Annotated in this window: 101 protein-coding genes, 3 tRNA genes and 1 other RNA gene (2 of these 105 running past the window's edge); 46 read left to right on the forward strand and 59 right to left on the reverse strand. The window is 62.4% G+C overall.

Annotated elements, in window-relative coordinates:
* From IGS61_RS11615 to IGS61_RS11635, 5 genes are all read left to right on the forward strand, one after another.
* Window positions 1-271, forward strand: the end of a protein-coding gene (locus IGS61_RS11615) for an XdhC family protein (protein WP_230539724.1). 737 nt of this gene lie to the left of the window's left edge; the window shows 271 of its 1008 coding nt (coding positions 738-1008); its start codon lies off the left edge, out of view; it ends in the stop codon at window positions 269-271.
* A gap of 66 nt (window positions 272-337) precedes the next feature.
* Entirely contained in the window at window positions 338-1255 is a 918-nt protein-coding gene (locus IGS61_RS11620; protein WP_230539725.1) for a DNA-3-methyladenine glycosylase family protein, read from the forward strand.
* A gap of 57 nt (window positions 1256-1312) precedes the next feature.
* Window positions 1313-1678, forward strand: a complete 366-nt coding sequence (locus tag IGS61_RS11625; protein WP_230539726.1) for a COG4315 family predicted lipoprotein — start codon at window positions 1313-1315, stop codon at window positions 1676-1678.
* 21 nt (window positions 1679-1699) lie between these two features.
* The gene (locus IGS61_RS11630) at window positions 1700-2227 is read left to right on the forward strand and encodes an RNA polymerase sigma factor (RefSeq protein ID WP_230539727.1); all 528 of its coding nucleotides are present in this window, start codon (window positions 1700-1702) and stop codon (window positions 2225-2227) included.
* On the forward strand, window positions 2224-3009 hold the full coding sequence (locus IGS61_RS11635) for an anti-sigma factor family protein (protein WP_230539728.1): 786 nt from the start codon (window positions 2224-2226) through the stop codon (window positions 3007-3009). Before IGS61_RS11630 ends, IGS61_RS11635 begins: the two co-directional genes overlap by 4 nt.
* A 37-nt stretch (window positions 3010-3046) precedes the next feature.
* Here the strand turns inward: IGS61_RS11635 and mug are convergent, their stop codons facing one another.
* Window positions 3047-3568: a G/U mismatch-specific DNA glycosylase gene (gene mug, locus IGS61_RS11640; RefSeq protein ID WP_230539729.1), complete on the reverse strand. Its 522-nt coding sequence runs from the start codon at window positions 3566-3568 to the stop codon at window positions 3047-3049.
* A gap of 151 nt (window positions 3569-3719) precedes the next feature.
* Here mug and IGS61_RS11645 point away from each other — a divergent pair, with 151 nt between their 5' ends.
* The gene (locus IGS61_RS11645) at window positions 3720-4196 is read left to right on the forward strand and encodes a (2Fe-2S)-binding protein (protein WP_230539730.1); all 477 of its coding nucleotides are present in this window, start codon (window positions 3720-3722) and stop codon (window positions 4194-4196) included.
* Window positions 4193-6499 carry a xanthine dehydrogenase family protein molybdopterin-binding subunit gene (locus tag IGS61_RS11650; protein ID WP_230539731.1) on the forward strand — a complete coding sequence of 769 codons (2307 nt, stop codon included), beginning with the start codon at window positions 4193-4195 and terminating at the stop codon, window positions 6497-6499. The genes IGS61_RS11645 and IGS61_RS11650 overlap by 4 nt, the downstream gene beginning before the upstream one ends.
* Here the strand turns inward: IGS61_RS11650 and IGS61_RS11655 are convergent.
* Window positions 6496-7692 carry an MFS transporter gene (locus tag IGS61_RS11655; protein ID WP_230539732.1) on the reverse strand — a complete coding sequence of 399 codons (1197 nt, stop codon included), beginning with the start codon at window positions 7690-7692 and terminating at the stop codon, window positions 6496-6498. The genes IGS61_RS11650 and IGS61_RS11655 overlap by 4 nt on opposite strands.
* Before the next feature lie 110 nt (window positions 7693-7802).
* On the opposite strand from IGS61_RS11655, the gene IGS61_RS11660 reads away from it, so the two are divergent.
* Window positions 7803-8603 carry a helix-turn-helix transcriptional regulator gene (locus IGS61_RS11660; RefSeq protein ID WP_230539733.1) on the forward strand — a complete coding sequence of 267 codons (801 nt, stop codon included), beginning with the start codon at window positions 7803-7805 and terminating at the stop codon, window positions 8601-8603.
* A 228-nt stretch (window positions 8604-8831) separates the two neighbouring features.
* On the opposite strand, the gene IGS61_RS11665 is transcribed toward IGS61_RS11660, so the two are convergent.
* The 9 genes from IGS61_RS11665 to IGS61_RS11705 form a co-directional block, all read right to left on the reverse strand.
* Complete coding sequence (locus IGS61_RS11665; protein ID WP_230539734.1) at window positions 8832-11543, reverse strand: helicase-related protein; 2712 nt, start codon at window positions 11541-11543, stop codon at window positions 8832-8834.
* On the reverse strand, window positions 11540-13546 hold the full coding sequence (locus IGS61_RS11670; RefSeq protein WP_230539735.1) for a hypothetical protein: 2007 nt from the start codon (window positions 13544-13546) through the stop codon (window positions 11540-11542). Before IGS61_RS11670 ends, IGS61_RS11665 begins: the two co-directional genes overlap by 4 nt.
* Window positions 13543-14871, reverse strand: a complete 1329-nt coding sequence (locus tag IGS61_RS11675) for a hypothetical protein (RefSeq protein ID WP_230539736.1) — start codon at window positions 14869-14871, stop codon at window positions 13543-13545. Before IGS61_RS11675 ends, IGS61_RS11670 begins: the two co-directional genes overlap by 4 nt.
* Before the next feature lie 90 nt (window positions 14872-14961).
* The gene (locus IGS61_RS11680) at window positions 14962-15603 is read right to left on the reverse strand and encodes an OmpA/MotB family protein (RefSeq protein WP_230539737.1); all 642 of its coding nucleotides are present in this window, start codon (window positions 15601-15603) and stop codon (window positions 14962-14964) included.
* Between the two features lies 1 nt (window position 15604).
* On the reverse strand, window positions 15605-17197 hold the full coding sequence (locus IGS61_RS11685; RefSeq protein ID WP_230539738.1) for a hypothetical protein: 1593 nt from the start codon (window positions 17195-17197) through the stop codon (window positions 15605-15607).
* Window positions 17197-18459, reverse strand: coding sequence for a hypothetical protein (locus IGS61_RS11690; RefSeq protein ID WP_230539739.1), 1263 nt, complete (start codon window positions 18457-18459; stop codon window positions 17197-17199). The genes IGS61_RS11685 and IGS61_RS11690 overlap by 1 nt, the downstream gene beginning before the upstream one ends.
* 1 nt (window position 18460) lies before the next feature.
* Complete coding sequence (locus IGS61_RS11695) at window positions 18461-19441, reverse strand: ATP-binding protein (protein WP_230539740.1); 981 nt, start codon at window positions 19439-19441, stop codon at window positions 18461-18463.
* A gap of 399 nt (window positions 19442-19840) precedes the next feature.
* Window positions 19841-19917, reverse strand: a tRNA-Met gene (locus tag IGS61_RS11700).
* Window positions 19918-20059: 142 nt separating this feature from the next.
* Window positions 20060-20136 (reverse strand) — tRNA-Met (locus IGS61_RS11705).
* Window positions 20137-20322: 186 nt separating this feature from the next.
* Here IGS61_RS11705 and IGS61_RS11710 point away from each other — a divergent pair.
* The 3 genes from IGS61_RS11710 to IGS61_RS11720 are packed head-to-tail and all read left to right on the forward strand — an operon-like array spanning window position 20323 to window position 22430.
* Complete coding sequence (locus tag IGS61_RS11710; RefSeq protein ID WP_230539741.1) at window positions 20323-20901, forward strand: NUDIX hydrolase; 579 nt, start codon at window positions 20323-20325, stop codon at window positions 20899-20901.
* A gap of 29 nt (window positions 20902-20930) precedes the next feature.
* Window positions 20931-21647 carry a leucyl/phenylalanyl-tRNA--protein transferase gene (gene aat / locus IGS61_RS11715; protein WP_230539742.1) on the forward strand — a complete coding sequence of 239 codons (717 nt, stop codon included), beginning with the start codon at window positions 20931-20933 and terminating at the stop codon, window positions 21645-21647.
* Between the two features lie 60 nt (window positions 21648-21707).
* Entirely contained in the window at window positions 21708-22430 is a 723-nt protein-coding gene (locus IGS61_RS11720; protein ID WP_230539743.1) for an arginyltransferase, read from the forward strand.
* Between the two features lie 30 nt (window positions 22431-22460).
* Here the strand turns inward: IGS61_RS11720 and IGS61_RS11725 are convergent, their stop codons facing one another.
* Window positions 22461-25784: a S41 family peptidase gene (locus IGS61_RS11725; RefSeq protein WP_230539744.1), complete on the reverse strand. Its 3324-nt coding sequence runs from the start codon at window positions 25782-25784 to the stop codon at window positions 22461-22463.
* Window positions 25785-25987: 203 nt separating this feature from the next.
* On the opposite strand from IGS61_RS11725, the gene IGS61_RS11730 reads away from it, so the two are divergent.
* The 6 genes from IGS61_RS11730 to IGS61_RS11755 all read left to right on the forward strand — a co-directional run bounded on the left by IGS61_RS11730 (window position 25988) and on the right by IGS61_RS11755 (window position 32800).
* Entirely contained in the window at window positions 25988-27037 is a 1050-nt protein-coding gene (locus IGS61_RS11730) for a quinone-dependent dihydroorotate dehydrogenase (RefSeq protein ID WP_230539745.1), read from the forward strand.
* Entirely contained in the window at window positions 27037-28083 is a 1047-nt protein-coding gene (locus IGS61_RS11735; protein ID WP_230539981.1) for an aldo/keto reductase, read from the forward strand. The genes IGS61_RS11730 and IGS61_RS11735 overlap by 1 nt, the downstream gene beginning before the upstream one ends.
* A gap of 295 nt (window positions 28084-28378) precedes the next feature.
* Window positions 28379-30802 (forward strand): TonB-dependent receptor plug domain-containing protein, encoded by a 2424-nt coding sequence (locus IGS61_RS11740; RefSeq protein WP_230539746.1) that lies wholly within the window; start codon window positions 28379-28381, stop codon window positions 30800-30802.
* A 216-nt stretch (window positions 30803-31018) separates the two neighbouring features.
* The gene (locus IGS61_RS11745; protein ID WP_230539747.1) at window positions 31019-31708 is read left to right on the forward strand and encodes a hypothetical protein; all 690 of its coding nucleotides are present in this window, start codon (window positions 31019-31021) and stop codon (window positions 31706-31708) included.
* A gap of 130 nt (window positions 31709-31838) precedes the next feature.
* Window positions 31839-32450 (forward strand): immunity protein Imm33 domain-containing protein, encoded by a 612-nt coding sequence (locus tag IGS61_RS11750; RefSeq protein WP_230539748.1) that lies wholly within the window; start codon window positions 31839-31841, stop codon window positions 32448-32450.
* The gene (locus tag IGS61_RS11755) at window positions 32447-32800 is read left to right on the forward strand and encodes an MmcQ/YjbR family DNA-binding protein (protein ID WP_230539749.1); all 354 of its coding nucleotides are present in this window, start codon (window positions 32447-32449) and stop codon (window positions 32798-32800) included. Before IGS61_RS11750 ends, IGS61_RS11755 begins: the two co-directional genes overlap by 4 nt.
* On the opposite strand, the gene IGS61_RS11760 is transcribed toward IGS61_RS11755, so the two are convergent.
* From IGS61_RS11760 to IGS61_RS11795, 8 genes are all read right to left on the reverse strand, one after another.
* Complete coding sequence (locus tag IGS61_RS11760; RefSeq protein WP_230539750.1) at window positions 32797-33729, reverse strand: CysB family HTH-type transcriptional regulator; 933 nt, start codon at window positions 33727-33729, stop codon at window positions 32797-32799. The two genes, IGS61_RS11755 and IGS61_RS11760, sit on opposite strands and share 4 nt — an antisense overlap.
* A 12-nt stretch (window positions 33730-33741) precedes the next feature.
* Window positions 33742-34812 carry a sulfate/molybdate ABC transporter ATP-binding protein gene (locus tag IGS61_RS11765; RefSeq protein WP_034747519.1) on the reverse strand — a complete coding sequence of 357 codons (1071 nt, stop codon included), beginning with the start codon at window positions 34810-34812 and terminating at the stop codon, window positions 33742-33744.
* Between the two features lies 1 nt (window position 34813).
* Window positions 34814-35740, reverse strand: coding sequence for a sulfate ABC transporter permease subunit CysW (cysW, locus tag IGS61_RS11770; RefSeq protein ID WP_230539751.1), 927 nt, complete (start codon window positions 35738-35740; stop codon window positions 34814-34816).
* Complete coding sequence (cysT, locus tag IGS61_RS11775) at window positions 35737-36546, reverse strand: sulfate ABC transporter permease subunit CysT (protein ID WP_099408869.1); 810 nt, start codon at window positions 36544-36546, stop codon at window positions 35737-35739. The genes cysW and cysT overlap by 4 nt, the downstream gene beginning before the upstream one ends.
* A 323-nt stretch (window positions 36547-36869) precedes the next feature.
* Complete coding sequence (locus IGS61_RS11780; RefSeq protein WP_230539752.1) at window positions 36870-37508, reverse strand: peroxiredoxin; 639 nt, start codon at window positions 37506-37508, stop codon at window positions 36870-36872.
* Between the two features lie 43 nt (window positions 37509-37551).
* Complete coding sequence (locus IGS61_RS11785) at window positions 37552-38118, reverse strand: RBBP9/YdeN family alpha/beta hydrolase (RefSeq protein ID WP_230539753.1); 567 nt, start codon at window positions 38116-38118, stop codon at window positions 37552-37554.
* A gap of 53 nt (window positions 38119-38171) precedes the next feature.
* A complete protein-coding gene (locus IGS61_RS11790) occupies window positions 38172-39176 on the reverse strand; it encodes a sulfate ABC transporter substrate-binding protein (protein ID WP_230539754.1) in 1005 nt (334 codons plus the stop codon).
* A gap of 130 nt (window positions 39177-39306) precedes the next feature.
* Window positions 39307-39690: a diacylglycerol kinase gene (locus IGS61_RS11795; protein ID WP_230539755.1), complete on the reverse strand. Its 384-nt coding sequence runs from the start codon at window positions 39688-39690 to the stop codon at window positions 39307-39309.
* Window positions 39691-39843: 153 nt separating this feature from the next.
* Between IGS61_RS11795 and IGS61_RS11800 the strand changes: the two genes are divergently transcribed.
* The gene (locus tag IGS61_RS11800; protein WP_034785179.1) at window positions 39844-40623 is read left to right on the forward strand and encodes an IclR family transcriptional regulator; all 780 of its coding nucleotides are present in this window, start codon (window positions 39844-39846) and stop codon (window positions 40621-40623) included.
* A gap of 93 nt (window positions 40624-40716) precedes the next feature.
* Here the strand turns inward: IGS61_RS11800 and pbpG are convergent, their stop codons facing one another.
* The 3 genes from pbpG to IGS61_RS11815 form a co-directional block, all read right to left on the reverse strand.
* Entirely contained in the window at window positions 40717-41790 is a 1074-nt protein-coding gene (pbpG, locus tag IGS61_RS11805) for a D-alanyl-D-alanine endopeptidase (protein WP_230539756.1), read from the reverse strand.
* Window positions 41791-41967: 177 nt separating this feature from the next.
* Window positions 41968-42690, reverse strand: coding sequence for a nitroreductase (locus IGS61_RS11810; protein WP_230539757.1), 723 nt, complete (start codon window positions 42688-42690; stop codon window positions 41968-41970).
* Window positions 42691-42705: 15 nt separating this feature from the next.
* On the reverse strand, window positions 42706-43632 hold the full coding sequence (locus IGS61_RS11815; RefSeq protein ID WP_230539758.1) for a DMT family transporter: 927 nt from the start codon (window positions 43630-43632) through the stop codon (window positions 42706-42708).
* Between the two features lie 350 nt (window positions 43633-43982).
* Between IGS61_RS11815 and IGS61_RS11820 the strand changes: the two genes are divergently transcribed.
* Window positions 43983-44549 (forward strand): phasin family protein, encoded by a 567-nt coding sequence (locus tag IGS61_RS11820; protein WP_230539759.1) that lies wholly within the window; start codon window positions 43983-43985, stop codon window positions 44547-44549.
* 140 nt (window positions 44550-44689) lie between these two features.
* Here IGS61_RS11820 and IGS61_RS11825 read toward each other — a convergent pair whose 3' ends face one another.
* The 7 genes from IGS61_RS11825 to IGS61_RS11855 all read right to left on the reverse strand — a co-directional run bounded on the left by IGS61_RS11825 (window position 44690) and on the right by IGS61_RS11855 (window position 52063).
* Window positions 44690-45409, reverse strand: coding sequence for an ABC transporter ATP-binding protein (locus IGS61_RS11825; RefSeq protein WP_230539760.1), 720 nt, complete (start codon window positions 45407-45409; stop codon window positions 44690-44692).
* Window positions 45406-46179 (reverse strand): ABC transporter ATP-binding protein, encoded by a 774-nt coding sequence (locus IGS61_RS11830; RefSeq protein ID WP_230539761.1) that lies wholly within the window; start codon window positions 46177-46179, stop codon window positions 45406-45408. The genes IGS61_RS11825 and IGS61_RS11830 overlap by 4 nt, the downstream gene beginning before the upstream one ends.
* A gap of 13 nt (window positions 46180-46192) precedes the next feature.
* Window positions 46193-47410 (reverse strand): ABC transporter permease subunit, encoded by a 1218-nt coding sequence (locus tag IGS61_RS11835; RefSeq protein ID WP_215406554.1) that lies wholly within the window; start codon window positions 47408-47410, stop codon window positions 46193-46195.
* Window positions 47411-47431: 21 nt separating this feature from the next.
* Window positions 47432-48361: a branched-chain amino acid ABC transporter permease gene (locus IGS61_RS11840; RefSeq protein WP_034747477.1), complete on the reverse strand. Its 930-nt coding sequence runs from the start codon at window positions 48359-48361 to the stop codon at window positions 47432-47434.
* Window positions 48362-48656: 295 nt separating this feature from the next.
* Complete coding sequence (gene ispH, locus IGS61_RS11845; protein ID WP_092711203.1) at window positions 48657-49604, reverse strand: 4-hydroxy-3-methylbut-2-enyl diphosphate reductase; 948 nt, start codon at window positions 49602-49604, stop codon at window positions 48657-48659.
* Between the two features lie 9 nt (window positions 49605-49613).
* Window positions 49614-50069: an FKBP-type peptidyl-prolyl cis-trans isomerase gene (locus IGS61_RS11850; protein WP_070224501.1), complete on the reverse strand. Its 456-nt coding sequence runs from the start codon at window positions 50067-50069 to the stop codon at window positions 49614-49616.
* A gap of 134 nt (window positions 50070-50203) precedes the next feature.
* The gene (locus tag IGS61_RS11855) at window positions 50204-52063 is read right to left on the reverse strand and encodes a LamG domain-containing protein (RefSeq protein WP_230539762.1); all 1860 of its coding nucleotides are present in this window, start codon (window positions 52061-52063) and stop codon (window positions 50204-50206) included.
* Window positions 52064-52308: 245 nt separating this feature from the next.
* Between IGS61_RS11855 and radC the strand changes: the two genes are divergently transcribed.
* The 3 genes from radC to rpmG all read left to right on the forward strand — a co-directional run bounded on the left by radC (window position 52309) and on the right by rpmG (window position 53657).
* The gene (radC, locus tag IGS61_RS11860; RefSeq protein WP_230539763.1) at window positions 52309-52983 is read left to right on the forward strand and encodes a RadC family protein; all 675 of its coding nucleotides are present in this window, start codon (window positions 52309-52311) and stop codon (window positions 52981-52983) included.
* A 247-nt stretch (window positions 52984-53230) separates the two neighbouring features.
* Window positions 53231-53467 carry a 50S ribosomal protein L28 gene (gene rpmB / locus IGS61_RS11865; RefSeq protein ID WP_010400928.1) on the forward strand — a complete coding sequence of 79 codons (237 nt, stop codon included), beginning with the start codon at window positions 53231-53233 and terminating at the stop codon, window positions 53465-53467.
* A gap of 22 nt (window positions 53468-53489) precedes the next feature.
* Window positions 53490-53657 carry a 50S ribosomal protein L33 gene (gene rpmG / locus IGS61_RS11870; protein WP_010400929.1) on the forward strand — a complete coding sequence of 56 codons (168 nt, stop codon included), beginning with the start codon at window positions 53490-53492 and terminating at the stop codon, window positions 53655-53657.
* Window positions 53658-53797: 140 nt separating this feature from the next.
* On the opposite strand, the gene IGS61_RS11875 is transcribed toward rpmG, so the two are convergent.
* The 5 genes from IGS61_RS11875 to IGS61_RS11895 all read right to left on the reverse strand — a co-directional run bounded on the left by IGS61_RS11875 (window position 53798) and on the right by IGS61_RS11895 (window position 59125).
* Entirely contained in the window at window positions 53798-55006 is a 1209-nt protein-coding gene (locus IGS61_RS11875) for a DesA family fatty acid desaturase (protein WP_100874216.1), read from the reverse strand.
* Between the two features lie 133 nt (window positions 55007-55139).
* Entirely contained in the window at window positions 55140-56498 is a 1359-nt protein-coding gene (locus IGS61_RS11880) for a mechanosensitive ion channel family protein (RefSeq protein WP_230539764.1), read from the reverse strand.
* 122 nt (window positions 56499-56620) lie between these two features.
* Window positions 56621-57940, reverse strand: coding sequence for an RsmB/NOP family class I SAM-dependent RNA methyltransferase (locus tag IGS61_RS11885; RefSeq protein WP_230539765.1), 1320 nt, complete (start codon window positions 57938-57940; stop codon window positions 56621-56623).
* Between the two features lie 21 nt (window positions 57941-57961).
* The gene (purN, locus tag IGS61_RS11890) at window positions 57962-58570 is read right to left on the reverse strand and encodes a phosphoribosylglycinamide formyltransferase (protein ID WP_230502511.1); all 609 of its coding nucleotides are present in this window, start codon (window positions 58568-58570) and stop codon (window positions 57962-57964) included.
* 156 nt (window positions 58571-58726) lie between these two features.
* Window positions 58727-59125: a barstar family protein gene (locus IGS61_RS11895; protein ID WP_086146799.1), complete on the reverse strand. Its 399-nt coding sequence runs from the start codon at window positions 59123-59125 to the stop codon at window positions 58727-58729.
* Between the two features lie 401 nt (window positions 59126-59526).
* Here IGS61_RS11895 and IGS61_RS11900 point away from each other — a divergent pair, with 401 nt between their 5' ends.
* From IGS61_RS11900 to IGS61_RS11920, 5 genes are all read left to right on the forward strand, one after another.
* Window positions 59527-60039: a glycine zipper 2TM domain-containing protein gene (locus IGS61_RS11900; protein WP_230539766.1), complete on the forward strand. Its 513-nt coding sequence runs from the start codon at window positions 59527-59529 to the stop codon at window positions 60037-60039.
* Between the two features lie 97 nt (window positions 60040-60136).
* Window positions 60137-60925: a spermidine synthase gene (locus IGS61_RS11905; RefSeq protein WP_230539767.1), complete on the forward strand. Its 789-nt coding sequence runs from the start codon at window positions 60137-60139 to the stop codon at window positions 60923-60925.
* A gap of 46 nt (window positions 60926-60971) precedes the next feature.
* Entirely contained in the window at window positions 60972-62738 is a 1767-nt protein-coding gene (locus IGS61_RS11910) for a GspE/PulE family protein (protein WP_230539768.1), read from the forward strand.
* 68 nt (window positions 62739-62806) lie between these two features.
* Window positions 62807-62882 (forward strand) — tRNA-Lys (locus IGS61_RS11915).
* 103 nt (window positions 62883-62985) lie between these two features.
* Window positions 62986-63384, forward strand: coding sequence for a hypothetical protein (locus tag IGS61_RS11920; RefSeq protein WP_230539769.1), 399 nt, complete (start codon window positions 62986-62988; stop codon window positions 63382-63384).
* A 14-nt stretch (window positions 63385-63398) separates the two neighbouring features.
* Here IGS61_RS11920 and IGS61_RS11925 read toward each other — a convergent pair whose 3' ends face one another.
* The gene (locus IGS61_RS11925) at window positions 63399-63902 is read right to left on the reverse strand and encodes a hypothetical protein (RefSeq protein ID WP_230539770.1); all 504 of its coding nucleotides are present in this window, start codon (window positions 63900-63902) and stop codon (window positions 63399-63401) included.
* A gap of 3 nt (window positions 63903-63905) precedes the next feature.
* Window positions 63906-64952, reverse strand: a complete 1047-nt coding sequence (locus IGS61_RS11930) for a lysozyme inhibitor LprI family protein (protein ID WP_230539771.1) — start codon at window positions 64950-64952, stop codon at window positions 63906-63908.
* Window positions 64953-65126: 174 nt separating this feature from the next.
* Here IGS61_RS11930 and IGS61_RS11935 point away from each other — a divergent pair, with 174 nt between their 5' ends.
* On the forward strand, window positions 65127-67277 hold the full coding sequence (locus IGS61_RS11935; protein WP_230539772.1) for an alpha/beta hydrolase family protein: 2151 nt from the start codon (window positions 65127-65129) through the stop codon (window positions 67275-67277).
* Between the two features lie 55 nt (window positions 67278-67332).
* On the opposite strand, the gene IGS61_RS11940 is transcribed toward IGS61_RS11935, so the two are convergent.
* The 5 genes from IGS61_RS11940 to IGS61_RS11960 all read right to left on the reverse strand — a co-directional run bounded on the left by IGS61_RS11940 (window position 67333) and on the right by IGS61_RS11960 (window position 72880).
* A complete protein-coding gene (locus IGS61_RS11940; protein ID WP_230539773.1) occupies window positions 67333-68625 on the reverse strand; it encodes an MFS transporter in 1293 nt (430 codons plus the stop codon).
* A 153-nt stretch (window positions 68626-68778) separates the two neighbouring features.
* Window positions 68779-69510, reverse strand: coding sequence for a BON domain-containing protein (locus IGS61_RS11945; RefSeq protein WP_230539774.1), 732 nt, complete (start codon window positions 69508-69510; stop codon window positions 68779-68781).
* 98 nt (window positions 69511-69608) lie between these two features.
* Entirely contained in the window at window positions 69609-70310 is a 702-nt protein-coding gene (locus tag IGS61_RS11950; protein WP_230539775.1) for a hypothetical protein, read from the reverse strand.
* A gap of 155 nt (window positions 70311-70465) precedes the next feature.
* A complete protein-coding gene (locus IGS61_RS11955; protein WP_230539776.1) occupies window positions 70466-72199 on the reverse strand; it encodes a dipeptidyl-peptidase 3 family protein in 1734 nt (577 codons plus the stop codon).
* Window positions 72200-72280: 81 nt separating this feature from the next.
* On the reverse strand, window positions 72281-72880 hold the full coding sequence (locus IGS61_RS11960; protein ID WP_230539777.1) for a short chain dehydrogenase: 600 nt from the start codon (window positions 72878-72880) through the stop codon (window positions 72281-72283).
* Between the two features lie 112 nt (window positions 72881-72992).
* Here IGS61_RS11960 and IGS61_RS11965 point away from each other — a divergent pair, with 112 nt between their 5' ends.
* A complete protein-coding gene (locus IGS61_RS11965) occupies window positions 72993-73910 on the forward strand; it encodes a LysR family transcriptional regulator (protein WP_230539778.1) in 918 nt (305 codons plus the stop codon).
* 9 nt (window positions 73911-73919) lie between these two features.
* Here the strand turns inward: IGS61_RS11965 and IGS61_RS11970 are convergent, their stop codons facing one another.
* Genes IGS61_RS11970 through IGS61_RS11980 form a run of 3 tightly spaced genes read right to left on the reverse strand, consistent with a single transcriptional unit; the run spans window position 73920 to window position 78255 of the window.
* Window positions 73920-75398 carry an efflux transporter outer membrane subunit gene (locus tag IGS61_RS11970; RefSeq protein ID WP_230539779.1) on the reverse strand — a complete coding sequence of 493 codons (1479 nt, stop codon included), beginning with the start codon at window positions 75396-75398 and terminating at the stop codon, window positions 73920-73922.
* Window positions 75399-75450: 52 nt separating this feature from the next.
* Window positions 75451-77049 carry a DHA2 family efflux MFS transporter permease subunit gene (locus IGS61_RS11975; protein ID WP_230539780.1) on the reverse strand — a complete coding sequence of 533 codons (1599 nt, stop codon included), beginning with the start codon at window positions 77047-77049 and terminating at the stop codon, window positions 75451-75453.
* A gap of 6 nt (window positions 77050-77055) precedes the next feature.
* Window positions 77056-78255: an HlyD family secretion protein gene (locus IGS61_RS11980; protein ID WP_230539781.1), complete on the reverse strand. Its 1200-nt coding sequence runs from the start codon at window positions 78253-78255 to the stop codon at window positions 77056-77058.
* A gap of 144 nt (window positions 78256-78399) precedes the next feature.
* On the opposite strand from IGS61_RS11980, the gene IGS61_RS11985 reads away from it, so the two are divergent.
* Window positions 78400-79119 (forward strand): TetR/AcrR family transcriptional regulator, encoded by a 720-nt coding sequence (locus IGS61_RS11985; RefSeq protein ID WP_230539782.1) that lies wholly within the window; start codon window positions 78400-78402, stop codon window positions 79117-79119.
* 8 nt (window positions 79120-79127) lie between these two features.
* Here IGS61_RS11985 and IGS61_RS11990 read toward each other — a convergent pair whose 3' ends face one another.
* From IGS61_RS11990 to aceE, 4 genes are all read right to left on the reverse strand, one after another.
* Window positions 79128-80297, reverse strand: coding sequence for an STAND family AAA ATPase (locus IGS61_RS11990; RefSeq protein WP_230539783.1), 1170 nt, complete (start codon window positions 80295-80297; stop codon window positions 79128-79130).
* Window positions 80298-80552: 255 nt separating this feature from the next.
* A complete protein-coding gene (gene lpdA, locus IGS61_RS11995) occupies window positions 80553-82328 on the reverse strand; it encodes a dihydrolipoyl dehydrogenase (protein WP_230539784.1) in 1776 nt (591 codons plus the stop codon).
* 10 nt (window positions 82329-82338) lie between these two features.
* A complete protein-coding gene (aceF, locus tag IGS61_RS12000) occupies window positions 82339-83994 on the reverse strand; it encodes a dihydrolipoyllysine-residue acetyltransferase (protein ID WP_230539785.1) in 1656 nt (551 codons plus the stop codon).
* Between the two features lie 94 nt (window positions 83995-84088).
* Entirely contained in the window at window positions 84089-86785 is a 2697-nt protein-coding gene (aceE, locus tag IGS61_RS12005; protein ID WP_099408847.1) for a pyruvate dehydrogenase (acetyl-transferring), homodimeric type, read from the reverse strand.
* A 531-nt stretch (window positions 86786-87316) separates the two neighbouring features.
* Here aceE and folD point away from each other — a divergent pair.
* The 5 genes from folD (at window position 87317) to IGS61_RS12030 (ending at window position 92560) form a co-directional block, all read left to right on the forward strand.
* A complete protein-coding gene (folD, locus tag IGS61_RS12010) occupies window positions 87317-88162 on the forward strand; it encodes a bifunctional methylenetetrahydrofolate dehydrogenase/methenyltetrahydrofolate cyclohydrolase FolD (protein WP_070221908.1) in 846 nt (281 codons plus the stop codon).
* Between the two features lie 120 nt (window positions 88163-88282).
* Window positions 88283-90367, forward strand: coding sequence for a M3 family metallopeptidase (locus tag IGS61_RS12015; RefSeq protein ID WP_442908057.1), 2085 nt, complete (start codon window positions 88283-88285; stop codon window positions 90365-90367).
* An 8-nt stretch (window positions 90368-90375) separates the two neighbouring features.
* The gene (locus IGS61_RS12020; protein ID WP_230539786.1) at window positions 90376-90801 is read left to right on the forward strand and encodes a DNA polymerase III subunit chi; all 426 of its coding nucleotides are present in this window, start codon (window positions 90376-90378) and stop codon (window positions 90799-90801) included.
* Window positions 90798-91160, forward strand: a complete 363-nt coding sequence (locus tag IGS61_RS12025) for a hypothetical protein (protein ID WP_230539787.1) — start codon at window positions 90798-90800, stop codon at window positions 91158-91160. The genes IGS61_RS12020 and IGS61_RS12025 overlap by 4 nt, the downstream gene beginning before the upstream one ends.
* Window positions 91161-91417: 257 nt before the next feature.
* Entirely contained in the window at window positions 91418-92560 is a 1143-nt protein-coding gene (locus tag IGS61_RS12030; protein ID WP_070289205.1) for a branched-chain amino acid ABC transporter substrate-binding protein, read from the forward strand.
* Here IGS61_RS12030 and IGS61_RS12035 read toward each other — a convergent pair.
* Entirely contained in the window at window positions 92553-93455 is a 903-nt protein-coding gene (locus IGS61_RS12035; RefSeq protein ID WP_230539788.1) for a LysR family transcriptional regulator, read from the reverse strand. The genes IGS61_RS12030 and IGS61_RS12035 overlap by 8 nt on opposite strands.
* 91 nt (window positions 93456-93546) lie before the next feature.
* Between IGS61_RS12035 and IGS61_RS12040 the strand changes: the two genes are divergently transcribed.
* Window positions 93547-94569, forward strand: coding sequence for an NAD-dependent epimerase/dehydratase family protein (locus IGS61_RS12040; RefSeq protein WP_230539789.1), 1023 nt, complete (start codon window positions 93547-93549; stop codon window positions 94567-94569).
* 21 nt (window positions 94570-94590) lie between these two features.
* Here the strand turns inward: IGS61_RS12040 and IGS61_RS12045 are convergent, their stop codons facing one another.
* Window positions 94591-94902, reverse strand: coding sequence for a c-type cytochrome (locus IGS61_RS12045; protein ID WP_076567973.1), 312 nt, complete (start codon window positions 94900-94902; stop codon window positions 94591-94593).
* A 220-nt stretch (window positions 94903-95122) separates the two neighbouring features.
* Window positions 95123-96994 carry a dihydroxy-acid dehydratase gene (gene ilvD / locus IGS61_RS12050; protein ID WP_230539790.1) on the reverse strand — a complete coding sequence of 624 codons (1872 nt, stop codon included), beginning with the start codon at window positions 96992-96994 and terminating at the stop codon, window positions 95123-95125.
* A 173-nt stretch (window positions 96995-97167) separates the two neighbouring features.
* On the opposite strand from ilvD, the gene IGS61_RS12055 reads away from it, so the two are divergent.
* Both IGS61_RS12055 and lgt read left to right on the forward strand, forming a co-directional pair.
* Complete coding sequence (locus IGS61_RS12055; RefSeq protein WP_230539791.1) at window positions 97168-98079, forward strand: LysR family transcriptional regulator; 912 nt, start codon at window positions 97168-97170, stop codon at window positions 98077-98079.
* A gap of 78 nt (window positions 98080-98157) precedes the next feature.
* On the forward strand, window positions 98158-98982 hold the full coding sequence (gene lgt / locus IGS61_RS12060; protein WP_230539792.1) for a prolipoprotein diacylglyceryl transferase: 825 nt from the start codon (window positions 98158-98160) through the stop codon (window positions 98980-98982).
* Between the two features lie 7 nt (window positions 98983-98989).
* Here lgt and IGS61_RS12065 read toward each other — a convergent pair whose 3' ends face one another.
* The 5 genes from IGS61_RS12065 to IGS61_RS12085 all read right to left on the reverse strand — a co-directional run bounded on the left by IGS61_RS12065 (window position 98990) and on the right by IGS61_RS12085 (window position 101263).
* The gene (locus IGS61_RS12065) at window positions 98990-99454 is read right to left on the reverse strand and encodes an EVE domain-containing protein (RefSeq protein ID WP_230539793.1); all 465 of its coding nucleotides are present in this window, start codon (window positions 99452-99454) and stop codon (window positions 98990-98992) included.
* Between the two features lie 99 nt (window positions 99455-99553).
* A non-coding RNA gene (ssrS, locus tag IGS61_RS12070) (6S RNA) lies at window positions 99554-99731 on the reverse strand.
* Window positions 99732-99785: 54 nt separating this feature from the next.
* Entirely contained in the window at window positions 99786-100097 is a 312-nt protein-coding gene (locus IGS61_RS12075) for a cell division protein ZapA (RefSeq protein WP_034747344.1), read from the reverse strand.
* Window positions 100097-100387, reverse strand: coding sequence for a DUF904 domain-containing protein (locus tag IGS61_RS12080; protein WP_306594795.1), 291 nt, complete (start codon window positions 100385-100387; stop codon window positions 100097-100099). The genes IGS61_RS12075 and IGS61_RS12080 overlap by 1 nt, the downstream gene beginning before the upstream one ends.
* Window positions 100388-100516: 129 nt before the next feature.
* Window positions 100517-101263 carry a hypothetical protein gene (locus IGS61_RS12085; protein WP_230539794.1) on the reverse strand — a complete coding sequence of 249 codons (747 nt, stop codon included), beginning with the start codon at window positions 101261-101263 and terminating at the stop codon, window positions 100517-100519.
* A gap of 536 nt (window positions 101264-101799) precedes the next feature.
* Between IGS61_RS12085 and groES the strand changes: the two genes are divergently transcribed.
* The 3 genes from groES (at window position 101800) to IGS61_RS12100 (ending at window position 104491) form a co-directional block, all read left to right on the forward strand.
* Complete coding sequence (groES, locus tag IGS61_RS12090) at window positions 101800-102090, forward strand: co-chaperone GroES (protein ID WP_010400979.1); 291 nt, start codon at window positions 101800-101802, stop codon at window positions 102088-102090.
* Between the two features lie 50 nt (window positions 102091-102140).
* Window positions 102141-103790, forward strand: coding sequence for a chaperonin GroEL (gene groL, locus IGS61_RS12095; RefSeq protein ID WP_034786546.1), 1650 nt, complete (start codon window positions 102141-102143; stop codon window positions 103788-103790).
* A gap of 194 nt (window positions 103791-103984) precedes the next feature.
* Window positions 103985-104491 carry a hypothetical protein gene (locus IGS61_RS12100; RefSeq protein ID WP_230539795.1) on the forward strand — a complete coding sequence of 169 codons (507 nt, stop codon included), beginning with the start codon at window positions 103985-103987 and terminating at the stop codon, window positions 104489-104491.
* Here IGS61_RS12100 and IGS61_RS12105 read toward each other — a convergent pair whose 3' ends face one another.
* Window positions 104492-105757: an MFS transporter gene (locus tag IGS61_RS12105; protein ID WP_230539796.1), complete on the reverse strand. Its 1266-nt coding sequence runs from the start codon at window positions 105755-105757 to the stop codon at window positions 104492-104494.
* A gap of 74 nt (window positions 105758-105831) precedes the next feature.
* Here IGS61_RS12105 and IGS61_RS12110 point away from each other — a divergent pair, with 74 nt between their 5' ends.
* Window positions 105832-106431, forward strand: a complete 600-nt coding sequence (locus IGS61_RS12110) for a GNAT family N-acetyltransferase (RefSeq protein ID WP_230539797.1) — start codon at window positions 105832-105834, stop codon at window positions 106429-106431.
* Between the two features lie 118 nt (window positions 106432-106549).
* Entirely contained in the window at window positions 106550-108088 is a 1539-nt protein-coding gene (locus tag IGS61_RS12115) for a POT-type proton-dependent oligopeptide transporter (RefSeq protein WP_230539798.1), read from the forward strand.
* Window positions 108089-108139: 51 nt separating this feature from the next.
* Here the strand turns inward: IGS61_RS12115 and IGS61_RS12120 are convergent, their stop codons facing one another.
* Window positions 108140-109783: an alpha-D-glucose phosphate-specific phosphoglucomutase gene (locus tag IGS61_RS12120; RefSeq protein ID WP_230539799.1), complete on the reverse strand. Its 1644-nt coding sequence runs from the start codon at window positions 109781-109783 to the stop codon at window positions 108140-108142.
* Window positions 109784-109951: 168 nt separating this feature from the next.
* Between IGS61_RS12120 and IGS61_RS12125 the strand changes: the two genes are divergently transcribed.
* The 3 genes from IGS61_RS12125 to IGS61_RS12135 form a co-directional block, all read left to right on the forward strand.
* The gene (locus tag IGS61_RS12125) at window positions 109952-110437 is read left to right on the forward strand and encodes a sigma-70 family RNA polymerase sigma factor (RefSeq protein ID WP_230539800.1); all 486 of its coding nucleotides are present in this window, start codon (window positions 109952-109954) and stop codon (window positions 110435-110437) included.
* A gap of 8 nt (window positions 110438-110445) precedes the next feature.
* Window positions 110446-111537 (forward strand): FecR family protein, encoded by a 1092-nt coding sequence (locus IGS61_RS12130; protein ID WP_230539801.1) that lies wholly within the window; start codon window positions 110446-110448, stop codon window positions 111535-111537.
* Window positions 111538-111624: 87 nt separating this feature from the next.
* A protein-coding gene (locus tag IGS61_RS12135) for a TonB-dependent siderophore receptor (protein ID WP_230539802.1) crosses the window boundary here: on the forward strand, window positions 111625-114001 show its 5' portion. 47 nt of this gene lie beyond the right edge of the window; 2377 of the gene's 2424 nt are visible here — the first part of the coding sequence; it begins with the start codon at window positions 111625-111627; its stop codon lies beyond the right edge, outside the window.

The raw sequence follows: 114001 nt of genomic DNA on the forward strand, positions 1-114001 counted from the left end.
CAAATCCCCCGCGTTTTATGTCGGCGCCATCGGTTCGCGCGCGAACAACGCCAAACGCCGCGAACGGCTGCTGCAGTTCGACGTCAGCGCGGAGCAACTGGCGCGCCTGCATGGCCCCATCGGCCTGTACATCGGCAGCAAGACGCCGGCCGAAATCGCCATCTCCATCCTGGCCGAACTGACGGCCGTGAAAAATGGCGTGCCCGACGCCCTGCAGATCCAGCATGCGGCGGCCCTGAGCCCGCCCACCACGGATATCTGCGCCCGCTAAGGGCCGCAGCAAGAAACGCGGTGCGCCGGCGGCGCACCCCTGCTACCTTCACTGAATTTGGCCACCATGACCCTGCTGCACTGGACCCTCCCCCTGCCCGCCGGCTACCGCCGAGACGACGTCATCGCCTTTCACAGCCGCGACGGGGAAGCCGTCGCCGAACAAGTCACCGCAGCAGGCCTGCGCAAGGGCATCCTGCTTGCCGGCGTGCCTGTGGTGCTGGACGTGGCCTTCACGGACGCTGCGGCCGTTTGCCGCGCCGAGATCGACGGCGGCGCCAGTGACGCTGTGCAAACGGCGCTGCACGGCGCCCTGCTCAACATCCTCGGCCTGCGCATCGACCCGCAGCCGTTCGCCCGGCTGGCCGCCGCCGACCCGCTGCTGGCGCCTTTGATAAGCGTCAATCCGGGCTTGCGCATCGTGCAATCGGCCAGCCCCTTCGAGGCGCTGACCTGGGCCATCATCGGCCAGCAGATCAACCTGCCGTTCGCCATCGCCCTGCGCCGCACTTTTATTCTGCAGGCGGGGCGCCGGCACGCCAGCGGCTTGTGGTGCTACCCCGAGGCGCGCGATGTGGCGCGGCTGGAAATCGAGGATTTGACCAGCCGCAAATTCTCGCGCGCCAAGGCGGAAACCGTGCTGCGCCTGGCGCGCCTCGTCGACGACGGGGAATTGTCGCTGGAACTGCCCCCTTCCGGCGACGTGGCGGCCATTTCGCAGGCGCTGCTGGCCGTGAAGGGCATCGGCCCGTGGACCGTCAATTACGCGCTGCTGCGCGGCTACGGCTATGCCGACTGCTCGCTGCACGGCGACGTGGCCATCCGCGCCGCCCTGCAAAAGCTGCTCGGAGAGGAAACGAAACCGGACATGGCGCGCACGGAGCAGTGGCTGCGCCAGTACGCGCCGCACCGCACCATGGCGGCCGCCCACCTGTGGGCCAGCCTGCACGCGCCGGCAAAAAATATTTTGCCGACCGGGGAATAAACGGCGGGCGGCATGCGTCTATCCCTTGCAAGCCCACCAAACCTCAAGGAGACCATCATGCGCTTTACTGCTATCGCCACCCTCGCCGCCCTGTTGTCCGCCCCTCTGGCCTTCGCCGCCGACGTTATGCCCGCCAACGGCATGCTGGTCAACGCCAGCGGCATGACCGTGTACGTGTTCGACAAGGATGTCGCCGACAGCGGCAAGAGCGCCTGCAGCGGCGGCTGCCTGGTCGCCTGGCCCGCCGTCATCGCCACCGACGCGGCGCCCGCCGCCCCGTATGGCAGCATCAAGCGCGAAGACAACGGCGCCATGCAGCTGACCTACAAGGGCAAGCCCCTGTACCTGTACAAGGAAGACAAGAAGCCGGGCGACGTGGCCGGCGACAATTTCAAGAACGCGTGGCACGTCGTCAAGCCCTAAGCTCACTATCCCGCCGCCACGATGACCACGCAAGAGGACAGCCGCCAGCTGCAAGCCTGCCTGCCCGGCCTGCGCCGCTATGCGCGCGCGCTGGCCGGCGCCGCGCACGCGGACGATCTGGTGCAGGATACCGTGGAGCGGGCCTGGCGCAAGCTCGATCAGTGGCAGCGCGGCGGCGAGATGCGGCCCTGGCTGTTTTCCATCATGCATAACCTGCACGTGGACCAGTTGCGCCGCCCCGGCCTGGCGCTGCAGGAACTCGACGACGACAGCGTGCTGCCCGCCCCTGAGCACACGCCGGGACAGGCCATCGCCATCGGCGAAATGGATGCGGCGCTGGCCCGTTTGCCGCTGGGGCAGCGCGAAGTCATCCTTCTGGTCGCGCTCGAACAGATGCCGTACGAGCAGGTGGCGGCCACCCTGGACATCCCCGTCGGCACCGTCATGTCGCGTTTGTCGCGCGGGCGCGACCGGCTGCGCGAACTGCTCGACGGCCGCCCTGCCGGCAGCCAGGACAGCGGCCCACCCACCCTGAAAGTCGTGAAATGACAACGCAAGCCATCAGCGAAGCGCAATTGCACGCCCTGGCCGACGGCGTCCTGCCCGAAGACCAGCGCGCGGCCGTCGACGCCCACCTGCGCGCGCATCCCGGGGACGCCGCCAGGGTGGACGCCTGGCGCGAACAGAACCGGCAATTGCGCGCCCTGTTCGATCCCGTGCTGGACGAAGCCGTGCCGCCGGCCCTGCGGCAGGCGGCATCGCCAGCGGCGGCGAACGGCGCCTGGCGCCGCCCCGCCATGCAGGCGGCAGCGGCCGTCGTGCTGGTGCTCGCGGGCGGCGCGGGCGGCTGGCTGCTGCGCGGCGGCGATGGCGTGCCCCCCGGCGCCAGCCCGGTTTCCCTGGCGCGCAGCGCCGCGATCGCCCATGCCGTCTACACGCCCGAAGTGCGCCACCCCGTGGAAGTAGGCGCGGAACAGGAGGCGCACCTGGTGCAATGGCTGTCGAAACGCCTGGGCAGCAAATTGCAGCCGCCCGCGCTGTCGCCGCTCGGCTATCACCTGATCGGCGGGCGCCTGCTGCCCGGCGATGGCGACGGCCCCGTGGCGCAATTCATGTATGAAGATGGCAAAGGCCAGCGCCTGACCCTGTACGTGGCGAAAGAACGGGCCGGCAAGCAGGAAACGGCCTTCCGCTACGCGCAGGAAAAGGATCTGAGCGTGTTTTACTGGATCGACGGCCAGCTCGGTTACGCCCTCTCGGCGAGCCTGCCCAAGCAGGAACTGGGCAAGCTCGCCGGCGCCGTGTACGCGCAGCTGGAGCAGCCGCGCTGAACCAGGCCGCCCATGTGTTGCGCCGCGCGCGGGTACGTCAGCCCAGCGCGCGCCTGAGCTCCGCGTAGGCCTCGACCAGCCGTTCCTTCGAATAGCCGCGATTGAGGCCACTGGGATTGGGCAGTATCCACACGCGCGCACCGCCGAAGCGCTCCGGCTGTTGGCCCCATTCCAGCTGGCGTTTTCCCGTCATCGCCGCGTAGGCGGCCTTGCCCAGGAAGGCGATCCACTGCGGCTGCATCAATGCCAGTTTGTGCTGCAGGCCGGCCGCCGCTTGCGCGAATTCGTCCGCCCCCACCTGGTCCGCGCGGCTGGTCGGACGCCCGACGGCCGCCGTCAATCCCAGCCCGAAACCGAGCACGCTGGCATCGTCCTGCGGCGCCACCAGGTGCGGCGTGAAGCCGGCCAGGTGCAGCACGGGCCAGAAGCGGTTGCCGCGACCGAGAAAATGGTGGCCGGCCGCCGCCGCGTCCACGCCGGGATTGAGGCCGCAAAAAACCACCTGCAAGCCGGGAGCGAGAATGTCGGGCAAGCCTTGCACCACTGTGATGTATGTCATGGAAAACTCCAATATCGGAAGCCGCAGTATGCCACCGGCCTCCGCCATGCAGCGCAGGGCGGCTGGTGCTACCATCCGATACTGATGCGCTCATCCATATGCCGGATGGCCGTCGCGCTTCCCCGCACCATCCCCACTCCGAGGACTACACATGACGACCCTGACCATCAATGGCAAGCAGCACGACCTTGCACTGCCTGAAGACACGCCCCTGCTGTGGGCCTTGCGCGACGAACTGGGCATGACCGGCACCAAATTCGGCTGCGGCATGGCCCTGTGCGGCGCCTGCACCGTGCACCTCGACGGCGAAGCGATCCGCTCCTGCGTGACGCCCGTGTCGGCCGCCGCCGGCAAGAAGATCACCACCATCGAAGCGGTGGGCGAAGACAAGGTCGGCTTTGCGCTACAGCAAGCCTGGCAGGAACACGGCGTGCCACAATGCGGCTATTGCCAGGCTGGCCAGATCATGTCAGCCACGGCCCTGCTGCACAAGACGCCAAGACCGAACGACCAGCAAATCCGCGAAGCGATGAGCGGCAATATCTGCCGCTGCGGCACCTATACGCGCATCCACGCGGCCATCAGGCAGGCCTCGGCCAGTATCCACGCGAAAGGAGCGGCCAAATGAGCATCCATGACACTGCCGCCGCACATTCGCCTGCGCGGCGCCACTGGCTCAAGGCCGCCGGCGCGCTGGCCGGCTTGACCCTCGTGGCCGGCCCTTCCGGCCTCGTGATGGCGGCCGACGCCGTCAAATACGGCGGTGACAAGATGGCGGGCGGCGTGGTCGACGACACCCTGGTCTTCCTGTCGATCGCCGCCGACGGCATCGTCACCATCGTTGTACACCGCTCGGAAATGGGACAGGGTATCCGCAGCAGCCTGCCCATGGTGGCGGCCGACGAACTGGGCGCCGACTGGGCGCAGGTGCGCGTGCAGCAGGCGCCCGCCGACGAAGCGCGCTACGGCAGCCAGGATACGGACGGCTCGCGCAGCATGCGCCACTCGTTCCGCGCCATGCGCCACGTGGGCGCCACGGCGCGCCTGATGCTGGAAACGGCGGCCGCCGTGCGCTGGGACGTGCCCGTCACCCAAGTCAAGGCCGTCAACCATGCGGTCGTGCATGCGGCCAGCGGACGCTCGCTGTCGTTCGGCGCGCTGGCCGAGGAAGCGGCCAAATTGCCCGTGCCGCCGCGCGCGCGCATCAGCCTGAAAACGGCGGGTGAGCTGCGTTATATAGGCCAAAGCAGCACGCGCGGCATCGACCTGCACGACATCGTCACGGGCAATACCCACTTCGGCATCGACACGCGCCTCGACGGCATGGCGTATGCCGTCATCGCCCGTCCGCCCGTCTTCGGCGGCAAGCTGAAAAGCGTGGACAAGACGGCGGCCCTGAAAGTGCCGGGCGTGCTGCGCATCGTCGAACTGGCAGGCAGCCCGCCGCCGGCCATGTTCAATCCGCTGGGCGGCGTGGCCGTCATCGCGAAAAATACCTGGGCCGCCATCAAGGGCCGCGAAGCGCTGGTGCTGGAATGGGACGATGGCCCGAACGGCGATTACGACTCGAAAGCCTTCCGCAAGACCCTGGAAGCGGCCGTGCGCCAGCCGGCCAGCCCGGCGCGCGACCAGGGCAAGACGGTGGCCACCCTGGCCGCCGCTCCCGCCGCGCGCAAACTCAGTGCCGAATATTATCTGCCCCACTTGGCCCACGCCACCATGGAGCCGCCCGCCGCCACCGTGCGCATCGCCGGCGGCAAGGCCGAAGTGTGGGCCTGCGTGCAGGCGCCGCAGGCGACGCGCAGCAACGTGGCCAAGGCCCTGGGCCTGGCGTATGACGATGTCACCGTCCACGTGACCCTGCTGGGCGGCGGTTTCGGGCGCAAATCGAAGCCCGATTTCGCCGTCGAGGCGGCGCTGCTGTCGAAAGCCATGGATGGCGCGCCCGTCAAGCTGACGTGGACGCGCGACGACGACCTGCAGCACGACTACCTGCACACGGTATCGGTCGAACGGCTGGAAGCGTCGCTGGATGCGAAAGGCATGCCGACGGCCTGGCTGCACCGCACGGCCGCCCCCACCATCACCTCGACCTTTGCCGCCGGCGCGAACAGGCAGGCGCCGTTCGAGCTGGGCATGTCGGCCATCAACGTGCCGTTCGCCATTGCGAACATCCGCGTCGAGGTACCCGAAGTGCCGGCCCATACGCGCATCGGCTGGTTCCGCTCCGTGTCGAACATCCCGCACGCGTTCGCCATCCAGTCGTTCACGGCCGAACTGGCGCACGCGGCAAAGAAGGATCACCGCGACTACCTGCTGGCATTGCTGGGCCCCGCGCGCAAGATCAACCCGGCCGACCTGTCCGATGGCTGGAACTATGGCGAAGATCCGGCGAAGTATCCGGTCGACATAGGCCGCATGCGCCACGTGATCGAACTGGCGACGGCCAAGGCGGGCTGGGGCCGCAAGCTGCCCAAGGGACGGGGGCTGGGCCTGGCCGTGTCCTACAGTTTCGTCACCTATGTGGCGGCCGTGATCGAAGTGGAAATCAATGCGGCCGGCGAAGTCATCGTGCCCAGGGTCGATATCGCCATGGATTGCGGCCCGCAGATCAACCCGGACCGCGTGCGCTCGCAGATCGAAGGCGCCTGCATCATGGGCCTGTCGCTGGCCATGAGCGGCGAGATCAGCTTTAAGAATGGCCGTGTCGAGCAAAGCAATTTCCACGACTATAGCGTGCTGCGCGCCGCCGACGCGCCCCACGTGATCCACACGCACCTGGTGCCGGGCACCCTGGACATGGAGCTGGGCGGCGTGGGCGAGCCGGCCACGCCGCCCATCGCGCCGGCCCTGTGCAACGCCATCTTCGCCGCCACGGGCAAGCGCATCCGCGCCCTGCCCGTGGGCATGCAACTGGCGAAGAAAGCCTAGGAGCGCCGCGCGGCGGGCAACTGCAGCAGCAACGCGGCGGCGGCGACCAGGGCGGCGCCGGCCGCCAGCAGCCACATGGGCCAGTCCAGCAGGAGCAGCACCCCGCCTGCGGCGGCGCCGATGGCGCTGCCTAGGTACAGCGCTGATTCATTGAGGGCGATGGCCAGGTTGCCGTCGCCCTGCCGCGCGCGCACGGCCAGCAGTTGCTGGTTCTGCGGCACTTGCAGGGCCCAGCCGGCCGCGCCCCACAGCACGATCGGCGCCAGCATCAGCCACGCCGACCAGCCGGCCGCCAGCGGCAGCGCGCCCAAGGCCAGCGCCAGCAGCAGCAAGATGAAGCAGGTCAGCTTCGGCGCCGCCACCTTGTCCGCCCAAGGTCCCACCAATACGCTGCCCGCGATGCCGCCCACGCCCCAGGCCCACAGGAAGGGCGTGGCAGACACCGGCGCCCCCTGCGCCGACCACGCCAGCAGCGGCGCAATGAACGTGTACATGCCCAGGCTGGCGATGGCCGCCAGCAGCGACACGAGCAAAATGGCCAGCACCTGCCCATCGGCCAGCAAGGCCAGCTTGCGGCGCAGCGAGGTCGCCGGTACTTCCGGCAGCGCGGGCAGCTTCCACAGCAAGCCCGCCAGCGCCAGCCCACCGAGGCCGGCGACCAGCCACAGGGCCGCCGTCCAGCCCAGCTGCTGCGCCAGCAGCAAACTCAATGGCACGCCCAGCACCGTGCCGCCCGCCATGCCGCCCATGATCGCGCCGATGGCCTTGCCGCGCTGCCGCGGCGCCGACACGCCCGCCGCCGCCGCGATGCCCAGCGCCAGGTAAACGCCCGCCCCGATGCCGGCCATGGCCCGCCAGGCCAGCAGACTGGTAAAACCGGGCGCCAGCGCGCTGGCCCCATTCGCCAGCACGAATACGCCCAGCGCGCCCAGCAGGCTGGAGCGCTGCGCGCGCGCCGGCAGCAAGGCCACGGCCAGGGGCGAACCGAGGCCATAGGCCAGGGTAAATGCCGTCACCAGCTGCGCGGCCATGGCCAGGGAAACGGAAAAGGCGCCGGCGATCATCGGCATCAGGCCCGCCGTCACATACGACGCCATGCCCAGCGCGAACGCGCCCACGGCGATCAGGTAGACGGTGGCGGGCAGCGCGGCGTCGGCAGGCGTTGCGGCACGGGAGGAAGAATAGTCAGACATGGGCACGCTTTCGGGAAGAAAGCAGGCATTCTGGAATACAATATAAACAATTACAATTTAACTGTTTATGCTATTACTGATAGCAACAGTCTCACCGGAAAGACCGCACCATGCGCACCTTGCAACGCACCCGCCACGAACTGGCCGCCTACCTGCAGGCGCGCCGCGCGCGGCTGTCGCCCGAAGACGTGGGTTTACCCGGCGGCGGGCGGCGCAGGACGCCGGGCTTGCGCCGCGAAGAAGTGGCGGCGCTGGCCGGCGTGGGGCTGACCTGGTACACCTGGCTGGAGCAGGGGCGCGACATCGGCGTCTCGAGCGCCTTTCTCGACAAGCTGGCCGAAGTGCTGAAACTGGACGCGGGCGAACGGCGCCACCTGTTCCTGCTGGCGCATGCGCGTCCGCCCGCCGAAGAGGGCAAGACGTTTTGCGTGGTGCCGCCGCCGGTGCGCCGCCTGATGCACGAGCTGGCGCATCCGGCCTATGTGCTCAACCTGCGCTGGGACGTGCTGGCGTTCAATGCGGACGCGGACGCCCTGTTCGGCTTTGGCGCGCATGTGCCGGCGCGCCGCAATCTGCTGTGGCTCTTGTTTACCGACCCGCTGCTGCGCTCGTGCTTCACGGCCTGGGAAGAGCAGGCGCCGCTGATGCTGTCGAGCTTTCGCCGCGACTATGCGCGCGCCACGCAGGAAGCCGATATCCACGCGCTGGTGGACGAACTGGAAAAAGTCTCGCCCGAATTCAAGCTATGGTGGCGCCGCCATGACGTGCATGCGCCATGCGCCGGCGTACGCCGCCTGACAATCGATGGCGAGCAGGCCGCGTATGAGCACACTTCGCTGACCATCGATGCGGACCGCCACCTGCGGCTGGTCGTGTACGCGCGCCAGCTGGCAGAAGACACCGCGCCGTAAACGAAAAAACCGCTGGCCCTCTTGCGAGGAACCAGCGGCTTAGCATGGGCCATAGGGACCAGGTCAGTGTCATGCAGGGGCCAGCATTGCGAAAACGCGTAGAACTTGAATCCAGACTTCGGCGCAACAGCTTGCCATATTGCGTTGATAGAACATGGACAAGCGCTACCGCGCATGCGGCAAGGGAGGGAAAATAGACGCCTCTCTTGCCAAGCTTGCCTGGCCGACCTAGCTTTTTATCGGAGAGAAGCTTGGTGCCAGTGCAGTCAATTCCTGAGCCAGCGCCTGATATTCCGGTTCAACCAGACGTGGCGGGATAACGATACCATGCAATTGCGCGCGTAAATCATCCCAGCGCTGTTGCAGAACTTCCCAGTTATATTCATCATACGTGCCCCGGAAAATAACTGGGCGTATGGTGATGCGAGGTATCGCCTCTGCTGCCACGCCGGCCTCGACGGCTGCGCGCACGTCAACGCCCCATTGACTGCCAAGCCGGTCGACACGACCAATTTGCTGCTCCACCACGCCAGGATTCCATTCAGGATGCAACAGCACGACGGTACGACAAGCTTTATGTAAATCCAGGCCTTCACGTCCTACCAACGATTGGGCTACCAACACTTTCGGATAACTGTGCTGCCGGTTGAATGCCGCTTGCAGCAAGCGCCGGGTGGGTTGTTTGGTTGCCCCCACCATCAAGCGCGCAAAGCCGCCTTCCGGATTGCTGTATTCCGCCTGCAAGCGCTGCCACAGGCCTTCCCAGCGTTTTAGCTGCATCTTTTCCTGATCTGCATCATCATTCTCTTCATTCTGACCGCCCATCGCATCGAAAAGCTCACAAAATGCCTGCGCATACGCGAGCGCACCATGTTCCCGATCCGCGTCACCCAACAGATCGGACAAGGCACGCGCCATCAGCGCCGAAGGGTGTAGTCCCTTTTTCGTCTCCATCTGCAGCCATTGCGCCTCGCTTTCGCAAAAGGCCAGGAACACCTGATAAATGGCAGATTTCTGAGCTGGCGCCAAGGCTTGCATGCCATGCTCTAGCGTCTCGAGCAAATGCCTGCGCACAGTTTCCCGCCGCCCCTGCTCGCGTTCATAACGCTGCTTCAACAAGTCATCGAGGATGGCAAAATCAACTTTCGTGCCCAACTGCTGCTGGGCCGCGCGCAGGGCACTCAATTCGTCAATCTTATGCGCTACCTTCCACTCCTCGCGATGTACCTTGGCCTGCGGCCAGGGCAAATCGTTCTCGATGCGGCGCAGCATTTCCCGCGCATTCAACAACGCTGTCAACGCATGCATGGGAATGCTGAAGCGACCAAATACCAATACCTTGCCACCCTGTTGCGTGACCTCCTCGATCGCTTCGACTGCTGCCTGAATGGCAGGATGATCGAACAAGGACTCGCCATCGTCATCAAACACGTCACCCAATGCATTGAGCCACCACTTTGCGCGCGCCGCACGTTTGTCATCGTTGTCAACTAACACCTTGCCAGCAGCGCCAGACGCAGTATCTTGCATGGCTTCAATTACATCATCCTTTTCCTGCGCGCCATCGGCCTCTATGCGTCGAATCTGATCCATCAAGCTGGCAATGCCGTGGCCATTGGCCAAGGTCAGGCGCAAACGCTTGGCCATGCCGTGCGTGGATTGACGCGCTACCAGTGAAAGCGACTCGGCCACACACACGGCATGGCGCCAGGCAGGCGCGAGCTTTTCAGTCTCAACCACGATTTCCCGTTGCTCACGGTAATCGCTCAGCGGGCGTCCCGTATGGCGCTGAAACAAGCGCACAGTCTCGTCTTCACGCTTGTCCCGGCGAATAAGGAACGGTGCCAGCTCCTGCTTGAATACTGTCGCCAGGCGGGCATAGTCCAGACGGGCGGCTTCGCTGGTTCGCCACACTTGGCGCAGACGTAACGCTGCGGCTGCATACTCTTCAATAATCTGGCTCAGGCTGGCAACTTTGAGGGGATCGAGGCCGATGCGGTTCAAAATATCCTGCCACTGCTTTGCATTGAGTTCCACCGGGGTAGCGGTCAACACCAGACGGCGAGCATCATCGGTTGCCAGCATCACCGTGCCCAGCAAGGCCGACAAGGCACTCTCGGGCGCACGGTTCCGATGCGCTTCATCGGTAATGATGAGATCAAAGACGCCAAGCCCCATGCCGACTGCCTGCTGTAAAGGCTTGCGCAAGTCCTCGCGGTTACCATACGAAGCGCTATCCCACACACCGGCAGACCAAGGCACTGTCTCGCTTATCTGCGTCAGGCGGCGCCAGCCAGGGTGTGCCTCATCGATTGGCGTGGCTTTGGCAATACCGCATGCAGCGGCCTGCATTGCCTTGTAGCTACCAGTTTCGCAACCACTGCGCGCACTCTTGTATCCGTTTGGCAAGCGTTCGCGAGTTTTCTTTCGCCACTGCGCCAGCAGTTCAGGCAGCAAGCCCCAGCGCCATGCACTGGCCGCATCGCCGAGACGCCAATTGGTCAAGCCATGGGAAACCAGCACGGCGGGCTGTTCAAACCATGGCGCCGTTTCTTTGCCTTTACCCTGCGGCTGCCACGCCTGCTGATACGCGGCCAGGCTGCGCACCAGGCCAGTGGCCGACAAACCACCTTCCAGCAATGCCTTTTGCCACTGAAAACCCAGCCCGGGCGGCACCAGAATCGCCACGCGCCCCCCTGCGCTGATGACAGCTTTTGCAAGTGCAACGGCAATGCGCGTCTTCCCCATGCCAACTTCATCGGCAATGATCATGCCTGGCGCAATCGCCAGCGAAGCCGATATTTTCACTAGGCTGGCGCGTTGCCCCGCATTTAACTGCGCAGCCGCCGGACCTTGCGATTTTTCCAATTCATTCTGTTCGGCAACCACGGTCGACAGGCTTGCAAGTACCGCGTTCCATCCGCTAAATTGCTGCTTCATGCCGTTGCTCCTATTGCTGCGAGTTCATTTACGCACCATGCTTCTTCAATACGCGCCAATGCCGCCTCATATGTCTGACCCGCCGGACTGTCGCCGGTGGCGGCGAAGTCCGGACGAAACGGAACTTGCCAAAGCGGACTCAGTGGGTTGATGGCAAGCCGTGTGAAGTTCAGCACCACATCGCTGCCTGCCGCCTGCATCAGGCATTGTTCCAGTCGATGACACCAGGCATTCCAGTTGGGCTCCTGCAAAGCTGTTTGCTTTGCGGCAATATTTTCAATGAGCTCCATCATGCTACGTATGCAATAGCGTGCCGCCGGCGATGGCGTGTGGCCACGCCCATCTTTCTTCTTGCCCCGCTTACGCTCGTCCCCCTGCATATCGTCCTCGTCATCGGGTGGCAAAGGGAATCGCAGCAACAATCCCCAGGCATCTTCCAACTCAATGGGTAACAAGGGAGTGCCAGCGATCCGTCCGTGCTCATCGATCACAGGCACGGCCGCAATCTGCGTTCTGTCCGCGACACGCCAGCGCAGCACCACTTCACGCGGCTGTGCCGATGACCAGATGTAGCGCCCGCAAGTATCAACCGGACATGGATGCGCAGCACTGTCAAGCAACTCAAATTCTCCCGCCGCTTCGACGTCGGTGCTCAGCCAGCCGCCATCCTCGCCATCCTCGCCTTCCCGCCAGACCAGGTAGGCCAGCGGTGGAGCAAGAAACAGGGCAGGACGCTCCGGCATGTTGCTACCCGGCGAGAGCGTCGTGGCATCCTCGATGCCATCTTGCTGCCACTGCACGGGCAATACCTCGCTCACCATCTGTACTGATTGCTGCCCGCGCGCGCGGCGCCATACAAGATGTTGCGGTGCAAAAACAACGCCAGCCTCCAGATTACCGCCGCCCGCGCGCATTTTCTCGACGATCCCGGGTCCCGTCAGATTGCCTGAGCCCAAGTACAACCATGGACGCAAGCACGCATCGGAGTTCGAACGATGAGTAGCGGAAAAAATGAACTTCGCATGCAGCTCTCGCGGCGCGCTCCCGAATGCAGGCGGCGCGGCGGCAGCTCGCACCGACCAACCCGCCTGCTGCAAACCCGGCATGCCGCTGTGCACGGCCTGGCAAGCAAGCGGATTAACAAAAACATCGATCTCTGCCTTGGCTGTCAGCAGATCAGCCTCGTCCAAAGCAGCCTGTATCTTGTGCAGTACCACCGGAATGCACGTGGCGTCACTCGCCGGTTCATAAAATCCTGATCCCAGTGCCAGGTAATTGCGGGAAAAAGCTCCGCCTTGCTGCCGGACCATGGTCGGTAACTGGGCAAGCAATCCCTGCTTTCGATTGTCAAAATAGCGAGGCGGCAACGTCGTGCCGCGCACCGTCGCCGTCACAGTTTGCAACCAGGTCTCCACCATATCCGCTGCCAGGTGAGATTGGCCCTCCTTGCCTGTGCTCGACGTGCCGTACAAGGCTCGGAAATCAAAGTAGCCACGCAACCAGTGCAGCATCTGCCACGCAGCACTCAGATCCACACGTCGCTGTTCGGACACGGCCGCGTGCAGATCCGTTCCAGCGAGATCGATACGCCAGACGAGATCGAGACTACGCTCCAGGCTATCCCGGGTCCAGTTGCCAGTCGAAACGAGCAAACGGATGTGCCAATCATGTGGCTCGGCGTGATGCTGAAACCCCAGCACCGCCACCTTGGCATGCAGCAACTTAAACGGCGCCTTCTTGCACAGGCCTACATGCAAGATTCCCGGCGCTTCCACCGGACGGATCTGTTCATTGCCAGGGTCCAACATGACAGCCAGCGCTATGGTGCCGGCATTTGCCCTGCCAGAAAACATCTGGCCAGTAAAACGCTCGACGGCATCGTCAAGAAATGCGGCATCAGCTGAATAGCCACAAAGCCAGCCAAAGGTGCCGGCATACCCTTCAGGTGGCGTAAAATGTTGCGTCAGCGATAATGCTGGTGGAAAGTCGCTCGCATCGCTCATGGCAAAACTCCTTGCGCTGCCGGCATGCGCGCAGCCCGCTCGCCATGCAGGTCAAGATTAAAATAGAAAAAATTGGGAATCCGCCGTGAAATACCATCTGGAAAAATAGGCATTGAGGAGGTATCCACGGCTGTCTCGATACCCGATTCTTCATCGCTGCGGGGAGCAGCCAGGGTAGCGCCCAGCGAAGGGTCGAGCATGGCACGAAATGCTGCGCCAGGAATGATGCGATCCGCACGCACTTGCAGAACCTGGCCATCGCGTTGCACCAAATTGCGCAACAGCATGGCATCGTCTGCTCCATGACATTCCATGCAGAATGTGCTTGCCACGTTGTCCGGCGTCGGATCATATTCTTGCCGCAAAAAGTTGCCTGCGCACGTACGTAAGGCCGCCAGCTTGTCAGCGAGCTGTCCCGGCAAGGCCTGCTGCAGGGCCAGTTGCCGGGATACCGGCGGGCCCATGACGACTTCCACCGCCTCCAGTAACGCAATCGCGGCATCCCTGGTCTGGAAGAACAAGGCGCCAACATGCAGATCACGCCAATGATCGGCGTCCGAAATTTCATCGGCAGGCAGGTGCCACTCGACGGTGCGGGCTCCGGAGCTGTACAGTTTCTCCATCCAGCGCAACGCATCCCGCCTGCGCTGCGCCATGCTGCCGGTGCCCAGTTCCAGCTGCTCACGCAGCCATTCACGTACGCTCAAGGGTAGCAACTCCAGTGGCGACAAGGCGGCCAGCAATAACGGCGATTTTTCGCCAATCTCGTACTGTCCAAGAACCCATCCCGTCAGGTGATCCAGAATTGTCCGGTTATGCGGTGCGAATCCGTGACACATGCGCGAGATCAATTCATACCCTTGCGGCGTGCATGCATAGGAATTGAACTGTTCGCCTGACGACGAGACCAGCCCCAAAGCCGGCAATGCCTGCACGGTCGCCATGCGCATGGGCTGCGTGACATAAAAACTGCGTTGCCGTGCCTGCGCGAAGGTCAAGGCAGTAGTTCCACGCATCTTTTGAGCTCCACGCAAACGTTCATTCGATTCCCAGCGCGTGGCGCGCAAGGCCAGCAGGCAAGCGAGCGCTTCAATGGCATTGGCCGTTTCGATATTGCTCACCACCATGTTTCGCGCCCGAGCAGCCTGAGCGACGGCGACACCCAATGTCGCCAGGAACAATTGACGCCCAAACCATACGCCCCCCATGCCTGGCACGGCAAGGTCATTAAATGTGCGTACGGCAACGCCCAAATCGAGCGTGCGCGTTCGCCGCTCATTGTTCAACCATTCCGGCGCAAGCAGCCCCCATTGCATTTCATGCATGTCAATTCCTGACGAATAAGATAGTGCCGCACCGACGCCGGTATGCGACGGCGGTGCGGGAAGGTAGACGGCGCGCGATGGCGCAGCCGATTATGGTTCAGCCGGAACGAGGCGTACTTCGACCCGCCGGTTCCTGGGGTTGCCAGGATCGACAGCGTCCAGGGGATGCGAATCGCCATAGCCGGCAACGACGACATTCTTCGCGCTGCCGGCGCTCAGGCGGCCGACCAGCAAGCGCCTGGCTTCACGCGCACGGGCGGCCGACAAGGTGTAATTGTCGTCATATACCGTGCAATAACGTTCGATATCGGTGACCGGCTTGCTGACCGCCAGATTATCGGTATGGCCTTCGACAAAGACTTGCGCGCCCTGGTTGTTGGCCAGGAAATCGGCAATCACCGCCTCCGTCTTGCCGAACAGCTCGCGTGCCTGCGGCGTGATGCACGCGCTGCTACGCGCAAAGACGCTGTCGCTCCAGGTCATCTTGCCATTGTCGATATCGAAGCGCACCAGCTGCGAAGCGCCCTGGCTCGCCATATCCGCCTGCAACTGGCCAAGCATGGTGGCGATTTTTTTGCGCTGTGCAATGCTCCCCTTTTCCGCCTGCTCGCGATGCGCCATTTCTGCCGCAGCATTCTTCAAGACGGCCATTACAAGCAGCAACATGACCACCGCCACCACTCCGGCCATCAGGTCGGAAATCGCGACCCATTCATTTGGTTTCTCTTTCATTTCAGCTCTCGGCCGTCTCAGCCTGCTGCGGACTCATTTCCGTCGCCTGGGCCGTCCGCATCAGCTCCACCATGGCGGCCAGCTCGGCAGCCACGCTGCTGATTGCCTCGCTCGAATTTTCGTTGCGGTTATTCATGCGCTTGACTTCCTGCGCGCTGGTCGACACGGCACCCAGGCTGGACTTGATATCGTCACCGAGCTTTTTCACCACTTCCGTCATGGCAGTGACTTGTTCTTCTAGCGCAACGCTGATCGTGGCGAAGTGCCTGCCAGCGGCGCTCTGGATTTTCACCGCTTCATCCAGTTTGCCAGCCATCTGCTGCATGGCGCTTCCCATGTTCTCGGAAGACTGTTCCACCGCCGCCGATATTTTTGCCGTGGCCGCCGTCAAGTCGGACGACATAGTATGAATGTTGCTGCTGAAACTGCCGTTCATATCGCGCAATGTGGCACCCAGTTGCGTCTCCAGGCTCGACAAGGTCTGCTGCATCTGGCCCGACAACTGCTGTACCGCCGTGGAGATGTCGGTCGTCGCGCCACCCAGACTTGCTTCCATCTGCTCGAGTTTCGTAGCAAAATTGTCGCTCATGCTGCTAATCGTGCCCGCCAGATCTTGCTTCACACCATCCAGCACCTGCTTCACATCGCTGCCAAATGCCTTAATCGCCACGTCCAGCAAGCCGGCGGAATGCCCGACCCCGGCGGCCGCGTCGGCCATTTGTTGCGACGACTGCGCCATCGCCTGCATGTTTTCATTGTTGGCGGCGACGAAGGCGGACAATTCCCGGCTGGTCGCCGCGCTGCTTGCAGCCATGTCATTGTTTTTATCCAGCATGGCCGACATCAGCCCGGCGATATCGGACAGGCTGGACTTGGCCTGACTTCCCAGGCTGCAACTACTCTCCAGCAAGGCGCCGTTCTGCTCGAGTACTTTCCGGTTCGCACCGAGTTCGCGCTCCAGCACGCTACCCAGCTGGGCGCCCATGGCCCCAACGGCATCGACCAGCCGATCCGTGCCCAGACTGGCGCGGCGCGCCACTTCATCCCTGGCACCGTCGAGCTGTTCTTTCATTTTGCGCACACACCAGCGCAAGCGGCGCTCATCGACGCCCATATAGGAAGAACATAGTTTCAAGGTCAGGAAACCCATGATGCCCCACGTTGAGGTCTTGAACTTGGTGCCAAGCCCTTCCATCATGTGCATCAGCTGATCCATCGAATTCTTCATGCCATCGGCCGCGCTAGTATTGTGGCTGGTCAAGATATTCGATGCACTGTCCAGCGCCAGCCCCAGGCCAAGAAACGTCCCCAGCAATCCCAGGATCAGCAGGATACCAGGCATGGTCTCGGCCAACTGCTCCGAACGCGTCGCAACCGCATGGCTGAGATCATTCACCGAGCCATGCTCGGCGTCGAGCCGGCCGGACAGATCCCCCAGGCCGCCACCGCTCCAGTTCGCCTCCCAGGAGGTGGCTGTGGCATTCTTGCGCAGCAAAATGAGCGTGGAGGCTACGCCAACGACGATGAGTACAAAGAAAAAGAGCTGCAGGGGCTCGTAGCCGGGTATCAGGAAATGCAAGATATCAAGATTCATTAATCTACCGTTACTTCGATGAGTTGATCGGCACGCGCCTGGCTGTCCTGCTCAAAAATATTCGCAAAGTCCGTGATCAGACTCTGCTCTTCTTCCGTCAGCTCGCTCCACGGTTTTCCCTTCTGGACGCACGCGATAATCAACATGCCGACACGACTCCCCTCTTCGGCGAGAAAGCCCTTGCCCTCGGCCTCCAGGGTCTCCGCATCTTGCTCCAGCATTTGCAGGAATCCCTCGGCCGCGCCGACATACTTGTGCAGGTAACGCTGATTGGCAGCCAGCTCATTGAGCTGCCGTGTCTCGGCCTCGACCGAGTCCTGCAAGCCCAGCAGAATAGTGCTGTCTTCTTCGTTCAATGAGGCCAAACGCTGTTCCATCAGCAGGCGGCGCAGCAAGGAACGGTCTTTTGCCGCCTTCTGGTTCGCTTCTGTCCACGCCACTTCACCTTTCTTCCATTTCTCGTTCCAGATCAAGATCATCTCTTCAAAAACAAAGGGAATGAGCTTTTTGCCGTAGATGGACTCCACGATGCCATCCAGGCGTTCGACCTCTGCGTCCGACAGGACTGGATCAGCCTCGAGCAGGGCGCTGCCCGTCGCGACAAGAAAAATGTCGTCTGAGGAAATATCGTCGACGCTCTTCGCGCGCTTCAAGACCCCCTCTACGCGATTGAGCAGCTTTTGCGTGGCCCGCAAACGCAGGAAATGTTCGAAGTCATCGACCCCGGCGCCGTCGAGACTGGTCTTGATGCCGCTTTGCACCAGGACATAGTTATTGATTAAGGCAGCCAGATCGAGTGCGTGGCGCTGTTCAGGGCTTGCATGTTGCTGCGCCTCCGTGAACGTTTCCTTGCGCTGCCGGGCCTCTTGCTCCTGCTCCTTGGAAAGGAAGGTTTCGCGCAGTTTTTGCGCAACGGTAATGCACCAGCGCAAGGCGCTTTCCAGTTTATTGGCCAGGTCGCCCTTCACGAAGACTTGCAAGGTACCCAGCAAGCCATCAAGGATGCCTGCCAAGCCTTTCAACCACGGATGCGGTGCGTTCTGGGCCATAGACTGCAGCAATTTACGCGCCTTGGCGACATACGGCTCTGCCATACGCCACAGCTCCTTGGCTTCGCCAATTACCGATTCGGCGCCATCGGCCATCCATACAATGGCTTTCGCTGCCGTTTCCTTCGCGGTGCGCCAGACATTTTTCGCCGCACCGACAACGGCCGATCCTACGCTACCGAGAAAATTCCCGAACTTAGAAAACAAACCCATCTTACTTCTCCTCGATTGTTTTAACGCCAAGCAACTGCTTGGCAAGTGCAGCCTGTCCATGTGCAGTACCTGCTTGCGATGCCACTTCCGCCTGGGCTGCCCTGATTTGCGTGATCGCCTCTTGCAGATTTTCAATCGCCAGCATCGCGGGCAAACGCGCCTTCTCCGCGGCAATCAGGGCTTTGGGCAAGGCCAGGCGCATCGCCGTCCGGATCTCGCGCCCAGATAAATGTTCCGACAAGGCAGCGCATTGCTGCGCGAGTTCTTGACGGTCACCCGCAATGGGTATTCCAGGAAGTAGCATTCGCTTCCATAAGCGCACGCGGGCGGCTATGTCCGGCAAGGAAAAACGGATGTGGTGGGTAATTCTGCTGCGGAATGCAACATCATAGTTTTTTGCGAAATTAGTGGCAAAAACAACGATACCGTCGAAGCGCTCTAATTCGATCAGCAATGTGGAGCGCATGGCATTGACTTCATTGTCAATGCCTTGTGTGACAGAAGAAAGCCGCTGCCCCAACAGGGTATCTGCTTCATCAAAGAAAAGCAGGCCACCGCAATCCTGTGCAGCTTGAAAGGCGATCTGGATATTTTTAGCCGTATCGCCCATATATTTACTCTCCAGATCCGCAATACTAATCTGAATAATAGGCAAACCCAGGGTTCCAGCCAGCCCTTCAGCTGCCAGTGTCTTCCCGGTTCCTGGCGGACCATAAAAATTCAGCACCGAACTGCGTCCCAGAGGATCGACTTCCGCAAATCCCCACTCCACATATATTTTCTTATGAAAACGTATTTTCGCAAGACATTCGTCAAATTGAGTTTGAGTTTCCACCGAAAAAATTACATCCCGCAATGTGGCCGCAGGTATGCGTGATGGAAATCGCGTCTCGGATATCGATTTTCGGTAGCCCGCTTCCGGTTCGGAAGCTACTACTGGTATTTCCGCATCGCCGACAATGGATTTTTTTTCACGCCGCATATTTTTCAAACAATCATAAAATGATACCGAGGTCACCTGTAAGAGGAATTTTTTAAAACCCTCAAATTATATTAAATACAAACACCAAACCGAAAGCAATAATTCAATTTCGCGATTAAATATATCAAGGCCTGCGACAAACTATGTCGCGTTGCTGGTGAATTCTGAAACCGGGATGTCACCTGTTGTACCAATGCTGCATACGGCGGGTAATACAGACGACTATGGGCTTATGCAGACGGTTCGAATGTATTCGAGAAAAAACGATACGCCCGACGCAGCGCTTGTTTAAAACAGCCAGGACGACGAGGATGTAATGGAAGGGGGAAAAGGATCACAGATCGGGACGCACAACGAAAAAACCGCTGGCCCTCTTGCGAGGAACCAGCGGCTTCGAATTGGTTGCGGGGACAGGATTTGAACCTGTGACCTTCGGGTTATGAGCCCGACGAGCTGCCAGACTGCTCCACCCCGCACTCGAATTATATACCAGATTGTTGCGCGGCGTAAAGGGCATGATTTGACAATGTCATGCCAGCCCCGCCTGCCGAAGTTTGCCGTTGGGCAGAAATGGAAAAAGCCGCTGATCTTTTGCAAGAATCAGCGGCTTTCCGGTATTGGTTGCGGGGACAGGATTTGAACCTGTGACCTTCGGGTTATGAGCCCGACGAGCTGCCAGACTGCTCCACCCCGCACTTGAATTATAAGGGCAAACGGGTGGCTTAGGCAATAGCTATCTCAACTTAGACTGCAATAGAGCTATTTAATTATAAAACCAGGCCAATTGCCGGTTGGCATTGTGTCCGCCCGTCACGCCACACAGCGCGCAATCGGTGTACAGTAAGCGTTACACCAGACACCCATTTTTCCGAAGCCTGCCCATGAAATTCTGCTCCGAATGCGCCCATCCTGTCAGCCTGTCCATTCCGGAAGGCGACAACCGTCCCCGCTATGTGTGCGCCAACTGCGACGCCATCCATTACCAGAACCCGAAAATGGTGGTCGGCTCCATCCCCGTGTGGGAAGAGGATGGCCAGCTGCAGGTCTTGCTGTGCAAGCGGGCCATCGAGCCGCGCCTCGGTTACTGGACCCTGCCGGCCGGCTTCATGGAAAACGATGAAACGACGTCCGATGCGGCCGAGCGCGAAACGGTGGAGGAAGCGGGCGCGAATATCGAACTGGGGCCCCTGTTTTCGCTGCTCAACGTGCAGCGCGTGCACCAGGTGCACCTGTTCTACCTGGCGCGCCTGCGCGACCTCGATTTCGCGCCGGGCATCGAAAGCCTGGACGTGCGGCTGTTTACGGAAGCGCAGATTCCCTGGGATGACCTGGCCTTCCCCACCATCCGCGCCACCCTGGAACTGTTCTTTGCCGACCGCGTGAAAATCCGCGAAGGCGGCAGCTACGGCTTCCATACGGGCGACATCACGCGCCCGATGGCGCGCGCGGATGCCGAGTAAGCCCCCCCTCACCTGCCAATTGACCCCGCATGATTCCCTGGCTCGACATCCACACCCCGTTTCCCGACGTCTCGCGCGCCCTGAAAGACGAGGCGCCCGGCCTGCTGGCGGCCGGCGCCGACCTGTCGCCCGCGCGCCTGCTCGACGCCTACAAGCACGGCATCTTCCCCTGGTTTTCCGAAGGCCAGCCCATACTCTGGTGGAGCACCGATCCGCGCATGGTGCTGATGACGGACGACTTCAAGGTGTCCGACAGCCTGGCCAAGGCGATCCGCAAGGTCGAGCGCAGCACCGCCACGGACGGGCGCTGGCAGCTGCGATTCGACAGCGATTTCGACGCCGTCATGCGCGCCTGCGCGGCGCCGCGCAAGGATGGCCCGGGCACCTGGATTTCCGACGAAATCATCGCCGGCTACACGGGCTTGCACAAGCTGGGCTACGCCCACTCGTCGGAGCTGTGGCTGGACGGCGAACTGGTGGGCGGCGCGTACGGCGTGTCGATCGGGCGCATGTTCTATGGCGAATCGATGTTCGCCCGCGTTTCGGACGGTTCGAAGATCGCGCTGACGCACCTCGTGCGCTTTTTGCAGGCGCGCGGCGTGACCATGATTGACTGCCAGCAAGAAACGAAACACCTGGCCTCGCTGGGCGCGGCGCCCATTTCGCGCGCCCGCTTCCTGGCCCACGTGCGCGTCGCTATTGAAGCAGCGCAAATCACCGATTGGCATGCTGCACCACCCGCATAAAAAAGCTATGATATCTTCAGGCACATTTCCATTGCCGCGGACAGACCAGACAGGATCAGCATGACGCACCTGAACGAACTACCGTTTGCCACCCTGCAGTTCTACACGACGGCGCCCTACCCGTGCAGCTACCTGGACGACCGCCAGGCCCGCTCGCAGGTGGCCACGCCATCGCACCTGATCAACAGCGACGTGTATTCGGAACTGGTGCGCAACGGCTTTCGCCGCAGCGGCATTTTCACCTACCGCCCGTATTGCGACGGCTGCCAGGCCTGCATTCCCGTGCGCGTCGTAACGCAATCGTTCACCCCCAACCGCAACCAGCGCCGCGCCTGGAACCGCCATGCCGACCTGCAGGCGGGCGTAGCCACCCTGTCCTTCCTCGACGAGCACTACGAGCTGTATCTGCGCTACCAGAGCACGCGCCACGCGGGCGGCGGCATGGACCAGGACAGCCGCGACCAGTACGCGCAATTCCTGCTGCAAAGCCGCGTCAATACGCGCCTGGTGGAGTTCCGCGAACCGGACGGCACCCTGCGCATGGTCAGCATCATCGACGTGCTGGCCGATGGCCTGTCGTCCGTCTACACGTTTTTCGATCCCGACGTGCCGGGCGCCTCGTACGGCACCTACAACGTGCTGTGGCAGATCGCCCAGGCGCAGGAACTGCGCCTGCCCTACATCTACCTGGGCTACTGGATAGAACAAAGTCCGAAGATGGCCTATAAAATCAACTTCAAACCGCTGGAAGCGCGCATCAAGGGGCAGTGGGTCGTGATGTAAAAAAAGGGGCTTGCGCCCCTTTTCCATTGCCTACTTGCTCTTGTCCGGAAACGCCGGACGTGCAGGCCGCGCGGGCGGGTTCTTCGCCAGTTCAGCCTGGATCACCTCGATCGCCTTTTCCAGCTGCGGATCACGGCCGGCGATGACGTCGGCCGGCGTTTGCTCGACTTCGATATCGGGCGGCACGCCTTCGTTTTCCACGCCCCAGCCGTTTTCGCGCGTCCAGAACGCCAGGTTCGGCGCCGTGATGGAGCCGCCATCCATCAGCACGGGGAAGCCGAGGATGCCCACCAGGCCGCCCCACGTGGCCTTGCCGATCAGCGGGCCCATGTTGTTCTTGCGGAACATCCACGGCAGCAGGTCGCCGCCCGAGCCGGCCGTCTCGTCGATCAGCATGGCGCGCGGCCCCTGGATCGAGGCGGACGGCGTCTTCATGTCGGCGCCGTAGCGCATGGTCCACCAGGCGATTTCCTTCTTCTGCAGGATCTCGATGTAGTAATCGGCCACGCTGCCGCCGCCATTGAAACGCTCATCGACGATGATGGCCTGCCTGTCCGCCTGCGGGAAGAAATAGCGCTTGAAGTAGGTGTGGCCCAGTCCCGCCGTATTCGGCACGTACACGTAGGCCACCTTGCCATTGGTGGCCGCATTGACCTTGCGCATATTGCCTTCGATCCAGTCGCGGTTGCGCAAGGCATCCTCCGTCGGCACGGGCACCACAGTGATCGTGCGCGCGCCCTTGCCGTCGGCCGATGGCCCCACGGTCAGGTCGATGGCCTTGCCGGCCGTGTTCTCGAAGGCGCTGTACAGGTTGGTCGGCGGCAACAAAGGGCGGCTGTCGACGGCCAGCAGGTATTCGCCCGCCTTGACGTTCAGGCCCGGCTCCGTCAGCGGCGCGCGCAGTGCCGGATTCCAGTTCAAGCCGCCATACACCTTCTTGAAGCGGTAATGGCCGTCGCGCACTTCATAATCGGCGCCCAGCAAGCCCCCGGGCACCTTCTTCGCCTCGATAAAGTCGTCGCCGCCGCCGCCGCGGTGGTGGCCCACGGCCAGTTCGCTGCACATCCACTGTATCAACCGGTTCAGGTCCGCGCGGCTGGACAGCTCGGGCAGGAACACGGCGTACTTGTCGCGCATGGCCTTCCAGTCCACGCCATGCATGCCCGGGTCATAGAAGTAATCGCGGTTGATGCGCCACACTTCATTGAAAATCTGCGTCCACTCGGCGCGCGGATCGGCCTTCACCTCGATGGCGTCGACCTTGATCTTGCCTTCGCCGGGCGCCAGCAGCTTGCCCGTTGCGCTACCCATGGCCCAGTTGTCCTTCTGGCGGTACAGCAGCTTCTTGCCGTCGGCCGAGACCTCGAAATCATCGGCTTCGGCCACCACGGTTTCCGCCTTGCGCTCCTTCAGATCGAAGCGCTGCACGGCCTTCTTGCCGTCGCTTTCGCGCAACAGGAATATCTGCCCCGCGGCGCCGGCCGTCAGGCTGGAAAACTGCGCGGCAGGCAGCGGCAGGTCGACGATGCGCGTGGCGATACCGTCGAAATCGATGTGGATCGGCGCCACGGGCGCCACCGTCACTTTCGGGTCGTCGCGGCCCGTCTTCGGATCGGTCTTCGGCTCGTTCTTAGGCTCGTTCTTAGGCTCCGCTTCCGCCTTCGCCGTGTCTTTTTTACTCTCCGCGCCGGCGGCCTTTTCCTCATCGCTTTCCTTGATCAGCGGCGACGGCAGGTCGCGCCGCAGCACAGCCATCCACACGGTGCGCGTCACCAGGTTGTCCTCATTCTGCTGCGAGAACCAGTTGTTGCTGGGGCCAGCATTCGTCGACGCGAAGAAGTACAGGTATTTGCCGCTCTTATCGAACACGGGCTGGGCCACGTCGGACAGGCCATCGGTGACGGGCATCGACTTGTTCTGCTCGACGGAATAGATGTAGGCGCTGCGCGTGTAGGTGGGCGAATTGAGCGTGTAGGCCAGCCAGCGCGAATCGGGCGCCCACGAAGCGCGCATGCTCTTGTCGACGCCATACATCGGCTCCGTGGCGATCTTTTGCACCTTGCCGTTGCCGACGTTGATCACGTACATGCTCCAGCCATTGTCGGCAAACGCGATCTTCCTGCTGTCGGGCGACCAGACGGCGTTGTCATAGAAGCCGCTGCCATTGAGTTTGAACTTGCGCACGGCGCCCTTGCCGTCCTGCGCGCGCACATGCAGCTCGTATTCGCCCGATTCGTCGGAAAAATACGCGACCGAGCGGCCATCGGGCGACCAGATCGGCGTGCGCTCGTGGGCGCCGGCCGTCTGCGTCAGGTTGCGCACGTCGCCCTTGTCGGCGGGGATGGTGACGATCTCGCCCCGGTATTCGAAGGCGACCCTGGCGCCCGACGGCGAAATCGACGCGTCGCGGATGTATTTCGCATTCTTCACCCAGCGGGGGCGCGTCTGTCCCAGGTCGCTGGCCACGCCGATGGTCAGCTTGCGCGCCTGGCCGCTGGCGATGTCAAACGAGTGCAGATAGCCGGCCTGCTCGTAGACGATGGTGCCGTTCGCGGCCGACGCGTTGAGCACGGGGAAATCCTTGTGCTGCGTCAACTGGCGCACGGCCTTCGTCTTGACGTCGTAGGCAAACAGGTTGAATTCGCCGTTGCGGTCGGAGCGGAAGTACACGCTGTCGCCTATCCACATCGGGTCGACGTCGTTCGAGCGCGTCGTCGGCTGGGGGATTTTTTCGATCGACTTGTCGCTGGACGAAAACAGCCACAGCCAGGAATTGGTGCCGCCCCGGTAGCGCTTCCACTGTTTGAAGGCGGGCATCAGGGGGTTGTAGGCGATGCGCTTGCCATCGGGCGAATACGTGGCGCGCGACGCGTTGGGGATTTCCAGCTGGGTTTCCACGCCGCCCGCCACGGGCACCGTGAACAGCTTCTGGAAGCGGTTATTGAAGGCGGCGCGGGGCGAGGTGAACATCACGGCCTGGCCATCGGGCGTGAACGATTGCGCCAGATCAACACCCGGGTGGAAGGTCAGGCGGCGCGGCACGCCGCCGGCCGCCGCTATTACGTACACGTCGACATTGCCGTCGATGTTGGCGCTGTACGCGATCAGGCTGCCGTCAGGCGAAAAGACGGGATTGGACTTGTCGCCCAGGTCCGACGTCAGGCGCCGCGCGCCGCCGCCGTCGAGGTTCGACAGCCACAGGTCGCCCGCATAGATGAAGGCGATGTGGCGGCTGGAGACGGCCGGTTCGCTCAGCATGCGCGTATCTTGCGTATTGGGCAGGGCCAGGGCCGGGTAGCTCAGCAGCAATGCGCTGGCGGCCGCGATGGCGGTGAGGATGCGTGTCTTTTTCAATCGATGTCTCGCTTATGAAGTCAAGGGAACAGGGAAGAAACAGGAAAGTCCAGGGCCCGATGCAGATTATCAAGGGATCAATATTGCATCAGACCAACAAGAACTATACACCCGGCCGCCGCGCGGAACACGGTAAAATACGGCACTTATTTCGCGCGCCGCCAGCCCTTCCCGGCGGCCCGCACACCTACTCAAAGCGCCCCATGTCTGAAAAATTCCTGTACTCCCTCGCCCGCCCGCTGCTGTTTTCGATGGATGCCGAAGCGGCCCACCATTTCACCCTGCCCGCCCTGAAACGCGCCAGCGCGCTGGGCCTGACGAAGCTGGCCGGCAAACCGGCTGCTGACCCGCGCACGGTGATGGGCATCACTTTCCCGAATCCCGTCGGCCTGGCCGCCGGCCTGGACAAGGATGGCGCCTACATCGACGCGCTGGCCGACCTGGGTTTCGGCTCCATCGAAGTGGGCACCGTCACGCCGCGCGCGCAGGCGGGCAATCCGAAACCGCGCATGTTCCGCCTGCCGCAGGCGCAGGGCATCATCAACCGCATGGGTTTCAATAATGGCGGCGTGGACGCGTTTGTCGCCAACGTGCAGGCATCGAAGTTCTACCAGGAGCGCGCTGGCGTGCTGGGCCTGAACATCGGCAAGAACGCCGATACGCCCATCGAGCGGGCCGCCGACGATTACCTGCTGTGCCTGGAAAAAGTCTATCCGTACGCCAGCTATGTGACGGTGAACATCTCGTCGCCGAACACCAAGAATTTGCGCCAGCTGCAGGGTGCGTCGGAACTCGACGCCCTGCTGTCGCAATTGAAGGATGCCCAGGCGCGCCTGGCCGACAAGCACAAGCGCTACGTGCCGCTGGCCCTGAAAATCGCGCCGGACATGGATGGCGAGCAGGTGAAAAGCATCGCCGAGTCGCTCACGCGCCACCGCATCGACGGCGTCATCGCCACCAACACGACCCTGTCGCGCAGTGCCGTCGAAGGCATGCCGCACGGTGCCGAAGCGGGCGGCCTGTCGGGCGCGCCCGTATTCGAGCTGTCGAACAATGTCATCCGCTTGCTGAAGGCGGAACTGGGCGACGCCCTGCCCATCATCGGCGTGGGCGGCATCATGCAGGGCAAGGATGCTTTGGCCAAGTTCGAGGCGGGCGCGCAGCTGGTGCAGCTGTATAGCGGCCTGATCTATGCGGGTCCCGCCCTGATCAAGGATTGCGCGCGCGCGCTGCGCGGCAGGCAGCCGGCATGATAGCCAAGGTCAGACTCGGTTCCAGCGGCCTGGAAGTGAGCCGGATCTGCCTGGGCACGATGACCTTCGGCGAGCAGAACAGCGAAGCCGAAGCGCACAGCCAGCTCGATTACGCGCTGGAACGGGGCATCAACTTCATCGACACGGCCGAAATGTATCCGGTGATGGCCAGCGCGCAGACGCAGGGCAGCACCGAGCGCTACATCGGCAGCTGGCTGAAGAAAAGCGGCAAGCGCGGCGAGATCGTGCTGGCCAGCAAGGTGGCCGGGCCGAACTCGCGCATGCACTGGATACGCAAGGGCAAGACGGATCACGACGCGGTCAACATCCGCGCCGCCATCGAAGACAGTTTGCGCCGGCTGCAGACGGAGCACATTGACCTGTATCAATTGCACTGGCCCAGCCGCAACCTGCCCATCTTCGGCGCCAGCGTGTACAACCCGCGCAAGGAGCACGCGTCGGTCGCCATCGAAGACACGCTGGCCGTGCTGGGCAAGCTGGTCGACGAAGGCAAGATCGGCCACATCGGCGTGTCGAACGAATCGTCGTGGGGCGTGTGCGAATTCATCAAGCAGGCCGAGCTGAAAGGCTTGCCGCGCATCGCATCGATCCAGAACCTGTACAACCTGACGGCGCGCCATTTCGAGACGAGCTTGCTCGACGAAACATGCCACCGGGAAAACGTCAGCTTGCTGGCCTACAGCCCGCTGGCGTTCGGCCAGCTGACGGCGAAATACCTCGACGATCCGCAAGCCCAGGGCCGCCTGACGCGCTTCCCGGCCGGCTGGAGTCCCCGCTACGTGCGCCCCGCCACCATCGAGGCGGCCAGCCAGTACGCGGCGCTGGCCCGCGCGCACGGCTTGACGCCGGCGCAGCTGGCGCTGGCCTGGTGCTACTCGCGCTGGTTCGTCGCCTCGACCATCATCGGCGCCACCAGCGTGGCGCAGTTGCAGCAAAATATCGACGCCCATCAAGTCGCCTTGTCGCCGGAACTGGTGGCGGCCGTCGACGCCATCCACGCCAGAGCGCCCAATCCGGGGCAGTAAGCCCCGCCGTCTGGCGGCGCGTGCCGCCGCCAGACTTCCCACGCCCATCGCAGATAGTCGTATTTATACAACAGCCGGTAATTTACTGCTGTGCAGCATTGCGGCCTTGCCGTACCCGGTCGTATGCTGGAAACGAGGCCATATGCGCTACGCGCACCATGTCGACGTCTTTCAGATATTTATTGCATATCGATAGACAGAACGATTCGTAAGCACGCCGCGTGCCCACTGTTAATCTGATTGCATCACCGGACCGCCATGGTCCGCGCAACCACCAACCGAAGAGATATCGTCGATGAGTTCAAGCAACGCCCGCTCCCAGCATCCCGCCCTCCCCGTGAAAACCGTTATCGCCGCCAGCCTGATCGCCTGCTTCAGCCTGCCCATGCAGGCGCAAGCGCAGCAAGAGCTGCCGGCCGAAGGCGAATTGCAATCGGTGGTGGTCACCGGCACCTTCGCCAAGAACCGCCGCACCATCGATTCCGAATCGCCGATCGACATCCTCACCTCGCGCGACCTGCAAAGCACGGGTTCGGGCGAACTGGCCACCGTGCTGGCGCGCCTGCTGCCCTCGCTGAACTTCGCCCGCGCCACGGGCGCCGACGCCAGCGACGCCGTGCGTCCGGCGCAATTGCGCGGCCTGTCGCCCGACCAGACCCTGGTGCTGGTGAACGGCAAGCGCCGCTATACCTCGGCCGTGGTCAACGTCAACGGCTCGCTGGGCCGCGGCTCGGCGCCCGTCGACCTGAACGCCATTCCCCTGGCCGCCATCGACCACGTGGAAGTGCTGCGCGATGGCGCGGCGGCCCAGTACGGCTCCGATGCGATTGCCGGCGTGATCAACATCATCCTGAAAAAAGGCGCGGCCGGCGGCGACATCGAAGTGGGCTATGGCCAGACGCAGGAACGCGACGGCAAGCAAAAATCCATCAAGGGTTCGGCCGGCTTCGCCCTGGGCGACGACGGCTGGGTGCGCGTCTCGGCCGAAGTGGCGGAACGCGATCCGACCAACCGCGCCGGCGCCGACTTCCGCAATCCGCTGGAGCCGCGCTACGGCAAGGTCAACCAGCGTTATGGCGACCCGGAAAGCAAGCCGGCAACGATTTTCCTCAACAGCGAATACCATATCAGCGACAACCTCGACTGGTATGCCTTCGGCAACTACGGCAAGCGCGACACGTCGGCCGCCGCTACCTGGCGCACGGCGCTGATCACGGACCCGAACAATTCGAAGCTGTTCGTCCAGCGCACGCCGATCTACCCGGAAGGCTTCTTGCCGCTGCAAAACAGCACCCTGACGGACCAGTCCTTGGTGACGGGCTTGCGCGGCGAGGCGGCCGGCTGGCGCTGGGATGCCAGCCTCAATTACGGCAGCAACAAGTTCGAGCTGGACCTGGACAACACGGTCAACCAGTCGCTGGGCGCGAACAGCCCCACGCACTTCTATGCCGGTTCGCTGAAAAATGAACAGACCGTATTCAACCTCGATGCGGCGCGCGAATTCCCCGTGGCCGCCTTCTCCGGCCCGCTGACGGTGGCCGTGGGCGCCGAAGCACGCCATGAAAAATACACGATCGGCGCCGGCGACGCAGCCTCGTACACGGGTAGCGGCTCGCAAGGCTTTGCCGGCTTCCGTCCCGCCAACGCGGGCAGCCACTCGCGCCACAACGAGTCGATCTATGTGAACCTGGAAGCGGAAGCGACGAAGAAGCTGTCCGGCGGCGTGGCCCTGCGCCATGAGCGCTACAGCGACTTCGGCAGCACCACGTCGGCCAAGGGTTCGGCCCGCTATGCGTTCACGGACGCGCTGTCCCTGCGCGGCACGGTGTCGAGCGGCTTCCGCGCGCCATCGCTGGCGCAGCAGTACTACACCATCACCACCACCAATTTCCAGGTCGTCAACGGCGTCAACACGCCGATCGAGACGGGCACCTTCGCCGTCAACACGCCGCAGGCGCGCGCCCTCGGTGCACAAGACCTGAAACCGGAAAAGGCCCGCAACTACAGCCTGGGCCTGCAATTCCAGCCCAACCGCAACTTCACCACGACGGTGGATGCCTACCGCATCGACATCGACAACCGTATCCTGTTTTCGGCCAATCTGATCCTCAACAATGATTTGAAGAGCATCCTGGCCGCGCAGGGCACGCCCGTGGGTTCGGGACGCTACTTCACCAACGCCGTCGACACGCGCACGGAAGGCGTGGACATCGTCAGCACCTACCGCATCGACCTGCAGGACAAGGACCGCCTGGATCTGACCGTGGCGTACAACCACAACAAGAGCACGGTACGGAAAATCGCCGACAATCCGGCCATCCTGACGGCCAACAACCTGAAACTGATCGACCGCCAGAGCATCGACCGCATCACGGTGGCCTCGCCGAAGGACAAGTTCAGCCTGGCCGCCGACTACGGCTTCGGCATCTGGAATGCGCACGGCGTCGTGACGCGCTACGGCAGCTTCACCGTGCCGCAGAACGACGTCAAGCTGGACCAGACGTATGACCCGCAATGGGTGCTGGACGTGTCCGGTTCCGTGAAACTGGGCAAGAACTGGCGTCTGGTGGCCGGCATCGACAACGTCACCAACCGCTACCCGGCGCAAGTGACGAGCAACGGTAACCTGAACGTCAACGGCACCCAGCCCTACAGCATCTTCGCGCCAAACGGCTTCAACGGCCGCTATTACTACGCAAAGGCTGGCTATAGCTGGTAAAAGAACTCAGTCAAGAGTGTAACGACACAAGCCCGGCCAATGTGCCGGGCTTTTTTGCGAGCATGATCGCTGTGCATGAAAGCTTGATACAGCGCAGCGACAAACAAACCAACCGCGCGGCACCATCCGGAAACTGCTAGTCTTTCATGAGCATCCCTCAGCATCAACACAGCTTACCCAACGATTTTTTTCATAACATCAACATGGGGCAATATCATGCTCAAGATTATGCTCGTCGGATGTATCGCGCTTTCGCTCAGCGGCTGCGCGTCGCAACTAGGAACGCTGTTCAATCGTCCGGTGGTGGAAGATAGCGTCGAAAAAATGCCTGGCGTCTTTTCACTGTCAGCTGATCGACGAACCGTCATTTTTGTCGTGGACGATGGCGCTACCTCAGATACAAATACTCCCGGCATCAAGAGTCGGGCACGTTTCTGTGCGGAGCCTCCGCCCGACACGGCGAACGGCATCAAGGCAGCGTTAAACGGCAATATCAATGTGAATGGCAAAACCGCCCTCACCGGCAATGCTGATTTCGATGACGAGTTCACAACGACGGTGACCGTCCTCGCTGACAGGACGGCGGCGCTGGACGCCTACCGCACCGGTGTCTACGCCCTGTGTCAGTACCATTTGAACGGCGCCGTGAGTCAAGACGAAGTCGCCAGGCTATTTACCCATCTCACCGACACCTTTCTGAAGGTGCAGCAAGCCCAGCAAGTGCAAACGACAGCGGCCAATATCGAGGCCAAAAAAGCACAACTGGCGCGTGCAGAACTGGAAGTCAAAAACAGCGAAGCACAAGCACAGGCGCTGATGCAAACCCGCCAGCAGGAACAAACACATCAAGTTGCCATTGAACAAGCCAAGGCACAGCATGCAGTCACAGCAACACCGGCCAAATAAGCGGTTCTTGCCACAGGCTCGCCAAGGTGGGCAAGATGGCGGCTGCGCGCGCAGTCTGTTGCCATGCGGGTGGCCATCCTGGCCCGCAATCGGCTACCATGGGTGCTACTCTTCTTGAGAACGGATCACCATGCCCAGCTGGCACCTGGCCGATGCCGCCGAACTGGCGGCGCGCCATCCCTACACTTTCTATAAATCGCCGCCCGAGGCCATCGCCCAGGTGCGCCCCGGCGAGGTGGTCAAGCTGATCTTCGCCTTCCACAGCGACGATCCGCAGGCGCCGGGCGCCGAGCGCATGTGGGTGCTGGTCGACACGGTCGAGGCAAATGGCCACTTTACGGGCAAGCTCGACAACATGCCCGGCTACATCGCCGATCTGCGCGCCAAGGACCCCGTCGCTTTCGCGGCGCGCCACATCATCAATACGCAGCACGACGATGACGACAACCTCGTCAACCGCTACGCGGGCCTGTGCTTCGTGACGAAAAAAGTGCTGGAAGACGGCGCGCCCGTCGGCTACCTGTACCGCGAGGAGCCGGACAACGCCGACGACAGCGGCTGGCGCTTCACGGCCAACGACGAAAGCGACGACTACATCAACGACAGCGCCAACGTGGCCCTCGTCTCGCTGGGCGCCGTGCTCGGCGTGGACGACCGTTTTATTAAGCTGCTGGACGCTCCGGCCGGCGCGGCCTATGCCTTCGACCATAGCACGCAACAATTCATGGCGGTTGACGAATGACAAACGATGATCTGAAAGACTTTTGCGCAGCCCTGCCCGGCGCGCAAGCCGTGCTGTACGGTGCGCCGTCGAACATCCTCGTGTATGAAGTGGGCGGCAAGAAATTTGCGTATTTCAAGACCAGCATGCCCGAGCAGTGGCGCTTCAGCCTGCGCGTCAGCGCGGAACGCTTTGTCGAACTGACGGACATGCCGGGCGTGAAACCGGCCCGCTACATGGGCCGCTTTCACTGGGTCACCATCGTCGATGTGGCGCGTTTTCCTACCGATTACCTGGTGGAACTGGTGCAGGATAGCCATGCGCGCGCCGTGGCCAGCCTGACCCGCGCGCAGCGGGCCGCACTGGCTTAAAGCGCGTCCTCGCCCGCCATGGCGCGGTCGATGTCTTCGCGCGTCAGGTCCGGCGCCAGTTGCAGGATGAACTCGTAGGCATACGCGCGCAGGTAGGCGCCGCGGCGCACGGCCAGGCGCGTCGTGTTGGTGGCGAACAGATGCGACGCTTCCACGGCCCGCAGCCCCTTGTCGCGGCCATGGTCGAAGGCCATCGAGGCGACGATGCCCACGCCCAGGCCCAGCGCCACGTATTGCTTGATGACGTCGGAATCCATGGCCGTCAGGATGATGTCGGTGGCCACGCCCGCCTTGGCGAACGCGTCGTCGATATGGCCCCGGCCCGTGAAACCCTTGTCGTAGGTAATCAAGGGATACTTGGCCAGGTCTTCCAGGCGGATCGGTGTATGCTCGAGCAGCGGATGGCCGTCCGGCACGACGATCAGATGGCTCCAGCGGTAGCACGGGAAGGACACGAGGTCGGGGAACTGGCTCAAGCCTTCCGTAGCGATGCCGATATCGGTCTTGCCGGACAATACCCATTCCGCGATGTGCTCGGGTGCGCTTTGTTGTAGCGCGATGCGCACGTCGGGGAATGCGGCGCGGAAACTTTGCACCACTTTCGGCAGCGCATAGCGCGCCTGCGTATGCGTGGCCGCCACGGACAAGGTGCCACTGGTCTGGCCGCTGTATTCGAGGCTGGCCTGCTGCAGGTTTTCCGCCTCGATCAGCAGGCGGTCGACGATCTTCAAAATGCCCTTGCCCGGCTCCGTCAAGCCCGTCAATCGCTTGCCGTTGCGCTCGAAGATGACCACGCCCAGCTCGTCCTCGAGTTCGCGGATCTGCCGGCTCACGCCCGGCTGCGACGTGAACAGCGCATTCGCCACTTCCGTCAGGTTATAGCCGCGGCGGGCCGCTTCGCGGATCGATCGCAATTGTTGAAAGTTCATGGCTATCCTGTATTAAGTTCGGGTGGGTTCAACAAATACGTGCAGGCGTTTCGGACGGACTACCAGCGTTTCGCCTTCCTTCAGCTGCAGATGGGTAAAACGCTCGTTCGACATCACCGCTTCGATCAGTTCGCTGTTATCGACGCGCTGCAAGTCCAGCTGGGCCAGCGGGCCGATCGCATGGGCGCGGCTCAGCTTCACGACGATGCCTTCCGCGCCCTGCGTGTAGCGGTCGATTTCCAGGTCGTGCGGGCGCACATAGGCCGTGCCCTTGCTGTCGCTCACGCCCGCATAATCGGGCACTTCGAAGCTGGCGTCGCCCGTGGCCATCACGCCGTCATGCACGCGGCCATGGAACAGGTTGACGTTGCCCAGGAAACCGTACACGAACGGCGAGGCCGGGTGGTTGTAGACTTGCTCTGGGGAACCGAGTTGCTCGACGGTGCCCTTGTTCATCAGCACCACCTGGTCCGCCACTTCCAGCGCCTCTTCCTGGTCATGCGTGACGAAAATGCTGGTCACGTGCAAGTCGTCGTGCAGGCGGCGCAGCCAGCGGCGCAATTCCTTGCGCACCTTGGCGTCGAGCGCGCCGAACGGTTCGTCGAGCAGCAGCACGCGCGGCTCGACGGCCAGCGCGCGCGCCAGGGCGATGCGCTGGCGTTGTCCGCCCGACAGTTGCGGCGGATAGCGGTCGGCCAGCCAGTCCAGTTGCACCAGCTCCAGCAAATCTTTCACTTTACGGCGGATCTGGTCTTCCGACGGGCGCTCGCTGCGCGATTTCACGCGCAAGCCAAACGCCACGTTTTCGAATACCGTCATGTGCTTGAACAGCGCATAGTGTTGAAACACGAAACCGACTTGCCGCTCGCGCACGTGGCGGTTCGACGCGTCTTCCGCATCGAGCAGCACCTGGCCGCTGTCAGGATGTTCCAGGCCGGCAATAATGCGCAGCAAGGTTGTTTTACCGCAACCCGACGGGCCCAGCAGGGCCGTCAATTCGCCAGCGGGAAAGTCCAGCGAGATATTGTCGAGGGCGACGAAATCGCCGAAGCGCTTGTGGATGTTTTTAACTGCGATGGTCATATCAGTGCTCCGTGGAACGTAAGGCGGAATCGTCGGCGTCGCTCTCGTTCAAACGCCACTCAATAAAGGCTTTCAGGGCCAGGGTCACCAGCGCCAGCAAGGCCAGCAGCGAGGCGACGGCAAACGCGGCGGCGAAGTTGTACTCGTTGTACAGAATCTCCACCTGCAAGGGCATGGTGTTGGTTTCTCCGCGGATATGGCCGGAGACGACGGACACGGCGCCGAATTCGCCCATGGCGCGGGCATTGCACAGGATCACGCCATACAGCAAGCCCCATTTGATATTTGGCAAGGTGACTCTGCGGAAAGTGTTCCAGCCCGAGGCGCCCAGCACGATGGCGGCCTCTTCCTCTTCGCTGCCTTGCGACTGCATCAGGGGGATCAGTTCGCGCGCCACGAAGGGGAAGGTAATGAAGATGGTGGCCAGCACGATGCCGGGCACGGCGAACAAAATCTTGATGTCGTGCGCCTGCAGCCACGGGCCGAACCAGCCCTGGGCGCCAAACATCAGCACGTAGATCAGGCCGGAAATCACGGGCGAGACGGAAAACGGCAAGTCGATCAGGGTCAATAAAATGCTCTTGCCGCGGAACTCGAACTTGGCGATGCACCACGAAGCGGCCACGCCGAACACCAGGTTCAGCGGCACGGCGATGGCGGCCGTGATCAGGGTCAACTTGATGGCGGAAATGGCGTCCGGGTCGATGATGGCGGCGATATACGCTTCCCAGCCCTTCTTGAACGCTTCCGCAAACACGGCCACCAGGGGCACGATGAGGAATGTCGTCAGAAACAGCAAGGCGATGGTGATCAATACCGTGCGCACCCACAGCGGCTCCAGCACGACGGGGCCGACATTCGGCTCGAAGCGGCGCGCTGTCGGCCGCGCAGTGTCCACGCCAGCGGCGGCAGTCGTATTCGTACTCATGATTTCTTCGCCTTTCCGCGCGTCCATGCTTGCAGCAGGTTAATCGTCAACAACAGCAGGAAAGACACCACCAGCATCACCACGGCGATGGCCGTGGCGCCCGCGTAATCGTATTGTTCCAATTTGGTAATAATGAACAGCGGCGTGATTTCCGACACCATCGGCATGTTGCCGGCGATAAAGATCACGGAACCGTACTCGCCCGTGGCGCGGGCGAAGGCCAGCGCAAAGCCCGTCAGCAACGATGGCAAAATCGTGGGGAAGATGACGCGGATAAACGTTTGCAGGGAATTGGCGCCCAGGCTGGCGGCTGCTTCTTCCAGTTCCTTTTCCGCGTCTTCCAGCACCGGTTGCACGGTGCGCACGACGAACGGCAAGCCGATGAAGGTCAGCGCCACCACTACGCCCAGCGGCGTGAACGCCACCTTGATGCCCAGCACGCCTTCGATGAACTGGCCGAACCAGCCGTTCGACGAGTACAAGGCCGTCAGGGTGATGCCGGCCACGGCCGTCGGCAAGGCGAACGGCAAGTCGACCAGGGCGTCGATGATGCGCTTGCCGGGGAATTTATAGCGCACCAGCACCCAGGCCAGGATGCCGCCAAACACCACGTTCAGCAGGGCGGCGATCAGCGAGGCGCCAAATGTCAGGCGGTATGACGCCATCACGCGGTCGGACGTGACGGCGCTGAAGAAGGCGTCCCATGTCATGGTGAAAGTTTTCAGGAACACCGACGACAAGGGAATGAGGACGATCAAGGCCAGGTAAAAGAGCGTGAAGCCCAGTGACAGCTTAAACCCCGGCATGACCCGAAACGGCGCTCCGCGCGCCTTGGGCGGCGCTAGTGTTGCTTCAGACATGGAAACCCCTTCTTATTACATTTTTGAGTTATAGGGCGCAATAATCACATGCAATCGTTATAAAAAGAACTAACCATTTCTCATTTGCTTAGATGGATTTTGCATACTTGCCGGCAGAATCCATGGGCGAAAAAAAACGCACCTGCGAGGTGCGTTTTTGCGGAAACAAGAGTGCCGAATAAAACGTTCAGGGCTAGGCGCGTTGCCGAAGACAGTACGAATGTACGGCGAGGCAATGCAACAACGCCATGGACGTTTTTTCGGTGCTCTTACTTGTTTGGCTGCGGCGTCAACCGGAGATATGGCTTGGCGGCCGTAAAACCCTTCGGATACTTCTGCTTGATCACCTCCGGGTCTTGCACGGTCAAGGGGATGATGACGTCGTCGCCGTCTTGCCAGTTGCCGGGCGTGGCCACCGTGTAGCCGTCCGTCAGCTGCAGGGCGTCGATGACGCGCAGGATTTCATTGAAGTTGCGGCCCGTACTGAGCGGATACGTGAGGATCAGCCGCACTTTCTTGTTCGGGTCGATGATGAAGACGGAGCGCACGGTAGCCGTGACGGACTGTTCAGGGTGGATCATGTCGTACAGCACCGACACTTTCTTGTCGACGTCGGCGATGATGGGGAAGCCGACCACCGTGTTTTGCGTCTCTTCGATATCCTTGATCCAGCTCTTGTGCGACTCGGCCGCGTCCACGGACAGGGCGATGGCCTTCACGTTGCGCTTGTCGAATTCCGGCTTGAGCTTGGCCGTCAGGCCCAGTTCCGTCGTGCACACGGGCGTAAAGTCGGCCGGGTGGGAAAACAGCACCACCCAGGAATTGCCCGCCCACTCGTGGAACCTGAGCGGGCCGATCGAGCTGTCTTGTTCAAAATCAGGGGCGACATCGCCCAGGCGTAAAGTCATCGTGATCTCCTTGAGAGGTTGTGTAGCGAAGATGTTCGTCGTATCAGGCTGCCTGACGGTGGCGCTTGTCGCTTTGCGCCAGATCAAACAGCGTTTGCAGTTGCGCCTGGCCATAAACCCAGTCGCCAAGGCGCGACTCTGCGTTGATATGGCCCAGCGCACCGCCATCAATATACTTGCAATTCCAGCGCCGCGCCCACTGCGTGGCGTGTTCGGCCGTCATCCACGGGTCCGTCTGGCTGGCGATCAGGATGCCGGGGCAAGGCAGGCGCTTTTGCGGCAAAGCCTTGGCCACGCCAAACTTGTCCGGGTCGGCCGGCCCCACCAGCAGCACGCCGGCCACGCCGTGCGGGTCGCGCGCCAGGCTGTGCGCCGTCGTCAGGCAGCCGAAGCTGTGGGCGACGATCAGGGTCGGGCGCGCATCCTGCCGCCGCACCTGGTCCAGGCGCGCCGACCAGGTGGCCAGGTCGGGTGCGTTCCAGTCATCCTGCTCGACCCGCTCGAATTGCGGATACAGGCGCTGCCAGCGGCTCTGCCAGTGCTCGGGACCGCTGTTATGCAAGCCCGGCACGATCAGTACCCGGTAATCGGAAAAGCTGCGCAGCGCCATGATGTGTCCTTTAGTGATCGATTCCGGCAAGCGTTGCCGCCTGCCGGTGAAGATTACTTCGGCTGATAGATCTGGTCGAAGATGCCGCCGTCGGCAAAATGCGCCTTCTGCGCCGCCGTCCAGCCGCCGGCCACTTGCTCGATGGTGAACAGATTGACCTTGGCGAATTGCGACGCGTATTTCTTCGCCGCCTTGTCCGTTGCCGGACGGTAGTAGTTCTTGGCGATGATGTCTTGCGCTTCGTCCGTGTACAGGTAGTTCAGGTAAGCCTCGGCCACCTTGCGCGTACCGTGCTTGTCGGCAAACTTGTCGACGACGGCGACGGGCGGCTCGGCCAGGATGCTGACGGACGGCGTGATGATGTCGAACTTGGTGGGGCCCAGTTCCTTGACGGCCAGATACGCTTCGTTTTCCCAGGCGATCAGCACGTCGCCGATACCGCGTTCGACGAAGGTGGTGGTGGCGCCGCGCGCACCGGAATCGAGCACGGGCACGTTTTTATACAGTTTGCCGAGGAAATCCCTGGCCTTCGCTTCGCTGCCGCCCGGCTGGCGCAGCGCATAGCCCCAGGCTGCCAGATGGTTCCAGCGGGCACCGCCCGAGGTTTTCGGGTTCGGCGTGATGACGGATACGCCCGGCTTGACCAGGTCGTTCCAATCCTTGATGCCTTTCGGGTTACCCTTGCGCACCAGAAACACGATGGTCGAGGTGTAAGGCGAGCTGTTATGCGCCAAACGCTTTTGCCAGTCGGCGGCCAGCAGCTTGTGCTCGGCCAGCGCATCGATGTCGTAGGCCAGGGCCAACGTGACCACGTCCGCTTCCAGGCCATCGATGACGGCACGCGCCTGCTTGCCGGAACCGCCGTGCGATTGCTTGATCTTGACGTTGTCGCCCGTCTTGCCTTTCCATTCCTTGGCAAATGCCGTATTCACATCCTGGTACAGCTCGCGCGTCGGGTCGTATGACACGTTGAGCAGGGTGATATCGGCAGCCTGCGCCGTTTGCAGAATGGCAAACGCGCTGAGGGCGGCGGCAATGATGATTTTTTTCGACAGCATCTAAGATCCCCGTATGGTTGAACTTTCAGAGCCACCAGATTACGGCGCAACGGCCGCAAAGAGAACGAAGCGTTTCGCCGTTTGATATGCGATTTTCGCATATGGACGGCGCGTAACGGGGATTTAGCGGTTAATAGAAGCGGTTGAACAGCACCACGGACCACGTGGCGAAGGCCAGGATGCAGGTCAGCAGCACGGCGGCGCTGCCGAAATCCTTGGCATTCTTCGACAGCGGGTGGCGTTCCAGCGAAATGCGGTCGACCACGGCTTCCAGCGCGGAATTGATCAGTTCAACGATGAGGACCAGCAGCAATACGCCGATCAGCACCAGCTTTTCAAACGCGGAGATGCGCAGCAGCAAGGCGATCACGGTGCCGACGACGAACAGGCCCAGTTCCTGGCGGAACGCGTGTTCGTGGCGCCAGGCCGCCTTCAAGCCGTCGAGGGAATAAAAAAAGGCGGAAAAAATCCGTTTCAAGCCGCTTTTGCTCTTGAATTCATTTACAGGTTGCATAGTTATCCATGATTCAAAGTCCATCCAGCCATCGATTATGACGGCCAACATGAGAATTGTGACAATTTATTCGCTGAATATCTCGGAACATTTCACTATTTTTTCACATCATGGTATAAAGAAGCATGAATACTGCATTGCACCAAATCCATCATGAAAATTGAACCGGTCGCTGCCCCCAAGACAACGATCCAGGTCATCGAACGCATGGTCGCCCTGCTCGATGCCCTGGCCAAATATTCCGACCCGGTCAGCCTGAAGGAATTGTCCAAAGTATCGGGCCTGCATCCATCGACAGCGCACCGCATCCTCAACGACATGGTGCTGACGCGCTTTGTCGACCGCATCGAACCGGGTACCTACCGGCTGGGCATGCGCCTGCTGGAACTGGGCAATGTGGTGAAAAGCCGCCTCAGCGTGCGCGAAGCGGCGCTGGACTTCATGCGCCAGCTGCACAAGAAAACCCAGCAAACGATCAACCTGTCCGTGCGCCAGGGCGACGAGATCGTCTACATCGACCGCGCCTTTTCCGAGCGCTCGGGCATGCAGGTGGTGCGCGCCATCGGCGGCCGCGGCCCGCTGCACCTGACTTCGACAGGTAAATTATTCCTCTCCGTCGACGAGCCGAAAGCCATCCGCGCCTACGCCACGCGCACGGGCCTGGCCGGGCACAACAAGAATTCCATCACGGATCTGCAAAAGCTCGAACGCGAGCTGAGCCTGGTGCGCGAGCGCGGCTATGCGCGCGACAATGAAGAGCTGGAACTGGGCGTGCGCTGCATGGCCGCCGGCATCCGCGACGACTCGGGCAAGCTGATCGCCGGCCTGTCGATTTCCGCCCCCGCCGACCGCCTGCAGGATGAGTGGCTGGTGGACCTGGTGGAGACGGCGAACCAGATTTCCGTCACCCTGGGTTATATCCCCCAAGACTAAAGCACTGCCGCATAAAAATGTTCAGGGCAAGGCGCACTAACGAAGACAGTACGACTAGTACGGCGAGTTAGTGCAACGCAGCCATGGACATTTTTAACCGCCAGGCAAGCTCATGTTGGCAGGCTTGAGTGCTTCGAGCCACTTGCGCATGCGTCCCGCATCGGCCGTACGCGATTGTTTCCCCTTGGAATCAAGGAAGACCATGATCACGGCCCGTCCTTCGATGACGGCCTGCATCATCAGACAACGTCCCGCCTCATTGATAAAACCCGTCTTTTGCAAGCCGATTTCCCAGCCCGGATTGGCCACCAGGTGATTCGTATTGCCAAATTGCATGGGCTGGCCGCTGGCTTCGACGATGGCTTTCGGGTCCGTCGAGTATTCGCGCAGCAGCGGATGGCGGAAGGCGGCCATGGCCAGCTTGCCCAGGTCGCGCGCGCTGGCCACGTTCATTTTCGACAAGCCGCTGGAATCGACGTAATGCGTATCCATCATGCCCAGCTGGCGCGCCTTGCTGTTCATGGCGTCGACAAACGCGGGCAAGCCGCCCGGATAATTGCGGCCCAGCGCCGAGGCGGCGCGGTTTTCCGAACTCATCAGGGCGATGTGCAGCATATTGGCGCGCGTCAATTGCGAACCCACTTTCAGGCGCGAACTGCTGAACTTGGCGCGGTCAACGTCCTCGTCCGTGATCGTCAGCACTTCATCCATGTCCTGGCGCGCTTCGACCACCACCAGGCCCGTCATCATCTTGGTGATGGAGGCGATGGGCAGGGCGACATTCGAATTCTTTTCAAACAATACTTCCGAGTTGGCCTGGTCCAGCACCAGCGCCACGCTCGATTTCAGGTCGAGCGGATCGCGCGTCAGGTTCAGGCCCGCCAGGTCGCCCATGGTGGGCATCGGGGCGGCCATGGGCACGGCCACGCTGCTGACTTTTTGATAGATGACCTTGCGTTTGCCGCGCACCATGACGACCCGGCGCACGGTCTTTTCGCGCGGCGCGGCCGTCGCGCCCTTGCGCAGCACGACTTTGACTTTCTTGGTGTTGTGTTTCTTCGCGGCTGAGGATTTGCCGTTCGCATCCCTGGCGTGCACGGCCGCAGCCGGCGCCAGTGCAAACAGCAGGGAAGCCAGGACACCCAGCGCCAGTTTAAACTTAGCCATTCGATAATTCCCCGTGAAGCTGTTGCCTTATTGCAGTGTAGCGAAATGCAGAGTAATCGCAAGCCTATTTAACAGTTGGGACAGTATTTATTGCAGCAATGAAATACAAACCGTTAGCGATCCGCAAACAAGCTCATCCTTAAGCGGCTGTTTGCCTGTGCTTATCGCTGGCAATGTCTATTTGTCCATGAATTTAACAAAGCCGGCCAGCGGTTCGCGTTCCGTGCTCAGGCGGTTCTCGATCTTGTCCGGATCCGCATGGCCGAGGGCCATGCCGCACACCACCATTTCGCTGGCCGGTATGCCCAGCTCTTCGCGGATGATGTCATGGTAATGGATGAAGGCCGCTTGCGGGCAGGTGTCGAGCCCCCGCGCGCGCGCCGCCAGCATGATATTTTGCAAGAACATGCCGTAGTCGAGCCAGGAACCCTGCTCCAGCACCCGCTCGATGGTGAAGATCAGGCCCACGGGCGCGTCGAAGAACTGGAAGTTGCGTCCATGCTGGGCCGCCATGCCGGCCGTGTCGCCCCGTTCCAGGCCCAGCAGCTGGTACAGGTCCAGGCCGATCTTGCGGCGGCGCTCGATGAACGGCGCCGTCCACTGGCGCGGGTAATACGTGTACGAGGCCGTGCGCGCGGGCGCATCGGGCGCCTTCGGTGCATCGTAGGCGGCGAGGATGCGGCGCGACAGGCGCAGGCGCGCTTTGCCCGACAGCACATACACTTTCCACGGCTGCATGTTGGCGCCCGAGGGCGCGCGCGCCGCCACTTCCAGGATGCGCGCGATATCGTCCTGCGCCACCGGCGTGGGTAAAAAGGCGCGGATCGAACGGCGCGACAGGATGACGCCATCGACGGCTTGCTGCGCCGACTGTATTTCTTCAGATGCTAGCTTGCTCACTGCCCTGCTCTCCTGCTATTTCTTGACGACAAACACTACACCGACCACGGCCACCAGCATGCCGGCAATACCCAGCATATTAAAGGCTTCGCCAAACATCAGCCAGGCCATCACGGCCGTCGTGGGCGGCGTCAGGTACAGCAAGCCCGTCACTTTCGTCGCGTCGCTGCGCCGAATCAGGGCGAACAGCAGGAAGATGGCGCCGATGGACAGCACGAGTACCGACCACAGCAAGGCGCCGATAAAATTCGCCGTCCATTGCACATTGCTGAAATGCAGGTCCAAGCCTTCGTAATACAGGGCGAACGGCAACACGACCACGATGGAAGCGGCAAACTGCACCACCGTGCCGGTGCGCAAGTCGAACTGGGGACAGTGGCGTTTTTGGTACATGGTGCCGGCCGTCATCGACAGCAGGGCAAACACGCACAGCAGCACGCTTTCCACGGTCAGCCCCACGAGGTTGATCTTCGCATACACGACGAGGGCCACGCCCAGCAAGCCGAAGAACAGGCCCAGCCACTGGCGCGGGCGCACGGATTCGCCGATCAATGGCGCGGCGCAAGCCGTCAGCACGGGCTGCATGCCGACGATCAGGGCGGACAGGCCGGCCGGCATGCCCAGCTTGATGGCGCACCAGACGCCGGCCAGGTAGCCGGCCTGCATCAAAATGCCGGCCACGGCGATCTGGCGGAACTGCCCCACGGGCCACGGCGCGCGCAACAGCAGCACCAGCGGCAGCAGGATCACCAGCACGCCCAGGAAGCGCAGCAGCAAAAAGGTCAGCGGCGGCGCGTACGGCAAGCCGAACTTGGCGACGATAAAACCTGTGCTCCATAACAACACAAAAAAGCCGGGCAAGGCCATCGGGGCCAGGGTCGTCAGGAAAGAGGCTTTGGGGGCTTTGCCGCTGGCGCCAGCCGCGGCGGGAAGATTGGACATGGTATCAACTCGGGAAACGGGATCGGCACCGGGGCGCTGCGCCAGTGCGGGAGGCAAAGTCTAGCATGCTGCGCCGCACCCGTCCTGAAAGGCGGGGAAATAACAGTTTAGGGTTAAACCATTAACACCCAGAAATCAAATATTTCTCTTTAGAAACAATGGTTTTTGCTGCAAATCTATTCAATTGTTGCATCGCACAAGAATCGCTTGACTTCATTTTTTTTCGCCGTAGAATAGGGTTTGTTGCGTTGCACAATTCTTGTTCAGCTTGAAAAATTTAGATTCACCTGCTTTCCCAAACGGTACACGCAGCATCAAATTAACCAGATTTCGATTTTTTGGAGATTTATATGTTTTCAATTCCTGAGCAATTTTCGTCCGCTACCAAAGCCAACCTGGAAGCCCAATTCGCCCTGTTCTCGTCGCTGACGGGCAAGGCCTTCGAAGGCATCGAAAAGATCGTCGAACTGAACCTGACCGCTGCCAAGGCAACGCTGGAAGAATCGACCGCCGCCGCCAAGCAATTGCTGTCGGCAAAAGATCCACAAGAATTCTTCTCGCTGAGCGCTGCCCAAGCCCAGCCTGGCGCCGAAAAAGCCATCGCTTACGGCCGTCACCTGGCTGCCATCACGTCCGGCACCCAAGCCGAGTTCAGCAAAGCAGCTGAATCGCAAATCGCTGAAACCAACCGCAAAGTCCTGTCGCTGGTGGAAGAAGTCACCAAGAACGCGCCAGCCGGTTCGGAAAACGCCGTCGCCATCCTGAAAAGCGCCATCGGCAACGCCAATGCAGGCTACGAGCAATTCTCGAAAACCAGCAAGCAAGCCGTCGAAGCCATCGAAGCGAACCTGACCTCGGCCGTGAACCAGTTCACGCAAGCAGCTGAAAAAATCGTGCCGCGCACGGCTGCCAAGTAATTATCAAGCGGCCGCTGCGGCGGTCTGCTGTTTTACTTTAGTACCAGCTCCTCCAGGCGTCCATCCCGCACTTCCCCGACGGATGCCATTATGCCCCAGCCTCGCTGGGGCATTTTTTATGCGCTTTTACTTTCCCGCCATTACTCCCCCAGATACGCCGCCTTCACGCGCGGGTCGTCGAGCATGGCGGCCGCGTTGCCGCCCATGGTAACCAGGCCGGAATCCATCACATAGCCGCGGTGCGCCGCTTGCAGGGCCAGGCGGGCATTCTGTTCGACCAGCAGAATCGTGATGCCTTCGGACGACACCTTGCGGATCACCTCGAAGATTTTCTCGACCATGATGGGCGACAAACCCATCGATGGCTCGTCGAGCAGCAGCAGCTTCGGATGACTCATCAGGGCGCGCGCCATGGCCAGCATCTGCTGCTCGCCGCCCGACAGGGTGCCAGCCATCTGCGCCGCCCGCTCCTTCAGGCGGGGAAACACGTCGAACCACTTGGCAATGTCATCTTCGACACCGGCCTTGTCCGTGCGCGTGTAGGCGCCCATCATGAGATTTTCACGGATCGACATGCGCGTAAACACGCCCCGCCCTTCCGGCACCATGGCCAGTTTCTTTTCCACCAGGTGAAACGACTTGCTCCCCTTGAGCGACTCGCCCAGGTAGCTGATCGTGCCCTCGACCTTGCAGGCCGGCAAAGTGCCCGTGATGGCTTTCAAGGTCGTCGTCTTGCCGGCGCCGTTCGCGCCGATCAGCGCGATCAGCTCGCCTTCGTTCACTTCCAGGTCGATACCCTTGACGGCCTTGATGCCGCCGTACGCCACGTGCAGGCCCGCCACTTTCAATATATTGCTCATGCGTGCGATCCCCCCAGGTAAGCCTCGATGACGGCCGGGTTTTGTTGTATTTCGGCCGGCAAGCCTTCCGCGATGCGCTTGCCATATTCGAGCACCGTGATGCGGTCGCACAGTCCCATCATCAGTTTCACGTCGTGCTCGATCAACAGCACGGTCTTGCCTTCCGCCTTGATTTTCACCAACAACTCGCGCAGGGCCAGCTTTTCCGTCGCATTCATGCCGGCCGCCGGCTCGTCGAGCGCCAGCAGTTGCGGATCGGTGGCCAGCGCGCGGGCGATTTCCAGGCGCCGCTGGTCGCCGTACGACAAAAAGCGCGCCGTGCGGCTGGCGAACTGGGCGATGCCGACGAAATCGAGCAATTCCATCGCCCGCTTGCGGATCGACGCCTCTTCCTCGCGCGCCGCCTTGTGGCGGAAGATGGCGCCGAATACGCCCTGGTGCGAGCGCACGTGGCGCCCCACCATGACGTTTTCCAGCGCCGTCATGTCGCCAAACAGGCGGATGTTCTGGAAGGTGCGGGCGATGCCCGCCTTGGCCACCTTGTGCGGCGCGGACGGCGAATACGGCTTGCCAGCCAGCTCGAAGGTGCCCGTGTCGGGCTGGTACAGGCCCGTGATCACGTTAAAGAAAGTGGTCTTGCCGGCGCCGTTCGGGCCGATCAAGCCGTAGATCTGGCCTTGCTTGATGGTAATGCCCACGTCGGTGAGCGCCTGCAAGCCGCCGAAACGTTTATTTACGCCGGCAATATTCAAGATGATCTGTTCGCTCATGGTACTTGCCTCCTTAAGCGGACACGACGCCGGTTGATTTGTTGGGTTGATCCACATCATGGTCGGGCCGGTCTTCGTGCTTCGGCGAGGGCCACAGGCCCGCTGGACGGTTGAGCATGATCAACACCATGGCCAGGCCGTACAGCAACTGGCGCAGCACTTCCGCCTCGATCACCACGTGGCCGAACAGCGCCTGCTGGGCCGGCTCCACCACGTGGCGCAGCACTTCGGGAATGGATGCCAGGATCACGCCGCCGAGAATGACGCCGGGGATATGGCCGATGCCGCCCAGCACCACCATGGCCAGCACGGCGATCGATTCCGTCAGCGAAAACGATTCCGGCGAGACAAAGCCCTGGAACGAGGCAAACATGGCGCCGGCCACGCCGCCGAACGAGGCGCCCATGGAAAAGGCCAGCAACTTTACGTTGCGCGTATTGATGCCCATGGCTTTCGCGGCGATCTCGTCTTCGCGGATGGCCACCCAGGCGCGGCCCAGGCGCGAATGCTGCAGGCGCTTGGTGACGAACACGACGGCGATGCACAGGAAGAGGAACAAAAAGTAATACGCATTCACGGACGGCATGGAAAAACCGGCCACCGTGACGGTGCTGTTGGTGCCCGCCTCGCCCGCCAGGTTGACGCCGAAGATGCGGATGGGGTCGATCAAATTGATGCCTTGCGGACCATTCGTGAAATTGATCGGGTCGTTCAAATTGTTCATGAAAATGCGGATGATCTCGCCAAAGCCCAGGGTCACGATAGCCAGATAGTCGCCGCGCAATTTTAATGTGGGCGCACCCAGCAGGGCGCCGAACAGGCCCGCCACCGCGGCGGCCAGGGGCACGATGATCCAGATCGACAAATGGATGCCGTTCTCGCGGATTTCCGGCCCCATCAGCTGCACCAGGGTTTCGCCCAGCACGGGATACTGGTTCACCACCGATTCGAGCAGGATGGCGAACTGGGGCGAGGCCAGCAAGGCCGTCAGGTAGGCGCCCACGGCGTAGAAGGCGATGTAGCCGAGGTCGAGCAGGCCGGCGAAGCCGACGACGATGTTCAGGCCCAGGGCCAGCATGATGTACAGCAAGGCCATGTCGATGATGCGCACCCATGAATTGCCGAACTGGGCGGCAAAAAACGGGAACACCATCAGCAGCGCGGCCAGGCCCAGCATGCCGGCGTAGGCTTTGGCCGGATTCTTTTTTGCGTCGAAATCGAGTAGTGCCATGATTAATCTCCCAGTGTCACATCAGGCACGGTCGGCCACGCGTTCGCCCATGATGCCGGACGGGCGCAGGGTCAGCACGATGATCAGTACGACGAAGGCAAAGATATCCTGGTAGTGGCTGCCCAGGAAACCGCCCGTGATGTCGCCGATATAGCCGGCGCCCAGGCTCTCTATAATGCCCAGCAAGATACCGCCCAGCATGGCGCCATAGATATTGCCGATGCCGCCCAGCACGGCCGCGCAAAAGGCTTTCAGGCCGGGGATGGCGCCCATGGAAAATTGAATCGAGGCATAGTTGGCGCCCCACATCACGCCCGCCACGGCCGCCAGCGCGGCGCCGATGGCAAAGGTGGCGACGATGACCTTGTCGGAATCGACGCCCATGAGTCCGGCCACGCGGGGGTTTTCCGCCGTGGCGCGCATGGCGCGGCCCATGCGTGTTTTTTCCACCAGCAACACCAATCCGCCCATCGACAGCGCGGCCAGGGCCAGCAGCAGCACTTGCGTTTGCGAAATCACGGCGCCGCCTATGTTGATGGGGTCGGTCGACAGCAATTGCGGGAAGGGCAAGGGATTGCGCGTCCAGATCATCATGGCGAAGGTTTGCAAGAGGATGGAAACGCCGATGGCGGTAATCAGGGGGGCGAGGCGGGGGGCGTTGCGCAGGCGGCGGTAGGCGACCCGCTCGATGATGATGTTGACCAGAATACAGATGGGAATGGCGCCGAGGATGGCGGTGGCCAGTTTCAGATAGCCGGGCCAGTCCGGCACATAAATGCCCAGCAGCTTGAGGATGGTCAAGCCCACCATGGCGCCGATCATGAGCACGTCGCCGTGGGCGAAGTTGATCAGGTTCAACACGCCGTACACCATGGTGTAACCGAGGGCGACTAAGGCATACATGCTGCCCAACACCAGGCCGTTGATGATCTGCTGGATGAATGTATCCATGATTGCCCTATCAAATATGCATTTTTCGGGAACAACTTCCGCCAGAATATGCCGTTGATACAAAAACGGCACCGGAGGAAGAATTCCTGCAGTGCCATCCCTGGACCGTTCTCACCAGCATGGTGCACGCACTCAAAATGGGCGTGACCTTGCTTAGTCATAACGACAACATATTCAAGCTTGAGGCAATCATAACGATCTTTTGCAAAAACTAAGCTTGGAATAAATCGATCATTTCCGAATTAAATTCGGTTTTGAGGTAACTATTTCATCGATACTCAATCGCCCTATGGCCTCAGGCGACGTCGCGCTTGATGCCGTCGAGGCCTTTCGGCATCGGGAACGTGACGGCTTCCTGCACGCCATCGAGCGGGCGCACGCTCTTCACGCCGCACTCTTTCAGGCGGTCGATGACGGCTTGCACCAGCACCTCGGGCGCCGAGGCGCCAGCCGTCACACCCACGCGCAGCTTGCCTTCCAGCCAGGCGGGATCGATCTGCGAGGCATTGTCGACCATGTAGGCCGGCGTGCCCATCTTCTCGGCCACTTCGCGCAAGCGGTTCGAATTCGAGCTGTTCGGGCTGCCCACGACGATCACCACTTCCACTTGCGGGGCCATGAATTTCACGGCTTCCTGGCGGTTCGTGGTGGCGTAGCAAATGTCGCCTTTTTTCGGCTCGGCGATATTCGGATATTTCGCTTTCAAGGCCGCAATAATGTCGCTAGTGTCGTCAACTGACAACGTTGTTTGCGAAACATAGGCCAGGCTGTCCGGATTGGCGACCTGCAAGTTCGCCACATCGTCGAGCGTTTCCACCAGATGCATGCCCATATCGGCCTGGCCCATCGTGCCTTCCACCTCGGGATGGCCGTCGTGGCCGATCATGATGATCTCGCGGCCTTCGCGGCGCATCTTGCCCACTTCCATGTGCACCTTGGTGACCAGCGGGCAAGTCGCGTCAAAAATGCTCAGGCCGCGCGATTCCGCCTCGGCGCGCACGGCTTTCGAGACGCCATGGGCGGAAAACACGAGTGTATTGCCAGCAGGCACGTCATCGAGGTCGTCGATGAAGATGGCGCCCTTGTTGCGCAAGTCGGCCACCACGTAGGCGTTGTGGACGATTTCATGGCGCACGTAGATCGGTGCGCCAAATTGCTGCAAGGCGCGTTCGACGATTTCGATCGCCCGGTCGACGCCAGCGCAGAAACCGCGGGGCTGGGCCAGTAACAGTTCTTTATCCATCGCTATTCCTTACAGGACCGAAATGAGCTTGACTTCGAAACGCAGCGGCTGGCCCGCCAGCGGATGGTTGAAGTCGAACAGGGCCGAGTCCTCGCGCATTTCGCGCAGCACGCCGGCAAAGCGGCCGCCGCCCGGCGCGGCGAAGTCGACCAGGTCGCCGATCTTGTAGTCGGCGCCCGGCACGGAGTTTTCGTCCAGGGTCGCGCGCGAGACGGACTGCACCAGCTCGGGATTGCGCTCGCCAAAGCCTTCGCCGGCAGCCAGCTCGAACGTCTGGTGCGTGCCTTCAGGCAAACCCAGCAAGCGCTGCTCGAGGAACGGCGCCAGCTGGCCCTGTCCCAGCATCAAGGTCGCGGGATTGCCGCTGAAGGTCGTGACAATGTCAGTACCGTCAACAGTGGCAAGACGATAATGCAGGGTGAGGTAAGCCGCTTCGGTGACGACTGCTGGTTGCTCGTTGGACATAGTAGTTTTCAGGTAACTGGTGCAAAACGATATTGTAAGCCACCCTGAGCCAGCGCGCCCCATGCCATCTCGGCGCGGCCATGCTTTTGTCAAAAAACATGGCCGCGCAACACATCCGACGTCGGATCGGCGAATCAGACGTTGACGTACGTCAACCCACCAGGCGTGCTGGCGTGATTGCCGAAGCCGGAGCTGTCTTCCAGGTTGCCGTCGAGCTTCCAGCGCCCCACGGGCCGGTGCACGATGCCATACTGGCCATAGTCATACACTTCCTTCGGTGTCAGCACGCGGTCGTACAGGATGACGTCCGACAACTGCCAGGCGGGCGCGCCCTGCTCCTGCGCATGCACGGCGCGGCCGATCACCAGCGGGGTGCCAGTGGCATTCAAAAATGGCGGCGCCATGTTTTGCAAACTCTGATACATGAGGAAATCATCCACATACAGGCTGATGCGTCCATCATGCTTCACAGTATAAGTACAGCGGAACCAGCGGTTGGGAATGTCCACCGTCAAGCCGTGCCCATTGCTGTTGGCGCCCAGGCCATTGTCGCCAACGCCGTTGAATAAATACAGGAACGTCTTGATATCCTGCGCCAGCAGCGCCCATCCTTTCTTGTTCGCCTGATGCGCGATAAAAGCCTGCGCCAGAGCAACGGTCGAGGAGAAAGCCTGCTGCCGGATACAATACGACAGCGAAAAATCCGCGCTCTCGTAGCGCACGGACGACGGTACGGTCAACATCAGGCCAGGCTGGAATTGCAAGGTCTTCGTCACGCCGAAGCAAGGCGTGGGCGGCGCCGGACGCATGGCATCTTCGCCGCGCAAGGCGTCCCATACAGCTTTGCGTTTGTTGCTGAACGCCGGCGTCTCCACCAGGTTCAGACCTTTGTCTTCCATCGACTTGCCCCCATTCCAGTCCCAATAGCACGCCAGTTGCACGCCCGTACGGCGTATGGCGCTCAGCAAGGCGTGCAAGTTGTCTTGCCGCTCGGTATCTTGCAAAGCCAGTTCCTGCTCTTTCGACAAGCAAAAGCTGCCAAGGTAATACGGCTTGCCCAAGGTATGGGCGGCACGCTGCATCACTTGCAGATAGGCGAGCGAGGACGAGACGAAGTCCGCTGGCAGATCCGCGCCGCTGTCCAGGGCGCTGCTGACATATTCATTATTCAGGAACAGGTTTTCACAAAGACAGTCGATGGGATCCGGATTCAGGAATGGCAGGGTTTCCGCAATGTATTGTTTGAGGGTACCCTTGCGCGGTGTATAGGAGGGGATTCCTGCATTACCGGAGGAAATCATTCTGGCCAGGGCATCGTTGTCGCGCAGCAATTGCGCCGTTTCCTGGATGATTTCCCGGGTGGCATTCAAGTCAATCTCGGTCACGGCCATCAGTTCCTGCGCAGCCATCCAGGCGGCGATGCCGGGGTGGTTGCTGTAGTGCTGTGCGAAAGCCTGGGCAAAGGCACGCATGTAGCGGCGTGTCTTCGATTGCGGATTGACCAGTGCGACCCGCGCGACTGCGGCCTGTTCGTCTTTTGTGGCGCCCTCAGGGCCCGCTTCGCCCACCAATTGCGGCACGGCGTAGGGATTCCAGAATGGGCAGGCGATGATGCCGATGCCATTGGCCAGCGCGCAATCGAGCAGCGCAGTGACAGCGCTCCAGTACGATGCATTGATATTCATATCGATTAGCGTATTGTCGGGGGCGAACTTTGGCTCGCCCACAACATAGCCCCAGTTCCAACTGCCAGCCTTGCCGTTAAAAGGCGCCACCATCACCTGGATGTACTTGAAGCCGTTGGCGGCAAGATACGGCAAATCGGTGGTGTAATCGGGATTCTTCGGGGCCGGAACGAGCGGTGCGGTCACACTCCAGCTACGGTGTTCCAGATACGCGTGCGAATTGAGGCCGATGCCGCTGACCTTGCCCGTGTTGACGCCGGCGGCGTTGAACTCTTGCATGACTCCATTGATAACTTTGATGTATGGCATGACGACTCCTGTAGAACACGTGGAAGACATTGAGTTCAGGGCCCTGACTCCCCGCCGCTGCAACTTGCATGGAATGCAACGACAAGCAAATGATAGCGCCTGAAAATGGCCGGGCCGGGCATCTTGGTTTTTGTTTTTTTACTATGAATTGACAGGAAGACGAGCTAGCGCAGCATGGCCGCCCGGGGAAGGCGCGACAATCGTCGGCAGGCGCCACGACGAGCTGGGCGCGAACGGGAGGCAGCATGGGCATCAAGGATTGGCCGGCCGGCGAACGGCCGCGCGAACGCCTGATCGAGGATGGCGCGCAGTCGCTGTCGGACGCGGAATTGCTGGCCGTCTTCCTGCGCACGGGCGTGCGCGGCAAGAGCGCCGTGGAACTGGCGCGCGACACGGTCGAGCACTTCGGCTCCCTGCGGGGCCTGTTTGGCGCCAGCCTCGTGAGTTTTTCCGCCGTGCATGGCATGGGCAGCGCCAAGTTTGCCCAGCTGCAAGCGGTGCTGGAACTGGCGCGGCGCGCCATCATCGAGGACTTGCAGGCGGGGCAAGCCCTCAATTCGCCGCATGCGGTGAAAGACTATCTGCGCCTGACCCTGGGCCACCTGGCGCATGAAGCATTTCACGTGTTGTTTTTGGACGTCAAGAACCGCCTGATCACCACCCAGGAAATGTTTCGCGGCACCCTCACCCACACCAGCGTGTATCCGCGCGAAGTGGTGAAACAGGCGCTGCTGCACAACGCGGCCAGCGTCATGCTGGCGCACAACCACCCGTCCGGCTCGCCGGAACCGAGCGAATCGGATTTATTGCTGACGCGCGCGCTGGTACAAGCGTTGTCGCTGGTGGACGTGCGCATCCTCGACCATTTCGTCGTGGCCGGGCGGCAAGTGCATTCGTTCGCGGAACACGGCCAGATCTAGGCCGGCGCCAGGCGATTCACAGTTAACCATGTGTAAACAAGGACATACGTGACAGCAGCGGGACGCTTATCTAACAGTAAACAGCGCTGTTTACCAGTGCTTTCCCCTATGACGAAGGGGAAAAGTCAAATTGTTAAATTATTTCAATACAACATGACACAATTGTTTTTCGCAAGTCATTGATAAATCGGCTTATTTTGGATATACTCTCGTTTTTCCAATTTGGAATATCTTTAAGGAGTGCGCCATGGCACGTGTTTGCCAAGTCACTGGGAAGAAGCCGATGGTCGGCAACAATGTTTCCCATGCAAACAACAAAACCAAACGTCGTTTTTTGCCTAACTTGCAGAATCGTCGTATTTTTGTTGAATCTGAAAACCGCTGGGTCTCCCTGCGTTTGTCCAACGCCGGTCTGCGCGTCATCGATAAAGTCGGCATCGACGCCGTATTGGTCGATATGCGCGCTCGTGGCGAAAAAGTCTAATTAGCAGAATAAGGGAGCTATCATGGCAAAATCAGGCCGCGACAAAATCAAGTTAGAATCGACCGCCGGTACGGGTCACTTCTACACGACTACCAAAAACAAGCGTACGACGCCTGCGAAAATGGAGATCATGAAATTCGATCCTAAAGCACGCAAGCACGTAACGTACAAAGAAACCAAAATCAAGTAATTGATATTGTGTTCTGTAAAAAGAGCCGCTCCGATGAGCGGTTTTTTTTCGCCCTGATTTTCATCTCGCCGCTCTCCCCTTGTGCCGGAACGAAAAAAAGGCCCTGGAATCCAGGGCCTTGATATGGCGCAACAGCTTACTCAGGCATAGCTGCGCAGGCGCAAGGAGAAATCCTGCAGCGACTGGATGCCCGACGCTTCGGCACGCGCGCACCAGTCTTGCAGCTTTTGCAGCAATTGCTCGCGCGTAAAGTGCGAACGCTCCCAGATGGCGCCCAGCTCCACGCGCATGTGGTGCATGGTTTCCAGCGCCTTGCTGTGCTGGAACAGTTCCGACAGCTGCTCGTGGTGCGCATCGGCCAGCTTGCCCGGTTCGCGCTGCATCAGCTTGCGCGACGATTTCAGGAAGCGCTTTTCCAGCTCGGCCTTGTGCTTCAGGTGCTCCAGCTCTTCTTTCCAGGCATGCTTGATCGATTTCGCATACTTGGCCATCACGTCGTAGCGGTTGGCGATGACCGACTGCAAGGTCTCGAAGTCTGCTTCCAGCTTGCCGTGCGAGAACTTCGGTTCCGGCGCCAGCTTTTTCACCTTGGCCAGGCCCAGCATTTCCAGCGCGCGGATATACGCCCAGCCGATATCGATTTCATACCATTTCGACGACAGCTTGGCCGACGTCGCATACGTATGGTGATTGTTGTGCAACTCTTCGCCGCCGATCAGGATGCCGAACGGAATGATGTTGGTGGCCGCGTCGGCGCAGTCGTAGTTGCGGTAGCCCCAGTAGTGGCCGATGCCGTTGATGATGCCGGCCGCCGTGATGGGGATCCACATCATTTGCACGGCCCACACGGAAATGCCGATCACGCCGAACAAAATGAAATTGATGACGAACAGCGAGACCACGCCCAGCCAGCTGTACTTGGTGTACAGGTTGCGCTCGATCCAGTCCGTCGGCGTGCCGTGGCCATATTTCGCCATGGTTTCCATGTTCTTCGATTCAGCGCGGTACAGCTCGGCGCCTTCCCAGAACACTTTCTTGATGCCGCGCGTCACGGGGCTGTGCGGATCTTCTTCCGTATCGCACTTGGCGTGATGCTTGCGGTGGATGGCCGCCCATTCCTTGGTCACCTGGCCCGTCGTCAGCCACAGCCAGAAACGGAAGAAATGGCTGGGGATGGCGTGCAATTCCAGCGCCCGGTGGGCCTGGTGGCGGTGCAGGTAAATCGTGACGCTGGCGATCGTGATGTGCGTGACCACCATGGTGTACAGGAAAACTTGCCATGCGGACAGATCGGTAATGCCAGTGGCCATGAACTGCAAAACGTCGTGTAAAACGGAACTCAATGTCATTACTGCTACTCCAAGTGGACAGGGCGTGCGCACGGTCGCTCCAGTGACTCTGGAGGTCCGGCAGAGTTAATTTTAGGCGTGATTGTACGCCCTAATGGGTACTATCAGGCAAAAACGGAGGCAGGCAGCGAGGTTAAGGCTGGGTGCCGGATGGCGGGGACTCACCGTCTGCCGCGCTGGCGAGCGGGGCAGGAGGCGTACCAACAATACGCAATTCGCGTTGCGGAAACGGTACAGTAACCTTATGTTCCTGCAAGGTGCGCCAGATGGCGCGGTTCACATTCGACTTCACGCCGCCCGTGCCGTTTTCCGGGTCCGCGATCCAGAAGCCAATCTGTACATCGAGGCCGTCGGCGCCGAAACGCACGAGGGTGGCCGAGGGCGGATTGCTTTGCGACACACGCGGCACCTTGGCCGTCGCCGCTTCCAGCAAGGGGAAGATGACATCGAGATCCGTTTCATAGCCCACCGACACGGCCGTCGACAGCCAGACCATGCGGTTGCTCAGCGACATGTTTTGCACGCCGCCGGAAATCAGCATTTCATTCGGCACGATGGATTCCACGCCATCGCCGCCCAATAACACAGTATAGCGCGTATTGATCTGCGTGACTTTGCCCGTAAATTGACCCACCGTAATCATGTCGCCGATGGTGAGACTGCGGTCGAGCAGGATGATGAAACCGGACACAAAGTTCGCGGCGATCTTTTGCAAGCCGAAACCCAGCGCCACGCCGAAGGCGCCGCCGAACACGGACAGCACCGTCAGGTCGATGCCCACCAGCGACAGGCTGACCAGCACGGACACGAGGATCAGCACGGCGCGGCCCATGCGCGACAGCACCACGCGCAAGGAGGTGTGCAGTCCCTGCATTTTCATCAGGCGCTCGTCGAGCGAAGTGCCGGCCCACATGGCCAGCACCAGCAGCACGGCGACGGAAATAGCGGCTTGCAAGATGGCAGCCACTGACACCTTGTTGCGTCCCAGCGGCACGACGATGCTTTCCAGGAAGGTATGCAATTCCGGCCACAGGCCCGTGATGTACAGGGCCATGCCGGCCCACACCACGACCGTGAATATCTTTTCCAGAAGCAACATCGTGGGACTGATGTCGCCATGACGGGCAAAAATGCGGCGCAGCACATAAAAGCCGAAGCGCACCAGCGCCATCGACGTGCACAGGGGAATGGCGATGCTGAGCAGGTTCACCGACTGGAACTTGGCCAGGAAGTGTTGCGCAATGCCCAGCAACATGGCCGCCAGAACGGGCGTCAAAATGCGGATGAAACTGTCCGTGCGCTGCAGGGTTTCCGGCGTGGCGGGCGTGGCCGCCGCTTCCGCCCGCTTGTGCAGGAATACGCGCAACTGCCGCACCAGCAGCCAGCTCAGGGCCAGGCAGGCAACGATGACCAGCGCCTGCCACAGGATGGCCGGTTGGCGGAAATCGTCGACAAAATCAGTGATCAGGTTGAGCAGCGGGGTTTCATTCATGGCGGATGCGGTCCGGAAGGTGGGACGAAGGTGGTACGGATGGGCAGTGATCCCATGCCGCCAGGCGGGCTGGCGGCATTGAAGGCCGCCGCTGCAAGGCGCAGCGGCGGCCCGTGACAGGCTTACTCGGCTGGTTCAGCGTCAACGTCGTCGGCCGGTTTTTCATCGGCGTAGACTTTTTTCGGCATGACCTTGCGTTCGAACACGGCGGCGAAGAAGCCGTCGGTCTGGTGCAGGTGCGGCAACAATTTCAGATAGTCGCCCATTTCCAGCTCGATCTTCTGTTCGGCCAGTACCTTGCTCATCGGCACCAGGGTGAAGTCAGGGTTGGCAGCCAGGAATTGCTCGGCGATCTGATCGTTTTCTTCGTTCAGGAAGCTGCAGGTGGCGTACACGAGGCGGCCGCCGCCCTTGACCAGGCGCGCCGCGCCGGCCAGGATGGCTGCCTGCTTGGCTTGCAGCTCGACGATGGAGTTCGGCTGCTGGCGCCATTTGACGTCCGGATTGCGACGCAGGGTGCCCAGGCCGCTGCACGGGGCATCGACCAGCACGCGGTCGATCTTGCCGGCCAGGCGCTTGATCTTGGCATCGCGCTCATGCGCGATCTGCACCGGATGCACGTTCGACAGGCCGCTGCGGGCCATGCGGGGCTTGAGCTTGGCCAGACGCTTTTCCGACACGTCGAACGCGTACAAGCGGCCCGTGTTGCGCATCAGCGCGCCCAGTGCCAGCGTTTTGCCGCCCGCGCCGGCGCAGAAATCGACCACCATCTCGCCGCGCTTGGCGCCGACGATCTGCGACAGGATCTGGCTGCCCTCATCCTGCACCTCGATGGCGCCGCTCTGGAACAATGGCAGGTTTTGCAGCGATGGTTTCTTGATCACGCGCAAGCCCAGCGGTGCAAACGGCGTCGGTGTGCTGAGGATAGGCGCTTCGGCCAGGGCCAGCATCACGTCGTCGCGCGTGGCCTTGAGCGAGTTGACGCGCAAGTCCAGCGGCGCCGGCGCGTTCAGCGCATCGGCCAGCTTCATGGTTTCCGCTTCGCCGAACTGGGCGATCAGCTTGTCGAACAGCCAGGTCGGCATGTTGGCGCGCATGTTCGCCGGCATCAGGCTGCGGTCGATCTGCGTGATGCGTTCCAGCCATTCCACTTCTTCTTCCGTCAGGCCGCCCAGCGAGTCGGCGCCCACGGCTTCGGCCAGGCCGAGGATGGTCAAACGGCGCATGGTCGGGCCGCTGCCCGCTTCGGCGAAGTCCGTGAAGAACGATTTGTTGCGCAGCACGGCATAAATGCCTTCGGCGATGGCGCCGCGTTCGCGCGAACCGAGGCGCGGATGGTCGCGGAAATAGCGCGACAGGGTGGTGTCGGCCGGGGCCGTGAAACGTAAAATTTCGCGCAATACTTCTTCAGCATTGGCAAGTATCGCTGGTGGCAATCTCATTGTTATTCTTCCTGTAATATTTTATTGAGGGTCCACGCGGACCTGGCCATGCTCGACCGACAGTTTATCGTCAATGAACAGGCGGATGGCGCGCGGGTAAAGCAAATGTTCCTGTACCAGCACGCGCGCCGATAAGCTGTCTTCTGTGTCGCCGGGCAAGACGGGGACGGTCGCGCTCGCCACGGCAGGGCCATGATCGAGCTCGGCCGTCACGAAATGCACGGTCGCACCGTGTTCCGTCACCCCCGCCTCGAGCGCCTGGCGGTGCGTCGCCATGCCCGGGAACAGCGGCAGCAGCGACGGGTGGATATTGAGCATGCGCCCCGCGTAATGCTCGACGAAGGGCGGCGTCAGGATGCGCATGAAACCGGCCAGCACGACCAGGTCGGGGGTGTAGCCGTCGATCACGGCTTGCAGCGCCGCATCGAACTGTTCGCGGCTGGCATAATCCTTGTTGGCAACGACTGCCGTCGCTATCCCATGTTCCGCGGCAAAAACCAGTCCCTGGGCATCGGCCCGGTTACTGATGACGGCGGCAATACGGGCTGGCCATTGCTCGGCTTGCGCCGCGCGCACGACCGCTTCCATGTTGCTGCCGCGTCCGGAAATGAGGATAACGATATTTTTCATAGCGCGCATTGTACCCGCTATGGCGATGCGAACCAAGAAAGGCCGCTATTATTGTTGCGGCGCAACATACCGGCCGGGCCGCCGCCGCTGCCCGATTACGCCGCCCGGCCAGGGCATGAAAGGCTGGTTTGACGCCGCCGCGGCGTGAGTAGGTGCTTACTCGAACGAATAGAAGACGCGGAACGGGACTTTCTTCTCGGCCCAGTAGTCGGCCGCGTCGCGGAACACGTCGAGCAGGATCTCGCGCGCTTCCTTGTCGAATTTTTGCGTATTTGGCAATTGCTCGAGCACCACCAGGAAACCTGTCTGCGGTCCCGCCTTGAACATGGTGTCCGTCAGGCACAGGCGCAGGGCATCGAAATTCTTCGCCAGGTTTTTCGGAAACAGGAATGCTTCTGCAATAATGCCGATGACTTGTTGTTTGGTCTGTCCAGCGTTGCAATGCGCATATAAAAAGTGCTGCCCGAGACGGATCGCCTCGTCTTGTAATTCGGTCACGCGAAAGGCACGGATGGACTGGACAAGGTTGGGCGGCACGGTTAGTAACAAACTCATTTTTCCCTCAAATCGACCTGTTATGTATGGATTTTTTCTAGCTGCTCTTCTTATTGCATCCCCGCACGCGGGTCAATGCGCACGCGGTGATTCGATCTGTATCAACTTTTATGCGATTCAGTGCGATTTTATATAAGCCATACGCGTATTAGGGTAACGTGTTGTCCTGCATGAATCAACCCGAATATGATGTCAAACGCAAGATTTGTTACAAACCGCTGGTTTCAAGTCACTTCAACATCTTGTATCGATTGAAAGTGCATGTTACAGACTGTGGGGCAAGGGGCTTGGGCTGTTACATTTTGTTGCCATGCGAAACACTTGCCCCGGTCTGGCGGGATTACTATAGTCCCAAGTTGTAAAAAATACCCTGAAAGATTCTCTAGATAACGAGGTTACAAATGAACTTGCAAGCCAAATTGATGATGTCAGCCCTTTGTATCGGTGCATTGCCACTCGCCCAGGCCGCCGACTTTGAAGATTTCGGCAAGGTCGTGCGCGTCGTGCCGCAAGTGGAACAGATCAATCGTCCACGCCAGGAATGCCGTACGGAATACGTGCAAGTCCAGGCACCGCCGCAACAGCGCAGCGCTGGCGGCTCCATCGTCGGCGGTATCGCCGGCGCACTGCTCGGCAGCCAGGTCGGTGGCGGCAATGGCCGCACGGCCGCGGCAGCTGCCGGCGCGATTGCCGGCGCCGTCGTCGGCGACCGTGTCGACAACCAGAACAATTACCAGGGCGGCATGCAGGAACAAGCCGTCAAGCAATGCCGTCAGGTCGACCACTGGGAATCGCGCAACAATGGCTACCAGGTCACCTACGACTACCGCGGCCGCAACTACACGAGCATCATGTCCTACGATCCGGGCGAGCGCGTCCGTCTGCGCGTCTCGATCGAACCAGCTCAGCAGTAAGCGCCGCAACCGGCCCATACCATGCCAGCCCCAGCGGCTGGCATTTTTTATGGCGCTCCGGCACGGGCTATAATGCGGCACACTTTCAGGCCGCCTTATGCTTATCAAACGAAAATCCATCGAACAAGTCGAATCCTCGCGCCCCGCGCGCAAGCCCCGCTACGCCCCTGTCACCCTGTCGGAAATGGATGGCGTGCGCTATCTGCATTTCGGCACGGAATGGGTGCAGGGCGCCATGCGCATCCGCAAGCCGGACTGGCCGGAACTCGAATACGCGCAGCAGATGATGGCGTGGATGCTGTGGATCGAGCAACCGCAGCGCCTCGCCCAGCTGGGCCTGGGCACGGCCGCGCTGACCAAGTTCTGCTACCGCCAGTTCCCGCAGGCACAGGTCGAGGCCATCGAACTGAATCCTTCCGTCATCACCATCTGCGCCTCGATGTTCAAGCTGCCGCCCAACGACGAGCGCCTGCACGTGCGCGAGATGGATGCGCTCGACTACGTCAACGATGAAGCCAACCACGGCACCCTGGACGCCCTGCAGGTGGACTTGTACGACGCCACGGCGCGCGGTCCCGTGCTCGACAGCGCCGATTTCTATGCCGCCTGCTGCGCCTGCCTGGCGCCGCACGGCATCATGACGGTCAACCTGTTTGGCGACCATCCCAGCTACGCGAAGAACATCAAGGCGATGAAGTTTGCGTTTGCACAGGTGATCTGCCTGCCGGAAGTCCATGATGGGAACGTGGTGGCGATCGCGTTCAAGACGAAAGTGGCACTCGATGCCGAAGCGCAAGCCGCCTTGCTGGAACGGGCCAAGCAGATCGTCGCCGAGACCAAGCTGCCCGCCAAGACCTGGGTCAAAGGCATCGCCAGCACCCTGTAAGCGCCGGCACGCCCACGCAGGCCGGCAGCCCTGAAAGGCGCCGGCCATGCCCGCTTCCCCTCCTCCCTCTCCCATCTCGCCCGACACGCCGCTGCAACTGCCGCAACTGCTGGCCTGGCTGCAGGAAGACGGCTTGCTTGACGCAGCGCAAGCGGCCTCCATCGCCGCCCAGGCCGCCCTGCTGCCGGCACCGGCCTTGCATCCGCTGTGCTGCATCGCCCACGGCGCACTCACGCTCGACACCCTGTGCGCCTGGCTGGCCCGACGCGCAAGCCTGCCGTATCTGCGCATCGATCCCTTGCACATCGATTTCAGCCAGGTGGCCGACGTCATGACGGCCGGCTATGCCGCCCGTTTTAATATCCTGCCCGTGGAAAGCACGCTTGACCGCATCGTCATCGCCACGGCCCAGCCCTACGCACTCGCTTGGCAGGCGCAGCTGGGCAAGCTGGCGCCACGCAAGCTGAGCCTGGTCATCGCCAACCCGCTGCACATCGCCGATGCCATTGCGCAATTTTTCAGCTTGGCAACTTCCGTCAAGGTGGCCCGGCAAGCATCCACGCAAGACCTGGCGCTGCGCCACAATTTCGAGCAGCTGGTGGAACTGGGACGCAACAAGACCAGCCTCGACGCAAACGACCAGCACGTGGTGCGCATCGTCGACTGGCTGTGGCAATACGCGTTTGCCCAGCGCGCGTCCGACATCCATCTGGAACCGAAGCGCGACGCGGGCCTCGTGCGCCTGCGCATCGACGGCCGCCTGCACCAGGCGTATCAATTGCCGCCCGTGGTCTTGCTGGCCATGACGGCGCGCATCAAGTTGCTCGGGCGCATGGACGTGGTGGAAAAGCGCCGCCCGCAGGATGGCCGCATCAAGACGCGCAATGCGCAGGGGCAGGAAGTCGAGCTGCGCCTGTCGACCTTGCCCACGGCCTTCGGCGAAAAGCTCGTCATGCGCATCTTCGACCCGGAAGTGGCCGTCAAGAGCCTGGCCGAACTGGGCTTTCCGCCCGCGGACGCCGAACGCTGGCGCCAGCTGACGGCGCGCACGCATGGCATCGTGCTGGTGACGGGCCCCACCGGTTCGGGCAAGACCAGCACCCTGTACAGCACCCTGAAGGCGCTGGCCGGCAGCGAAGTCAATGTGTGCACGGTGGAAGACCCCATCGAAATGGTGGAACCGGCCTTCAACCAGATGCAGGTGCAAACCCAGGCCGGCATCGAACTGTCGTTTGCCGATGGCGTGCGGGCGCTGATGCGGCAAGATCCCGACATCATCATGGTCGGTGAAATCCGCGACCTGGCCACGGCCGAGATGGCCATCCAGGCGGCGCTGACGGGACACCTGGTGCTGTCGACCCTGCACACCAACGACGCGCCGTCGGCCGTCATGCGCCTGCTGGAACTGGGCTTGCCCGCCTACCTGCTGGAAGCGTGCCTGATCGGCGTGCTGGCACAGCGCCTGCTGCGCTGCCTGTGTCCGGGCTGCAAGCAGCTGGATGCTGCCCCGGACGACACGCCATGGCAGCGCCTGACGGGCGGCCAGCTGGAACGGCCGCAGGCTACGTACCGCCCCGTCGGCTGCGCCCTGTGCCGGCACAGCGGCTACCTGGGACGTGCCGGCATTTATGAACTGCTGAGCGTGACGGAAACGTTCGGCCAGCTCATCAAGGCAGGCGCCGACCTGCACGCCTTGCGCCGCCAGAGCATCCTCGACGGCATGACGCCGCTGCGCATCGCCGGCGCGCGCAAGATCATCGATGGCACGACCAGCATCGACGAAGTACTGAAGCTCACGGCCGCCCTGCATTGAGCCATCTTCATTTTCGTGCAGGAATGCTTTGCATTCTTTTTCAACTGATATATAATGCGGCCTCTTTCGGGTCGTTAGCTCAGCTGGTAGAGCAGCGGACTTTTAATCCGTTGGTCGCAGGTTCGAATCCCGCACGGCCTACCACGAATGCGCAGTACTAAAAAGCCTATCCTCACGGATGGGCTTTTTTCGTTTCCGGCCCCGCGGTTATACTGGCGCTTCGTCTTGCCAGCCCTGAAAGAAACGCATGAAACTTGCCGCCGCCCTCCTCCTGGCCACCACCTGCCTGTCCGCGCAAGCGCAAGCGCCCATCGTGCTCGACGGCGAGTACAGCCTGCGCACGGACGAGATGAGCCTGGAAATCATCGGCAACCGCGTCTGCTTCGCGCCCGACAAGGCGCAGTGGGGCCGTTTGCCCCGCCCTGCCGCCACGCACGATGCGTGGTTTTGTTTCAGCAACGATGCCCAGGCGCGCCGGCTGCTGCGCGTGCCCGCGCGCCAGGCCGACAATTGCGGCTGGCAGGCGCGGGCGCGCATCGTCATTGATACGTATCAACCGTACGTCGAGCAAGGCGACGGCAACGACATGGCGCGCCTGGCGTCCGTGGTGAAAGTGGCGCAGCCGAACGCCATCGCCTGCGAGTAATCAGTTCAGTTCAATCAGTCCAGTTCATACTCCTGCAGATAACGGGCGAACAAGTCCCCGTCGGCCAGCGGACACGCAAACCCCGCGCCCCAGTCAGCCAGCAACAGCTGCTCTTTCAAGGGCAGCAGCAACAGTTGCGGCATGCCATCGCTGCACCACAGGTCGCACACGATACCCTGCTCGTCCAGGCCCGCAAACAGGGTCTCCGTCTTGTCGCCGCCAAAGGCCAGCACGTTCTTGCATTCCACGCGGTAACTGCTGTAGCCCGTGTAGACGGCGTCATACGGCGGCAAGGCATGGTCCAGCGCCAGGCGCAGCTGCTCGGCCGTCAGGCCCAGCGCGCGCAGTGGCGACGGTGGCGCCTTGATCACATACATGTCCGTCCAGCCGGCGCCGCTGCGGTGCGCATCGGCGAACGCCTGCTGCTCGCCCATCTGCGTCACACAGTGCTGCAAATTATCCAGCGGCAACAGTTCGATCATGCAATAGTCATCTTCGTGGTAATACGCTTCCCGCATGCGTCAATTCTCCAGCAAATCTTGCAGTTGCGCATTGCGCCGCGCCGTCAGCCAGCCGGCCCAGGTCTCGCTGGTGACGGCGGGATAACGCACGGCGCCAAAGTTCATCCAGGCATCGCGGTAGGCGAGCCACAGGCGCTGGGTGGCGCGGATGCCGTCCTTGTCCACGGCGCCCGCATGGCTTTCCGCGGGCTTTTTCATCAGCTTGCCGTAGATGGCGTTGAGCTCCTTGTCGAGCGCCGCCGCCTGCTCCTTGGACATGCTGGCCGGCAACTTGCCCCCTTCGTATTCGCGCAGATCGTGCGCCAGCAAGTCGAGCTCGGCCGTGCGGGCCGCGATGCTCTGGGCAGCGCGTGCCGTGCCGCTCAAGTCCGTTTCATTGGCCGCGCGCGCATCGGCAAACTTGCTTGCCGCCGTCTGCAGCTTTTGCAGCGATGCTTGTGCCACGGCAGGCATGCTTGCGCTGGCCTTGCCCGTTGCCTGCGCGCGCACGCGCTGCTTTTGCCGCGCATCGATGGCGCTGCACACGCCCATCATGTAGCCGCTGGTGATGTCGTCGCACAAGTCGATCATGCCGCGCCCGCTGGCATTGATCTTCTGCAAGTGTTCGATGCGGCCCTGCATCTCGGCCGGCGCCGCATCGATGCTGCACGCATACTTGAGCGCCAGCAGCGGGTCCTTCTGCACGCCCTGTCCGTTCTGGTACAGCATCATCAGCACGGCGCTGTTCTGCGTGGCCATCGCGCAATGGCGCGCGGGACGCCAGTCGGCGGGCTTGGGCGAGGACATACTCTTGGTATCGTAATACAGGTCTGTCGCCTGGCATTGCTGCAAGGATGCCACGGCGGACGGCGCCGGCAGGTCGGCCGGCGGCGGTGCCGCATCCTTGACCTTCAGGCAGCCCGCATACCAGGCCGTGCTTTCCGCATGGCCCACGCCCATGGCGCTGGTATTCGGGTACGGCGCAGCGGCAGCGGCAAAAACCGGGGTAGCCAGCAGGCAGCTCGCGCCCAGCAATGCCGTTTTCAATAAGGGTAGACAAATTTTCATGTTCTATCGGCGCCAGCGTGAATAAAGCGGCAAGTTTAACTGATCAGCCAGGCGGCGCCCGCCCGATACGCGGCCATCCGGCCGGGTAAGTAACGGTTCATGGCCTTGGCAGTGGCCGAATCGATGGGCAATAATGTTGCCCGCTGTACTTTTTTCACTACCCAGACCACGCCCATGACCTTACCCCGTCTTCGCCGTTCCCTCGGCTCCCTGCTGATCGCAGCGGCCTGCGCCTCGCTTTCCCATACCACCGCCGCCGCGCCTGCCGCCACCCCGCAAGCCGCCGCCAAACACGCCATCACGCATGAAGACGTGTGGCTGATGAAACGGGTGGGCGCACCCGTCGCCAGCCCGGACGGACGCTGGGCCGTGTTTTCCGTGGTCGACAGCGCCTACGATAGCAAGGAGCAATGGTCGGATCTGTGGATCAAGTCCCTGCTTGATGACAGCCCCGCGCGCCGCCTGACGTATTCCAAGGGCGGCGAAGGCGCCGTGGCCTGGTCGCCGGACAGCCGCCAGCTGGTGTTCGTTGCCAAGCGCGACGGCGATGAAGCGGGACAGATCTACCGCCTCGACGTGGCCGCCGGCGGCGAAGCGCAGCGCCTGACCTCGCTCACCCTGGGCGCGCGCATGCCGAAATGGAGTCCGGACGGCAAGCAATTGCTGTTCATCAGCGACATCTATCCTGGCAACAAGACGGAAGCCGACGTCAAGCAAAGCGCAAAAGAGCGCAAGGAGCGCAAAGTCAGCGCCCGCTCGTATGAAACGACGGCACCGCGCTACTTCGACAAATGGCTGACGGACAAGCAGGTGCGCCTGTTCATCGTCGACGCCGACGCCGCAGCACGAGGTGACAACACCGCGCGCGACATCCTGTCGGGCACGCAACTGGTGGCGCTGCCGGGCTTTGGCGGCGGCCAGGGTGACGAAGGACAATCCTTGGACGCCGTCTGGACGCCGGACGGCAAGGCCGTCGTCTTCAACGCGGCCACCAACCGCGATGCGGCGCAGCGCGAAGCCGTCTACTCGCAACTGTATCTGCTGCCCGTGGCCGGCGGCGAAGCGCAGCGCTTGACGCAGGACAAACATAGCTACGGTTCCCTGAAATTTTCCGCCGACGGCAAGACCCTGTTTGCATTGAGCGACGCGCAAACGCCCGGTAAAGTGTATGACGTGAAACGCCTGGCCAGCTTCGCCTGGCCGATGAGCAACCCTGCGCCGGCCATCCTGACGGCCAAGCTGGACCGGTCGATTGCGCGCTTCGTGCTGCCCGAAGGCGGCAAGCGCGTCATCTTCAGCTATGAACACGCGGGCCTGGAAAAGCTGTATTCGATCGATGCCAAAGGCGGCGACGTGCGCGAAGAGCCATCCTTGCCGACAGGCACCATCAATTCGCTGAGCAGCGGCGGCAAGGCTTTGGTCGGCGTGTGGGAGTCAAGCATCAATCCGCCGGAAATCTATGCGTTCAACGGCAAGCAGCCGAAACGGCTGACGGCCTTCAACACGGACAAGGCCGATAAAATCGACTGGCAGGCACCCGAGCACTTCTGGTTCACCACGGCCGACGGCCGCCGCATCCACAATATGCTCGTCAAGCCCGCCAACTTTGACCCTAACAAGAAATACCCGCTGTTTACCGTCATCCACGGCGGCGCGGCCAGCATGTGGCGCGACCAGTTCGTGCTGCGCTGGAACTATCACTTGCTGGCCAAGCCAGGCTACGTTGTCTTGCTGACCGATTACAAGGGTTCCACCGGCTATGGCGAGGAATTCTCGCGCTCGATTCAGTTCGACCCGTTGAAGGGCCCGGGCGATGAAGTCAACCAGGGCGTCGATGAAGCCATCAAGAAATATCCGTTCATCGACAGCACGAAACTGGCTGCCGGCGGCGCCAGCTATGGCGGCCACCTGGCCAACTGGCTGCAGGCGACCACCACGCGCTACAAGGCCATCGTCTCGCACGCGGGCGAAATGGATTTGATCATGCAGTGGGGCACCAGCGATGGCGGTTTCGGCCGTGAAACGAATGCAGGCGGCCCCGTCTGGTCGAACCTGCCCGTGTGGCGCGACCAAAGCCCGGTCATGCAAGCGGGCAATCACGAAAAAGGCACGGGCTTTACCACCCCCATCCTGATCACGGTGGGCGAGCTCGACTACCGCGTGCCGGCCAACAATGCGCTGATGAACTTTGCAGTACAACAGCGCCTGAACGTGCCGGCGAAATTGCTGGTCTTCCCGGACGAAAACCACTGGATTTTGAAGGGCGAGAACAGCCGCTTTTTCTATAGCGAAGTCGAAGGATGGCTGGCTAAGTATCTGAAATAATCGTGTTGCGCACTTCTTGAAAGGCCAGGCCCCGCTCACGCGGGCCTGGCTTTTTTCATGCGCTCTGGACGGCGGCCACAGCTGCCTTCTGCCGCTGGATTGCCAGCACCAGCAGCGCCGCCAGCAGGCAGGCGGCGCCGGCCGCGAACAGGGCCGGGTTGTAGGTCAGCATCAGGGTGCGGATGCGGCCCGCGCCATACGCGGCCACGGCGGCGCCCAGCTGGTGGCCCGCGAAGATCCAGCCGAACACCATGCCCGCCCGCTCCCGGCCGAACGTGGCGCCCACCAGTTTCACGGTCGGCGGCACGGTGGCGATCCAGTCCAGGCCGTAGAACATGGCGAACAGGGACAGGCCATACAGGGTGAATTCCGAATACGGCAGCCAGAACAGGGACAGGCCCCGCAAGCCGTAGTACCAGAACAGCAATTTGCGGTTGTCATAGCGGTCCGACAGCCAGCCGGACAAGATCGTGCCGAACAGGTCGAAGGCGCCCATCATGGCCAGCACGGATGCGGCCGGCACGGCGGACAGGCCCGAGTCGCCGCACAGCGAGATGAAATGCGTCTGGATCAAGCCGTTGGTGCTGAGGCCGCAGATGAAGAAGGTGCCGAAGAGTATCCAGAAGGTGCGATTCGCTGCAACACTGCGCAATATCAAAAAGGGCGTGGCAAACGTCATGCTTGCCGCCGGCGGCGCCACCAGCGGCGTGGACGGGTCGGCGCCGTACGGGCGCAAGGCCACGTCCTGCGGCCGGTTGCGCATGCACAGGAAGGCCAGCACGGCGACGATGGCGCAGGCGATAAACACGGGCAGGACGGCCGTGCGCCAGCCGAAATGCTCGATCAGCCAGGCGCCCACGGGCAGGAACAGCAGCTGGCCCGTGGCCGAGCTGGCCGTCAGCACGCCCACCACCAGGCCCCGGTGCGTCTCGAACCAGCGGTTCGCCACCACGGCGCTCAAGACCAGCGCCGTCATGCCCGAGCCCAGCCCCAGCAGGATGCCCCACAGGGCGACCAGGTGCCAGAACTGCGTCATGCGCGTGGCCAGCAGCATGCCGGCCGCGATCAGGCCCAGCGCCACGCAGATGACATTGCGCAAGCCGAAGCGCTCCATCAGGATGGCGGCAAACGGCCCCATCAAGCCAAACAGCACGAAACGCACGGCCAGCGCCGAGGAAATCTGCTCGGCATCCCAGCCAAATTCCCGGCTCAAGGGCTGCATCAGCGCGCCAGGCAAGCCCAGCGCAGCCGACGACGTCAAGGCCGTGAGGAAGGTGATGGCGACGATGACCCAGGCAAAGTGGATGCCGCGCCGCTCCAGCCAGCGCGAAAAGGGAAGAGAAAGCATGCCGTCCTCATGAAAAAGTGAATACCGGCCAGCACGAGCCGATGGGATTTTTTCCATGTTATATTATGATCGTAATTTATACAATCAAAAAAACTGGAGCGACACTGCTGCGTGCCACTCCAGTCCTGGCTGCAAGACTTGTGAAGACGCCGCTTACTTGACCTTCAAGCCATTCTTCACGTCCTTCACGCCTTCCACGCCACGGGCCAGGTCGGCGGCTTTCTTTACTTGCTCCTGGGAAGGCACGAAACCGCTGAGCATGACGACGCCGTTGACCGTTTCCACGTGCACATCGAGCGCTTTCAAGTCGTTGTCCTTGACGAGGTCCGCCTTGATCTTGGTGGTGATGACGGAGTCGGACATGGCCGTCTTGGTGCTGCCGGCCGCATTGCGCGTCATGCAGGCGGCCTTGGCCGTCGCATCCATGGCGTCGCAGTTTTCCTTCGTCGTGGCGGGCGGATTCTGCGCCACGTTGGTGCCGGCCTTGGCGCCCGTGTTGGCGTCCGCCAGCGCGGCCGACTTCGCTGCCTTGGCATCGTTCATGCATGTGGTTTTGTCGGCCCCCGTGCGGTCGCCGCACTTGGCCTTGGCCAGGTCATACTCGGCATTGGCGACATCCTTGCGGGCCTTGCCCAGTTCGCGCGGCGTGTTGCGGTATTGCGCCACGGCGTCCGACTCGGCCTTGGCGCGCGCCACCTTGGCTTCTTCCACGCAGACTTTTTTCGCGTTGCCGCTGTGGCTGTCGCAGGCGGCCTTGGCCTGCTTGTAGTCGGCCGTTGCCTTGTCCGTCAAACTCTTGTACGAGGCGTCCTGCGCATACGCGGGCGCGGCGGCAAGCAGGGCGCTGGCACTGGCGGCCAGCATGAGTGCGATCATTTTGTTCATGATGGTTCCTCTCTGGTTAGTTGATGCCCAGATTAGACCCCTGCCGCGCGCAAAGCTCCGTGCGACAGCACACGCTGACACGCCATTCACGCAAAAACTCACTGTCCTTTGTCGCCGCTCAAGCCCTTCCGCCACAATACTTGCGCCTGTTCAAATGGTGAAGCAGAGTCATCAAATGCGCCTGCGCCATCGGCCAGCGCCAGCCATGCCTGCGTGGCGTGGGAACTGCCTACACCGCCGCCCGCGGCCTCGCCAGCCGCGCGCACGCCGCGCATCCAGGCCAGCACCTGCTGGTACTGCCCGGGGTGGCGTGCATGCATCCAGGCCAGGGCGACCAGGTCCGCATAAGCCTCTTCGCGGCGCGTCTCGCGCAACTCCTGCGCCAGCGCTGTCAACTTGCCTTTCTGCATGCTGCGCGGCTCAACGAAGCCGCGCGGCAAGGCGTGCCAGTCGCCCTGCGCATAGCGCTGGCAATGGCCGATTTCATGCGCCGTCATCGCTTCCATCATCAGGCCGTGGCGCGTGGGTGGCACGCCCTGCAAGACACTGTCCGCCTGCGCATTGCCGCGCAAGGACAGCACCAGCTTGCAGCGCCCCCCTTCGTAGCCCAGCGCCAGCGGCACGGCGCCGGGCGCATCCTGGGGCTGCACGATGATATCGACGGGCAAACCTTGCGCGCGCGCAAACGCGATGACGGGCTGGCCCGCCTGCAGCCAGCGGGTTTCCAGATCGGTCAGCCCGGGACCAGCCACGGCGGGCAAAACGATGAGCAAGCTCATCAGCAAGAGCGGTTTCAACATGGGATAGACGGGAAGAAAGGAGGTTTTACCACTGCAGAGTAAGCGGTGGACGTATTTCCACAAGGAAAAACTGGCAACTTTTCGCAAATAAAGACGAAAAAAAAAACCGGTGCGCAAGGCACCGGCTTTTCAGACTGATAATAATCAAGGTCAGCTTATTGCTTCGTCATCTTATCCAGCGCGCGGGCCGTGACGAATTCCGGACGGATATCATTGGGCACGGCCTTCATCTTGTCGAGCGCCACCTGCACCTCTGGGCGGATGACCACGTATTTCGTCATCATCGCTTGCGCGCGCGCATAGTCGCCCGTCGCCTCGATGGTCAGAAATTCACGGTCCAGGTCGATCACTGCCTGCTTGATCTTCGCAAAATCGACGCCGAACCTGCCATCGCCCAGCGAGACGAAACCGCCCTTGTCGAGGATGTAATTCATCTGGATGGCCATGCCGCGCGCGTGCGAATCCGTCAGGCCGAAATGCAGGGTGCGGAAACCGGAAGCGAGGAAGGTGTTGTACAGCTTGCGCTCGGCCGCCTCGCCCTGGCCCAGGGTGTCGTTCAGCTGGCCCTTGTCCATCATGTAGCGCAGCGCGAACAGGCCCGTGATGTCGGCCTTGGCTTCCTCGATGGTGGAATACGCTTCCTTCAAGTCCTGGCGCGGCGTCGATGGCTTGCCGTCGACCACGGTGGCGTGCGGGCCCAGGCCGTGCATGATTTCATGCGCGAGGATGTGCGTAAAGAAGGAATTGAAATCGACGTCCTGCTGCGCTTCCGGCGTGAGCACCAACTTGGAGATCGGCGTCAGGGTGGCCTTGAACTTGGCTTCCTGCACGTTTTTCAGCATCACACGCTTGGAGCCGCGCGCACTGATGATGCGCTCGTCATTGGGCAAGTTGTAGGCGGCCGTCTGCACGGCCATGTTGCCGTCGCCGGCGCCGTACACCTGGTTGACCACCACCATGGGCGCCAGCGCGCCCACTTTCGGATTGCGGTACTTGGCGTCGAGCGGCAGGTTGTCTTCCAGCTCCTGCATGTGCCTGGCGAAGAAGTTGAGCTTCTGCGTCTCGGCCTGGTCGCGGATGTTCACGTAGGCCTCGAAGGCGGCCTTGTAGCCGAACAGCTCGTCGTTGTACGTTTCATACGGGCCGATGGTGATGTCGACGGGCGAATCGAGGTCCATCCAGGCGAAGTCGGACGGTAAATAATCGTTGTCGAGGAAAGCCTTGGCGCGCAGGGTCAAAAATTTCTTCAGCGATCCGTTATCCGTGGCGGCGGCCGCCTCGTCGAGCAGCCTGGCCAGCTGTTTCAGCTCCACCTTGTACTCGTCCGAATACTTGACGGTCTGGTACTTGCCATCCTTGCCCGCGCGGATGGTGGTAAAAAACCATTGCGCCTGCTGCTTGTCGTCCGCCGGCAAGCCGTTCATCCACGTTTCCAGGCTGGCCTTGGTGGCGCCCTGCGGATAGAAATTGCCCGCTTCCGGCTTGTGCGCGGGAATGGCAATGCCGGCGTAGCTGGCCGGCATGAACGAGGCATGCGCGTCGAGCACCGACCATGGCCCCTTGTTGATCCAGAAATAATTCAGGCGGGCCTGGCCCAGGGCCGACTTGTCTTTCTTAAGTGCCGCCCACAGCGCTTCATTGCCGGACCAGCGCTGGCGCAGCTGCAGCACGTCGACCAGCTTGGCCGCTTCGACCAGCTTGGCGATGGCCTGGCGGTCGCCAGCGGACAGGTGGGTGACGTCGGCCGTCAGCGCGACGGGCGCGTAGCGGGCGCTCATGGCCGTCAGTTGCGCGGCGGTGGCCGGGGCGGCTGGCGCGGCCGCTGGCGTTGCTGCGCAGGCGTTGCCGACGGCGGCGGCCATCAGCAGGGGAATCAGGAGTTTTTTCATGGGGCCTCGGTTAAATTCTGGGGTCAGACCCCAAGTGAGGCAAATTGTAATCCACCAGCGCCCCCGCCTGTAGGGCAGGTTTTACCAAACCTTGTACACCTGCCCCGTCTGCGCCCCTTCCACGCTGCGGCTGTACGCCAGGGCCACGCGGCTGGCGGCGGCCGGCTCGAAGCCATAGAAGAAGGGGCCGTACGACTCCAGCGATTCGGCCAGCACCGTCGGGCTGACGACATTGATGCGCACGCCCCGCTGCAACTCGATGGCGGCGCCCCTTACAAAACCTTCCACGGCCGCGTTGGTCATGCTGGCGGCCGTGCCGAAGCGGATAGGCTGCTCGGCCACGATGCCGCTGGTGAGGGTAATCGAACCGCCGTCGTTCAGGTATTCCTGCGCCACCAGCGCCACGTTGACCTGGCCCATCAGCTTGCTTTCCAGGCCCACCTGGAATTGCTCTGGAGTAAATTCAGCCAGGGGACCGAAATGCATTTTACCGGCCGTCACGACAACGGCGTCGACCTTGCCGATGCGCTTGAACAGGGCGCGCACTTGCGCGATGTCGCCCATGTCGGCCTGGTGCGTGCCGCTGCGGCTGCCCACTTCGATGATTTCATGGCGTTGCGCCAGTTGCGCGGCGACGGCCGTGCCGATGGTGCCGCTGGCGCCGATGATGACGATTTTCATGCTGCTTCCTTGTGTGGGTTGAACGATGGAGCCAGTATGCGCCGCTTACGAAAAGGAATAAATACGCTAGAATTTACAAGATTACCAACCCACAGTTTGCAATCGGAATGCCATGGATAAATTGCGCAGCATGGAGATTTTCGTCGCCGTCGTCGATGCGGGCAGTTTCACGGCCGCCGCCGAGGCGTTCCAGATTTCGCCCGTGATGGTGGGCAAGCACATCAAATACCTGGAGGAGCGGCTGGGCGCGCGGCTGCTGGCGCGCACCACGCGGCGGCAAAGCCTGACGGAAATCGGCCAGCAGTATGCGGAACAGTGCCGCCAGATCCTGGCCAGCATCCATGCGGCGGAACGGGGCGCCGAAGCGATGCGCGCGGCGCCGCGCGGCAAGCTGAAGATCACGGCGCCCGTGTCGTTTGGTAGCGAGTGCATCGCGCCGCTGATGGCCGACTACCTCGATGCGTATCCGGAAGTGAGCCTGGAACTGAACCTCAACGACAGGACGGTGGATCTGGTGGAGGAAGGATTCGACGCGGCCATCCGCATCGGCAAGCTGGAAGATTCCGCCATGGTGGCGCGCGTGCTGCGGCCGTATGCGATGGTGATCTGCGCCGCGCCCGCCTATCTGGCCAGACACGGCACGCCGCGCACGCCGGCCGACCTGGCGCGCCACGAATGCCTGGACTTCATGCAGTGGACGCGCCACGTGCGCTGGCGCCTGGCCAGGAGCGGCGACGATGACGGCAGCCCCGTGCGCGAAAGCCGCTTCCGCTCGAACAATGGGCAGGCGCTGCGCGTGGCCGCCCTGCACGGCTTCGGCATCGTCATGCAGGCGGAAATCCTGATGGCTGGCGATATCGCCGCCGGCAGGCTGGTGCCGCTGCTGGCCGACTACGTGCCGGCGCCGCGCCCCATGCACCTCGTGTACGCACGCGACCGCCAGCCCACGCCGAAGCTGACGACCTTCATCGATTTTCTGCTGGAACGCTACGGGCCGGCGGCGACACCGCCACCGGCCACGCTCACGTAACCGTCGTACTTAATTGGCCTTCGCGGCGGGCGCGGACGCCAGCCTGGCCAGCTCGCCGTCCGGCTGCCAGCCTGCGCCCAGCGAACGGGCCACGGCGACCGTCGCCAGCAGGCGCTGGGTCTTGATCTGCGCGGCGGCGCGGTCCGCTGCCAGCGAACTGCGCTGCGCATCGGTGACGTCCAGGTAGGTCGAGATGCCGCGCTCGTAGCGCGTGCGCGCCACCAGGTAGGCGCGCGCGGCCGCTGCCTGCGACAGGGCCTGGGCGTCGCCCTGCAACTGGCGCTGCTCCACGTCGGACAGCGAATCTTCCACTTCGCGCAAGGCCGTCAACAGCTTCGTTTCATGGTTCGCCACGGCTTCCGCATAGCGCGCCTTGCTCAAATCCAGATTGGCCTGGTTGCGGCCGCCGTCGAAGATGGGCAGGGACAGGGCCAGCGGGCCAAAGCTGAACTGGCGCGAACCGCCCTGCGCCAGGTCGCGCAGCTTTTCGGAGGCGTAGCCGAAATTGCCCGTCAATTGCAGCGACGGGTAAAACGCGCCTTCGGCCACGCCCACTTGCGCATTCGCCGCGCGCAGGCCCGCCACGCTGGAAACGAGGTCCGGACGGTGCGCCAGCAGGCTGGCCGGCAAGCCGACGGGAATGGCGGGCGGCAGCGGCAAGATCGACGGATCGGCGGCCACCGGCAATTGCAGCGCCGACGGCGGCTTGCCCGTCAAGGTGGCCAGGCTGTTTTCCAGCTGGTTGCGCTGGCGCTTGACTTCATGCAGGTCGGCCTGGGCGTTCGACAGTTCGACTTTCGCGCGCGCCAGGTCCAGCTCATTCGTCAGGCCCGCATTGAAGCGCGCCTCGACCAGCTGCGCCGACTCGCGGCGCGTGTCCAGGGCGCCATTCAAAATCGCCATTTCCGCATCCAGCCCGCGCAGCTGCCAGTAATTGCTGGCCACTTGCGACGACAGCATCAGCAGCACGCCGTCGCGGTCCGCCTGCGCCGCCAGCGCCTGCGAATCGGCCGCTTCGACCAGGCGTTTCACGCGGCCCAGCAAGTCGACTTCATACGACAGCGAGCCGCCCACGGAAAAATTGTTGCCGCTGATCGAGCGGTTGCCCAGGGCCAGGCCCTGCGAGGTGTTGGCCGAGGTACGCGAGTTCGAGATGCCCGTGCTGACGTTCACGCTCGGACCCTGGTTGGCGCGCGCCGTGCCGCTTTGCGCCAGCGCCTGCAGCAATCGCTCACCCGCCGCCTTGACACTCGGATTGTCCTGCAGCGCGCTCTGTTCCAGGCGGTTCAAGGTGGCGTCGCCATAGATGCTCCACCACTCTTTGGGCAGCTGCGCGGCGTCCGCCGCGGCAGCGCCGTGGCGGAAGGTGCCGTTATCGATACCGGCCACGTTTGCCGGGGCCGTGAAATCCTGGCCCACGGTGCCGCAGGCGGACAGCGCCACGGCAAGGGAAGCGGCCAGCGCGATTTTCGTCATTACTGTTTGCATGATGGTTTGCATGATGATTACCTTCTTGTTCTTGAGGTGTGTGCGTGGGCGGTCAATGACCGCCGCCACCGCCACCGGGGGCTTTGAGTTTGTCGGCCAGCCACAGGGGCACGATGCAGGCCAGCAGGATGGCGCCGACGAGGAAGAAGCCGTCGTTGTAGGCCATCACGTAGGCTTCGCGGCGCACGATGCCGTCGATCGCCTGCAAGGCCTGGTTGCCGGCCGTGACGGCGTCATAGCCCTTGGCCATGAACGAGGACGTCAGCTGGTCGATGCGCAGCTGCGTGGCGCTGGAATACGCGTTGATCGCCTCGCCCAGGCGCTGCGAGTGGAAATGCTCGCGCGTGCTCAGGGCCGTGGCCAGCAGGGCGATGCCGATCGAGCCGCCCAGGTTGCGCGTCATGTTGAACAGGCTCGAAGCGGACGCCATGTCCTTCGGCGCGATGCCCTTCATGGCGAAGTTCGACAGGGTCAGCATGACGAAGGGCTGGCCCAGCGCGCGCACCACCTGCGACCACAGCAGCTGGTCGTAGCCGGTGGAGGCGTCCATGTAGGCATTCATCATGCACGAACCGCCGAACAGCAAGAGGCCGAACGAGCACAGGATGCGGTTATCCACCTTCGATGATAACTTGGCAACAAACGGCATGATGAACAGCTGCGGCAAGCCCACCCACATGATGACTTCGCCGATCTGCATCGGTGAATAGCCGGCGATCTGGCCCAGGAACAGGGGCAGCAGGAAGGCCGAGCCGTACAGGCCCATGCCCGTCACGGCCGACAGCACGGTGGCCACCAGGAAGTTGCGCTGGCCGTACAGGGCCAGGTTGACGAACGGCTCGGCGCGCGTGGCGCTGGTGACGACCCAGCCCAGGATGCCCGTCAGGGCCAGTGCGGCGAAGGCGATGATGAAGCCCGAGTCGAACCAGTCCTTCGAATTGCCCTCTTCCAGGAAGATGGTCAGGCAGCCCAGGCCCAGGGCCATGAAGAAGATGCCCAGCCAGTCGGCCTTCCAGAACAATTTGAGCTGCATCGGCTCCTTGTCCAGGCCATAGATCATGCCGGCGATCAGCAGCACGCCGGGCACCCAGTTGATGTAGAAGATCGAAGGCCAGCCATACAGCTCGGAGAGATAGCCGCCCAGGGTCGGGCCCATGGCCGGCGCCAGGGTCGCCGTCAGGCCGAAGATGGCCATGCCGACGGCGCGCTTCGAGGCGGGCAGCTTGAGCATCACCAGCGTGAACGCCATGGGGATCAGCGCGCCGCCCGTAAACCCTTGCAGCATGCGGAAGACGATCATGCTTTCCAGGTTCCAGGCCGCCCCGCACAGGGTGGAGAACAGCAGGAAGAAAGCGGTGGTGCCTATCATGTAGGCGCGCAGTCCGAACACGCGCGCCAGCAGCGCAGTGAGGGGAATGACGATGATTTCCGCCACCAGGTAGGCCGTGGAAATCCACGAGCCTTCTTCCTGGGTGGCCGACAGCGAGCCAAGGATGTCCCTGAGCGAGGAATTGGTGATCTGGATGTCGAGCACCGCCATGAAGGCGCCCAGCATGCCGGCGCCGACCGCCAGCCAGGTGCGTCCGGAGACTTTCTCACTGATCACGGGAAACGCTGGCGGCTTCGCCAGCGTGGTGGAGGGGCTGCTCATGGAAGCTTAGCGGGCGGTGGTCTGGGCGGCAGGAGCGGCGGCGTGGCGCGCGGCCTTGTCCTGAGCCTGCTCGGGCTGGTTCACTTCCACTTCGGCGATCACCGACATGCCCGGCACCAGGCGGCCATTCATGGCCTTGATGTCTTCCGGCTGGAAGACGATTTTCACCGGCACGCGCTGGACGATCTTGGTGAAGTTGCCGGTGGCATTATCGGCCGGCAGCAGGGCGAATTGCGCGCCCGAGGCTGGGGCGAAGCTGTCGACCGTGCCCACCAGCTTCTTGCCCGGCATGGCGTCGATGGTCACGTGCACGCTCTGGCCGCGGTGCAGGTCGGCCAGCTGCGTTTCCTTGAAGTTGGCGGTGACCCAGACGTTGTCCTGCACGATGGCCGTCAACTGCTGGCCAGGCTGCACGCGCATGCCCGTTTCCACGTTGCGCTTGCCGATGCGGCCGGCGACGGGGGCCAGGATGCGGTTGTATTGCAGCTGCTGTTCCGCGTCCTTCAGTTGCACGCGCAGCACGGCCACTTGCGCCTTGGCGACATCGCGCGCAGCTTGCGCCGCGCCGATCTGCGCCTTGGCGGCGGACGCGCTGTCGCGGCGGGCGGACAGGTCGGCCACGGCGCTCGAGCGGGCCGCGTTGGCGGCGTCGAGTTCCGCTTTCGAGACGGCTTTCATCTGGCTCGTGTACAGCTGGCCATAGCGCTCCGCATCCTGTCTGGCGCGCAGCAGCTGCGCATCGGCTTGCGCCACCTGCGCCTGGGCGGCGCTCGCTTGCGCCTGCACTTGCGCGATCTGCGCGTCGGCCTGCAGCACTTGCTGCTCGGCGCTGGCAATCTGCGCGGCAATCTGCTCGGTTTTCACGCGCTGGTCGAATGGATCGAGTTCGGCGATCACGTCGCCCTCTTTCACGATTTGATTGTCGTCAATAAAAACCTTGGTGACGACGCCGGAAATGCGCGCCGACACGGGATGCACGTGGCCGGCCACATAGGCGTTTTCCGTTTCCACGAAATAGTGGCTGCGGTACCACATGCGCGCGCCGGCACCCAGCGCCACGAGGACGATCAGGCCGGCGATGATTTTGACGCGGTTGTTCGGTGCTGCGGAGCTGGCCGAAGCGGCGGGCGTGGAAGGTGCGGCGGGGGCCGCGGGTGGGACGGCGCTCAGCACCTTATGCTCTGCCTGGCCTGGCTGGTTGGACATACTCGCTCCGGAAATGAAATGATATAGGTTCATTATTGGGCAAAGAAAAGCCAAAGTCAAGAAATGAAACGATTGCATTTCATTTTAATTTGCACTACAGTGTGAGCCATCACTTACCCTCCAACTTATAAAGAGACCCAGACCATGTCCGATCCCGGCCTCAGCGATACCTTGCCCACCGATACAGAATCCGACGCCGCCGCCCAGGAGCTTTCCTGCTGCGGCAAGCCAGCCGGCCGCCCCCGCGCAGCCGACATGGAGGCGCGCATGGAAAACCTGCTGCACACGGCCGGCTGCCTGTTTCTGGAAAAGGGGTATGGGAAAGTGAGCCTGGAAATGATCGCGCGCGAAGCCCACGTGGCCGTGCGCACGATTTATGTGAAATTTGGCGGCAAGTCGGGCTTGTTCAATGCCGTGGTGGAATTACGCCGCGCCGCCTACTTTTCGACCATGCCAGCGCTGGAAACGGACATGCGGCCCCTGCACTCCATTTTGAGCGAGTTCGGCCTGCTGTTCGTGCAACTGGTCACCATGCCGGCGGCGATCCGCCTGAATCGCATGGTGGTGGCCGAAGCGGCCACGCATCCCGAACTGGCGGAAACGTTTTACAAGGTGGGGCCAGGGCAGACGCGCGAAATGCTGACCAAGTTTTTCAGCCGCCCCGACATCGCGCCGTTGTTTCGCGCGGAATTGACACCCTCCATCCTGGCGCTGCACCTGCTCAATTGCCTGCTGGGCGATCAGATGTCGCGCCTGCTGTTTCCGCCACAGGCGCAACCGGACGTGGCGCAACTGCGCGCCAAGGTGGCGGTCAGTCTCGACTTGTTTCTGCACGGCACCCTGCGCCAGCCGCAGGCGGACTGACGCGGAAGTCAGCCAGGGCGGCCGCAGTCTTCCTGCAGCGCCGCTTCGGCCTGTTCATCGCTCAAGCCCAAGGCACGCAGGAAAGGCTGGGCTGCCGACGCGCCATCAACACTGAGTGAAGACTCACTTCCATCGTGGCGCACCGGCCCATAGCGCATCAGATCGAACGAAGTTTCAAAGCGCTGCGCCAGGAAATAGGTGCGGAAGTAATCGAAGGAAAATGCCACCTGGCCATCGTCCCGCAGCAGCAAGCCCCGCGCATACAGCGGCGCCAGCCAATCCCCGGCGGCCATGCTCCAGCCTTTCACGCCGCAATAGTCGCTGGCAAAGCGCTCCAGTTCCGCCTCGTTGAGGAACACGCTCTTGGCTTCGAACATCACGAATGCCAGCTCGATCAAAAATTCGCGCGCATCGGCGGCCGCGCCGGCAGCCACGCGCTGCTGCACGCCCGCCTTGCCAAGCAAGCCATCGAGATACCCGCGCTCGCTGGCCAGCTGCGGCAGCAAGGTGGCAAATACATACTCGGCGTCCATCTGCCCCGCCTCCTGTCCATTCGGCGTGTACAGCACCGACAGGGCGAAGTTCTTGCTTACGTCATCGAACTCGCGCAGCGACACCGTCCACTGCGTGCCTGGCGCGCCGCCATCGGCCGCATCCGTACCGAATTCGAGCACGGCAAACGCCGCCATCTGGCCCTGCGCACCATACAGGCTGCCGGGATTGCTCTTGAACAAGATGCCCAGCGACTTCATCAGCGAACTGGCGTCGCCCGTATGCTGGTGGCCATGGAACACGGCGTGGATATTCTTGTAATGCGCGCGCTGCTCGGCGCTGGCGTGCTCATCGGCGGAGAAAAAGCTGAAGCCGGCATTGCCCAGCGCCGCAGCCGCGACGCCCTGCTGGCGGCTACCCGGCACCAGGTAGAAACGCGCGCCGGGCAAGCTGGCCGCCTGCAGCAAGGGGCGCAGGAAGGATTCGTAGACGTACACGGGCGTGGTGCCGGCACAGGCGTCCAGCGCCACCAGCTGGCCCGTGAAGAAAATCGCATCGATCTTCTTGCCTGCCGCCAAAATAGCGGCCACATCCTGGTACAAGGCGTGCAGCATCACGGCTTGCTCTTGCTCATCGGCCCTGCGCAAACGGACATCGGCAATATGAAGGGCGGTAAATTTTTTCATTGTTGCAAAACTCTCTCAGTACAGCGGAATTTGACCGACTCCCACGCTGGCAACATTCCTGGAAAAATCACACGCTTCCGTTGAAGCAAAAGCAAAACATGGTTACAGACCTCCATTCTGCCACTTTTTCCATACGGCAATACTCACCAATTTTCACAAGATGCCACTGCGCCACGTTTTACTATGCTGCAGGTCAAGGAAAATAAAAAAACCGGGAACATGTCCCGGTTTTTTATACTGAAAGTTAACTCTTTATCAGCGCTTGCGCGGCGGCGGCAAGTCCGTGCACACGCCTTCGTACACTTCCGCTGCCATGCCAATCGACTCGCCCAGGGTCGGGTGCGGATGGATGGTCTTGCCGATATCGGTGCCGTCGCAGCCCATTTCGATGGCCAGGGCGATTTCTCCGATCATGTCGCCCGCGTGTGTGCCGACGATGGTGCCGCCGATGATGCGGTGCGTTTCAGCGTCAAACAGCAGCTTGGTGAAGCCTTCGGCGCGGCCGTTGGCCACGGCGCGGCCCGAGGCGGCCCACGGGAAGTGGCCCTTCTCGACCTTGATGCCCTTGGCTTTCGCTTCGTCTTCCGTGATGCCGGCCCATGCCACTTCCGGATCCGTGTAGGCGACCGACGGGATCACCTTGACGTCGAAGTGCGACTTCTGGCCGGCAGCGGCTTCCGCTGCCACGTGGGCTTCATGCACGGCCTTGTGCGCCAGCATCGGCTGGCCGACCAGATCGCCGATGGCGAAGATGTTCGGCACGTTGGTGCGCATCTGGCTGTCGACGTTGATGAAACCGCGGTCCGTCACCTGCACGCCGGCCTTGTCGGCCGCCAGCTTCTTGCCGTTCGGGCTGCGGCCCACGGCGACAAGCACCAGGTCGTAGACTTGCGGCGCTGGCGCCGTGGCACCCGCTTCGGCCGCTTCGAACGTGACCTTGATGCCTTCCGGCAGCGCTTCCACCGCGACCGTCTTGGTCTTGGTCATGATGTTGTCGAAGCGCTTCTCGTTGAACTTCTGCCACACCTTGACGGCGTCGCGGTCCGCGCCCTGCATCAGGCCATCCATCATTTCGACCACGTCGATGCGCGCGCCGAAGGTCGAATAAACCGTCGCCATTTCCAGGCCGATGATGCCGCCGCCGATGACCAGCATGCGTTTCGGGATCTGACGCAATTCCAGCGCGCCCGTCGAATCGACGATGCGCGGGTCTTCCGGCACGAAGGGCAGCTTCACCACGGACGAACCGGCGGCGATGATCGCTTGCTTGAACTGCACGACTTTTTTCGAGCCGTCGCCAGCCGTCACTTCGATGTGGTTCGCGGAGAGGAACTGCCCCACGCCCGTGACGACTTGCGTCTTGCGCGCCTTGGCCATGCCGGCCAGGCCGCCCGTCATGTTCGAAATTACACCTTCCTTGTACTTGCGTACCTGATCGATATCAATGGTCGGCTTGGCAAATGTCACGCCTGTATTCGACATGTGCGCCGTTTCATCGATGACGGAAGCCACGTGCAGCAGCGCCTTCGACGGGATGCAGCCCACGTTCAGGCACACGCCGCCCAGGGTGGCGTAGCGCTCGACGATGACCGTCGACATGCCCAGGTCGGCCGCGCGGAACGCCGCCGAGTAGCCGCCAGGACCGCCGCCCAATACCATCATGTCGACGTCGATGTCGACCTGGCCGCTGTAATTGCCGGCCGGGATGGCGGCAACTGCCGCAGGTGCAGGGGCGGCAGCCGGAGCCGCCGCTGGTGCAGGAGCGGCAGCTGGCACGGCAGCAGCCGCACCTTCAGCCGCTTCCACCACCAGCAGCGCGCTGCCTTCGGCGATCTTGTCGCCGACCTTGACCTTGACTTCCTTGACGACGCCCGCGTGGGTCGACGGGATCTCCATGCTGGCCTTGTCCGATTCGACCGTGATCAGGGACTGGTCCACCTTGATGGTGTCGCCCACCTTGACCATCAGTTCGATGACTTCGACTTCCTTGAAATCGCCGATATTCGGTACTTTTACCTCTACTGTGCTCATCAATCGCTCCTTACAGCAGAATTTTGCGCATGTCGGCCAGGACTTCGCCGAGGTACACGGAGAATCGCGCGCCCATCGCGCCATCGACCACACGGTGGTCGTAGGACAGCGAAGTGCCCATCATCAAACGCGGCTGGAAGGCCTTGCCATCCCATACCGGCTTGATCGAGGCTTTCGACAGACCCAAAATCGCCACTTCCGGCGCATTGACGATAGGCGTGAAGTGCGTGCCGCCGATGCCGCCCAGGGACGAGATCGTGAAGCTGGCGCCCTGCATGTCAGCCGGTTTCAGCTTGCCTTCGCGCGCCTGCAGCGACAATTCCGTCATTTCGCGGGCGATCTGCGAGACCGACTTCTGGTCCGCGCCCTTGATCACGGGCACCACCAGGCCATTCGGCGTGTCGGCCGCGAAGCCGATGTTGTAGTACTGCTTGAGGATCAGGTTTTCGCCCTTGGCGTCGAGCGACGCGTTAAACGCGGGGAATTTCTTCAGCGCGGCGACGGAGGCCTTGATCACAAAGGCGAGCATGGTCAGCTTGGCCGCATCCTTGTTCTTCGCATTGGCGGCGTTGGTGTCGACGCGGAACGCTTCCAGGTCCGTCACGTCCGCTTCGTCGAACTGCGTGACGTGCGGGATCATGACCCAGTTGCGGTGCAAATTCGGACCCGAGATCTTCTTGATGCGCGACAGCGGCAGCAATTCGGTCGTGCCGAATTTGCTGAAGTCCAGCGACGGCCATGGCAGCAGATCCAGGCCCACGCCCGAACCGCCTTTGGCAGCGACAGGCGCATTTGGCGCGGCAACCGCGCCCGACATCACGCCCTTGACGAAGTTCTGCACGTCTTCCTGGGTGATGCGGCCCTTCGGACCGGAACCGCCGACCAGCGCCAGTTCCACGCCCAGTTCGCGCGCGAACTTGCGGATCGATGGCGACGCGTGCGCCAGCTTGCCATTCGCTGCAGGTGCGGCGGCAGGCGCTGGTGCAGCAGCGGCGACCGGCGCCGAAGCGACGGCGGCGGCGGCTGGCGCGGCGGCAGCTTGCGCTGGCGCGGCAGCTGGTGCAGCGGCAGGAGCGGCAGCGCCAGCGGTCGTTTCCACCACCAGCACCAGGCTACCCTTGGCAACCTTGTCGCCGACCTTGACTTTCAATTCCTTGACGACACCGGCATGGCTCGATGGGATTTCCATGCTGGCCTTGTCCGATTCGACCGTCAGCAGCGACTGGTCGACCTTGATCGCGTCGCCCACCTTGACCATCAGTTCGATGACTTCGACTTCCTTGAAGTCGCCGATATCGGGCACGGTCACGTCGACCAGGGCCGGCGCGCCGGCTGGGGCGGCAGGCGCTGGCGCGGCCGCAGGGGCGGGGGCGGCTTCAGCGGCAGGTGCCGGGGCGGCGGCAGCTGGCGCAGTGGCCGAGGCGTCGTCCGCCACTTCCAGCAGCAGCACCAGCGAACCTTCGGCGATCTTGTCGCCCACGTTGACTTTCAATTCCTTGACGACACCGGCGTGGCTCGATGGGATTTCCATGCTGGCCTTGTCCGATTCGACGGTAATGAGGGACTGGTCGACCTTGACCGTGTCGCCTGGCTTGACCATCAGTTCAATGATCTCGACTTCCTTGAAATCGCCGATATCCGGGACTTTGACTTCCACAATGCTCATAGCTTGCTCCGTTATTTTATTTGTCAGATGGACCCGCACACACGCCAGGGCGGCACTTTCGCACCGCCCTGGCATCATCGGGTCCGCACAACGATTACTGGGTCACCGGATTCGGTTTGTTCGCGTCGATGCCGTACTTGGCGATCGCCTGCTCCACCACCGACACGTCGATCTTGCCTTCGTCAGCCAGCGATTTGAGCGCGGCCACGGTGACATAATAACGGTTCACTTCGAAGAACTCGCGCAGCTTGGCGCGGCTGTCCGAGCGGCCAAAGCCATCGGTACCGAGCACTTTGTAGGTGCGGCCCTTCGGCATGAAGGCGCGGATCTGTTCTGCAAATGCGCGCATGTAGTCGGTCGTGGCGACGATCGGGCCATCCGTGTCCTGCATCAGCGACGTCACGTACGGCACGCGCTGCTGTTTCGACGGGTTGACCATGTTCCAGCGTTCGGCATCCTGGCCATCGCGGGCCACCAGGGTCAGCGACGGCGCCGACCATACGTCCGCAGCCACGCCCCAGTCGTTTTCCAGCAATTCGGCGGCGAAGATCGATTCGCGCAGGATGGTGCCGCAACCGATCAGCTGTACGCGCAGCTTGGCGTCCGCCTTGCCTTCTTGCAACTTATACATGCCTTTCAGGATGCCTTCTTCCTGGCCTGGCTTGATGCCTGGCTGGGCGTAGTTCTCGTTCATGATCGTGATGTAGTAGAACACATCTTCCTGGTTGGCGATCATGCGGCGCAGGCCGTCCTGGATGATGACGGCGACTTCATGGCTGAAGGTCGGGTCGTATGGCATGCAGGTCGGGATGGTCGCGGCGAAGATATGGCTGTGGCCATCTTCGTGCTGCAAGCCTTCGCCGTTCAAGGTCGTACGGCCGGCCGTGCCGCCCATCAGGAAGCCGCGGGCGCGCATGTCGGCCGAAGCCCACACCTGGTCGCCGATGCGCTGGAAGCCGAACATCGAGTAGAAGGTGTAGAACGGGATCATGATGCGGTCGTTGGTCGAATACGACGTCGCCGCGGCGATCCACGAGCTCATGCCGCCCGCTTCGTTGATGCCCTCTTGCAGGATCTGGCCGGCCTTGTCTTCGCGGTAGTACATGACCTGGTCCTTGTCGACCGGCTCGTACAACTGGCCTTTCGGGTTGTAGATGCCGATCTGGCGGAACAGGCCTTCCATGCCGAAGGTACGCGATTCATCGACCAGGATAGGCACAACGCGCTGGCCCAGGTTCGGGTCTTTCAGCAGGGTCGAAATGACGCGCACGAACGCTTGCGTGGTCGAGATTTCGCGGCCTTCCGGCGTCGCTTCCAGCACGTTCTTGAACGCGTCCAGGCCAGGTACGGGCAGGGTTTCTTCCGCTTTCTGGCGGCGCTGCGGCAGGTAGCCGCCCAGGGCCTTGCGGCGCTCGTGCAGGTAGACCATTTCCGGCGCGTCGTCGGCAGGCTTGAAGAACGGGATGTCGGCCAGCTTGTCGTCCGGGATCGGCAGCGAGAAGCGGTCGCGCATTTCGCGGATGGCTTCGTCGTCGAGTTTTTTCGTCTGGTGCGCCGTGTTGCGCGCTTCGCCGGACTTGCCCATGCCGTAGCCCTTGATGGTTTTCACCAGCAGGACGGTCGGCTGGCCCTTGTGTTCCTGGGCGATCTTGAATGCAGCGTAAATCTTGTGCGGATCGTGGCCGCCACGGGTCAGGCGCCAGATGTCGTCGTCCGTCATGTTGGCAACCATTTCCAGCAGCTTCGGATGCTTGCCGAAGAAGTGCTTGCGCACGTAGGCGCCGTCTTTCGCCTTGTAGTTCTGGTATTCGCCGTCGACGGTTTCCATCATCACGCGCTGCAGGATGCCTTCCTTGTCTTGCGCCAGCAGGGCGTCCCAGCCCGGGCCCCAGATGACCTTGACGACGTTCCAGCCGGCGCCACGGAATTCGCCTTCCAGTTCCTGGATGATTTTGGTGTTGCCGCGCACGGGGCCGTCCAGGCGCTGCAGGTTGCAGTTGACCACGATGACCAGGTTGTCGAGCATGTCGCGTGCGGCCAGGCCGATCGCGCCCAGGGATTCCGGCTCGTCCATCTCGCCATCGCCGCAGAAGGCCCAGATTTTACGGTTGTCGGTCTTGGCGATGCCGCGTGCGTGCAGGTATTTCAGGAAGCGCGCCTGGTAGATCGCCATGTGCGGGCCCAGGCCCATCGACACGGTCGGGAACTGCCAGAAGTCAGGCATCAGCTTTGGATGCGGGTACGAGGACAGGCCCTTGCCGTCGACTTCCTTGCGGAAGTTCAGCATTTGCTCTTCCGTCAAGCGGCCTTCGAGGAAGGCGCGCGCGTAGACGCCGGGCGAGGAGTGGCCCTGGATGTACAGCAGGTCGCCGCCGTGGTCGGCCGTCGGCGCGTGCCAGAAATGGTTGAAACCGATGCCCAGCATGTTCGCCAGCGAAGCGAACGAGGACAAGTGGCCGCCCAGGTCGCCGTCGGCGCGGTTGGCCTTGACAACCATGGCCATGGCGTTCCAGCGCATCCACGAGCGCAGGCGCTCTTCGTATTCCAGGTTGCCGGGGCAGTGTGCTTCTTGCTTGGTGGGGATGGTATTGACGTAGGCGGTGGTGCTGGAGAACGGGATCTGGGCGCCACGGCGGCGGGCCAGGTCAACCATGCGCTCCATCAGGTAATGCGCGCGTTCCGGACCTTCGTTTTCCAGCACGGCTTCGAGCGCGTCCAGCCACTCCTTGGTTTCCTGCATATCCGGGTCGGTGCCGATCTGTGTCGTTACCTGGTTCAGTTGAGCTGACATCTGTTGAGTCTCCTTTGTGAACGCCCCACCCCGATTTTCCGGATCGCTGTCGGACGGTATTTCGCTGATTATTTACTATTAAGTCGGTTTAGTGTGGGGATTCTAACAGCGTATTTAGTATTTTTCAAATTACGATATAGCATTTCATATCATGAAATTACCCTATGAAATTTATGCTGCACTGCCGCAAATTCTGTGCGGAAATTAGGATGATCAAAGTGCCAAAACCGGCGCCAAAAGAACCGCAGGCCCTTGCGCTCCCTAGGCCACCAGCACACCAGCAAAACGCATTAGCGCCCCAGTCGTCCGCACAGGCATACCGGGCCAAGCGGGCCTGAAAAATGTCGAGGGCCAGGCGCGGCGACGCAGACAGTACGCCAGTACGGCAAGGAGCTGCAACGCCGCCATCGGCATTTTTTCGGGCCCGCGTCTCTGGCCCGCTTTTTAACATAACGGCTTGGCGCCAAAACCGCCCCTTTGCCCCGCCCGGCTTTATAATCTGTCTTTTCCCTCCCACACAGCCTCCCTACCATGCCAGCACAACTGATCGACGGAATCGCCCTCTCCCAAAAACTACGCAGCGAAATCGCCACGCGCGCCGCCGCCCTCACGGCCAAGGGCACCCAGCCCGGCCTGGCCGTGATCCTCGTCGGCGAAGACCCGGCCAGCCAGGTATATGTCCGCAACAAGGTCAAGGCGTGCGGCGACGTGGGTTTCCACTCGGTGCTGGAAAAATATGAAGCGGACCTGTCCGAAGCGGACTTGCTGGCACGCATCGCCAGCCTGAACGCGGATCCCGCCATCCACGGCATCCTCGTGCAGATGCCCTTGCCCAAGCACATCAACCCGCACAAGGTCATCGAAGCGATCGCCACGACGAAAGACGTGGACGGCTATTCGGTCCTGAGCGCCGGCGAACTGATGACGGGCTTGCCCGGCTTCCGCCCGTGCACGCCGTACGGCTGCATGAAACTGATCGAAAGCACGGGCGTGGACTTGCGCGGCAAGCACGCCGTCGTCATCGGCCGCAGCAATACCGTCGGCAAGCCGATGGCCCTGCTGCTCTTGCAAGCGAACGCTACCGTCACCATCTGCCATAGTGCGACCCCGGATCTGGGCCTGTACACGCGCCAGGCGGACGTGGTCGTGGCCGCTGTCGGCCGCCGCAACACCCTGACGGCCGACATGGTCAAGCCGGGCGCCATCGTCATCGACGTGGGCATGAACCGCGACGATGACGGCAAGCTGTGCGGCGACGTGGATTTTGCCGGAGTGAAAGAAATCGCCTCCCACATCACGCCCGTGCCCGGCGGCGTGGGCCCGATGACGATCACGATGTTATTAATGAATACCGTCGAGGCCGCAGAGCGCATTTAAGAGGAACACCTGAGAAAACGTCCATGGCTGCGTTGCAGTGCCTCGCCGTACTATTCGTACTGCCTTCGGCACCGCGCCTTGCCCTGAACGTTTTTCAGGAGCTCCATATATGAAGACAGAATGGACGAACCGACGATGAATACCAATCCCCTGCTTGATTTTTCCGGCCTGCCACGCTTCGACGCGATCACGCACGAGCATGTCACGCCCGCCATCGATACCCTCCTGGAACAGGCGCGCGCCACCGTGGCGCAGCTGGAAGCGCCCATGGAAGAAGTGAGCTGGGACAACTTCGTCGCGCCCCAGGACCAGATCGCCGAAACCCTGGGCCGCGCCTGGAGCATCGTCAACCATTTAAATAGCGTGGTCGATACGCCGGAACTGCGCGCCGCCTACAATGCCAACCTGCCCAAGGTGACGGAGTTCTTGACCGAGCTGGGCCAGAACGAAATCCTCTTCGGCAAATACAAGCAATTGCAGGCCCGCGCCGATTTCGCCAGCCTGTCGCCGGCGCGCCGGCGCATCGTCGAGAATGCCGTGCGCGACTTCCGCCTGGGCGGCGCCGAGTTGCCCGAGGACAAGAAAGAGCGCTTCGGCGCCATCCAGGAAGAACATGCGGCCGTCGGTACGCGTTTTTCCGAAAACGTGCTCGACGCCACGAATGACTACAAGTTGCTGGTCGAGAACGAAAGCGACCTGGCCGGCTTGCCCGACGACGTGAAGGCGGCCGCGCGCGCCGCCGCCGACAAAGCCGGCAAGCCAGGGTACGAATTCTCGCTGCACTTCCCGTCGTATTACCCGATCCTGCAATTTGCCGACAAGCGCGCGCTGCGCGAAACCATCTATCGCGCCAACGCCACCAAGGCGTCGGACCAGGGCGAGGTCTTCAGCAAAAAAGAAGACTGGGACAATACCCGGAACATCGTCACCTTGTTGCGTCTGCGCAACGAAGAGGCACAATTGCTCGGCTACGCCAATTTCGCCGAAGTGTCGCTCGTCTCCAAGATGGCCACCTCGCCGGCGCAAGTCATCGCCTTCCTGGAAGACCTGGCCAAGCGCGCGCGTCCGTTCGCCGAGAAGGACTTATCAGAACTGAAACAATTCGCCAAGGAAGAGCTGGGCCTGGACGAACTGCAGGCGTGGGACGTGCCGTACGCCTCCGAAAAGCTGCAGGAACGCCGCTACGCGTTCTCGGCCCAGGAAGTCAAACAGTATTTCCCTGAACACAAGGTGATCGACGGCCTGTTCCGCCAGATCCAGAACCTGTTCGCGGTCGAGATCAAGCCCGATACGGCGCCCGTCTGGCACCCGGACGTGCGTTTTTACCGCATCGAGCGCGACGGCCAGCTGGTCGGCCAGTTCTACCTGGACCTGTATGCGCGCGCCGGCAAGAGCGGCGGCGCCTGGATGGACGATGCGCGCGGCCGCCGCGCCGACGCACAGCACGTGCAAACGCCGATCGCCTATCTGACCTGCAATTTCACGCAGCCAGCCGTGGTCGATGGCCAGGCCCAGCCGGCGCTGTTCACGCACGATGAAGTGATCACCCTGTTCCACGAGTTCGGCCACGGCCTGCACCATATGCTGACGGTCGTCGACGAGCTGGGCGTGTCGGGCATTGCCGGCGTCGAATGGGATGCCGTGGAACTGCCGTCGCAATTCATGGAAAATTTCTGCTGGGAATGGGAAGTGCTCGAACACATGACGGCGCATGCCGTCACGGGCGAGCCGCTGCCGCGCGCCCTGTACGACAAGATGCTGGCCGCCAAGAATTTCCAGTCTGGCCTGCAAACCCTGCGCCAGGTGGAGTTCTCCCTGCTCGACATGCATCTGCACTATGACTACGACGCCGGCACGGGCCAGACCGTGCAGCAGCTGATCGACGGCGTGCGCGCCAAGTTCGCGCTGATCATCCCGCCCGATTTCAACCGCTTCCAGAATTCCTTCGGGCATATCTTCTCCGGCGGCTACGCGGCCGGCTACTACAGCTACAAATGGGCCGAGGTGCTGTCCGCCGACGCCTATGCGGCGTTTGAAGAAGCCCGTGCGCTGGGGCCGGCCGCCACGACGGCGGCAGGCAAGCGTTACCTGCAGGAAATCCTGTCCGTCGGCGGCTCGCGCCCCGCGCTGGAATCGTTCACGGCCTTCCGCGGCCGCGAGCCGTCGATCGACGCCCTGCTGCGCCACAGCGGCATGGCAGCCTGAGGGATGTCATGACGCGTGTCGATTTTCATACGAATGTGCCCGACAAGCTGGCGTATGCCTGCCGCCTGGTGCGCAAGGCCTACATGGCCGGCAACAAGGTCGTCGTGCTGGCGCAAGACGGCGCCCAGCTCGACGCCTTGAACGGCGCCATGTGGACCATTTCCGCCACGGATTTCCTGCCGCACGTGCTGGCCGGCGACCCGCTGGCGGCGCAAACGCCGATCATCCTGACCGATGACGCGGCCGCCGAGCTGCCGCACCACGACATCCTCGTCAACCTGTCGCAGTTGCCGCCCGCCAATTACGCACAGTTCCAGCGCGTGTTCGAGATCGTCTCCATGGATGAACAGGATGCGCAGGCGGGCCGCCAGCGCTTCCTGCACTACCGGCAGCAAGACGTGCAGCCCACGCACTTCGTCGCGGGTAAAGCATGAACCAGCCGCCATTCGACCAGGGCATCCCCCTGCTGACGGAAGTGCTGCTGGGGCCGGAGGTGGCGCCCGTTGCACCTGCTGCGCCTGCTTTCGAAGAAGCGCCGGCATTGCCGCCAAGCGTCGTGCAGCCCGACTGGGACGCCATCGAACAGCGGCTCACGCAGCGCATCCTGCATCAAGTACAGGGCAAGATCGACCATCTGCTGGAAGAGCGCATCGCCCACGTCCTGCAGACGGCCCTGCAAAACGCCCTGATCGGCATGCGCGGCGCCCTGCGCGAAGATTTGCAGCAATCGCTGGAACAGATCGTGGCGCACGCCGTCAGCCATGAATTAGGTCACCTGCACCCTCCCGCATAGCCCTGAGCAGTCGGGTTACGCGCTGCGCGCTAACCCGACCTACCCTATTCCCTCTCCCAATGCCATTCTTTGGTGCGCTCGCGCCTGCGAAATCGGTGCATCGCGCCTCACTTTGGTGATTGTTGCGACAAAATGTAAAAAGGCCGAAATGCGGCTTTGCGCCGCCTGTTTTTTGTTGTACCTTTCTTCACACGCACCGCCTGTCGAAGCGGTTTTTCACGAGACGCCGCCGTATCTTTATCCATTGGAGAATGTTTATGCTGCTCAAGACCAAAGTCCTTCCTCTCGCCCTCGCCCTCGCCTTTGCCGGCCACGCGGGCGCACAGGAAATCATCAAGATCGGCCACGTCGCCCCGGTCTCTGGCGCCAGCTCCCACCTGGGCAAGGATAATGAGAACGCGGCCAAGATGGCGATCGAGGATTTGAACGCCAAAGGCTTCAAGATCGACGGCAAAGCCGTGAAATTCGTGCTGGTGCCCGAAGATGACGCCGCCGATCCCAAGCAGGGCACGGCCGTGGCGCAAAAGCTCGTCGACGCCAAGGTCAACGGCGTCGTCGGCCACCTGAACTCGGGCACGACGATTCCCGCCTCGCGCATTTACTTCAATGCCGGCATTCCGCAGATTTCGCCGGCCGCCACCAACCCGACCTACACCCAGCAAAAATTCAACACGGCCTTCCGCGTGGTGGCCAATGACAACAAGCTGGGGGGTACCCTGGGCGCGTATGCCGTGGGCAAGCTGCAAGCGAAGAAAATCGCCGTCATCGACGACCGCACGGCCTACGGCCAGGGCGTGGCGGAACAGTTCGTCAAGGGAGCCAAGAAGGCGGCACCTGGCGTGCAAATCGTCGGCAAGGAATTTACGAATGCCAACGCGACGGACTTCAATGCCATTTTGACCAGCATCAAGTCGAAAAATCCCGACCTGATCTTCTTTGGCGGCATGGATTCCGTGGGCGGCCCCATGCTGCGCCAGATGAAGGCGCTGGGCATCAAGGCCAAGTTCATGGGCGGCGATGGCCTGTGCACGGAACCGCTGGGTAAGCTGGCCGGCGACGCCGTGGGCGAAGACATGGTCACCTGCGCGGAAGCGGGCGGCGTGACGGGCGCGCAGCAAAAAGGCATGGACGATTTCCGCGCCCGCTACAAGCAGAAATACAATATGGAAGTGCAGCTGTACGCGCCGTACGTCTACGATGCCGTGATGACCATGGCCACCGCCATGCAGGATGCCAAATCGTCGAAACCGTCCGTCTACCTGCCATATCTGGCCAAGGTGCACTACCAGGGCGTGACGGGTCCGATCTCGTTCGACGCCAACGGCGACATCAAGGATGGCGCGCTGACCCTGTTCACGTATCGGGATGGCAAGAAAACCAAGATGGAAGTCGTCAAGTAAGCGGCTGCCCGGCCACGTAAGCCAGTAAACCTTCGGCCAGCGCGTCGAAGGTGGCGCGGCAGCGCAGGCTGCCGCGCAAGTCTTCATGCATGGTGACCCAGGTTTCCATCGGCAGCGAAAACGTTTGCGGCAACACACGCCGCAGGGCCGGATCGCGCGCCGCCAGCCTCGCCTGGCACACGCCGATGCCCGCGCCCGCGCGTATCAGGGCCAGCTGCGCCAGGTCGCTGTCGCTGCGCCAGGCAAAGTTTTCCCGCGTAAATCCCTGAAAGGCCGCGCCCGCGTTGCGCACGAACGGGCTTGCCTCGTCGTAGCCGATGACGGCGTGTTGCGCCAGATCAAGCAATCCCGCCGGCGTGCCATGGCGCGCCAGGTAATCCGCGTGCGCATGCAGGCCCAGCTCGATCTCGCCCACCTTGCGCGCCACCAGCTGCTCCTGGCGCGGACGCAGCATGCGCACGGCGATATCCGCTTCCCGGCGCAGCAAATCCTGCACCTTGTTGCTCAATACCAATTCAATGACCAGGCCCGGATGGCGCGCGCGCAAGCGGGCCAGGATGGGCGGCAGCACTTCCACGCCCACCACTTCGCTGGCCGCGATGCGCACGACGCCAGCCACGCCCTGCCCCTGGCTGCTGGCCGCGCGCTGCATCAGGGCCGCCGTGTGTTCCATGGTTTCCGCATGGGGCCGCAACGCCAGGGCCACTTCCGTGGGCAGCAAACCCTGCTGGGAGCGCGTAAACAGGGTCGCGCCCAGCGCCTGCTCAAGCGCGGCGATATGCCGGCCGGCGGTGGGCTGCGTGATGCCCAGCGCACGGGCCGCGCCGGACAGGGAGCCGTGCTTCAGCACGGCCAGCAGCGAACGGTAGTATTCCCAGGGAATGGCGGTAGTCATACATAAATGTATAGTCTGTACTCGATGCTCGTCAATTCCCAATTAACCCTGCGCGGCAGATACTGGCACCATCAACCACACGGAGGTCAGGATGGAGAACACGAAAAACACGGCATTGGTACTGGGCGCCACGGGCGGTATCGGCGGCGAGATGGTGCGCCAGCTATTGGCGGCGGGCTGGCAGGTGCGCGCCCTGACGCGGGGAGAAACGCCATCGCCACGGCGAGATAACATCGAATGGCTGCGCGGCGATGCGCTGTCGCGCGCGGACGTGCTGGCCGCCGCGCAAGGCTGCGCCGTCATCGTGCACGCCGTCAACCCGCCCGGCTACCGCCACTGGGGCCGGCTGGTGCTGCCCATGCTCGACAACACGATTGCCGCGGCCATCGCCGAAGGCGCCACCATCGTGCTGCCCGGCACCGTCTACAACTTTGGCCCCGACGCCTTTCCCGCGCCGGACGACTTACTGGCGGAAGACGCGCCGCAACATCCGCTCACGCGCAAGGGCGCCATCCGCGTGGAACTGGAAGCACGGCTGGAACGGGCCAGCACGCAGGGCGCGCGCGTGCTGATCGTGCGCGCGGGCGACTTCTTCGGCCCCCGCGCCGGCAATAACTGGTTTTCGCAGGGTCTCGTAAAACCGGGCCAGAGCGTGCGCAGCGTGCTGTATCCGGGCGCGCCCGGCGTGGGCCACCAATGGTCCTACCTGCCCGACGTGGCGCGCACGATGCTGCAATTGCTGGATGTCCGCGCCACCTTGCCCCCGTTTGCGCGCTTTCACATGGCCGGCCACTGGGACCGCGACGGCCGGCAAATGACGGGCGCGATCGCCCGCGTGGTGGAACAGGCGACAGGAACCGCGCCCGCCATCCGGCGCTTCCCGTGGTGGCTGGTGACGCTGGCATCGCCGTTCGTGGCGACCCTGCGCGAAATGCGCGAGATGCGCTACCTGTGGCAAACGCCTCTATCCATGGACAATGCGCGGCTGCAGGCCGTGCTGGGCCAGGAGCCGCATACGCCGCTCGACGAAGCGGTGCGGGCGACACTGGAGGGCATGGGCAATCTGCATAAGGCAGCGGGCAAAAAAAACGCGCCGGGATTGCCGGCGCGCTGATTGCAGATACTGCGGCACAGATTATTTCTGTGCCAGCACCCATTTGACCAAGGTGCGGGCTTCCGCCTCGCTCACTTGCGGGTTGGCTGGCATCGGGATCGCGCCCCAGGTGCCGGAACCGCCCTTCATGACTTTCGCCACGAGCTTGGCTTCCGCGTCTTTCTGACCGGCGTACTTGGCCGCCACGTCCTTATACGCGGGACCCACCAGTTTCGTGCTCACCGCGTGGCATGCCATGCAGTTTTTGGCTTTCGCCAGATCCGGATTGGCCAACGCTGCTTGCGATGCCAGAGCCGATACGGCCAATACACTCACCAACATAAAACGTTTCATTGTCTTTTCTCCAAAGTTACTTCCTGCGGCATTTTACTGTGTTTCCGCAGATGCACCACGAGCCCAGATCAAGCGTTTCAATGTAGTAACGCAATATAGACGGGAGGCATACCTATTCTGCCCCATCTGCGCGCCCATGGCCATGTTGTTTGTAAGGCGATGTAACGACGAACGGCCCCGCATCGTCAAACGGGGCCGGCCGTCGTACCGGCGCAACAGATCAGCGTTTCTGCTTCTTCAGCTGGGAGAGATCGCGCACGGCGCCCCGGTCGGCCGACGTCGTCAGCGCCGCATACGCCTGCAGCGCCTGCGACACGTAGCGCTCGCGGTTGACGGGCAGCCAGGCCGCGTCGCCCTTCGCTTCCATGGCGGCGCGGCGCGCGGCCAGCTCGGCATCCGTGATGCGCAGGTTGATGGTGCGCTCGGGGATGTCGATATCGATGAAGTCGCCTTCTTCCACCAGGCCGATGGCGCCGCCTTCGGCCGCTTCCGGCGAGGCGTGGCCGATCACCAGGCCCGAGGAGCCGCCCGAGAAGCGCCCGTCCGTGAACAGCGCGCACGCCTTGCCCAGGCCCTTCGATTTGATGTACGAGGTCGGATACAGCATTTCCTGCATGCCGGGGCCGCCTTTCGGGCCTTCGTAGCGGATGATGACGACGTCGCCTTCGTGCACGGTATCGGCCAAAATCGCTTCAACAGCGGAATCCTGGCTTTCGAACACGCGCGCCTTGCCCGAGAATTTCAAAATGCTTTCATCGACGCCTGCCGTCTTGACGATGCAGCCCTTTTCCGCCAGGTTGCCGTACAAGACGGCCAGGCCGCCATCCTGCGAGTAGGCGTGGGCCTTGTCGCGGATGCAGCCCGTGCTGCGGTCCGTATCGACGGCGGCGAAGCGCTCGGACTGCGAAAACGCCGTCTGCGTCGGCACACCGCCCGGCGCGGCGCGGAACAGTTCATGCACGGCGGGGTTATCCGTGCACATGATGTCGTTTTGCGCGATGGCGTCGGCCAGGGTCGGCGCGTGGATGGTCGGCAGGGTCGTGTTGAGCAGGCCGGCGCGCGCCAGTTCGCCCAGGATGCCCACGATGCCGCCCGCGCGGTGCACGTCTTCGATATGGTATTTGTCCGTCATCGGCGCCACCTTGCACAGGCAAGGCACCTTGCGCGAGATGCGGTCGATGTCGGCCATGGTGAATTCCACCTCCGCCTCGTGCGCGGCGGCCAGCAGGTGCAGCACGGTATTCGTCGAGCCGCCCATGGAGACGTCAAGCGCCATGGCGTTTTCAAACGCCGCCTTGGTGGCGATCGAGCGTGGCAGCACCGAGTAATCGTCCTGCTCGTAGTGGCGCTTGGCCAGTTCCACGATCAGACGACCCGCGCGCAGGAACAGCTGCTGGCGGTCCGAGTGCGTGGCCAGAATCGTGCCGTTGCCGGGCAGGGCCAGGCCCAGCGCTTCCGTCAGGCAGTTCATCGAGTTAGCCGTGAACATGCCGGAGCAGGAGCCGCAGGTGGGGCAGGCCGAACGTTCGATCTCCGCCACGTCGGCGTCGGAGACGGTGCTGTCGCCGGCCTTGATCATGGCGTCGACCAGGTCCAGCTTGATGATCTTTTGCGTGCCGTTGACCACCTTGACGACCTTGCCCGCTTCCATCGGCCCGCCGGAAATAAACACGACGGGGATATTGATGCGCATGGCGGCCATCAGCATGCCCGGCGTGATCTTGTCGCAGTTCGAGATGCACACCATGGCGTCGGCGCAGTGGGCGTTGACCATGTATTCGACGGAGTCGGCGATCAGGTCGCGCGAGGGCAGCGAATACAGCATGCCGCCGTGGCCCATGGCGATGCCGTCATCGACGGCGATGGTGTTGAATTCCTTGGCCACGCCGCCGGCCGCCTCGATCTCGCGCGCCACCATCTGTCCCAGGTCCTTCAGATGCACGTGACCGGGCACGAACTGGGTGAACGAGTTGACGACGGCGATGATCGGCTTGTCGAAGTCGCCATCCTTCATGCCGGTGGCGCGCCACAGGGCGCGGGCGCCAGCCATGTTGCGGCCGTGGGTGGTGGTGCGGGAGCGGTATTGCGGCATGATGGGGTCCTTCCAAGGATGATTGATGCCTGACTGCGCGGATTTTCAACAAAACCCTGCATGCAGTGGGGGTACGCCAGATTGCCTTGCGCGCGCGCCACTGTCAAATATATGATGCACGTGCCTGTGAGTCGTTTTACATATCACAGCAATCAATCCGCATGGAAACGCATATGAACCTCGAACTGCGCCAGCTGCGCTACTTTGTCACCGTCGCCGAAGAATTGCACTTCGGCCGCGCCGCCGCGCGCCTGCACATGACGCAGCCGCCCCTGTCGCAAACCATCATGGCCCTGGAAGAACTGCTGGGCGCGCCCCTGTTCGTGCGCACGCGCCGCGAAGTGCAGCTGACGCCGGCAGGCACGGCCCTGCTGCCCGAGGCGCGCCGCCTGCTGGCGCAGGCGCTCGATTTGCCCGCGCTGGTGCGGCGGGCCGCGCAGGGCGAGGCGGGCCGTTTGAGCCTGGCGTTTGTCTCCTCGGCCGACTACAGCGTGCTGCCGCCGCTGCTGCGCGCCTACCAGACGGCCTATCCGCAGGTGCAGATCCAGTTGCAGGAAGCCACCTCGGATCTGCAGCTGGAGGAACTGCTGGCCGGACGCACGGATGCGGGCCTGCTGATCCCGCCCCTGCCCGAGAAGGCGAAAGAGGCGCTCGATTACCTGCCCGTGCTGGCCGAGCCGCTGGTGCTGGCCGCGCCGTCCGGCCTCGCCATATTGAATACGCCGGGGCCCGTGCGCCTGCGCGACGTGCCGCCCCTGCCCCTGATCATTTTCCCGCGCGCGATCTCGCCCGCCCTGCACGACGCCATCCTCGGCGTGTTCCGCGCGGCCGGCGTGACGCCCATGATCGGCCAGGAAGCGATCCAGATGCAAACCATCGTCAGCCTCGTCTCGGCTGGCATGGGCATCGCGCTTGTGCCACAATCGGTATCGAATCTGATGCGCCCGGGCGTAGAATACAGGCCGCTGCAGGATGCTACGCCGCTGGTGGAAACGGGCCTGGCCTGGCGCCGCGACAATCCGTCCGCCGTGCTGCAAGGCTTTTTGGCGCTGCTGCGCAAGCAGATCGGCGCTGCCGCCGATTAAATTAAGTGGCCGCTAAGGCAAAAAACCGCAAGCGCCCCCATACTACGCAACCTTGGCTTTAAACAAAGAAAGAAACCCATGCTGATACACCCGATGCCCGACCCGATAGCAATCCAGATCGGCCCGCTCGCCGTGCACTGGTACGGCCTGATGTATGTGCTGGCCTTCGCCCTGTTCATTATCCTGGGCCGCGTGCGCATCAGGCAGCCGCATATCGCCGTGCTGGGATGGAAGAAGGAAGACCTCGACGACATGCTGTTCTACGGCATGCTGGGCGTGGTGATCGGCGGGCGCCTGGGCGAAGTGCTGTTCTACCGTCCCGAATACTTCATGCAGAACCCGCTGGAGATCTTCATGGTCTGGCATGGCGGCATGTCCTTCCATGGCGGCTTCCTCGGCGTCATCCTGGCCATGTACCTGTGGAGCCGCAAGGCGGGCCGCAACCTGTTCGACGTGCTCGACTTCATCGCCCCGCTGGTGCCGCTCGGCTACGCGGCCGGCCGCTTGGGCAATTTCATCAATGCCGAACTGCCGGGCCGCATCGCCCCGGACACCCTGCCGTGGGCCATGCAGTGGCCGGGCATCCCGTATCCCGTGCACCCGTCGCCGATCTACCAGATGCTGGTCGACGGCATTTTAGTGTTCATCATCCTGTGGCTGTATGCGCGCAAGCAGCGCCCGCGCATGGCCGTGGGTGCCATGTTCACCCTCTTGTACGGCTGCGCGCGCTTCTTCACGGAATACTTCCGCACGCCGGACTGGGAAGTCGTGTGGCTGGGCGTGCCGATCACCTCGGGCCAGATGCTGTCGCTGCCGATGATCGTCGGCGCCATCGCGCTGCTCGTGTGGGCATATAAAAGCCAGGTGATGGGCACGCCGCCCACCAAGGCCCGCCCGGTCTGAGGAGCAGTCAAGCCTGTAGCTTGCTTGTAATCACTTTCCATTGCGCCGGCGTCACGGGCGTGATCGACAGCCGGCTGCCCTTCTTGAGCAGCAGCATGTCTTCCAGCTCCGGCATCTGGCGCATCTCGGACAGGGGCAGCAGCGCCGTCTTCTTCACGCCGCGCACGTCGACGCTGATCCAGCGCGGCTGCTCAGGGGTGGCCTTGGCATCGAAATACTTGCCGCCTTCTTCAAACTGGCTGTGATCGGGATATGCGCCGCTGGCCACTTCGGCCACGCCCGCCACGCCCGGCTGCGGGCAGCTGGAGTGATAAAACAGCACGCCATCGCCCGGCTGCATGCCATCGCGCATGAAATTGCGCGCCTGGTAGTTGCGCACGCCGAACCACGGCATGGTGTGCCGGGGCGCCGCCATCAGGTCGTCGATGCTCACTTCATCGGGTTCGGATTTCATCAGCCAGTATTGTTTCATGCAGACTCCGTGTGAAAGCGCCAGACGTAAAAAAACGGTTGCGCAGGATGCGGCAACCGTTTTCAGTTGTACTTACAAATCTTACAAATGCAATGCAAATTGGGCCCCGCCTGTGCCGCTATGCCGGCATCCCGAACCAAACGGTTCAAGGTGGTCACGTTAGTTCAATTTCGGGTTCGTCGAACGAGCGACGCTCACTCCCATCAAACAAAATTCGCAACCGATGCGCATAAATGGTTCAAGGAATATATGGCAATCGCGAACACCGCAGGGTAGACCCAAGTTTACTCCTTTGATCGCGCATCGCAAAGACAAATCGTACCGTGTCCGCTTAAAAAAGGTTTTCCTGGGGCGTCAGTGCGCTGTCCAGTACCGTGTGCATGGCCGAGATCTTTTGCTTCACTTCCAGGATCGTCAGTTCCGACAGCGGACCTTGCGGCGACTTCACGGAAAGGAATTCCGCGGCCACGCCCAAGGCGGCCAGCACGGCGATGCGGTCATTGCCCTTGACCTTGCCCGCGTCGCGGATGGCTTTCATTTTGCTATCGAGATAAATCGCCGCTTCGCGCAACGCGCGCTCTTCGCCGTCGCGGCACACCATGCTGTAGGACTGGCCCATGATATTGACATCGACACGCGGCATTACGCTTCCTTCTCGTTCTCGGCAATATAGGCGCCCGCCTCCGAAGCGGCTTGCTCCAGGCCAGCTTGCACCAGTTCGGGAATTTTTTCCAGCAACGCTTCCACCCGCTCCTGCGCCTCGCGCATGCGTTGCACATACAGGGCGTTCTCGGCGGCCAGCGCGGCATTGTCCTTGCGCAATTGCGCGTTTTCACGGCGCAGCGCATGGGTCATTTCGGCCAGCAGGCCTATTTTGTCGGATAATTCGTTGAATTCGGAAATCATCCCGCCACTATAGGGCGGACGCTCCATGGGCGTCAATCGAATCACGCCGCTGTCACACATATTTACATCAATGCAGGTCAGTTGCCGTGAAATACACGCTTTTTCCGGCGCGTTTCGCCATCTGCACGCATCCGCCGGCGCCGCGATGGCAGCGTTTTACTCGTCGACGTAATCGGGTTCGATATCGAGACCACCATAGCGGTTTTCGCACGAGCGGCGCGTCAATTCCTGCTTGCCGCTCTTGCCATCAAGCACCATCGTCAAGTCGCGGCAAGTACGGTGGTAGCTGCCAGGTTTGGCGTCCGTCCGCGAGGGCGTCAAAGTGACGCGCAAGGGCACGGCATTGCCCAGTCCCTTGTTGCTCCATTCACGGCTCTTGCCATCCTCTTCATCTTTCAGGGTGCGCACGGCGGCCGTCAGCAAGGATTTCTGTTCCTTCGCATTCAGCCTGGCGATGGTCACGTCGGACAGGAAGGGCGGATACACGACGGGCGCGGGGTCCTTGCCCTGCACATCCCAACGGCCGCTGTTCTGCGAGCAGGTGCGGCGGCTCAGGTCCTGCGACTTGTCGCCCGCCGTGACGACGAATTTCAGGTCGCGGCAGATGTGCGCCTTCAGGCTGTGTTCCGTCATGCCGGAGTTGCTGAAGTTATACGTGACCTTCACCAGCACGCCGCTGTCGCCGCCGTTGTCCCACACATGCGCTTCCTGGTCGTCGTCGTCCTTGTTCAGATCGTTGAACAGCTCGTTGAGCAGCATTTCCTTTTCCAGCGGCGTCAGGGTCGCCACGGTGATCTCGTCGAGAATGGTGGGAGTTTGCGCGGCGGCATTGCCCAGGCAGGCGAGGCCGACGAGGGCGGCACCCAGCAGGCGCAGGGCGGGATGGGAAAGGGGGAATGGCATGGTGTGCTTTCTCGTGCAAGTGGTGATGTGTGGCGATATTGATATGCAATTGCAATCATCTTATCAAAGTCCATAGCAAAACTCTGTTTCCCGTGCGTACAGGAACGCCGTTCGCCTGAAGGGCATGCTAGAGTCGCGCCTGTTGCTGACGCCCGGGAACGAGGCTTGCGTTTGCGCAAACCCTGCGTAAATGCAGGCTGCACAGAACGTCTATGCATATCTTCCCGGAGAATAAGCCCTTGAATAAGCCCCCTACCGTCCCTATAATTAGCACTCGTTAGTAGAGAGTGCTAACAAACTCTTTCGTAGCAATCCTCAAGACATGATGGTGTCTGCCGGGCAACAGCAGGGAACGCTACGCGGCGGGCGACGCCGCGATGCCACCACTGCCCAGCGCCGGCATGCACCCGATGCCATGGGGTTTGCTTGACCGTTGCGGGCTGCTTTCAACGGCGGTCACTGAAAGCACGCCTGGCGCTGTGCCAGGCATGTATTCATTTAGCAACACCTATCCATTGAACTTTAAGGAGTTTTGTATGAATCTGCGCCCATTGAACGATCGCGTCATCGTCAAACGCCTCGACCAGGAAACCAAGACTGCGTCCGGCCTCATCATTCCTGATGCAGCTGCTGAAAAACCGGATCAAGGCGAAGTCCTTGCCGTAGGCAATGGCAAGATTCTCGACGACGGCAAAGTCCGTCCTCTGGATGTCAAAGTGGGCGACCGCGTCCTGTTCGGCAAGTACGCCGGCCAAACCGTCAAAGTTGACGGCGATGAGCTGCTGGTCATGCGCGAAGAAGACATCATGGCGATCGTCGTCAAGTAATTGTTTCCACGTTGTAGACAGATACATCCCGAAACTCAGGAGAATTGAACATGGCAGCTAAAGAAGTAGTATTCGGCGACGCAGCGCGCGCCAAGATGGTCGAAGGCGTCAACATCCTCGCCAACGCAGTCAAAGTAACGCTGGGCCCGAAAGGCCGCAACGTGGTCCTGGAGCGCTCGTTCGGCGCCCCTACCGTCACCAAGGATGGTGTTTCGGTAGCGAAAGAAGTTGAACTCAAAGACAAGCTCATGAACATGGGCGCGCAAATGGTCAAGGAAGTGGCTTCCCGCACCAGCGACAACGCCGGCGACGGCACCACCACCGCCACCGTGCTGGCACAAGCCATCGTGCGCGAAGGCATGAAGTTCGTTGCCGCCGGCATGAACCCGATGGACCTGAAGCGCGGTATCGACAAAGCTGTTGCAGCGACCGTCGAAGAACTGGCGAAAATCGCCCGTCCTTGCACCACGACCAAGGAAATCGCCCAGGTTGGCGCGATCTCGGCGAACTCGGACTACTCGATCGGCGAGCGTATCGCTGAAGCGATGGAAAAAGTCGGCAAAGAAGGCGTCATCACCGTAGAAGACGGCAAGTCGCTGAACGACGAGCTGGACATCGTTGAAGGCATGCAGTTCGACCGCGGCTACCTGTCGCCATACTTCATCAACAACCCAGAGAAGCAAGTTGCCGTCCTGGACAGCCCATTCGTCCTGCTGTGCGACAAGAAAATCTCGAACATCCGTGACCTGCTGCCGGTACTGGAACAAGTCGCCAAGGCTGGCCGTCCACTGCTGATCATCGCAGAAGACATCGAAGGCGAAGCGCTGGCTACCCTGGTTGTGAACAACATCCGCGGCATCCTGAAAACCTGCGCAGTGAAAGCACCTGGCTTCGGCGACCGCCGCAAAGCCATGCTGGAAGACATCGCTGTCCTGACGGGCGGCCAGGTCATCGCTGAAGAAGTCGGCCTGACCCTGGAAAAAGTGACCCTGGCCGAACTGGGCCAGGCGAAACGCATCGAAGTGGGCAAGGAAAACACCATCGTTATCGATGGCGCCGGCGAAGCTGCCTCGATCGAAGCACGCGTGAAACAAGTGCGCGTACAGATCGAAGAAGCGACCTCGGACTACGACCGTGAAAAACTGCAAGAGCGCGTCGCCAAACTGGCTGGCGGCGTTGCCGTGATCAAGGTTGGCGCAGCCACCGAAGTCGAAATGAAAGAGAAAAAAGCCCGCGTTGAAGATGCACTGCACGCAACCCGCGCTGCCGTGGAAGAAGGCATCGTGCCAGGCGGCGGCGTAGCCCTGCTGCGCGCACGCGCCAACATCACGGTCAAGGGCGACAATCCTGATCAAGACGCTGGTATCAAGATCGTCCTGCGCGCAATGGAAGAGCCACTGCGCATGATCGTGCAAAACGCCGGCGAAGAAGCTTCGGTCGTCGTGGCAGCCGTACTGGCTGGCTCGGGCAACTACGGCTACAACGCTGCCAACGGCACGTATGGCGACATGGTTGAAATGGGCGTCCTGGACCCAGCCAAAGTGACCCGTTCGGCACTGCAAAACGCCGCTTCGATCGCTTCGCTGATGCTGACGACCGACTGCATGGTCTGCGAAATCGCTGACGACAAGGCAGGCGGCGGCATGGGCGGCGGCATGGGTGGTATGGGCGGCATGGGCGGCATGGACGGCATGATGTAATGTCCGGCGGCCGGTCGCGCAGGCGACGGCGCAACCGGCCGCATACGCCGGGACTGGACTGGCAGACCAAAAGCTGCCAGCGCCTGCCCGGCAGCCCCGAGAGCCCCGAGAGCCATCTTCCACGGAAGGTGGCTTTTTTTCGTCTTGCTTTTTAGAAATTTCAACGATTGCCCGCCTGCACGTTTTGCTTTAGCATGGCCGCCATCGTCCCTCTTTCTCACGCCACCATCATGCAGCCACGCGCCTCCTCTTCCAAAACCACCATCATCGCCGGCATCCTGGCCGGCTTGCTGGCCGCCGGGCTCGGCGCTTTCTACCTGCACCAGCAGGCCGCACCGCACGGCACCAATACCCCGGCCGCCAGCAGCCCGGCGCCGGAGCAGAGCGCGCGCGCCGTCGATGCGCTGATGGCATTGCCGGAGATCAAGGCCTGGTCGGCGCATATCGAAAAGGCGTCCGGCGGCCGCGCCCACGGCGCCGTGATGGAAACGTCGCCCGATGCGCGCCTCATCGATGGCAAGCCCTACTATGACCTGAACTTCGTGGAAAACACGCCGGATGCGGCGCACCGCTGGGAAAGTTTCGTCGTTTCCCAGGATGGCAAGCGCATCCTCGTCGACGACGTCGTCAGCGGTGAGCTGATCAGCCTGGAGCAATGGCGCAAGGACAATGCGCCCATGCAGCGCATCGCCACCCAATAACTACCTACGCGCGGCCCCCTGCGGCGCCGCGCCGCGCACGCGCGCCACCCACCACACCGTCCACAGCGACAAGCCCGCCGCCAGCCAGCCATTGATGCCATAGCCGCTGATGTGGCCGGCCGCATCCGACTGCAGTGTCAGGCCGCCCAGCCAGGCGCCCAGGCCGCTGCCAAAACTTTGCAGGGCTGAATTGGCGCTGAGAAACGCGCCCCGCTTGTGCGGTTCCGGTATCGTCGTCAGCAGCGCCTGCAGCGGTACCATGCGGCCCGAGACGAGGGCCATAAAGAAGGGAAACGCCAGCATCAGCGCCAGCAGCGGCAGCTGGGGCAAGTGCGTCATGAACAGCAGCGGCGCGATCGACAGCAAGGACACCCAGCGGTACACCTGCTGCTTGCCGGCCCGGTCCGCCCAGCGGCCGATCAGGCGCGCCGTGAAGATCGTGGCGCAGCCGCCCGCCAGGTAGACCCAGGTGACGTCGGCCGGCGCCAGCCCCATATTGCCGACCAATACGGGCGAAATGAAGGGAATCACCAGCATGCCGGCCGTCATATTGACAATGGACAAGGAAAACGCTTGCAGGTGGCGCCGGTCCCGGAACAGCGCCAGCAGGTTCGGCAGCACCTGGCGCAGCGGCGTGGCAGCGGCGCCCATGTGCGCCGTCAGCGATGGCAGCACGCGCGCCGCGCCCAGCCAGACCAGCAGCGACAGCGCGACCAGCAGGAAAAACGGCGAAGCCCAGCCAAAGTGCGCGGCCAGCACCACGCCGATGGGCACGCCGCCCACGGCCGCCATGGCAAACGAGGTCATGACGACGCCCGTGGCCGCGCCGCGCCGCTCGGCGGGAATCACGTCGCCGATGATGGCCATGACGATGGCGCCCAGCACGCCGCCCGTCAGCCCGGCAAACGCGCGCGACCACAGCAGCACATGGAAGTTCGGCGCCAGCGCGCAAGCGAGGTTCGACACGGTGAACAGGCAAAACATGGTCAACAGCAATTTTTTGCGGTCGAAGCGGTCGATATACGTGGCCGCCAGCAAGCCGGACAGTCCCGCGCACCAGGCGTAGGCCGAGACGGCGCCCGAGACGGCAGCCGGGCCGATGTGGAAGGCCTGCATCAGCTGGGGCGCCAGCGGCATCATCACCATGAAATCCATGATGACGGTAAATTGCGTCAGCGCAAGTAGCCACAGCATCGCGCGCTCGCGCGCCGGCGTCAGAGCCGCGCCAGCGGAGATATCAGGGGAAGGGCTCGGTACAGGTTTCATGCGGCAGATCTTAAGGATGGCGGCGCTGGACGGCAAGGTTTACTTTCTGGCATCAAAGCCCGATACTCGCCCACATGCCCGCCATCACCATCCGCCCCCTCGCGCCAGACGACGCGCCCGCCTACCGCGCGCTGCGCCTGGCCGGCATCGCCGAACTGCCCGCCGCCTTCTGCACGACGTACGCGGCGGAAAGCGGCTTGCCGCTGGCGCAGATCGCCCAGCGCTTGCGCGCCTCTTCACACCAAATAATATTTGGCGCCTTCCACGAGGAACAATTGATCGCCATGGCCGGCCTGCGCCGCGAAGCGATCGCCGTCGTGCATGACAAGGCCAGCCTGTGGGGCGTGTACGTGGCGCCGCAGGCACGCGGGCATGGCGCGGGACGGCAACTGGTGCAGGCCGCCATCGACCATGCCTGCGCCATTCCCGAGCTGGGCCGCGTGCGCCTGGCCGTGGCGCAGGACAACCACGCGGCATTGAGCCTGTACCTGGGCTGCGGATTTACCCTGGCGGACAGCCCCGCAGCGGATGGCATGCTGCAAATGCAGCTGTTGCTGCCCCGCCCCGCTCGTGCCAGTGCCAGTGCCAGTGCCAGTGCAAGTGCAAGTGCAAGCGCAAGTGCCGAAAGTAATGTCTTTATGAAAATCAATACCTTACAAATCCCTGCGAAATAGCGGACAGGCCGTTTTTTCTGTTGCAAGCAAACGCGGCAGGCCTTAGCATCGCGGCTTACAAAAAAAACTTGGGGGAGAGCCAATGTCATCGGCCGAGACACAAACCGCCACGGGCAAAATGCCGCGGCAAATACCGTACATCATCGCCAACGAAGGCTGCGAACGCTTCAGCTTTTATGGCATGCGCAACATCCTGACGCCATTCCTCATCAGCACCCTGCTGCTGATGATCCCGATCGACCAGCGCACGGGCGAAGCCAAGCACGTGTTCCACACCTTCGTCATCGGCGTGTATTTCTTCCCGCTGCTGGGCGGCTGGCTGGCCGACCGCTTCTTCGGCAAGTACAACACCATCTTCTGGCTCAGCCTTGTGTATTGCGCGGGCCATGCCTGCCTGGCCCTGTTTGAAAACAGCGTCAACGGCTTCTATTTCGGCCTGTTCCTGATCGCCTTCGGTTCCGGCGGCATCAAGCCCCTGGTCGCCTCGTTCGTCGGCGACCAGTTCGACCAGACCAACAAGCACAAGGCCAAGCTGGTCTTCGACCTGTTTTACTGGATCATCAACTTCGGCTCCTTCTTCGCCTCGCTGCTGATGCCGATGTTCCTGCGCGACTACGGCCCGTCGATCGCCTTCGGCATTCCCGGCCTGATGATGCTGGCCGCCACCATCGTCTTCTGGATGGGCGCGAAAAAATACGTGCACGTGCCGCCGGCGCCGCCGAATCCCGATTCGTTCACCCGCGTGGCCCGCACGGCCCTGCTGGCCCGCGTCGACGGCGGTTCGCGTCCCGGCCTGTACGTGGCCTACGTGGGCGTGATCGGTGCCCTGTACGCGTTCTACAGCATTCCCGAATGGGGCTTCGTGATTTCCGCGTGTACGGCGCTGGTCCTGCTGCTGGCCTTCGGCAGCATCGGCACGGCCATGCAGCTGGAACGCGCGCGCGGCATCCACCCGGACGAAGCCGTCGAAGGCGTACGCGCCGTGCTGCGCATCCTCGTCATCTTCGCCCTCGTCACGCCGTTCTTCTCGCTGTTCGACCAGAAGGCTTCGACGTGGATCGTGCAGGCGAACACCATGGAAAAACCGAGCTGGTTCCTGCCGGCGCAGATGCAGGCGCTGAACCCGATGCTGGTGATGCTCTTGATCCCGTTCAACAATCTGGTGCTGTACCCGATGCTGAACCGCTTCGGCCTGGAAGCGACGGCGCTGCGCCGCATGACGGCCGGCATCGGCTTTTCTTCGCTGGCGTGGATCGTCATCGGCTTGCTGCAGCTGGCCCTCGACAGCGGCAATGCCGTCTCCATCATGTGGCAGATCCTGCCGTATGCCCTGCTGACGTTCGGCGAAGTGCTGGTCTCGGCCACGGGCCTGGAGTTTGCCTACAGCCAGGCGCCCGTCTCGATGAAGGGCGCCATCATGAGCTTCTGGAATCTGTCGACCACGGTGGGCAACCTGTGGGTGCTGATCGTCAACCGCAGCGTCATGAACGAAGGCGTGATCGGCAAGATCGCCGAGAGCGGCATCAGCGTGACAGCCTTCCAGATGTTCTTCTTCGCCGCCTTTGCCGCGGTGGCCATGCTGGCCTTCGGCCTGTATGCGAAGCGCTACAAGATGGTCGACAATTACCGCCAGGCGGTCATCCCGGCGAAAGCGTGATGACGGTTTGATGTAACGCAATGCAGAAGGGCGCCCTAGGGCGCCCTTTTTTTACGTCGTCACGCTCGGCGCCTCGCGCCCCGTGCGCGCGCGTATCTGCGCCACTTTTTCCGCCACGGCGATCAGTCCCGCCAGCGCCTGCTGGGTCGGGATGCTGTGCTGCGCGGGATCGGCCTCGTAGCGCTCCAGGTACAGGCGCAGGGTGGCGCCCTCGGTGCCCGTGCCGGACAGGCGCAGCACGATGCGCGCGCCGTCCGTCATGATGATGCGGATGCCCTGCTGCGTCGCCACGGAACCGTCGACGGGATCCGTGTAGCTGAAATCGTCGGCCAGCGCCACCGTGTAGCCATCGAACACCTGGCCCGGCAAGGCGGCCAGCCGGCCGCGCACGGCTTCCATCAACTGCGCCGCGCAGGCGTTGTCGATGTCTTCATAGTCGTGGCGCGAGTAGTAGTTGCGGCCGTAAGTGGCCCAGTGGGCGCGCACGATCTCTTCCACCGATTGTTTTTTCTCCGCCAGCAGGTTGAGCCAGAACAAGACGGCCCATACGCCATCCTTTTCGCGCACGTGGTTCGAGCCCGTGCCGTAGCTTTCTTCGCCGCACAGGGTGGCCATGCCGGCGTCGAGCAAGGTGCCGAAGAACTTCCAGCCCGTCGGCGTCTCGTGGCAGGGGATGCCCAGCGCGCCAGCGACCCGGTCGGCCGCGCCCGACGTCGGCATGGAGCGGGCGATGCCCTTCAAGCCGGCGCGGTAGCCGGGCGCCACGCTGGCGTTGGCGGCCAGGATGGCCAGGCTGTCCGAGGGCGTGACGTCGAAGCGCCGGCCGACGATCATGTTGCGGTCGCCGTCGCCGTCCGAGGCGGCGCCAAAATCGGGGGCCTCATTGTCACCATCTCCGGCTGCCATGATGGCGATCAATTCCCGCGCATTGACGGGATTCGGGTCGGGATGGCCGCCGCCGAAGTCTTCCAGGGGCATGCCGTTGATGACGCTGCCCTTCGGCGCGCCCAGCATGCCTTCCAGGATGGCCGTCGCATACGGGCCGGAAACGGCGTGCATGCCGTCAAAGCAGATGCGCAGGCCGCCCGCGAACAGGGCGCGGATGGCGTCGAAGTCGAACAGCTGCTGCATCAGTTCAGCGTAGTCAAGCACCGGGTCGATCACCTCGACCGTCATCTGCTCGATGCGCACGGTGCCCAAGGCGTCGAGGTCGATGTCGGCCGCGTCGCTGATGCGGTATTCGCGGATCGTTTGCGTGCGCGCAAACATGGCTTCCGTGACCTTCTCGGGCGCCGGGCCGCCATTCGCGATGTTGTACTTGATGCCGAAATCGCCATCGGGGCCGCCCGGATTATGGCTGGCCGACAGGATGATGCCGCCGCTGGCGCCATGCTTGCGGATCACGCAGCTGACGGCCGGCGTCGACAAAATTCCGCCCTGCCCCAGCAGCACGCGCGCGTAGCCGTGCGCGGCCGCCATGCGCAGCACCGTCTGGATGGCCGCGCGGTTGTAGTAACGCCCGTCGCCGCCCAGCACCAGGGTCTGGCCGCGGCAGTCGCCCAGCGTGTCGAACACGCTTTGCACGAAGTTTTCCAGGTATTGCGGGGCGCTGAAGACCGCCACCTTCTTGCGCAATCCCGAAGTGCCGGGCCGCTGGCCGGCCATCGGCGCCGTATTGATAACTTGAATAGCCATGTTGTCTCCCTATTAACTTCCCATGCTAACCGATGCGGGCCGCGGGGCAAAGCGTTGTACGCCTGCCACGGTGCGGCAAGCCGCTTAACGCCGCATCCCGGCATACCGTATAATGAGAATCATTCTCATATGCGGCATTCCTGGCTGCGGACTCAGACATCGGACGCCGTGGTTGCACGCTATTACCAAGAACTGTTGAACTTTTGCTGGCGCAACTTGCGCAACCGCGAGGCCGCTGCCGACCTGGTGCAGGAAAGCTATGCGCGCGTGCTGGACGAAACGGCCGTGCGCGAACCGCGCGCGCTGCTGTACCACACGGCGCGCAACCTGCTGATCGACCAGCACCGCCGCGCCGCCCTGCGCCAGCACGAGGCACTCGACGCCCTGCCGGAGGCCGCGCATCCGGCCGCACCGCGCCATTTGCAGCCGGAACAGGCGCTGGAAAGCAGCCAGGACTGGCAAGCCTGCGTGGCCGCCATCGACGCCCTGCCGCCCCGCTGCCGCGACGCCTTCGTGCTGCACGTCTTCGAGGAATTGCCGCACGCGCAAATCGCCGCGCGCATGGGCATTTCCGTGAGCATGGTGGAAAAACATATCGCGCGCGGCATGCTCAGTTGCCGGGCGCAGTTGCATTCTTTGCGGGAAGCCACATAATGGCGCCCATGACCGCCCACCCGCCCCGCCATGATTTCGGCCCCTCCGCCCAGGAGCAGGCGGACTTGCGCGAGTACGCCGACTTTGCCGCCACGCAGGACCCGCTGGCGCTGGCGGCCGCCACCTGGTTCAGCCGGCGCGGCAACCTTGATGCGCAACAACAGGCCGAGTTTGCCGCCTGGCTGGGGGCCGATGCGCGTCACGCCCAGGAGTATGCGCAGCTAAAAGATACGCACCGCGCGGCGCGCAAGATTCCCGCCCACGTCGCCGCGCGCTGGCAAGTGCCCCAAGGCCCGCCGGCTTCCGCTCCCCGCCGGCACTGGCTGCGCGCCTTGCCGTATGCGGCCGCCGCCATGCTGCTGCTCGGCGTGGGCGCGGGCGGCTACCAGTGGTGGCAGCAGCAAGCCGTGTTCAGCCAGTCGTACGCCACCGCGCGGGGCCAGCGCCTGGCCGTCGCCCTGCCCGACGGCAGCAAGCTGCAGCTCGACACGGCCACGCAGCTGCACGTCACCGTGTACCGCCAGCGGCGCGAAGTGCGCCTGGCGCACGGCGAAGCGCTGTTCCAGGTGCAATCGAAGCAGGGGCAGCCGTTCAACGTGCTCAGCGGCCCCTTGACGGTGACGGTGGTGGGCACGCAGTTTGCCGTGCGCAACACGCTCGAACACGACGGCCAGCTGCGCGTGGCCGTGCAGCATGGCCATGTGCGCGTGGCGGGCGCGCGGCAAGAGCAAGTCGACCTGACGGCCGGCCAGGGCGTGACGGCCGATGCCGGCGGCCGCCTGTCCGCCGTCGCCAGCCTGGCCCCCGGCAGCGTGGCGCCATGGCGCGACGGCAGGATCACCTTCGACAACGTGCCGCTGGGCGCGGCGCTGGCCGAATTCGAGCGCTATGGCGACACGGGCCTGGCCGTGCGCGATCCCGCCGTGGCGCGGCTGCGCATCGGCGGCAGCTTCAGCCTGGCCCAGCTCGACCGCTTCGCCGCCGCCCTGCCCCAGCTGCTGCCCGTGCAGCTCGTGCGCAGCGGCACCGTCAGCGAGATCCGCATGGCGGCAAAAATGCCTGCGCAGGCACCGGCCATGCACATCCAAAAAAATAAATGAAAATAATTCGCATTCGCAGGTGAGGATTTTTCCCGCTGCCGCGTCTACCAGGTTAATCGAAAATAAATTAACCTGGAGAAATGCAACATGTGGTCCCCCCGCTTCAATCTGCAACCCGCCCCCTTCGCCCTGGCCGCCATGCTGGCCCTGGGCACGCTCAGCGCCGCACAGGCGCAAACCTTGTCGCCCGTCAAACTGTCCATCGCCGCCCAGCCGCTGGGGCAAGCCCTGAATGAGCTGGCGCGGCAAGCCAATCTGCAACTGCTGTTTTCACCCGACTTGGTGGCCGGCAAGACGGCGCCCGCTTTCAGCGGCACGCTCAGCGTGCGCGATGGCCTGGAGCGCCTGCTGGCTGGCAGCGGCCTGCAAGCGTCCATCGACGGCAGCGCCGTCATCATCAAGGCGTTGCCCAAGGCCACGGGCGAGACGGCGACCCTGTCGGAAATCACCGTGACGGCCAATGGCGAGCGCACGGCCACCAGCGAAGGCACGGGCGCCTACACGACGCGCGCCGTGACCCTGGCGGGCGCCGAGCGCTCGCTGCGCGAGACGCCGCAATCCGTGTCCGTCGTCACGCGCCAGCAGATGGATGACAAGAACCTGTTCACCCTGGACCAGGTGCTGGAGCAAAGCACGGGCCTGACGCGCATGAACCGCAGCTTCGGCTCGCATGAATTCCTGTCGCGCGGCAACGCCCTGTCTTACCTGATCGATGGCATGCCCGGCATTTCCGACAATGCCACGGGCTGGCTGATTCCCGACATGGCCGTGTATGACCGCGTGGAAATCCTGCGCGGTTCGGCCGGCCTGATCGTCGGCGCCGGCACGCCGGGCGGCGTCGCCAACCTGGTGCGCAAGCGCCCGCGCGCCGAAGCGCACGCGGATCTGACGGCCACCGTGGGCAGCTGGCAGCAGCGCCGCGTGGAGCTCGATGCGGGCACGCCGCTGAACGCGGCCGGCACCGTGCGCGGCCGCGCGCTGGTGGCCTATGAAGAGCGCGATTACTTCTATGACGCGGCGCACAGCCGCATGCCATTGTTCTACGGCATCGTCGAGGCCGACCTCGACGCCGCCACCACCGTGCGCGCCGGCGCGCGCCGCCAGCACACGGTGACGGACGGCTACTGGCTGTTCGGCCTGCCCCGCTACAGCGACGGCGCCACCTTGCCGCTCCGCCGCTCGACCTCGCTGGCGCAGGACTGGAACCGCCACGACGCCACCATCAGCGAGCTGTTCGCCGACCTCGAACACCGCTTTGGCACCGGCTGGAAGGCCAAAGTTGCCATCAACCGCACCTATGGGGCCTTCGACCAGCAGGCGGCCATCGTGCGCGGCAGCGTCGACCCCGCCACGCAGCAGGGAGCGCGCCTGTACACGGTCAACTACCGCAAGCAGGATATCGTCACCACGGGCCTGGACGCCAACGTGGGCGGCACTTTCCAGGCCTGGGGCGGCAGGCATGAAGTGCTGCTGGGCATGAACGCCTCGCGCGCCCTCACCGACGATCACGCGGCCTCGACCTCGCCCGGCCTGCCCTTCGACGTCTTTCATCCGAACAATACGCTGCTCGCGCAGCCCGCGCATCCGGCCTGGGACTCGCTGCCGCACCTGAACGAGCAGCATTACGGCGCCTACGCCAGCACGCGCTGGGAACTGCGCCCGGACCTGCATCTGCTGCTGGGCGGCCGCCTGAGCTGGTTCGACAAGCAGACCACGGGCAAGCTGGCCACCGATCCCGTCAGCCGCTACAAGGAAAGCCGCGAATTCACGCCGTACGCGGGCCTGGTGCACGACCTGGGCAAGCAATGGTCCGTGTACGGCAGCTACGCGAGCATCTTCCAGCCGCAGAGCCTGTACTACACGCTGGGCGGACAACCGTTGAAACCCGTCGTCGGCGACACCTATGAGGCGGGCGTGAAGGGCGAGCTGTACGACGGTCGCCTGAACGTGGCACTGGCCGCCTTTCGCATCAACAAGCGCGACACGGCCGTGTACGACGAGGCCAGCAATGACGATTGCCTGAAGTGGGACGTGACGGGCAGCTGCTACCGCAATGGCCGCCCCATCCGCAGCACGGGCATCGATGCGGACGCCAGCGGCGAAGTGCTGCCGGGCTGGCAGCTGTCGTCCGGCTATACCTACAACATCGCGCGCGGCGAAGGCGACGAGACGCCGCCCACCGTCACGCCCAAGCACATGCTGCGCGTGTCGACCAGCTACCGCCTGCCCGGCGCGTGGAACCACTGGACGGTGGGCGGCGGCGTCTCGGCGCAAAGCGGCTATGTCTATCGGGCCGATGACAATCCTGACGTGAGTTTCCGCAACGGCGGACGCGCGGTGTGGGATGCGCGCGCTTCGTACGTGTTCAACCGCAACTGGAGCGCCAATCTCAGCATCGCCAATGTGACGGACAAGGCCTATTGGGCCGCCACGGGCGAATTGCGCCGCGGCAATTACTTCGGCG

This window comes from Janthinobacterium sp. FW305-129, from assembly GCF_020858115.1.
Lineage (GTDB): Bacteria > Pseudomonadota > Gammaproteobacteria > Burkholderiales > Burkholderiaceae_D > Janthinobacterium.

What these genes read in the sequence shown, in the direction of transcription:
- IGS61_RS11730 (WP_230539745.1), top strand. Translation starts at nt 25,988, where the DNA reads ATGTCTGAAAAATTCCTGTACTCCCTCGCCCGCCCGCTGCTGTTTTCG.
- IGS61_RS11650 (WP_230539731.1), top strand. Translation starts at nt 4,193, where the DNA reads ATGAGCATCCATGACACTGCCGCCGCACATTCGCCTGCGCGGCGCCAC.
- groL (WP_034786546.1), top strand. Translation starts at nt 102,141, where the DNA reads ATGGCAGCTAAAGAAGTAGTATTCGGCGACGCAGCGCGCGCCAAGATG.
- IGS61_RS11745 (WP_230539747.1), top strand. Translation starts at nt 31,019, where the DNA reads ATGCTCAAGATTATGCTCGTCGGATGTATCGCGCTTTCGCTCAGCGGC.
- IGS61_RS11685 (WP_230539738.1), bottom strand. Translation starts at nt 17,197, where the DNA reads ATGAATCTTGATATCTTGCATTTCCTGATACCCGGCTACGAGCCCCTG.
- IGS61_RS11825 (WP_230539760.1), bottom strand. Translation starts at nt 45,409, where the DNA reads ATGAGCAATATATTGAAAGTGGCGGGCCTGCACGTGGCGTACGGCGGC.
- IGS61_RS11815 (WP_230539758.1), bottom strand. Translation starts at nt 43,632, where the DNA reads ATGTCCAATCTTCCCGCCGCGGCTGGCGCCAGCGGCAAAGCCCCCAAA.
- IGS61_RS11985 (WP_230539782.1), top strand. Translation starts at nt 78,400, where the DNA reads ATGTCCGATCCCGGCCTCAGCGATACCTTGCCCACCGATACAGAATCC.
- IGS61_RS11780 (WP_230539752.1), bottom strand. Translation starts at nt 37,508, where the DNA reads ATGACTTTACGCCTGGGCGATGTCGCCCCTGATTTTGAACAAGACAGC.
- IGS61_RS11740 (WP_230539746.1), top strand. Translation starts at nt 28,379, where the DNA reads ATGAGTTCAAGCAACGCCCGCTCCCAGCATCCCGCCCTCCCCGTGAAA.
- IGS61_RS11620 (WP_230539725.1), top strand. Translation starts at nt 338, where the DNA reads ATGACCCTGCTGCACTGGACCCTCCCCCTGCCCGCCGGCTACCGCCGA.
- cysT (WP_099408869.1), bottom strand. Translation starts at nt 36,546, where the DNA reads ATGCCGGGGTTTAAGCTGTCACTGGGCTTCACGCTCTTTTACCTGGCC.
- ilvD (WP_230539790.1), bottom strand. Translation starts at nt 96,994, where the DNA reads ATGCCGCAATACCGCTCCCGCACCACCACCCACGGCCGCAACATGGCT.
- IGS61_RS11765 (WP_034747519.1), bottom strand. Translation starts at nt 34,812, where the DNA reads ATGACCATCGCAGTTAAAAACATCCACAAGCGCTTCGGCGATTTCGTC.
- folD (WP_070221908.1), top strand. Translation starts at nt 87,317, where the DNA reads ATGCCAGCACAACTGATCGACGGAATCGCCCTCTCCCAAAAACTACGC.
- IGS61_RS11755 (WP_230539749.1), top strand. Translation starts at nt 32,447, where the DNA reads ATGACAAACGATGATCTGAAAGACTTTTGCGCAGCCCTGCCCGGCGCG.
- IGS61_RS11925 (WP_230539770.1), bottom strand. Translation starts at nt 63,902, where the DNA reads ATGCGGGAAGCGTATTACCACGAAGATGACTATTGCATGATCGAACTG.
- IGS61_RS11945 (WP_230539774.1), bottom strand. Translation starts at nt 69,510, where the DNA reads ATGAACAAAATGATCGCACTCATGCTGGCCGCCAGTGCCAGCGCCCTG.
- aat (WP_230539742.1), top strand. Translation starts at nt 20,931, where the DNA reads ATGATTCCCTGGCTCGACATCCACACCCCGTTTCCCGACGTCTCGCGC.
- IGS61_RS11850 (WP_070224501.1), bottom strand. Translation starts at nt 50,069, where the DNA reads ATGTCCAACGAGCAACCAGCAGTCGTCACCGAAGCGGCTTACCTCACC.
- pbpG (WP_230539756.1), bottom strand. Translation starts at nt 41,790, where the DNA reads ATGGCTAAGTTTAAACTGGCGCTGGGTGTCCTGGCTTCCCTGCTGTTT.
- IGS61_RS11630 (WP_230539727.1), top strand. Translation starts at nt 1,700, where the DNA reads ATGACCACGCAAGAGGACAGCCGCCAGCTGCAAGCCTGCCTGCCCGGC.
- IGS61_RS11910 (WP_230539768.1), top strand. Translation starts at nt 60,972, where the DNA reads ATGCCCGCTTCCCCTCCTCCCTCTCCCATCTCGCCCGACACGCCGCTG.
- IGS61_RS12105 (WP_230539796.1), bottom strand. Translation starts at nt 105,757, where the DNA reads ATGAAACCTGTACCGAGCCCTTCCCCTGATATCTCCGCTGGCGCGGCT.
- IGS61_RS11830 (WP_230539761.1), bottom strand. Translation starts at nt 46,179, where the DNA reads ATGAGCGAACAGATCATCTTGAATATTGCCGGCGTAAATAAACGTTTC.
- IGS61_RS11980 (WP_230539781.1), bottom strand. Translation starts at nt 78,255, where the DNA reads ATGTCCAACCAGCCAGGCCAGGCAGAGCATAAGGTGCTGAGCGCCGTC.
- lgt (WP_230539792.1), top strand. Translation starts at nt 98,158, where the DNA reads ATGCTGATACACCCGATGCCCGACCCGATAGCAATCCAGATCGGCCCG.
- IGS61_RS12045 (WP_076567973.1), bottom strand. Translation starts at nt 94,902, where the DNA reads ATGAAACGTTTTATGTTGGTGAGTGTATTGGCCGTATCGGCTCTGGCA.
- IGS61_RS11875 (WP_100874216.1), bottom strand. Translation starts at nt 55,006, where the DNA reads ATGACATTGAGTTCCGTTTTACACGACGTTTTGCAGTTCATGGCCACT.
- IGS61_RS12040 (WP_230539789.1), top strand. Translation starts at nt 93,547, where the DNA reads ATGGAGAACACGAAAAACACGGCATTGGTACTGGGCGCCACGGGCGGT.
- groES (WP_010400979.1), top strand. Translation starts at nt 101,800, where the DNA reads ATGAATCTGCGCCCATTGAACGATCGCGTCATCGTCAAACGCCTCGAC.
- IGS61_RS12085 (WP_230539794.1), bottom strand. Translation starts at nt 101,263, where the DNA reads ATGCCATTCCCCCTTTCCCATCCCGCCCTGCGCCTGCTGGGTGCCGCC.
- rpmB (WP_010400928.1), top strand. Translation starts at nt 53,231, where the DNA reads ATGGCACGTGTTTGCCAAGTCACTGGGAAGAAGCCGATGGTCGGCAAC.
- IGS61_RS12015 (WP_442908057.1), top strand. Translation starts at nt 88,283, where the DNA reads ATGGACGAACCGACGATGAATACCAATCCCCTGCTTGATTTTTCCGGC.
- IGS61_RS11880 (WP_230539764.1), bottom strand. Translation starts at nt 56,498, where the DNA reads ATGAATGAAACCCCGCTGCTCAACCTGATCACTGATTTTGTCGACGAT.
- IGS61_RS11645 (WP_230539730.1), top strand. Translation starts at nt 3,720, where the DNA reads ATGACGACCCTGACCATCAATGGCAAGCAGCACGACCTTGCACTGCCT.
- IGS61_RS11950 (WP_230539775.1), bottom strand. Translation starts at nt 70,310, where the DNA reads ATGTTGAAACCGCTCTTGCTGATGAGCTTGCTCATCGTTTTGCCCGCC.
- IGS61_RS12075 (WP_034747344.1), bottom strand. Translation starts at nt 100,097, where the DNA reads ATGCCGCGTGTCGATGTCAATATCATGGGCCAGTCCTACAGCATGGTG.
- IGS61_RS12100 (WP_230539795.1), top strand. Translation starts at nt 103,985, where the DNA reads ATGGCCGCCATCGTCCCTCTTTCTCACGCCACCATCATGCAGCCACGC.
- IGS61_RS11895 (WP_086146799.1), bottom strand. Translation starts at nt 59,125, where the DNA reads ATGAGTTTGTTACTAACCGTGCCGCCCAACCTTGTCCAGTCCATCCGT.
- IGS61_RS12110 (WP_230539797.1), top strand. Translation starts at nt 105,832, where the DNA reads ATGCCCGCCATCACCATCCGCCCCCTCGCGCCAGACGACGCGCCCGCC.
- IGS61_RS11970 (WP_230539779.1), bottom strand. Translation starts at nt 75,398, where the DNA reads ATGCAAACAGTAATGACGAAAATCGCGCTGGCCGCTTCCCTTGCCGTG.
- IGS61_RS11835 (WP_215406554.1), bottom strand. Translation starts at nt 47,410, where the DNA reads ATGGCACTACTCGATTTCGACGCAAAAAAGAATCCGGCCAAAGCCTAC.
- IGS61_RS11885 (WP_230539765.1), bottom strand. Translation starts at nt 57,940, where the DNA reads ATGAGATTGCCACCAGCGATACTTGCCAATGCTGAAGAAGTATTGCGC.
- IGS61_RS12055 (WP_230539791.1), top strand. Translation starts at nt 97,168, where the DNA reads ATGAACCTCGAACTGCGCCAGCTGCGCTACTTTGTCACCGTCGCCGAA.
- IGS61_RS11940 (WP_230539773.1), bottom strand. Translation starts at nt 68,625, where the DNA reads ATGCTTTCTCTTCCCTTTTCGCGCTGGCTGGAGCGGCGCGGCATCCAC.
- IGS61_RS12065 (WP_230539793.1), bottom strand. Translation starts at nt 99,454, where the DNA reads ATGAAACAATACTGGCTGATGAAATCCGAACCCGATGAAGTGAGCATC.
- IGS61_RS11990 (WP_230539783.1), bottom strand. Translation starts at nt 80,297, where the DNA reads ATGAAAAAATTTACCGCCCTTCATATTGCCGATGTCCGTTTGCGCAGG.
- IGS61_RS12035 (WP_230539788.1), bottom strand. Translation starts at nt 93,455, where the DNA reads ATGACTACCGCCATTCCCTGGGAATACTACCGTTCGCTGCTGGCCGTG.
- IGS61_RS11710 (WP_230539741.1), top strand. Translation starts at nt 20,323, where the DNA reads ATGAAATTCTGCTCCGAATGCGCCCATCCTGTCAGCCTGTCCATTCCG.
- IGS61_RS11795 (WP_230539755.1), bottom strand. Translation starts at nt 39,690, where the DNA reads ATGCAACCTGTAAATGAATTCAAGAGCAAAAGCGGCTTGAAACGGATT.
- IGS61_RS11975 (WP_230539780.1), bottom strand. Translation starts at nt 77,049, where the DNA reads ATGAGCAGCCCCTCCACCACGCTGGCGAAGCCGCCAGCGTTTCCCGTG.
- IGS61_RS12025 (WP_230539787.1), top strand. Translation starts at nt 90,798, where the DNA reads ATGAACCAGCCGCCATTCGACCAGGGCATCCCCCTGCTGACGGAAGTG.
- IGS61_RS11790 (WP_230539754.1), bottom strand. Translation starts at nt 39,176, where the DNA reads ATGCTGTCGAAAAAAATCATCATTGCCGCCGCCCTCAGCGCGTTTGCC.
- rpmG (WP_010400929.1), top strand. Translation starts at nt 53,490, where the DNA reads ATGGCAAAATCAGGCCGCGACAAAATCAAGTTAGAATCGACCGCCGGT.
- IGS61_RS11655 (WP_230539732.1), bottom strand. Translation starts at nt 7,692, where the DNA reads ATGTCTGACTATTCTTCCTCCCGTGCCGCAACGCCTGCCGACGCCGCG.
- IGS61_RS11675 (WP_230539736.1), bottom strand. Translation starts at nt 14,871, where the DNA reads ATGCATGAAATGCAATGGGGGCTGCTTGCGCCGGAATGGTTGAACAAT.
- radC (WP_230539763.1), top strand. Translation starts at nt 52,309, where the DNA reads ATGGGCATCAAGGATTGGCCGGCCGGCGAACGGCCGCGCGAACGCCTG.
- IGS61_RS11900 (WP_230539766.1), top strand. Translation starts at nt 59,527, where the DNA reads ATGAACTTGCAAGCCAAATTGATGATGTCAGCCCTTTGTATCGGTGCA.
- IGS61_RS11855 (WP_230539762.1), bottom strand. Translation starts at nt 52,063, where the DNA reads ATGCCATACATCAAAGTTATCAATGGAGTCATGCAAGAGTTCAACGCC.
- IGS61_RS11635 (WP_230539728.1), top strand. Translation starts at nt 2,224, where the DNA reads ATGACAACGCAAGCCATCAGCGAAGCGCAATTGCACGCCCTGGCCGAC.
- mug (WP_230539729.1), bottom strand. Translation starts at nt 3,568, where the DNA reads ATGACATACATCACAGTGGTGCAAGGCTTGCCCGACATTCTCGCTCCC.
- IGS61_RS11785 (WP_230539753.1), bottom strand. Translation starts at nt 38,118, where the DNA reads ATGGCGCTGCGCAGCTTTTCCGATTACCGGGTACTGATCGTGCCGGGC.
- IGS61_RS11800 (WP_034785179.1), top strand. Translation starts at nt 39,844, where the DNA reads ATGAAAATTGAACCGGTCGCTGCCCCCAAGACAACGATCCAGGTCATC.
- IGS61_RS11955 (WP_230539776.1), bottom strand. Translation starts at nt 72,199, where the DNA reads ATGAAAAAACTCCTGATTCCCCTGCTGATGGCCGCCGCCGTCGGCAAC.
- aceF (WP_230539785.1), bottom strand. Translation starts at nt 83,994, where the DNA reads ATGAGCATTGTGGAAGTCAAAGTCCCGGATATCGGCGATTTCAAGGAA.
- IGS61_RS11670 (WP_230539735.1), bottom strand. Translation starts at nt 13,546, where the DNA reads ATGAGCGATGCGAGCGACTTTCCACCAGCATTATCGCTGACGCAACAT.
- IGS61_RS11920 (WP_230539769.1), top strand. Translation starts at nt 62,986, where the DNA reads ATGAAACTTGCCGCCGCCCTCCTCCTGGCCACCACCTGCCTGTCCGCG.
- IGS61_RS12120 (WP_230539799.1), bottom strand. Translation starts at nt 109,783, where the DNA reads ATGGCTATTCAAGTTATCAATACGGCGCCGATGGCCGGCCAGCGGCCC.
- IGS61_RS11820 (WP_230539759.1), top strand. Translation starts at nt 43,983, where the DNA reads ATGTTTTCAATTCCTGAGCAATTTTCGTCCGCTACCAAAGCCAACCTG.
- purN (WP_230502511.1), bottom strand. Translation starts at nt 58,570, where the DNA reads ATGAAAAATATCGTTATCCTCATTTCCGGACGCGGCAGCAACATGGAA.
- IGS61_RS11660 (WP_230539733.1), top strand. Translation starts at nt 7,803, where the DNA reads ATGCGCACCTTGCAACGCACCCGCCACGAACTGGCCGCCTACCTGCAG.
- IGS61_RS11720 (WP_230539743.1), top strand. Translation starts at nt 21,708, where the DNA reads ATGACGCACCTGAACGAACTACCGTTTGCCACCCTGCAGTTCTACACG.
- IGS61_RS11665 (WP_230539734.1), bottom strand. Translation starts at nt 11,543, where the DNA reads ATGAAGCAGCAATTTAGCGGATGGAACGCGGTACTTGCAAGCCTGTCG.
- IGS61_RS11840 (WP_034747477.1), bottom strand. Translation starts at nt 48,361, where the DNA reads ATGGATACATTCATCCAGCAGATCATCAACGGCCTGGTGTTGGGCAGC.
- IGS61_RS11690 (WP_230539739.1), bottom strand. Translation starts at nt 18,459, where the DNA reads ATGGGTTTGTTTTCTAAGTTCGGGAATTTTCTCGGTAGCGTAGGATCG.
- IGS61_RS11935 (WP_230539772.1), top strand. Translation starts at nt 65,127, where the DNA reads ATGACCTTACCCCGTCTTCGCCGTTCCCTCGGCTCCCTGCTGATCGCA.
- IGS61_RS11905 (WP_230539767.1), top strand. Translation starts at nt 60,137, where the DNA reads ATGCTTATCAAACGAAAATCCATCGAACAAGTCGAATCCTCGCGCCCC.
- IGS61_RS12115 (WP_230539798.1), top strand. Translation starts at nt 106,550, where the DNA reads ATGCCGCGGCAAATACCGTACATCATCGCCAACGAAGGCTGCGAACGC.
- IGS61_RS12030 (WP_070289205.1), top strand. Translation starts at nt 91,418, where the DNA reads ATGCTGCTCAAGACCAAAGTCCTTCCTCTCGCCCTCGCCCTCGCCTTT.
- IGS61_RS11930 (WP_230539771.1), bottom strand. Translation starts at nt 64,952, where the DNA reads ATGAAAATTTGTCTACCCTTATTGAAAACGGCATTGCTGGGCGCGAGC.
- IGS61_RS11695 (WP_230539740.1), bottom strand. Translation starts at nt 19,441, where the DNA reads ATGCGGCGTGAAAAAAAATCCATTGTCGGCGATGCGGAAATACCAGTA.
- ispH (WP_092711203.1), bottom strand. Translation starts at nt 49,604, where the DNA reads ATGGATAAAGAACTGTTACTGGCCCAGCCCCGCGGTTTCTGCGCTGGC.
- cysW (WP_230539751.1), bottom strand. Translation starts at nt 35,740, where the DNA reads ATGAGTACGAATACGACTGCCGCCGCTGGCGTGGACACTGCGCGGCCG.
- IGS61_RS11625 (WP_230539726.1), top strand. Translation starts at nt 1,313, where the DNA reads ATGCGCTTTACTGCTATCGCCACCCTCGCCGCCCTGTTGTCCGCCCCT.
- IGS61_RS11750 (WP_230539748.1), top strand. Translation starts at nt 31,839, where the DNA reads ATGCCCAGCTGGCACCTGGCCGATGCCGCCGAACTGGCGGCGCGCCAT.
- IGS61_RS11680 (WP_230539737.1), bottom strand. Translation starts at nt 15,603, where the DNA reads ATGAAAGAGAAACCAAATGAATGGGTCGCGATTTCCGACCTGATGGCC.
- IGS61_RS12080 (WP_306594795.1), bottom strand. Translation starts at nt 100,387, where the DNA reads ATGGAGCGTCCGCCCTATAGTGGCGGGATGATTTCCGAATTCAACGAA.
- lpdA (WP_230539784.1), bottom strand. Translation starts at nt 82,328, where the DNA reads ATGAGCACAGTAGAGGTAAAAGTACCGAATATCGGCGATTTCAAGGAA.
- IGS61_RS11760 (WP_230539750.1), bottom strand. Translation starts at nt 33,729, where the DNA reads ATGAACTTTCAACAATTGCGATCGATCCGCGAAGCGGCCCGCCGCGGC.
- IGS61_RS12130 (WP_230539801.1), top strand. Translation starts at nt 110,446, where the DNA reads ATGACCGCCCACCCGCCCCGCCATGATTTCGGCCCCTCCGCCCAGGAG.
- IGS61_RS11965 (WP_230539778.1), top strand. Translation starts at nt 72,993, where the DNA reads ATGGATAAATTGCGCAGCATGGAGATTTTCGTCGCCGTCGTCGATGCG.
- IGS61_RS11960 (WP_230539777.1), bottom strand. Translation starts at nt 72,880, where the DNA reads ATGAAAATCGTCATCATCGGCGCCAGCGGCACCATCGGCACGGCCGTC.
- aceE (WP_099408847.1), bottom strand. Translation starts at nt 86,785, where the DNA reads ATGTCAGCTCAACTGAACCAGGTAACGACACAGATCGGCACCGACCCG.
- IGS61_RS12020 (WP_230539786.1), top strand. Translation starts at nt 90,376, where the DNA reads ATGACGCGTGTCGATTTTCATACGAATGTGCCCGACAAGCTGGCGTAT.